General features: G+C 71.5%; 102 protein-coding genes, 1 tRNA gene, 3 rRNA genes and 8 pseudogenes (2 of these 114 cut by a window edge). 74 read left to right on the plus strand and 40 right to left on the minus strand.

Annotated elements, in window-relative coordinates; all coding sequences use genetic code 11:
- The 5 genes from HUV60_RS26985 to HUV60_RS27005 all read left to right on the plus strand — a co-directional run.
- Positions 1 to 1,269 (plus strand): 16S ribosomal RNA (locus tag HUV60_RS26985) (it extends 259 nt beyond the left edge of the window).
- Between the two features lie 311 nt (positions 1,270 to 1,580).
- A 23S ribosomal RNA gene (locus HUV60_RS26990) occupies positions 1,581 to 4,701 on the plus strand.
- 103 nt (positions 4,702 to 4,804) lie between these two features.
- Positions 4,805 to 4,921, plus strand: a 5S ribosomal RNA gene (gene rrf / locus HUV60_RS26995).
- Together the 16S, 23S and 5S rRNA genes form the textbook arrangement of a ribosomal RNA operon.
- 183 nt (positions 4,922 to 5,104) lie before the next feature.
- The gene (locus HUV60_RS27000; RefSeq protein WP_269441295.1) at positions 5,105 to 6,499 is read left to right on the plus strand and encodes a hypothetical protein; all 1,395 of its coding nucleotides are present in this window, start codon (positions 5,105 to 5,107) and stop codon (positions 6,497 to 6,499) included.
- On the plus strand, positions 6,391 to 7,203 hold the full coding sequence (locus tag HUV60_RS27005; RefSeq protein ID WP_257850277.1) for a tetratricopeptide repeat protein: 813 nt from the start codon (positions 6,391 to 6,393) through the stop codon (positions 7,201 to 7,203). Before HUV60_RS27000 ends, HUV60_RS27005 begins: the two co-directional genes overlap by 109 nt.
- 138 nt (positions 7,204 to 7,341) lie before the next feature.
- Here HUV60_RS27005 and HUV60_RS27010 read toward each other — a convergent pair whose 3' ends face one another.
- A complete protein-coding gene (locus tag HUV60_RS27010; protein ID WP_257849792.1) occupies positions 7,342 to 8,634 on the minus strand; it encodes a DUF1015 domain-containing protein in 1,293 nt (430 codons plus the stop codon).
- A gap of 71 nt (positions 8,635 to 8,705) precedes the next feature.
- On the opposite strand from HUV60_RS27010, the gene HUV60_RS27015 reads away from it, so the two are divergent.
- From HUV60_RS27015 to HUV60_RS27030, 4 genes are all read left to right on the plus strand, one after another.
- The gene (locus HUV60_RS27015) at positions 8,706 to 9,737 is read left to right on the plus strand and encodes an HAD hydrolase-like protein (RefSeq protein ID WP_257849793.1); all 1,032 of its coding nucleotides are present in this window, start codon (positions 8,706 to 8,708) and stop codon (positions 9,735 to 9,737) included.
- 85 nt (positions 9,738 to 9,822) lie between these two features.
- Positions 9,823 to 10,869 carry a FecCD family ABC transporter permease gene (locus HUV60_RS27020; RefSeq protein ID WP_257849794.1) on the plus strand — a complete coding sequence of 349 codons (1,047 nt, stop codon included), beginning with the start codon at positions 9,823 to 9,825 and terminating at the stop codon, positions 10,867 to 10,869.
- On the plus strand, positions 10,866 to 11,903 hold the full coding sequence (locus HUV60_RS27025) for a FecCD family ABC transporter permease (RefSeq protein ID WP_257849795.1): 1,038 nt from the start codon (positions 10,866 to 10,868) through the stop codon (positions 11,901 to 11,903). The genes HUV60_RS27020 and HUV60_RS27025 overlap by 4 nt, the downstream gene beginning before the upstream one ends.
- Entirely contained in the window at positions 11,900 to 12,844 is a 945-nt protein-coding gene (locus HUV60_RS27030) for an ABC transporter ATP-binding protein (protein ID WP_257849796.1), read from the plus strand. Before HUV60_RS27025 ends, HUV60_RS27030 begins: the two co-directional genes overlap by 4 nt.
- Here the strand turns inward: HUV60_RS27030 and HUV60_RS27035 are convergent.
- The gene (locus tag HUV60_RS27035) at positions 12,828 to 13,175 is read right to left on the minus strand and encodes a sterol-binding protein (RefSeq protein WP_257849797.1); all 348 of its coding nucleotides are present in this window, start codon (positions 13,173 to 13,175) and stop codon (positions 12,828 to 12,830) included. The two genes, HUV60_RS27030 and HUV60_RS27035, sit on opposite strands and share 17 nt — an antisense overlap.
- 42 nt (positions 13,176 to 13,217) lie before the next feature.
- On the opposite strand from HUV60_RS27035, the gene HUV60_RS27040 reads away from it, so the two are divergent.
- The 5 genes from HUV60_RS27040 to HUV60_RS27060 all read left to right on the plus strand — a co-directional run bounded on the left by HUV60_RS27040 (position 13,218) and on the right by HUV60_RS27060 (position 18,542).
- Entirely contained in the window at positions 13,218 to 13,541 is a 324-nt protein-coding gene (locus HUV60_RS27040) for a hypothetical protein (protein WP_257849798.1), read from the plus strand.
- Positions 13,542 to 13,548: 7 nt separating this feature from the next.
- Complete coding sequence (locus HUV60_RS27045) at positions 13,549 to 14,364, plus strand: TlyA family RNA methyltransferase (protein ID WP_257849799.1); 816 nt, start codon at positions 13,549 to 13,551, stop codon at positions 14,362 to 14,364.
- Complete coding sequence (locus HUV60_RS27050; RefSeq protein ID WP_042168779.1) at positions 14,361 to 15,266, plus strand: NAD kinase; 906 nt, start codon at positions 14,361 to 14,363, stop codon at positions 15,264 to 15,266. Before HUV60_RS27045 ends, HUV60_RS27050 begins: the two co-directional genes overlap by 4 nt.
- Before the next feature lie 166 nt (positions 15,267 to 15,432).
- Entirely contained in the window at positions 15,433 to 17,151 is a 1,719-nt protein-coding gene (recN, locus tag HUV60_RS27055) for a DNA repair protein RecN (protein WP_257849800.1), read from the plus strand.
- A 254-nt stretch (positions 17,152 to 17,405) separates the two neighbouring features.
- Positions 17,406 to 18,542, plus strand: coding sequence for a glycosyltransferase family 4 protein (locus HUV60_RS27060; protein ID WP_257849801.1), 1,137 nt, complete (start codon positions 17,406 to 17,408; stop codon positions 18,540 to 18,542).
- Between the two features lie 61 nt (positions 18,543 to 18,603).
- Here the strand turns inward: HUV60_RS27060 and HUV60_RS27065 are convergent, their stop codons facing one another.
- A complete protein-coding gene (locus HUV60_RS27065) occupies positions 18,604 to 20,406 on the minus strand; it encodes a glycoside hydrolase family 15 protein (protein WP_257849802.1) in 1,803 nt (600 codons plus the stop codon).
- 539 nt (positions 20,407 to 20,945) lie between these two features.
- On the opposite strand from HUV60_RS27065, the gene HUV60_RS27070 reads away from it, so the two are divergent.
- The 11 genes from HUV60_RS27070 (at position 20,946) to HUV60_RS27120 (ending at position 33,751) form a co-directional block, all read left to right on the plus strand.
- Positions 20,946 to 22,592 carry a CTP synthase gene (locus HUV60_RS27070; RefSeq protein WP_257849804.1) on the plus strand — a complete coding sequence of 549 codons (1,647 nt, stop codon included), beginning with the start codon at positions 20,946 to 20,948 and terminating at the stop codon, positions 22,590 to 22,592.
- Positions 22,593 to 22,692: 100 nt separating this feature from the next.
- Positions 22,693 to 23,328 carry an NUDIX domain-containing protein gene (locus HUV60_RS27075; RefSeq protein WP_257849805.1) on the plus strand — a complete coding sequence of 212 codons (636 nt, stop codon included), beginning with the start codon at positions 22,693 to 22,695 and terminating at the stop codon, positions 23,326 to 23,328.
- Positions 23,329 to 23,500: 172 nt separating this feature from the next.
- Positions 23,501 to 25,558, plus strand: coding sequence for a tetratricopeptide repeat protein (locus HUV60_RS27080; RefSeq protein WP_257849806.1), 2,058 nt, complete (start codon positions 23,501 to 23,503; stop codon positions 25,556 to 25,558).
- A 135-nt stretch (positions 25,559 to 25,693) separates the two neighbouring features.
- Positions 25,694 to 26,818 carry an alanine dehydrogenase gene (gene ald, locus HUV60_RS27085; RefSeq protein WP_257849807.1) on the plus strand — a complete coding sequence of 375 codons (1,125 nt, stop codon included), beginning with the start codon at positions 25,694 to 25,696 and terminating at the stop codon, positions 26,816 to 26,818.
- Between the two features lie 449 nt (positions 26,819 to 27,267).
- Positions 27,268 to 28,395: a ParA family protein gene (locus tag HUV60_RS27090; protein ID WP_257849808.1), complete on the plus strand. Its 1,128-nt coding sequence runs from the start codon at positions 27,268 to 27,270 to the stop codon at positions 28,393 to 28,395.
- On the plus strand, positions 28,380 to 28,946 hold the full coding sequence (locus HUV60_RS27095; RefSeq protein WP_257849809.1) for a hypothetical protein: 567 nt from the start codon (positions 28,380 to 28,382) through the stop codon (positions 28,944 to 28,946). The genes HUV60_RS27090 and HUV60_RS27095 overlap by 16 nt, the downstream gene beginning before the upstream one ends.
- Positions 28,947 to 28,964: 18 nt before the next feature.
- The gene (locus tag HUV60_RS27100; RefSeq protein ID WP_257849810.1) at positions 28,965 to 30,179 is read left to right on the plus strand and encodes a segregation and condensation protein A; all 1,215 of its coding nucleotides are present in this window, start codon (positions 28,965 to 28,967) and stop codon (positions 30,177 to 30,179) included.
- Positions 30,176 to 30,829: an SMC-Scp complex subunit ScpB gene (gene scpB / locus HUV60_RS27105; RefSeq protein WP_257849811.1), complete on the plus strand. Its 654-nt coding sequence runs from the start codon at positions 30,176 to 30,178 to the stop codon at positions 30,827 to 30,829. The genes HUV60_RS27100 and scpB overlap by 4 nt, the downstream gene beginning before the upstream one ends.
- Positions 30,830 to 30,850: 21 nt before the next feature.
- Positions 30,851 to 31,918, plus strand: a complete 1,068-nt coding sequence (locus tag HUV60_RS27110; protein ID WP_257849812.1) for a pseudouridine synthase — start codon at positions 30,851 to 30,853, stop codon at positions 31,916 to 31,918.
- Between the two features lie 70 nt (positions 31,919 to 31,988).
- Positions 31,989 to 32,735: an NUDIX hydrolase gene (locus HUV60_RS27115; RefSeq protein ID WP_257849813.1), complete on the plus strand. Its 747-nt coding sequence runs from the start codon at positions 31,989 to 31,991 to the stop codon at positions 32,733 to 32,735.
- Positions 32,732 to 33,751 (plus strand): ADP-ribosylglycohydrolase family protein, encoded by a 1,020-nt coding sequence (locus tag HUV60_RS27120; RefSeq protein ID WP_257849814.1) that lies wholly within the window; start codon positions 32,732 to 32,734, stop codon positions 33,749 to 33,751. Before HUV60_RS27115 ends, HUV60_RS27120 begins: the two co-directional genes overlap by 4 nt.
- A 54-nt stretch (positions 33,752 to 33,805) precedes the next feature.
- Here the strand turns inward: HUV60_RS27120 and HUV60_RS34080 are convergent.
- Positions 33,806 to 34,106: pseudogene (locus HUV60_RS34080) on the minus strand (nucleotidyltransferase); the annotation flags it as partial.
- Positions 34,101 to 34,617: pseudogene (locus tag HUV60_RS27130) on the minus strand (nucleotidyltransferase domain-containing protein); the annotation flags it as partial. The pseudogenes HUV60_RS34080 and HUV60_RS27130, both read right to left, overlap by 6 nt.
- Positions 34,618 to 34,934: 317 nt before the next feature.
- Between HUV60_RS27130 and aroH the strand changes: the two are divergent.
- The 5 genes from aroH (at position 34,935) to der (ending at position 39,411) form a co-directional block, all read left to right on the plus strand.
- Complete coding sequence (gene aroH, locus HUV60_RS27135; RefSeq protein WP_257849815.1) at positions 34,935 to 35,297, plus strand: chorismate mutase; 363 nt, start codon at positions 34,935 to 34,937, stop codon at positions 35,295 to 35,297.
- Positions 35,294 to 36,379 carry a prephenate dehydrogenase gene (locus tag HUV60_RS27140; protein WP_257849816.1) on the plus strand — a complete coding sequence of 362 codons (1,086 nt, stop codon included), beginning with the start codon at positions 35,294 to 35,296 and terminating at the stop codon, positions 36,377 to 36,379. The genes aroH and HUV60_RS27140 overlap by 4 nt, the downstream gene beginning before the upstream one ends.
- A 153-nt stretch (positions 36,380 to 36,532) precedes the next feature.
- Entirely contained in the window at positions 36,533 to 37,213 is a 681-nt protein-coding gene (gene cmk / locus HUV60_RS27145) for a (d)CMP kinase (protein ID WP_257849817.1), read from the plus strand.
- Entirely contained in the window at positions 37,210 to 37,857 is a 648-nt protein-coding gene (locus HUV60_RS27150) for a lysophospholipid acyltransferase family protein (RefSeq protein ID WP_257849818.1), read from the plus strand. Before cmk ends, HUV60_RS27150 begins: the two co-directional genes overlap by 4 nt.
- Before the next feature lie 75 nt (positions 37,858 to 37,932).
- On the plus strand, positions 37,933 to 39,411 hold the full coding sequence (gene der, locus HUV60_RS27155) for a ribosome biogenesis GTPase Der (RefSeq protein ID WP_257849819.1): 1,479 nt from the start codon (positions 37,933 to 37,935) through the stop codon (positions 39,409 to 39,411).
- 83 nt (positions 39,412 to 39,494) lie between these two features.
- Here the strand turns inward: der and HUV60_RS27160 are convergent, their stop codons facing one another.
- Both HUV60_RS27160 and HUV60_RS27165 read right to left on the minus strand, forming a co-directional pair.
- Positions 39,495 to 39,914, minus strand: coding sequence for a hypothetical protein (locus tag HUV60_RS27160; RefSeq protein WP_257849820.1), 420 nt, complete (start codon positions 39,912 to 39,914; stop codon positions 39,495 to 39,497).
- A 102-nt stretch (positions 39,915 to 40,016) separates the two neighbouring features.
- A complete protein-coding gene (locus HUV60_RS27165; RefSeq protein WP_257849821.1) occupies positions 40,017 to 40,841 on the minus strand; it encodes a hypothetical protein in 825 nt (274 codons plus the stop codon).
- 558 nt (positions 40,842 to 41,399) lie between these two features.
- Here HUV60_RS27165 and HUV60_RS34085 point away from each other — a divergent pair.
- From HUV60_RS34085 to HUV60_RS27180, 4 genes and pseudogenes are all read left to right on the plus strand, one after another.
- Positions 41,400 to 41,576, plus strand: a pseudogene (locus tag HUV60_RS34085) (transglycosylase); the annotation flags it as partial.
- Complete coding sequence (locus HUV60_RS27170) at positions 41,573 to 42,118, plus strand: LysM peptidoglycan-binding domain-containing protein (RefSeq protein ID WP_443047430.1); 546 nt, start codon at positions 41,573 to 41,575, stop codon at positions 42,116 to 42,118. The pseudogene HUV60_RS34085 and the gene HUV60_RS27170, both read left to right, overlap by 4 nt.
- A gap of 109 nt (positions 42,119 to 42,227) precedes the next feature.
- Positions 42,228 to 42,518: pseudogene (locus HUV60_RS27175) on the plus strand (DNA-binding transcriptional regulator); the annotation flags it as partial.
- 342 nt (positions 42,519 to 42,860) lie between these two features.
- On the plus strand, positions 42,861 to 43,076 hold the full coding sequence (locus HUV60_RS27180; protein ID WP_257849822.1) for an I78 family peptidase inhibitor: 216 nt from the start codon (positions 42,861 to 42,863) through the stop codon (positions 43,074 to 43,076).
- Between the two features lie 83 nt (positions 43,077 to 43,159).
- Here the strand turns inward: HUV60_RS27180 and HUV60_RS27185 are convergent, their stop codons facing one another.
- Together HUV60_RS27185 and HUV60_RS27190 are read right to left on the minus strand one after the other, a co-directional pair.
- Complete coding sequence (locus tag HUV60_RS27185) at positions 43,160 to 44,179, minus strand: phosphatase PAP2 family protein (RefSeq protein WP_257849823.1); 1,020 nt, start codon at positions 44,177 to 44,179, stop codon at positions 43,160 to 43,162.
- A 266-nt stretch (positions 44,180 to 44,445) separates the two neighbouring features.
- Positions 44,446 to 45,741: a mannosyltransferase family protein gene (locus HUV60_RS27190; RefSeq protein WP_257849824.1), complete on the minus strand. Its 1,296-nt coding sequence runs from the start codon at positions 45,739 to 45,741 to the stop codon at positions 44,446 to 44,448.
- A 292-nt stretch (positions 45,742 to 46,033) separates the two neighbouring features.
- Here HUV60_RS27190 and HUV60_RS27195 point away from each other — a divergent pair, with 292 nt between their 5' ends.
- The gene (locus HUV60_RS27195; RefSeq protein ID WP_257849825.1) at positions 46,034 to 47,701 is read left to right on the plus strand and encodes an MFS transporter; all 1,668 of its coding nucleotides are present in this window, start codon (positions 46,034 to 46,036) and stop codon (positions 47,699 to 47,701) included.
- Between the two features lie 171 nt (positions 47,702 to 47,872).
- Positions 47,873 to 49,063 carry an acyl-CoA dehydrogenase family protein gene (locus tag HUV60_RS27200; protein ID WP_257849826.1) on the plus strand — a complete coding sequence of 397 codons (1,191 nt, stop codon included), beginning with the start codon at positions 47,873 to 47,875 and terminating at the stop codon, positions 49,061 to 49,063.
- A 44-nt stretch (positions 49,064 to 49,107) separates the two neighbouring features.
- On the opposite strand, the gene HUV60_RS27205 is transcribed toward HUV60_RS27200, so the two are convergent.
- A complete protein-coding gene (locus tag HUV60_RS27205; protein ID WP_257849827.1) occupies positions 49,108 to 49,545 on the minus strand; it encodes a cell division protein SepF in 438 nt (145 codons plus the stop codon).
- A gap of 290 nt (positions 49,546 to 49,835) precedes the next feature.
- On the opposite strand from HUV60_RS27205, the pseudogene HUV60_RS27210 reads away from it, so the two are divergent.
- From HUV60_RS27210 to HUV60_RS27220, 3 genes and pseudogenes are all read left to right on the plus strand, one after another.
- Positions 49,836 to 50,911: pseudogene (locus tag HUV60_RS27210) on the plus strand (DUF5685 family protein).
- A 366-nt stretch (positions 50,912 to 51,277) separates the two neighbouring features.
- A complete protein-coding gene (locus HUV60_RS27215; protein WP_257850278.1) occupies positions 51,278 to 52,183 on the plus strand; it encodes a S1 family peptidase in 906 nt (301 codons plus the stop codon).
- A 488-nt stretch (positions 52,184 to 52,671) separates the two neighbouring features.
- The gene (locus tag HUV60_RS27220; RefSeq protein ID WP_257849828.1) at positions 52,672 to 53,535 is read left to right on the plus strand and encodes an esterase/lipase family protein; all 864 of its coding nucleotides are present in this window, start codon (positions 52,672 to 52,674) and stop codon (positions 53,533 to 53,535) included.
- A gap of 99 nt (positions 53,536 to 53,634) precedes the next feature.
- Here the strand turns inward: HUV60_RS27220 and HUV60_RS27225 are convergent, their stop codons facing one another.
- Positions 53,635 to 54,747, minus strand: a complete 1,113-nt coding sequence (locus HUV60_RS27225; RefSeq protein ID WP_257849829.1) for a lytic polysaccharide monooxygenase auxiliary activity family 9 protein — start codon at positions 54,745 to 54,747, stop codon at positions 53,635 to 53,637.
- Between the two features lie 307 nt (positions 54,748 to 55,054).
- Between HUV60_RS27225 and HUV60_RS27230 the strand changes: the two are divergent.
- A pseudogene (locus HUV60_RS27230) lies at positions 55,055 to 55,254 on the plus strand (SAM-dependent methyltransferase); the annotation flags it as partial.
- 16 nt (positions 55,255 to 55,270) lie between these two features.
- Here HUV60_RS27230 and HUV60_RS27235 read toward each other — a convergent pair.
- A complete protein-coding gene (locus HUV60_RS27235) occupies positions 55,271 to 55,771 on the minus strand; it encodes a DUF402 domain-containing protein (RefSeq protein WP_257849830.1) in 501 nt (166 codons plus the stop codon).
- Positions 55,752 to 56,681 carry a GNAT family N-acetyltransferase gene (locus HUV60_RS27240; RefSeq protein ID WP_257849831.1) on the minus strand — a complete coding sequence of 310 codons (930 nt, stop codon included), beginning with the start codon at positions 56,679 to 56,681 and terminating at the stop codon, positions 55,752 to 55,754. The genes HUV60_RS27235 and HUV60_RS27240 overlap by 20 nt, the downstream gene beginning before the upstream one ends.
- A gap of 82 nt (positions 56,682 to 56,763) precedes the next feature.
- Here HUV60_RS27240 and HUV60_RS27245 point away from each other — a divergent pair, with 82 nt between their 5' ends.
- On the plus strand, positions 56,764 to 57,132 hold the full coding sequence (locus HUV60_RS27245) for a GntR family transcriptional regulator (RefSeq protein ID WP_257849833.1): 369 nt from the start codon (positions 56,764 to 56,766) through the stop codon (positions 57,130 to 57,132).
- A gap of 84 nt (positions 57,133 to 57,216) precedes the next feature.
- Here HUV60_RS27245 and HUV60_RS27250 read toward each other — a convergent pair whose 3' ends face one another.
- The 4 genes from HUV60_RS27250 to HUV60_RS27265 form a co-directional block, all read right to left on the minus strand.
- Complete coding sequence (locus tag HUV60_RS27250) at positions 57,217 to 58,314, minus strand: ATP-binding protein (protein ID WP_257849834.1); 1,098 nt, start codon at positions 58,312 to 58,314, stop codon at positions 57,217 to 57,219.
- 96 nt (positions 58,315 to 58,410) lie between these two features.
- Positions 58,411 to 59,211: a polysaccharide deacetylase family protein gene (locus tag HUV60_RS27255; RefSeq protein WP_257849835.1), complete on the minus strand. Its 801-nt coding sequence runs from the start codon at positions 59,209 to 59,211 to the stop codon at positions 58,411 to 58,413.
- On the minus strand, positions 59,204 to 60,238 hold the full coding sequence (locus HUV60_RS27260; RefSeq protein WP_257850279.1) for a glycosyltransferase family 2 protein: 1,035 nt from the start codon (positions 60,236 to 60,238) through the stop codon (positions 59,204 to 59,206). The genes HUV60_RS27255 and HUV60_RS27260 overlap by 8 nt, the downstream gene beginning before the upstream one ends.
- A 56-nt stretch (positions 60,239 to 60,294) precedes the next feature.
- Positions 60,295 to 61,116, minus strand: coding sequence for a glycosyltransferase family 2 protein (locus HUV60_RS27265; RefSeq protein WP_257849836.1), 822 nt, complete (start codon positions 61,114 to 61,116; stop codon positions 60,295 to 60,297).
- A 789-nt stretch (positions 61,117 to 61,905) separates the two neighbouring features.
- Between HUV60_RS27265 and HUV60_RS27270 the strand changes: the two genes are divergently transcribed.
- A complete protein-coding gene (locus HUV60_RS27270; RefSeq protein WP_257849837.1) occupies positions 61,906 to 62,712 on the plus strand; it encodes an SGNH/GDSL hydrolase family protein in 807 nt (268 codons plus the stop codon).
- Positions 62,713 to 62,779: 67 nt separating this feature from the next.
- Here HUV60_RS27270 and HUV60_RS27275 read toward each other — a convergent pair whose 3' ends face one another.
- From HUV60_RS27275 to HUV60_RS27290, 4 genes are all read right to left on the minus strand, one after another.
- On the minus strand, positions 62,780 to 64,393 hold the full coding sequence (locus tag HUV60_RS27275; RefSeq protein WP_257849838.1) for a serine/threonine-protein kinase: 1,614 nt from the start codon (positions 64,391 to 64,393) through the stop codon (positions 62,780 to 62,782).
- Between the two features lie 51 nt (positions 64,394 to 64,444).
- Positions 64,445 to 66,115: a HoxN/HupN/NixA family nickel/cobalt transporter gene (locus HUV60_RS27280; RefSeq protein WP_257849839.1), complete on the minus strand. Its 1,671-nt coding sequence runs from the start codon at positions 66,113 to 66,115 to the stop codon at positions 64,445 to 64,447.
- A complete protein-coding gene (locus HUV60_RS27285) occupies positions 66,112 to 67,761 on the minus strand; it encodes a tetratricopeptide repeat protein (protein ID WP_257849840.1) in 1,650 nt (549 codons plus the stop codon). Before HUV60_RS27285 ends, HUV60_RS27280 begins: the two co-directional genes overlap by 4 nt.
- A 215-nt stretch (positions 67,762 to 67,976) precedes the next feature.
- Entirely contained in the window at positions 67,977 to 69,509 is a 1,533-nt protein-coding gene (locus HUV60_RS27290) for a DUF4331 domain-containing protein (protein ID WP_257849841.1), read from the minus strand.
- A 216-nt stretch (positions 69,510 to 69,725) separates the two neighbouring features.
- Between HUV60_RS27290 and HUV60_RS27295 the strand changes: the two genes are divergently transcribed.
- From HUV60_RS27295 to HUV60_RS27305, 3 genes are all read left to right on the plus strand, one after another.
- On the plus strand, positions 69,726 to 70,295 hold the full coding sequence (locus HUV60_RS27295; RefSeq protein WP_269441286.1) for a sigma-70 family RNA polymerase sigma factor: 570 nt from the start codon (positions 69,726 to 69,728) through the stop codon (positions 70,293 to 70,295).
- Entirely contained in the window at positions 70,292 to 71,149 is an 858-nt protein-coding gene (locus HUV60_RS27300) for an anti-sigma factor (RefSeq protein ID WP_257849842.1), read from the plus strand. The genes HUV60_RS27295 and HUV60_RS27300 overlap by 4 nt, the downstream gene beginning before the upstream one ends.
- 127 nt (positions 71,150 to 71,276) lie before the next feature.
- The gene (locus HUV60_RS27305; protein WP_257849843.1) at positions 71,277 to 71,549 is read left to right on the plus strand and encodes a hypothetical protein; all 273 of its coding nucleotides are present in this window, start codon (positions 71,277 to 71,279) and stop codon (positions 71,547 to 71,549) included.
- A gap of 304 nt (positions 71,550 to 71,853) precedes the next feature.
- Here the strand turns inward: HUV60_RS27305 and HUV60_RS27310 are convergent, their stop codons facing one another.
- The 3 genes from HUV60_RS27310 to hmgA all read right to left on the minus strand — a co-directional run bounded on the left by HUV60_RS27310 (position 71,854) and on the right by hmgA (position 75,292).
- The gene (locus tag HUV60_RS27310) at positions 71,854 to 73,089 is read right to left on the minus strand and encodes a type ISP restriction/modification enzyme (RefSeq protein WP_257849844.1); all 1,236 of its coding nucleotides are present in this window, start codon (positions 73,087 to 73,089) and stop codon (positions 71,854 to 71,856) included.
- A 25-nt stretch (positions 73,090 to 73,114) separates the two neighbouring features.
- Positions 73,115 to 73,864, minus strand: a complete 750-nt coding sequence (locus HUV60_RS27315; RefSeq protein ID WP_257849845.1) for a GntR family transcriptional regulator — start codon at positions 73,862 to 73,864, stop codon at positions 73,115 to 73,117.
- A 114-nt stretch (positions 73,865 to 73,978) separates the two neighbouring features.
- Positions 73,979 to 75,292: a homogentisate 1,2-dioxygenase gene (gene hmgA / locus HUV60_RS27320; protein ID WP_257849846.1), complete on the minus strand. Its 1,314-nt coding sequence runs from the start codon at positions 75,290 to 75,292 to the stop codon at positions 73,979 to 73,981.
- Between the two features lie 176 nt (positions 75,293 to 75,468).
- Between hmgA and HUV60_RS27325 the strand changes: the two genes are divergently transcribed.
- From HUV60_RS27325 to HUV60_RS27355, 9 genes and pseudogenes are all read left to right on the plus strand, one after another.
- On the plus strand, positions 75,469 to 76,035 hold the full coding sequence (locus HUV60_RS27325; RefSeq protein ID WP_257849847.1) for a hypothetical protein: 567 nt from the start codon (positions 75,469 to 75,471) through the stop codon (positions 76,033 to 76,035).
- A 56-nt stretch (positions 76,036 to 76,091) separates the two neighbouring features.
- On the plus strand, positions 76,092 to 76,703 hold the full coding sequence (locus HUV60_RS27330; protein ID WP_443047550.1) for a TetR/AcrR family transcriptional regulator: 612 nt from the start codon (positions 76,092 to 76,094) through the stop codon (positions 76,701 to 76,703).
- A gap of 184 nt (positions 76,704 to 76,887) precedes the next feature.
- Complete coding sequence (locus HUV60_RS27335) at positions 76,888 to 79,137, plus strand: molybdopterin oxidoreductase family protein (RefSeq protein WP_257849849.1); 2,250 nt, start codon at positions 76,888 to 76,890, stop codon at positions 79,135 to 79,137.
- A 331-nt stretch (positions 79,138 to 79,468) separates the two neighbouring features.
- A pseudogene (locus HUV60_RS27340) lies at positions 79,469 to 79,750 on the plus strand (citrate:proton symporter); the annotation flags it as partial.
- Between the two features lie 159 nt (positions 79,751 to 79,909).
- Positions 79,910 to 80,071 (plus strand): annotated as a pseudogene (locus HUV60_RS34090) (citrate:proton symporter); the annotation flags it as partial.
- Positions 80,072 to 80,078: 7 nt separating this feature from the next.
- Entirely contained in the window at positions 80,079 to 80,870 is a 792-nt protein-coding gene (locus HUV60_RS27345; RefSeq protein WP_443047431.1) for an MFS transporter, read from the plus strand.
- A 58-nt stretch (positions 80,871 to 80,928) separates the two neighbouring features.
- Positions 80,929 to 81,096: a hypothetical protein gene (locus tag HUV60_RS34095; protein WP_443047432.1), complete on the plus strand. Its 168-nt coding sequence runs from the start codon at positions 80,929 to 80,931 to the stop codon at positions 81,094 to 81,096.
- A 428-nt stretch (positions 81,097 to 81,524) separates the two neighbouring features.
- Positions 81,525 to 82,913: an aldehyde dehydrogenase family protein gene (locus HUV60_RS27350; RefSeq protein ID WP_257849850.1), complete on the plus strand. Its 1,389-nt coding sequence runs from the start codon at positions 81,525 to 81,527 to the stop codon at positions 82,911 to 82,913.
- A 15-nt stretch (positions 82,914 to 82,928) separates the two neighbouring features.
- On the plus strand, positions 82,929 to 84,014 hold the full coding sequence (locus HUV60_RS27355) for a Zn-dependent alcohol dehydrogenase (RefSeq protein ID WP_257849851.1): 1,086 nt from the start codon (positions 82,929 to 82,931) through the stop codon (positions 84,012 to 84,014).
- Between the two features lie 68 nt (positions 84,015 to 84,082).
- On the opposite strand, the gene HUV60_RS27360 is transcribed toward HUV60_RS27355, so the two are convergent.
- Positions 84,083 to 84,724 (minus strand): TetR/AcrR family transcriptional regulator, encoded by a 642-nt coding sequence (locus HUV60_RS27360; RefSeq protein WP_257849852.1) that lies wholly within the window; start codon positions 84,722 to 84,724, stop codon positions 84,083 to 84,085.
- A gap of 69 nt (positions 84,725 to 84,793) precedes the next feature.
- Between HUV60_RS27360 and HUV60_RS27365 the strand changes: the two genes are divergently transcribed.
- The 3 genes from HUV60_RS27365 to HUV60_RS27375 all read left to right on the plus strand — a co-directional run bounded on the left by HUV60_RS27365 (position 84,794) and on the right by HUV60_RS27375 (position 87,094).
- On the plus strand, positions 84,794 to 85,945 hold the full coding sequence (locus HUV60_RS27365) for an acyl-CoA dehydrogenase family protein (protein ID WP_257849853.1): 1,152 nt from the start codon (positions 84,794 to 84,796) through the stop codon (positions 85,943 to 85,945).
- A gap of 97 nt (positions 85,946 to 86,042) precedes the next feature.
- Positions 86,043 to 86,330, plus strand: coding sequence for a YiaA/YiaB family inner membrane protein (locus tag HUV60_RS27370; protein ID WP_257849854.1), 288 nt, complete (start codon positions 86,043 to 86,045; stop codon positions 86,328 to 86,330).
- 116 nt (positions 86,331 to 86,446) lie between these two features.
- The gene (locus tag HUV60_RS27375; protein WP_257849855.1) at positions 86,447 to 87,094 is read left to right on the plus strand and encodes a TetR/AcrR family transcriptional regulator; all 648 of its coding nucleotides are present in this window, start codon (positions 86,447 to 86,449) and stop codon (positions 87,092 to 87,094) included.
- 18 nt (positions 87,095 to 87,112) lie between these two features.
- Here HUV60_RS27375 and HUV60_RS27380 read toward each other — a convergent pair whose 3' ends face one another.
- A complete protein-coding gene (locus tag HUV60_RS27380; protein WP_257849856.1) occupies positions 87,113 to 87,574 on the minus strand; it encodes a MaoC family dehydratase in 462 nt (153 codons plus the stop codon).
- Positions 87,575 to 87,703: 129 nt separating this feature from the next.
- Here HUV60_RS27380 and soxR point away from each other — a divergent pair, with 129 nt between their 5' ends.
- Positions 87,704 to 88,204 (plus strand): redox-sensitive transcriptional activator SoxR, encoded by a 501-nt coding sequence (gene soxR / locus HUV60_RS27385; protein WP_257849857.1) that lies wholly within the window; start codon positions 87,704 to 87,706, stop codon positions 88,202 to 88,204.
- Positions 88,205 to 88,257: 53 nt separating this feature from the next.
- On the opposite strand, the gene HUV60_RS27390 is transcribed toward soxR, so the two are convergent.
- Together HUV60_RS27390 and HUV60_RS27395 are read right to left on the minus strand one after the other, a co-directional pair.
- Positions 88,258 to 88,860: a hypothetical protein gene (locus tag HUV60_RS27390; RefSeq protein WP_257849858.1), complete on the minus strand. Its 603-nt coding sequence runs from the start codon at positions 88,858 to 88,860 to the stop codon at positions 88,258 to 88,260.
- Positions 88,861 to 89,394: 534 nt separating this feature from the next.
- Positions 89,395 to 90,672, minus strand: coding sequence for an exo-beta-N-acetylmuramidase NamZ family protein (locus HUV60_RS27395; RefSeq protein WP_257849859.1), 1,278 nt, complete (start codon positions 90,670 to 90,672; stop codon positions 89,395 to 89,397).
- Between the two features lie 242 nt (positions 90,673 to 90,914).
- Here HUV60_RS27395 and HUV60_RS27400 point away from each other — a divergent pair, with 242 nt between their 5' ends.
- Entirely contained in the window at positions 90,915 to 91,688 is a 774-nt protein-coding gene (locus HUV60_RS27400; protein WP_257849860.1) for an SDR family oxidoreductase, read from the plus strand.
- Positions 91,689 to 91,881: 193 nt separating this feature from the next.
- Complete coding sequence (locus tag HUV60_RS27405) at positions 91,882 to 92,475, plus strand: TetR/AcrR family transcriptional regulator (RefSeq protein ID WP_257849861.1); 594 nt, start codon at positions 91,882 to 91,884, stop codon at positions 92,473 to 92,475.
- A 47-nt stretch (positions 92,476 to 92,522) separates the two neighbouring features.
- On the opposite strand, the gene HUV60_RS27410 is transcribed toward HUV60_RS27405, so the two are convergent.
- Positions 92,523 to 93,737: an acyl-CoA dehydrogenase family protein gene (locus tag HUV60_RS27410; protein WP_257849862.1), complete on the minus strand. Its 1,215-nt coding sequence runs from the start codon at positions 93,735 to 93,737 to the stop codon at positions 92,523 to 92,525.
- Positions 93,738 to 93,740: 3 nt separating this feature from the next.
- Entirely contained in the window at positions 93,741 to 94,787 is a 1,047-nt protein-coding gene (locus HUV60_RS27415; protein WP_257849863.1) for a phosphotransferase family protein, read from the minus strand.
- Positions 94,788 to 94,961: 174 nt separating this feature from the next.
- On the opposite strand from HUV60_RS27415, the gene HUV60_RS27420 reads away from it, so the two are divergent.
- Positions 94,962 to 95,906, plus strand: coding sequence for an NADP-dependent oxidoreductase (locus HUV60_RS27420; protein WP_257849864.1), 945 nt, complete (start codon positions 94,962 to 94,964; stop codon positions 95,904 to 95,906).
- Between the two features lie 69 nt (positions 95,907 to 95,975).
- Here HUV60_RS27420 and HUV60_RS27425 read toward each other — a convergent pair whose 3' ends face one another.
- Genes HUV60_RS27425 through HUV60_RS27435 form a run of 3 tightly spaced genes read right to left on the minus strand, consistent with a single transcriptional unit; the run spans position 95,976 to position 97,299 of the window.
- Positions 95,976 to 96,311, minus strand: a complete 336-nt coding sequence (locus HUV60_RS27425; protein ID WP_257849865.1) for a DUF202 domain-containing protein — start codon at positions 96,309 to 96,311, stop codon at positions 95,976 to 95,978.
- On the minus strand, positions 96,308 to 96,700 hold the full coding sequence (locus tag HUV60_RS27430) for a YidH family protein (protein ID WP_257849866.1): 393 nt from the start codon (positions 96,698 to 96,700) through the stop codon (positions 96,308 to 96,310). Before HUV60_RS27430 ends, HUV60_RS27425 begins: the two co-directional genes overlap by 4 nt.
- A 47-nt stretch (positions 96,701 to 96,747) precedes the next feature.
- Positions 96,748 to 97,299, minus strand: coding sequence for an NUDIX hydrolase (locus tag HUV60_RS27435; protein WP_443047433.1), 552 nt, complete (start codon positions 97,297 to 97,299; stop codon positions 96,748 to 96,750).
- A 246-nt stretch (positions 97,300 to 97,545) separates the two neighbouring features.
- On the opposite strand from HUV60_RS27435, the gene HUV60_RS27440 reads away from it, so the two are divergent.
- The 4 genes from HUV60_RS27440 (at position 97,546) to HUV60_RS27455 (ending at position 101,833) form a co-directional block, all read left to right on the plus strand.
- A complete protein-coding gene (locus tag HUV60_RS27440) occupies positions 97,546 to 98,496 on the plus strand; it encodes a hypothetical protein (RefSeq protein ID WP_257849867.1) in 951 nt (316 codons plus the stop codon).
- A gap of 93 nt (positions 98,497 to 98,589) precedes the next feature.
- Positions 98,590 to 100,131, plus strand: coding sequence for an APC family permease (locus HUV60_RS27445; protein ID WP_257849868.1), 1,542 nt, complete (start codon positions 98,590 to 98,592; stop codon positions 100,129 to 100,131).
- Between the two features lie 411 nt (positions 100,132 to 100,542).
- Positions 100,543 to 101,214 (plus strand): molybdopterin-dependent oxidoreductase, encoded by a 672-nt coding sequence (locus HUV60_RS27450; RefSeq protein ID WP_257850282.1) that lies wholly within the window; start codon positions 100,543 to 100,545, stop codon positions 101,212 to 101,214.
- The gene (locus HUV60_RS27455) at positions 101,198 to 101,833 is read left to right on the plus strand and encodes a cytochrome b/b6 domain-containing protein (protein WP_257849869.1); all 636 of its coding nucleotides are present in this window, start codon (positions 101,198 to 101,200) and stop codon (positions 101,831 to 101,833) included. The genes HUV60_RS27450 and HUV60_RS27455 overlap by 17 nt, the downstream gene beginning before the upstream one ends.
- Positions 101,834 to 101,864: 31 nt before the next feature.
- Here HUV60_RS27455 and HUV60_RS27460 read toward each other — a convergent pair whose 3' ends face one another.
- Positions 101,865 to 103,262, minus strand: coding sequence for a GntP family permease (locus HUV60_RS27460; RefSeq protein ID WP_257849870.1), 1,398 nt, complete (start codon positions 103,260 to 103,262; stop codon positions 101,865 to 101,867).
- A 96-nt stretch (positions 103,263 to 103,358) separates the two neighbouring features.
- Positions 103,359 to 103,877 (minus strand): gluconokinase, encoded by a 519-nt coding sequence (locus HUV60_RS27465; protein ID WP_062195018.1) that lies wholly within the window; start codon positions 103,875 to 103,877, stop codon positions 103,359 to 103,361.
- A 137-nt stretch (positions 103,878 to 104,014) separates the two neighbouring features.
- Between HUV60_RS27465 and HUV60_RS27470 the strand changes: the two genes are divergently transcribed.
- Positions 104,015 to 104,716 (plus strand): FadR/GntR family transcriptional regulator, encoded by a 702-nt coding sequence (locus tag HUV60_RS27470; RefSeq protein WP_062195016.1) that lies wholly within the window; start codon positions 104,015 to 104,017, stop codon positions 104,714 to 104,716.
- Positions 104,717 to 104,789: 73 nt separating this feature from the next.
- On the opposite strand, the gene HUV60_RS27475 is transcribed toward HUV60_RS27470, so the two are convergent.
- Together HUV60_RS27475 and HUV60_RS27480 are read right to left on the minus strand one after the other, a co-directional pair.
- The gene (locus HUV60_RS27475; RefSeq protein ID WP_257849871.1) at positions 104,790 to 105,752 is read right to left on the minus strand and encodes an alpha/beta hydrolase family protein; all 963 of its coding nucleotides are present in this window, start codon (positions 105,750 to 105,752) and stop codon (positions 104,790 to 104,792) included.
- A gap of 255 nt (positions 105,753 to 106,007) precedes the next feature.
- Positions 106,008 to 106,382, minus strand: coding sequence for a YchJ family protein (locus tag HUV60_RS27480; RefSeq protein ID WP_107449564.1), 375 nt, complete (start codon positions 106,380 to 106,382; stop codon positions 106,008 to 106,010).
- A gap of 417 nt (positions 106,383 to 106,799) precedes the next feature.
- Here HUV60_RS27480 and HUV60_RS27485 point away from each other — a divergent pair, with 417 nt between their 5' ends.
- Positions 106,800 to 107,186, plus strand: a complete 387-nt coding sequence (locus tag HUV60_RS27485; RefSeq protein ID WP_257849872.1) for a hypothetical protein — start codon at positions 106,800 to 106,802, stop codon at positions 107,184 to 107,186.
- Here HUV60_RS27485 and HUV60_RS27490 read toward each other — a convergent pair.
- Positions 107,146 to 107,661, minus strand: a complete 516-nt coding sequence (locus HUV60_RS27490; RefSeq protein WP_256082255.1) for an ATP-binding protein — start codon at positions 107,659 to 107,661, stop codon at positions 107,146 to 107,148. The genes HUV60_RS27485 and HUV60_RS27490 overlap by 41 nt on opposite strands.
- 247 nt (positions 107,662 to 107,908) lie before the next feature.
- Between HUV60_RS27490 and HUV60_RS27495 the strand changes: the two genes are divergently transcribed.
- The 3 genes from HUV60_RS27495 (at position 107,909) to HUV60_RS27505 (ending at position 109,600) form a co-directional block, all read left to right on the plus strand.
- The gene (locus HUV60_RS27495) at positions 107,909 to 108,721 is read left to right on the plus strand and encodes a helix-turn-helix domain-containing protein (RefSeq protein WP_103543636.1); all 813 of its coding nucleotides are present in this window, start codon (positions 107,909 to 107,911) and stop codon (positions 108,719 to 108,721) included.
- Entirely contained in the window at positions 108,718 to 108,936 is a 219-nt protein-coding gene (locus HUV60_RS27500; RefSeq protein ID WP_257849873.1) for a DUF397 domain-containing protein, read from the plus strand. The genes HUV60_RS27495 and HUV60_RS27500 overlap by 4 nt, the downstream gene beginning before the upstream one ends.
- 391 nt (positions 108,937 to 109,327) lie before the next feature.
- Entirely contained in the window at positions 109,328 to 109,600 is a 273-nt protein-coding gene (locus tag HUV60_RS27505; protein WP_257849874.1) for a hypothetical protein, read from the plus strand.
- Positions 109,601 to 109,689: 89 nt separating this feature from the next.
- Here the strand turns inward: HUV60_RS27505 and HUV60_RS27510 are convergent.
- Positions 109,690 to 109,777 (minus strand) — tRNA-Leu (locus HUV60_RS27510).
- Between the two features lie 253 nt (positions 109,778 to 110,030).
- Between HUV60_RS27510 and HUV60_RS27515 the strand changes: the two genes are divergently transcribed.
- From HUV60_RS27515 to HUV60_RS27525, 3 genes are all read left to right on the plus strand, one after another.
- The gene (locus HUV60_RS27515) at positions 110,031 to 111,359 is read left to right on the plus strand and encodes a M20/M25/M40 family metallo-hydrolase (RefSeq protein ID WP_257849875.1); all 1,329 of its coding nucleotides are present in this window, start codon (positions 110,031 to 110,033) and stop codon (positions 111,357 to 111,359) included.
- Between the two features lie 143 nt (positions 111,360 to 111,502).
- On the plus strand, positions 111,503 to 111,736 hold the full coding sequence (gene chpH / locus HUV60_RS27520) for a chaplin ChpH (RefSeq protein WP_257849876.1): 234 nt from the start codon (positions 111,503 to 111,505) through the stop codon (positions 111,734 to 111,736).
- A 203-nt stretch (positions 111,737 to 111,939) separates the two neighbouring features.
- Positions 111,940 to 112,677, plus strand: a complete 738-nt coding sequence (locus tag HUV60_RS27525) for a chaplin (protein ID WP_269441241.1) — start codon at positions 111,940 to 111,942, stop codon at positions 112,675 to 112,677.
- Positions 112,678 to 112,780: 103 nt separating this feature from the next.
- On the opposite strand, the gene HUV60_RS27530 is transcribed toward HUV60_RS27525, so the two are convergent.
- On the minus strand, positions 112,781 to 112,969 hold the full coding sequence (locus tag HUV60_RS27530) for a DUF5703 family protein (protein ID WP_020276814.1): 189 nt from the start codon (positions 112,967 to 112,969) through the stop codon (positions 112,781 to 112,783).
- Positions 112,970 to 113,016: 47 nt separating this feature from the next.
- Between HUV60_RS27530 and HUV60_RS27535 the strand changes: the two genes are divergently transcribed.
- Positions 113,017 to 113,072, plus strand: partial view of a hypothetical protein gene (locus HUV60_RS27535; RefSeq protein ID WP_257849877.1) — the 5' portion only. 631 nt of this gene lie beyond the right edge of the window; only the first 56 of its 687 coding nucleotides appear in the window; the start codon lies at positions 113,017 to 113,019; the stop codon falls past the right edge of the window.

The following is a 113,072-nucleotide window of genomic DNA, read 5'->3' on the forward strand; positions in this document are numbered from 1 at the left end:
TCACCAAGGCGACGACGGGTAGCCGGCCTGAGAGGGCGACCGGCCACACTGGGACTGAGACACGGCCCAGACTCCTACGGGAGGCAGCAGTGGGGAATATTGCACAATGGGCGAAAGCCTGATGCAGCGACGCCGCGTGAGGGATGACGGCCTTCGGGTTGTAAACCTCTTTCAGCAGGGAAGAAGCGAAAGTGACGGTACCTGCAGAAGAAGCGCCGGCTAACTACGTGCCAGCAGCCGCGGTAATACGTAGGGCGCGAGCGTTGTCCGGAATTATTGGGCGTAAAGAGCTCGTAGGCGGCTTGTCGCGTCGATTGTGAAAGCCCGGGGCTTAACCCCGGGTCTGCAGTCGATACGGGCAGGCTAGAGTGTGGTAGGGGAGATCGGAATTCCTGGTGTAGCGGTGAAATGCGCAGATATCAGGAGGAACACCGGTGGCGAAGGCGGATCTCTGGGCCATTACTGACGCTGAGGAGCGAAAGCGTGGGGAGCGAACAGGATTAGATACCCTGGTAGTCCACGCCGTAAACGGTGGGAACTAGGTGTTGGCGACATTCCACGTCGTCGGTGCCGCAGCTAACGCATTAAGTTCCCCGCCTGGGGAGTACGGCCGCAAGGCTAAAACTCAAAGGAATTGACGGGGGCCCGCACAAGCAGCGGAGCATGTGGCTTAATTCGACGCAACGCGAAGAACCTTACCAAGGCTTGACATACACCGGAAAGCATTAGAGATAGTGCCCCCCTTGTGGTCGGTGTACAGGTGGTGCATGGCTGTCGTCAGCTCGTGTCGTGAGATGTTGGGTTAAGTCCCGCAACGAGCGCAACCCTTGTTCTGTGTTGCCAGCATGCCCTTCGGGGTGATGGGGACTCACAGGAGACCGCCGGGGTCAACTCGGAGGAAGGTGGGGACGACGTCAAGTCATCATGCCCCTTATGTCTTGGGCTGCACACGTGCTACAATGGCCGGTACAATGAGCTGCGATGCCGTGAGGTGGAGCGAATCTCAAAAAGCCGGTCTCAGTTCGGATTGGGGTCTGCAACTCGACCCCATGAAGTCGGAGTTGCTAGTAATCGCAGATCAGCATTGCTGCGGTGAATACGTTCCCGGGCCTTGTACACACCGCCCGTCACGTCACGAAAGTCGGTAACACCCGAAGCCGGTGGCCCAACCCCCTTGTGGGGAGGGAGCTGTCGAAGGTGGGACTGGCGATTGGGACGAAGTCGTAACAAGGTAGCCGTACCGGAAGGTGCGGCTGGATCACCTCCTTTCTAAGGAGCACTTCCAGGCTGCCGGGCTTGCCCGGTGGTCCAGGGGCCAGTACACCGGCGCGTGTCCGGTGCTGGTTGCTCATGGGTGGAACGTTGATTAGTCGGCCGGGTTTTCCGGGTCGGGGGTGTGTGAGTACTGCTCTGCGGAGTGGGGAAAGCATGATCTTCGGGCGGAGGCCGGTCGGGCACGCTGTTGGGTGTCTGAGGGAATGATCCCTCTGGATGCCGGCCCCAGTGAACTCCGGTTGTTGCCGGGGGTGGTGGGTGGTTGGTCGTTGTTTGAGAACTGCACAGTGGACGCGAGCATCTGTGGCCAAGTTTTTAAGGGCGCACGGTGGATGCCTTGGCACCAGGAACCGATGAAGGACGTGGGAGGCCACGATAGGCCCCGGGGAGTCGTCAACCAGGCTTTGATCCGGGGGTGTCCGAATGGGGAAACCCGGCAGTCGTCATGGGCTGTCACCCATACCTGAACACATAGGGTATGTGGAGGGAACGCGGGGAAGTGAAACATCTCAGTACCCGCAGGAAGAGAAAACAACCGTGATTCCGGGAGTAGTGGCGAGCGAAACCGGATGAGGCTAAACCGTATGTGTGTGAGACCCGGCAGGGGTTGCGCATGCGGGGTTGTGGGATCTCTCTTCTGTTGTCTGCCGGCAACAGGGCGAGTCAGAAACCGTTGATGTAGGCGAAGGACATGCGAAAGGTCCGGCGTAGAGGGTAAGACCCCGTAGTCGAAACGTCAGCGGCTCGTTGGAGAGACACCCAAGTAGCACGGGGCCCGAGAAATCCCGTGTGAATCTGGCGGGACCACCCGCTAAGCCTAAATATTCCCTGGTGACCGATAGCGGATAGTACCGTGAGGGAATGGTGAAAAGTACCGCGGGAGCGGAGTGAAATAGTACCTGAAACCGTGTGCCTACAAGCCGTGGGAGCGTCGCGTCGAGTGCGTGCACTCGGCGTCGTGACTGCGTGCCTTTTGAAGAATGAGCCTGCGAGTTTGCGGTGTGTTGCGAGGTTAACCCGGGTGGGGAAGCCGTAGCGAAAGCGAGTCCGAACAGGGCGTTTCAGTAGCATGCTCAAGACCCGAAGCGGAGTGATCTAGCCATGGGCAGGTTGAAGCGGAGGTAAGACTTCGTGGAGGACCGAACCCACCAGGGTTGAAAACCTGGGGGATGACCTGTGGTTAGGGGTGAAAGGCCAATCAAACTCCGTGATAGCTGGTTCTCCCCGAAATGCATTTAGGTGCAGCGTCGTGTGTTTCTTGCCGGAGGTAGAGCACTGGATAGGCGATGGGCCCTACCGGGTTACTGACCTTAGCCAAACTCCGAATGCCGGTAAGTGAGAGCGCGGCAGTGAGACTGTGGGGGATAAGCTCCATGGTCGAGAGGAAACAGCCCAGAGCATCGACTAAGGCCCCCAAGCGTACGCTAAGTGGGAAAGGATGTGGAGTCGCACAGACAACCAGGAGGTTGGCTTAGAAGCAGCCATCCTTGAAAGAGTGCGTAATAGCTCACTGGTCTAGTGATTCCGCGCCGACAATGTAGCGGGGCTCAAGCGTACCGCCGAAGTCGTGTCATTGCGATATGTGCCCCCAACGGGGATCGTGATGGGTAGGGGAGCGTCGTGTGCCGGGTGAAGCAGCCGCGGAAGCGAGTTGTGGACGGTTCACGAGTGAGAATGCAGGCATGAGTAGCGATACACACGTGAGAAACGTGTGCGCCGATTGACTAAGGGTTCCTGGGTCAAGCTGATCTGCCCAGGGTAAGTCGGGACCTAAGGCGAGGCCGACAGGCGTAGTCGATGGATAACCGGTTGATATTCCGGTACCCGCTGTGAAGCGTCAAACATCGAGCATCGTGATGCTAAGGCCGTGAAGCCGTTCCGGACCCTTCGGGGAAGGGAAAGTGGTGGAGCCGCCGGTCCAAGCGGTCAGTAGGTGAGTGATGGGGTGACGCAGGAAGGTAGTCCAGCCCGGGCGGTGGTTGTCCCGGGGTAAGGGTGTAGGCCGTGCGGTAGGTAAATCCGTCGCACACGGGGCTGAGACCTGATGCCGAGCCGATTGTGGTGAAGTGGATGATCCTATGCTGTCGAGAAAAGCCTCTAGCGAGTTTTATGGCGGCCCGTACCCTAAACCGACTCAGGTGGTCAGGTAGAGAATACCGAGGCGTTCGGGTGAACTATGGTTAAGGAACTCGGCAAAATGCCCCCGTAACTTCGGGAGAAGGGGGGCCATGTCCGGTGATGGGGTTTTCCCTCTGAGCTGGGTGTGGCCGCAGAGACCAGCGAGAAGCGACTGTTTACTAAAAACACAGGTCCGTGCGAAGCCGTAAGGCGATGTATACGGACTGACGCCTGCCCGGTGCTGGAACGTTAAGGGGACCGGTTAGTCATTCTTCGGGGTGGCGAAGCTGAGAACTTAAGCGCCAGTAAACGGCGGTGGTAACTATAACCATCCTAAGGTAGCGAAATTCCTTGTCGGGTAAGTTCCGACCTGCACGAATGGCGTAACGACTTCTCGACTGTCTCAACCATAGGCCCGGTGAAATTGCACTACGAGTAAAGATGCTCGTTTCGCGCAGCAGGACGGAAAGACCCCGGGACCTTTACTACAGTTTGATATTGGTGTTCGGTTCGGCTTGTGTAGGATAGCTGGGAGACTGTGAAGCTGTCACGCCAGTGGTGGTGGAGTCGTCGTTGAAATACCAGTCTGGTCGTGCTGGATGTCTAACCTGGGTCCGTGATCCGGATCAGGGACAGTGTCTGATGGGTAGTTTAACTGGGGCGGTTGCCTCCTAAAGAGTAACGGAGGCGCCCAAAGGTTCCCTCAGCCTGGTTGGTAATCAGGTGTTGAGTGTAAGTGCACAAGGGAGCTTGACTGTGAGACCGACGGGTCGAGCAGGGACGAAAGTCGGGACTAGTGATCCGGCGGTGGCTTGTGGAAGCGCCGTCGCTCAACGGATAAAAGGTACCCCGGGGATAACAGGCTGATCTTCCCCAAGAGTCCATATCGACGGGATGGTTTGGCACCTCGATGTCGGCTCGTCGCATCCTGGGGCTGGAGTCGGTCCCAAGGGTTGGGCTGTTCGCCCATTAAAGCGGTACGCGAGCTGGGTTTAGAACGTCGTGAGACAGTTCGGTCCCTATCCGCTGTGCGCGTAGGAGTCTTGAGAAGGGCTGTCCCTAGTACGAGAGGACCGGGACGGACGAACCTCTGGTGTGCCAGTTGTCCTGCCAAGGGCATGGCTGGTTGGCTACGTTCGGGAGGGATAACCGCTGAAAGCATCTAAGCGGGAAGCCTGCTTCGAGATGAGGACTCCCACCTCCTGGAGAGGGTAAGGCTCCCAGTAGACGACTGGGTTGATAGGCCGGATATGGAAGCACGGCAACGTGTGGAGTTGACCGGTACTAATAGGCCGAGGGCTTGTCCTCAGTTGCTCGCGTCCACTGTGTTAGTTCTGAGACAACGAACAGTTGTCGGCTTTGAGCGGAACATAAAAGAAAAGCGTGCTTGTTCGCTCGAAACCATCAGGGTTTCGGTGGTCATAGCGTAGGGGAAACGCCCGGTTACATTCCGAACCCGGAAGCTAAGCCCTACCGCGCCGATGGTACTGCAGGGGGGACCCTGTGGGAGAGTAGGACGCCGCCGAACAATCTTTGGAAGGACCTCTGGTCACCAGCGTTCAGCTGGGACCAGGGGTCCTTTTGTATTTTCTGGAGCGCGCCGAATGTCCGGCTGCGCGAGAATGCTTGCGGTACCGAAGACAGGAGTCACCGATGTCCCCCAACCCTCCCGACGACCGACCGGAGCGCGATCAGCGGCGACGGGACAGTGGTGACCGTTCGGACCGAGGCGGCCAGCGGGGCGCCGGCCCACGACGACCCAGCGACCGCGACCGTGGGTTCCGTCGCGACGACCGAGGTGCTGGCCGGCCGGAGCGTGGCGGGTTCCGCGGTCGGGACGACACCCGCGGTGACAACCGGGGCGGCGAGCGCGGCGGCTACCGGGGCCGGGACGAGCGTAGTGACGATCGCCGTGACGGTGGACGTGAGCGTTCCGGCTTCCGCCGTGATGACGACCGACGGGACGGTCGTCGGGATGACCGGCGTGGTGACGACCGTGGTGAGCGGGGCGGTTTCCGTGGCCGGGATGACAGCCGTGGCGGTTTTCGGCGTGATGACGGTCGTGGTGGTGAGCGTTCCGGTTTTCGGCGTGATGATGACCGGGGCCACGGACGTCGTGACGAGCGGCGCGATGAGCGACGGGACGGTCGTCGGGATGACCGGCGTGGTGACGACCGTGGTGAGCGGGGCGGTTTCCGCGGTCGGGATGACAGCCGTGGCGGTTTTCGGCGTGATGACGGTCGTGGTGGTGAGCGTTCCGGTTTTCGGCGTGATGATGACCGGGGCCACGGACGTCGTGACGAGCGGCGCGATGAGCGACGGGACGGTCGTCGGGATGACCGGCGTGGTGACGACCGTGGTGAGCGGGGCGGTTTCCGTGGCCGGGATGACAGCCGTGGCGGTTTTCGGCGTGATGACGGTCGTGGTGGTGAGCGTTCCGGTTTTCGGCGTGATGATGACCGGGGCCACGGACGTCGTGACGAGCGGCGCGATGAGCGACGGGACGGTCGTCGGGATGACCGGCGTGGTGACGACCGTGGTGAGCGGGGCGGTTTCCGCGGTCGGGATGACAGCCGTGGCGGTTTTCGGCGTGATGACGGTCGTGGTGGTGAGCGTTCCGGTTTTCGGCGTGATGATGACCGGGGCCACGGACGTCGTGACGAGCGGCGCGATGAGCGACGGGACGGTCGTCGGGATGACCGGCGTGGTGACGACCGTGGTGAGCGGGGCGGTTTCCGTGGCCGGGATGACAGCCGTGGCGGTTTTCGGCGTGATGACAGTCGTGGTGGTGAGCGTTCCGGCTTCCGCCGTGATGACGACCGACGGGACGGTCGTCGGGATGACCGGCGTGGTGACGACCGTGGTGAGCGGGGCGGTTTCCGCGGTCGGGATGACAGCCGTGGCGGTGACCGGGGCGGCTTCCGTGGGCGCGACGACCGGCAGGGCGGTGGCCGGTTCCGTGAGGAGCGGGAGCGGGACCGGGAGCCGATCAAGCGGCTGCCGATCCCTGAGGACGTCACGGGCGAGGAGATCGACAAGGACGTACGGCAGGAACTGCAGAGCCTGCCCAAGACGCTTGCGGAGGATGTCGCCAAGAACCTCGTGATGGTCGCCCGGTTGATCGACGAGGATCCCGAGAGCGCCTACGGCTATTCCAGGGTGGCGCTGCGGCTGGCGTCGCGCGTCGCGGCCGTACGGGAAGCCGCCGGGTTCGCCGCGTACGCCAACCAGAAGTACTCCGAGGCGCTGGCCGAGTTCCGGGCGGCGCGGCGGATGACCGGGACCACGGAGCTGTGGCCGCTCATGGCCGACTGCGAGCGTGGGCTCGGGCGGCCGGAGAAGACGCTGGACATGGCCGGTGCGCCCGAGGTGCAGAAGCTGGACAAGGCCGGGCAGGTCGAGATGCGGCTCGTCGCAGCCGGCGCGCGGCGCGACATGGGGCAGCTGGATGCCGCCATCGTGACGCTTCAGAGCTCCGAGCTGGCGTCCCACTCCGTGCAGCCGTGGACGGCGCGGCTGCGATACGCCTACGCCGACGCGCTTCTCGCCACCGGGCGGGGAGGCGAGGCACGGGAGTGGTTCGCGAAGGCCGTGGAGGCCGACCGGGACGGCAGCACCGACGCGTCGGACCGGCTGGCCGAGATGGACGGCGTGGAGTTCATGGACGCGCTCGACGAGCACGACGAAGCCGATGCCGGCTCCGACACCTCGGTCGACGGGGTCGAGGCCAAGGGCGTGCGCGCGGATCTGGACGACGAAGCGGCCGAGGGCGACGCCGAAAAGGCCGAGACCGATGCCGACAAGGATTGACGCCTGAAGGCCTGAAGGCCTGAACGACGAGACGACGGGACGACGGGACGTCTGAACGTCCGATGTGACGGAGCGGAGGGGTGGGATTCCCGGTTCACCGACCGGGAATCCCACCCTCCGTGCGTCTCCAGCGACGCGTCACCCGTCGAAAGCGCGTAGGACCAGACCCGATGCCGGCTTGGGCCCGAAGGATGTCGACTTGCGGGGCATCGTGACGCCCCGGCGGGCGAGGTCGCGGACGATCTCCTCGCGGACCGGATGCATCAGCACCGCCGTACCACCGTCGCGTTCCGCCTTCTCGACGGTCGCGGCCGCGTCGTGGATGTAGGCGATGTGGGCCGGGGAGTCCTCGGGGATGTGCCACACCTGGTCCAGGAGTGTGGAGTGCAGGACCGTCGCGTCCAGGGTGCGCCAGGCTTGTGGACGGTCGGTGGGGACCGTACGGGCCAGCAGGTCCGGGTCCGGGCGGTCCACGAGGTGGAAGGCACCGTCGCCGGTCAGGAGGAACGCGTTGCCCGTGCCCGCGGCCTCGGCCAGTGCCTCCATGGCCTCCGGCAGCGCGGCGTCCACGCGGCGGACCCGGAACAGGCCGTGGAGGGCGGCCAGCGCGTCCGCGACCGGCAGGCCGTGCAGCAGGCGGTGGATGGCGCGGACGCGCAGCGGGTAGCGGGCGGTGTCGACGAGGAGCACCAGGCCGTGGTCCCAAGGGCTGGGGGAGGGGTGCTGCGCGCGCAGGCGGCGGTAGGTCGCCCAGCGGTGGTGGCCGTCGGCGATGAGCGCTTGCTGGCCGGCCAGGTCGGTCCGGACGGTCACCAGGTCCTCGGGGTCGGTGAGGGACCACAGGCGGTGGTGGAAGCCGTCCTCCGTGGTGGTCGCGAGGACGGGAGGCGTCTTGGCCGTGCGCTCGATCAGGTCGGCGGTGGCGGCTGCCGAGCCGTCGCCGGGGTAGGTCAGCAGCAGGGGCTCGAGGTTCGCCGAGGTGGCCAGCATCAGGGCCGCCCGGTCGGCGACGATGTGCGGCATGACGTCCTCGTGCGGCAGGACCAGTTGCTCGTCGGGGTCCGACACACGCAGGGTGCCGATGATCCCGCGCTGCAGCAGGCCGTCGCCGTCGCGCTGTTCGTAGACGTAGAAGCCGGGCAGGGGGTCTGTGGTCAGGATGCCCTCGGCCCGCCAGCGGTTCAGCGTCTCGGCGGCCTGGGCGTTGCGGGCCTTTGGGGTGTCGGCCTCGGGCAGGATCAGCCGGACGATGTTGTACGGGTCGGCGGACTGCAGGTGATGCAGACCGTCGGGGCGGACGACGACGTCGTACGGCGGGGATGTCACGGCGGCCAGGCTGCCGACCCGGTCGGGGTCGTAACGAAGGCCTTGGAACGGGATGAGTTCCAGGCCTCGGCTCGCCTTCGCTTCCGAGGGACCTGCAGTCTTCATCCAGGCATCGTACGGGTGTCAGTCGCATGGGGGATGATCGGGGAAAGCCGTTGAACGAGGAGCGATGCACAATGAGCCGGAGCGTCAGGACGAGGCCCGAGGGCAGTGGACAGGCCCTGAGCGAGGCGTACGACACGGCGCTGCTCGATCTCGACGGTGTGGTGTACGCGGGCGGGAAGGCGATCGTCCACGCGGTTGCGGCGCTGGCCACGGCCCGCGCCGGGGGCATGCACCTGGCGTACGTGACGAACAACGCCCTGCGCACGCCGGACACCGTCGCCGCGCATCTGACGGAGCTGGGGATACCGACGGAGGCCGGCGATGTGATCACGTCGGCGCAGGCGGTCGCGCGGCTGGTGAGTGAGCAGATGCCGCCGGGGGCCCGGGTGCTGGTGATCGGGGGAGAGGGCCTGCGGGTGGCGTTGAGCGAGCGCGGGCTGACGCTGGTGGAGTCGGCGGACGACGACCCGGCGGCGGTGGTGCAGGGGTACGGCGGGTCCGACTTCCCGTGGGGACGGTTCGGGGAGGCGAGTTACGCGATCGCGCGCGGAGTGCCGTGGTTCGCGTCCAACACGGATTTGACGATTCCCAGTGGCCGGGGCATCGCGCCGGGCAATGGGGCCGCGGTGGAGGTCGTACGGATCGCGACCGGCGCCGAGCCGCAGGTGGCGGGCAAGCCACTGCCGCCGATGCACCGGGAGACGATCCTGCGGACGGGCGCCGAGCAGCCGCTGGTGGTGGGCGACCGGCTGGACACCGACATCGAGGGTGCGTTCAACGGCGGTGTCGACGCACTGCTGGTGCTCACGGGCGTGACCGACGGGGCGCAGCTGCTGGCCGCGCCGCCGCAGCACCGGCCCACCTTCGTCGACACCGACCTGCGCGGCATGCTCACCGGGCAGCCGGAGGTCGTCGCGGTGGACGGCGATGGATTTTGGTGCGGTGGCTGGACGGCGACGGCAGCCGGCGGGCACCTGGAGCTGGACGGGGAGGGGGCGGCTGTGGACGGCCTGCGGGCGTTGTGCGCGGCGGCGTGGACAGCAGCGGGTGACGGCGTGTGCGAGCTGGACGGCGGGAAGGCGCTGGCACGTCTGGATCTGTGAGGGATGCCCGGGACCCGGAGGCCGCCCGGGGGTCTGGGAAATCCGAGAATCGTGATCAAATGGGAGGGTAGGCTAACCTAACTGCGTGTTGGTCGAGAGTCCACCTGAACAGCGCGCGGAGACTGCCCCCGCGCATCCGAACCGCCGGGCGTTGCTCCGTGTCCTGGGGCTGCTCCTCTCTGCCGTGATCCTGGTGGCCGTCGCCCTGGCCAGTATCGCGATCGGGGCGAAGGACCTGTCCCTGCAACAGGTCTGGCACGGCCTGTTCGAGGATTCGGGCAGCTACGGCGACGCGGTCGTCGCCGACCGGTTGTCACGGACCGTCCTCGGCGCGCTCGCCGGTGCCGCGCTCGGCCTGGCGGGAGCGGTGCTCCAGGCACTGACCCGTAATCCGCTGGCCGATCCGGGGCTGCTCGGCATCAACGCGGGCGCGTCCGCGGCGGTCGTCACGGCCATCACCTTCTTCGGCGTCACCTCGCTCTCCGGCTATGTGTGGTTCGCGTTCTTCGGAGCCGCGGCGGTCGGGGCGCTGGTGTGGTTCCTCGGCGGCAGCCGGGGCGCGACCCCCGTGCGCCTGGTGCTCGCCGGCACCGCGATCACCGCCGCGCTGTTCGGCTATCTCCAAGCGGTCATGATTCTCGACGAGGCGGCCCTGGGCCGGATGCGCTTCTGGACGGTCGGATCGCTCTCCTCGGCAAACAGTGAGGTCATCCAGCAGGTGCTGCCGTTCCTGCTGGCCGGCTTCGTGCTGGCGTTGTTGCTCGCCCGGCCGCTGAACGCCATGGCCATGGGCGACGACACCGCCAAGGCTCTCGGCGCCAACCTGAACCGCACGCGAGGGACGGCCATGCTCGCCGCGACCCTGCTGTGCGGGGCCGCGACGGCCGCGTGCGGGCCGATCGTCTTCGTCGGCCTGATGGTGCCGCACGTCGTACGCTCGTTCACCGGACCCGACCTGCGCTGGATCCTGCCGTACGCGGCGGTCCTGTCGCCTGTCCTGCTGCTCGGCGCCGATGTCATCGGCCGCGTCCTGACCCGGCCCGCGGAGCTCCAGGTCGGCATCGTCACCGCGATCATCGGCGGCCCGGTGTTCATCTATCTCGTACGACGGCGGAGGACGGCCCAGCTGTGAAGACCAACCGTGCTGTGCGTACCCCGGGCGGCCTCTCGCTCCAGGTGGACGCGCGCGCTTTCGTCGTCGGTGTTCTGCTGCTGCTCGTGGCGCTCACCGCGAGCGTGGTACTGATCGGCACCGGCGACTTCCCGGTACCCGTCGCCGACGTGGTCCGGACCCTGCTGAGCGAGGGTGACCCCGGCCAGGAGTTCATCGTCACCGAACTGCGGCTGCCCCGGGTCCTGGTGGGGCTCCTCGTCGGCGCCTCGCTCGGTCTCGCCGGCGCGCTGTTCCAGTCCATCTCCCGCAATCCGCTGGGCAGCCCGGACGTCCTCGGCCTGGGCCAGGGGGCCACGGCCGGTGCGCTCGTGGTGATCGTGCTGTTCTCCGGAACGGCCGACCAGGTCGCCCTCGGCGCCCTGGCCGGCGGACTGGTGACCGGGTTCGCCATCTATGTGCTCGCCTGGAAGCGGGGGATGCACGGATACCGGCTGGTCCTGGTCGGTATCGGTGTCTCCGCGATCGTCACCGCGGTCAACGGATATCTGCTCACCAAGTCCGACATCGTGGACGCCGCCCGGGCGATCGTCTGGATGACCGGTTCCCTCGACGGCCGTGACTGGGACCAGGTCTGGCCCCTGCTCACGCTGTGCGTCCTTCTCGTACCGCTGGTTCTCGCCAACTCCCGCGGGCTCAGGATGATGGAGATGGGCGACGACGTGTCGTACGCCCTCGGGGTCCGGGTGGAACGCGTACGGCTGGTGCTGATGCTGTCCGCGGTCCTGCTCACCGCGTCGGCGACGGCGGCCTCCGGGCCGGTCGGCTTCGTCGCGCTCACCGCACCGCAGCTCGCCCGGCGTCTGACCCGTTCGCCCGGACCGAACCTCGTGCCGTCGATGTGCATGGGCGCAGCCCTGCTGGTGAGCGCCGACTGGATCTCGCAGCGGGCCTTCGGCGCCGAGCAGTTGCCCGTGGGCGTGGTCACCGGTGTGCTCGGCGGTGTCTACCTGCTCTGGCTGCTGGTCACCGAGCGCAAGGCGGGCCGGATATGACGCGAACCGTCCACGGACCGACCAACGGAACGGCCGACCCGCAGACCGGCGGGCCGAACAACCGAAGGAGTACCGTGAGCCGACTGTCCGCCGAGGACGTCACCCTCGCCTACGACCAGCGGGTCATCGCCGAGCAGTTGTCGGTGGAGATACCGGACAACTCCTTCACCGTGATCGTCGGTCCGAACGCCTGCGGCAAGTCGACGCTTCTGCGGGCGCTGTCGCGGATGCTGAAGCCCAGTCGGGGGCGGGTGCTGCTGGACGGTCAGGTCATCCAGTCGATACCCGCGAAGAAGGTCGCCCGCACTCTCGGACTGCTGCCCCAGTCCTCGATCGCGCCCGACGGGATCACGGTCGCCGACCTGGTGGGGCGCGGCCGGTATCCGCACCAGGGCATCCTGCGCCAGTGGTCCACCGAGGACGAGCGGGTCGTCCGGGAGTCGATGGCCCGGACCGGCATCGCCGACCTGGGCGAGCGCCATGTCGACGAACTCTCCGGTGGGCAGCGGCAGCGCGTGTGGATCGCCATGGCGCTCGCCCAGGAGACCCCGCTGCTGCTGCTCGACGAGCCGACGACCTATCTGGACATCCAGCACCAGATCGACGTACTGGACCTGTGCGCGGAACTGCACGAGGAACAGGGCCGCACCCTCGTCGCCGTCCTGCACGACCTCAACCACGCCGCCCGGTACGCCACCCACCTCATCGCGCTGCGCGACGGGAAGATCATCGCGCAGGGTACGCCGAAGGAGATCGTCACCGCCCGGCTGGTCGAGCAGGTCTTCGGCCTGAGCTGCCAGGTCATCGACGACCCCGAAACGGGTACGCCCCTGGTCGTGCCGGCAGCCCGCAAGACGCGGACCGCGGCGAAGTGGGACTCAGGCAGGCAGAATCCGGGCAAGCAGGCCGCGGCCACGGTGGGAGCTAGAGAAGCTTCCTGAGATGGAACAGGTCGCGCAGACCGGCCTCCAGAATCACCCGGCCCGATCCCCAGGCCCTGGCGAAGTGCAGGTCGCCGTCGACCAGGGCCAGCAGGTCGTCCCCCCGCATGGCGAGCCGGATCTGCGCCCGCTCGCGCGGAGGGCCTTCCAGCGTGTCGTGCACCTCGATCCGCCCGCCGGTGAGCCGGCCGACGAAGGTCACGTCCAGGTCGGTGATGTGACAGCTGACCGAGCGGTCCATGGCCGCCGCCGTGCGGACGTCGCCCTCGGCACGCTGTATGGAGTCGGAGAGTTCGTCGAGTGCGGCACGGCACTCCTCGATCGTGGCCATCGCGGACGACGGTACCCCAACGGTTCGCGGTAGCGTCGGGGCATGAACGACGCAGTACCCCCGCCGGGGAGCGCACCGCGGGCGGAGCACGCCGCACCGACGGCCGACGACGACGCCCTCCGGGCCACGCCCGAGTACGCCCCCGCCGCCCCCGCACCCCTGGACGTGCCCCGCACCCCCACCGGCAACGCCGAGGTGGACGCACGGCTGGAGCGGCTGGCCGACGCCGACCACCTCACCACGGACGGCCATGCCGAGGTGTACGAAGATGTGCACCGGGGGCTGCGCGACGCGCTCACCGCGCTCGACGCCCGCCCGGGACCTCCGGGTCCCCCTCCTACTCCTACGCACCGACAGGGGAGCTGAACCGAACGTGGCAGGAGCCGCACGCCGCCGCCTCGACGCGGAGCTGGTCCGCCGGAAGCTCGCCCGGTCGCGCGAGCACGCCGGCCAGCTGATCGCCGCCGGGCGGGTCAGTGTAGGCAAGACCGTCGCGACCAAGCCCGCCACCCAGGTGGAGACCGCCGCCGCGATCCTCGTCGCCGAGGACGCCGGAGACCCGGACTACGTGTCGCGCGGCGGCCACAAGCTCGCCGGCGCGTTCGAGGTGTTCGCACCGCAGGGGCTGGTCGTCCGGGGACGGCGGGCGCTGGACGCCGGTGCCTCGACCGGGGGTTTCACCGATGTCCTGCTCCGGGCCGGGGCGGCCCACGTGGTCGCCGTGGACGTCGGATACGGACAACTCGCCTGGTCTCTCCGCAACGATGAACGCGTCACCGTCAAGGACCGTACGAACGTAAGGGAGTTGACGCTTGAAGCAATCGATGGGGAGCCTGTGGATCTTGTCGTGGGGGATCTGTCCTTCATCCCGCTCGGGCTGGTCCTGCCCGCCCTGAAACGGTGCGTGCGGCCGGACGCCGATCTGGTGATGATGGTCAAGCCACAGTTCGAGGTGGGCAGGGAGCGGCTGGGCAGCGGCGGCGTCGTACGCAGCCCGCAGTTGCGCGCCGAAGCCGTGCGGGAAGTGGCCGCCAGGGCCTGGGAGCTGGGACTGGGGGCGAAGGGCGTGACCGCGAGTCCGCTGCCCGGACCCTCGGGGAATGTCGAATACTTTCTGTGGCTGCGGGCGGGGGCTCCGGAACCGGACCCGGCCGACGTCGACCGTGCAGTGGCGGAGGGGCCGCGTTGACACCGAACCGAGCTCGTACTGTTTTCCTGCTCGCCCACACCGGCCGCCCCGCGGCCATCCGCAGCGCGGAGCTCGTGGTCAAAGGACTGCTGGCTTCCGGGCTGGGGGTGCGGGTGCTGGAGGCCGAGGCGCGGGACCTGCCGCTGCCGGACGAGGTGGGGACCGTCAAGGAGGCCACCCCCGAGTGCCTCGACGACTGCGAACTGCTGATCGTGCTCGGCGGTGACGGCACGCTGCTGCGCGGCGCGGAGTTCGCCCGTGCCTCGGGCGTGCCGATGCTCGGCGTGAACCTCGGCAGCGTCGGCTTCCTCGCCGAGGCCGAGCGGGACGACCTCGACAAGGTCGTCGACCGGGTGGTGAGCAAGGCGTACGAGGTCGAGGAACGGATGACCGTCGACGTCGTCGTGCACAAGAACGGCACCATCGTGCACACGGACTGGGCGCTGAACGAGGCGGCCGTGCAGAAGGTGTCCGCCGAGCGGATGCTGGAGGTCGTCCTGGAGATCGACGGGCGTCCGGTGACCGGGTTCGGCTGCGACGGCATCGTCTGCGCCACCCCGACCGGATCGACCGCGTACGCGTTCTCCGCCGGGGGACCTGTCGTGTGGCCCGAGGTCGAGGCGCTGCTGATGGTGCCGATCAGTGCGCACGCCCTGTTCGCCAAGCCGCTGGTGACCTCGCCGGACTCGGTGCTCGCGGTGGAAATGCTGCCGCACGTACCGCCCGGCGTGCTGTGGTGCGACGGGCGGCGGACGGTGGAACTGCCGGCCGGCGCGCGGGTGGAGGTCCGGCGCGGTGCCGTCCCGGTCCGGCTGGCCCGACTGCATCACGCCTCGTTCACGGACCGGCTGGTGGCCAAGTTCGCGCTGCCGGTCTCGGGATGGCGGGGAGCCCCGCACTAGCACACGCGTCCCTCTCCGGCCCGCCCGCGCCCGTCCCGGGGCACCGGGACCCGCCGCTGGACGCGGTCCCGCTCATGGGTGCATACCTGCCGCATTCCCGGACGGGCGGGGGTGGCGTCGGACAGCACGAGGAAAACCTCGTAAGGTCTGGGACGTGTTGGAGGAGATGCGGATACGGTCGCTCGGAGTCATCGACGACGCCGTGGTCGAGCTGTCACCCGGTTTCACCGCCGTCACCGGTGAGACGGGCGCGGGCAAGACCATGGTGGTCACCAGCCTCGGGCTGTTGCTGGGGGGAAGGGCGGACGCGGCCCTGGTGCGGATCGGCGCCAGAAGCGCGGTCGTCGAGGGGCGGATCGCCGTGCCCGAGGGCGCCGCGGCCGCCGCACGGGCGGGGGAGGCCGGAGCCGAGCTCGACGACGGGGCGCTGCTGATCAGCCGTACCGTTTCCGCCGAGGGGCGCTCCCGGGCCCACCTCGGCGGGCGGAGCGTGCCCGTCGGGCTGCTCGCCGAACTCGCCGACGACCTGGTGGCCGTGCACGGGCAGACCGACCAGCAGGGTCTGCTGAAGCAGTCCCGGCAGCGGCAGGCGCTCGACCGGTACGCGGGGGACGCGGTCGCCGGACCGCTCGCCAAGTACACGGAGGTGTACCAGCGGCTGAGGGCCGTCGCCACGGAACTCGAGGAGATCACCACCCGTGCGCGTGAACGCGCCCAGGAGGCCGACCTGCTGCGCTTCGGGCTCGACGAGGTCGCCGCCGTGGAGCCCCGCGCCGGAGAGGACGTGGAACTGGCGGAGGAGGCCGAGAGGCTCGGGCACGCCGAGGCCCTGGCGTCCGCCGCGTCCGTCGCGCACGCCGCTCTCGCAGGCAACCCGGAGGACCCCGAGGGCGTCGACGCGGGAACGCTCGTCGCGGGTGCCCAGCGGGCCCTCGCGGCCGTCCGGTCGCACGATCCGGCGCTGGCCGCGCTCACCGACCGGATCGGCGAGGTCGGCATCCTGCTGCGCGACGTCGCCGGGGACCTCGCCGGGTATGCGGACGACCTGGACGCCGATCCGCTGCGGCTGGCGGCGGTGGAGGAACGCCGGGCCGCGCTCACCGGGCTCACCCGCAAGTACGGCCCGGACATCGCCGCCGTGCTGGCCTGGGCCGAGGAGAGCGCCGCGCGCCTGACGGACCTGGAGGGCGACGACGAGCGGATCGGGGAACTCACCGCCGAACGCGACGGTCTGCGCGCCGAACTGGGCGGGCTGGCGCAGACGCTCTCCCGGGCGCGCGCCGAGGCCGCGGAGCGCTTCGCGGCCGCCGTCACCGCGGAGCTGGCATCCCTCGCCATGCCCCACGCGCGCGTCTCGTTCGACATCCGGCAGACCGAGGACCCGGACGGGGTCGAGGTCGGCGGGTGCACGGTCGCCCACGGGCCGTCGGGCGCCGACGAGGTCGAGCTGCTGCTCGCCCCGCACCCCGGGGCGCCGCCCCGGCCCATCGCCAAGGGCGCGTCCGGCGGTGAACTGTCCCGCGTGATGCTGGCCGTGGAGGTCGTGTTCGCCGGGACGGACCCGGTGCCGACGTACCTGTTCGACGAGGTCGACGCCGGTGTCGGCGGCAAGGCGGCCGTCGAGATCGGGCGGCGGCTCGCCAAACTGGCGAAGAGCGCCCAGGTCGTGGTCGTCACCCACCTGCCGCAGGTGGCAGCCTTCGCGGACCGGCAGTTGCTGGTGGCGAAGACGAACGACGGAACGGTCACCCGGTCCGGTGTGAAGGTGCTCGAAGGAGAGGACCGGATCCGGGAACTGTCGCGGATGCTGGCCGGCCAGGAGGACTCGGAAACGGCCCGCGCCCACGCGGAGGAACTCCTGGAGACAGCTCGCGCGGACGGCTGAAAGGCGGCTCAAGGGCGTCGCGGTCGGCCCGGCCGTCCACCGGGCTGTCGGCCCACAGGACGTACTTCGTCACTCGTACGGGTGGCGTTTCCGTCCGCTCCGCTGCGGGTGGCCGCTCCGGTCGTTGCCGGAATTCCCTTGCTTCCTGGCATGCTTGACCCAGCACGCGTAGCAGACCGTGCGGTCCATCCTCTCCGCACGGTCCTTCTGTACGTTCTTCGGGACCACCCGACCCGAACCAGGAGCTCGGCCACGTGACCCCCGTGAGCAGCCACTCACCGCACGGCCAGTCGGCGCTGCGCACCGTGCAGGTGCTGGGCGGCGGCAACGCCGCGGCCGGTGCCCACGTGCGCTCGCTGGCCGCGGGGCTCGTCGCACGGGGCGTGCGGGTCACGGTGTGCGCCCCCACCGAGGCTGAGCATGCCTACGACTTCACCGGCGCCGGCGCCGACCATGTGCACGTGCCGCGCAGCAGCGACCCCGGCTCGGTGTCCGCGCTGCGGACGGCGTGCACGGACGCCGACCTGGTGCACGCGCACGGCCTGCACGCCTCCTTCCGGACCGTGCTCGCCCTCGGCGGGCGGCGCACCCCGCTGACCGTCACCTGGCACGACCGGCCACACGCCGAGGGCGCCCGCGCACACGTCCTGAGGCTGATGGAGCGGCGGGTCGTCAGGGCGGCCACCGTGGTTCTCGGAACCACCCCCGCCCTGGTCGACCGGGCACGCCGGAGAGGAGCGCGGGACGCGCGGCTGGCGGCCGTCGCCCTCCCTGGGCCCCGGACCGCCCCGAAGAGGCAGGACCCGGACGGGTCGCGGTCCAAACTCCTGGCCGAACTCGGCGCCATCGGACGCCCGTTGCTGATCGCCGTCGGCGCCCTCGAACGCGACCGCGGCTACCACACGCTGCTCGACGCCACGCACGGATGGCGCCGCCTCGACCCCCAGCCGCTGGTCGCCGTCGCGGGTGAGGGACTGCTGCGCGGTGAACTTCAGCGCCGGATCGCGGACGAGGACCTGCCGGTCCGGCTCGTCGGACGGCGCGACGACATCACCGAACTGCTGGAGGCCGCCGACATCGCGCTGCTGCCGAGCCGGTGGGAGGGGCGCTCCGTCCTCGCCCAGCAGGCCCTCCACGCGCGCGTGCCGCTCGTCGCGGCCGACACCGGCGGCGTCCCCGAACTCGTCGGCGACGCCGCCGAACTCGTCCCGTACCGCAACGCGCGTGCCCTCGCCGACGCCGTCGTACGGCTGCTCGGCGACCCCGGACGCCGGGACGAACTCCGGGCCAAGGGCGCCCGGCAGGCGGCAGGATGGCCGACGGAGGACGAGGCGGTGGCCCAGGTCCTCAGCGTCTACGACGAACTGACGCAGCCACGACCGCTGACCTGACCGGATCTGACGAGCCGAAAGTGCCGGCGCGGGCCCGGTCACGGACCCGCGCCCGACAGGCTCAGCCTCCGTACGCCCCCGAGGCCGTCAGACGCAGGGCGGTGTCGATGAGAGGGACGTGGCTGAAGGCCTGCGGGAAGTTGCCGACCTGGCGCTGCCCGACCGCGTCCCACTCCTCGGCGAGCAGACCCAGGTCGTTGCGCAGGGAGAGCAGCTTCTCGAACAGCCTGCGGGCCTCGTCCACCCGGCCGATCATCGCCAGGTCGTCGGCCATCCAGAACGAGCAGGCGAGGAACGCGCCCTCGTCGCCCGGCAGCCCGTCGACGCCTTCGTCCGAGCCTTCCGTCGGATAGCGCAGGATGAAGCCGTCCGATGTGGACAGCTCGCGCTGGATCGCCTCGATGGTGCCGATCACCCGCTTGTCGTCCGGCGGTAGGAAACCCATCTGCGGGATGAGCAGCAACGAGGCGTCCAGCTCCTTCGAGCCGTACGACTGCGTGAACGTGTTGCGTTCCTTGTCGTAGCCCTTCTCGCACACGTCCCGGTGGATGTCGTCGCGCAGCCCCTTCCACTGCTCCAGGGGGCCGTCCGCGTCGCCGGACTCGATGAGCTTGATGGTGCGGTCGACGGCGACCCACGCCATCACCTTGGAGTGCACGAAGTGGCGGCGCGGACCACGGACCTCCCAGATGCCCTCGTCCGGCTCCTGCCAGTGCTTCTCCAGGTAACGGATCAGCTTGAGCTGGAGCAGGGACGCGTAGTCGTTGCGGGCCAGGCCCGTCATGTGGGCCAGGTGCAGGGCCTCGGTGACCTCGCCGTACACATCCAGCTGGAGCTGGTGCGCCGCGCCGTTGCCCACCCGGACGGGGGCCGAGTTCTCGTAGCCGGGAAGCCAGTCCAGCTCCGCCTCGCCGAGCTCGCGCTCACCGGCGATGCCGTACATGATCTGCAGGTTCTCCGGGTCGCCTGCCACCGCGCGCAGCAGCCACTCGCGCCAGGCGCGGGCCTCCTCGCGATAACCGGTGCGCAGCAGCGAGGACAGGGTGATCGCCGCGTCCCGCAGCCAGGTGTAGCGGTAGTCCCAGTTGCGGACGCCGCCGATGTCCTCCGGCAGGGAAGTCGTGGGCGCGGCGACGATGCCGCCGGTCGGGGCGTAGGTGAGGGCCTTCAGCGTGATCAGGGAGCGGATCACGGCCTCACGGTAGGGGCCCTGGTACGTACAGTGCTCCACCCACTCCCGCCAGAAGTCCTCCGTCGCCTCCAGCGACTGCTCCGGCTCCGGCAGCGCCGGCGGCTCCTTGTGCGACGGCTGCCACGACACCGTGAACGCGATCCGGTCACCCGGTGCCACCGTGAAGTCGGAGTAGGTCGTCAGCGACTTTCCGTACGTGTCGGCGGATGTGTCGAACCACACGGAGTCCGGGCCCGCGACCGCGACCGTGCGCCCCTCGTGCTTGTGCACCCACGGCACCACCCGGCCGTAGGAGAAACGCATCCGGAGGGTGGAGCGCATCGGCACACGGCCCGAGACGCCCTCCACGATGCGGATGAGCTGCGGCGCGCCGTCGCGCGGGGGCATGAAGTCGGTCACCCGGACAGTGCCGCGCCCGGTGTCCCACTCGGACTCCAGGACCAGTGAGTCACCGCGGTAGCCGCGCCGGGTCGCGGCCGGCGGCGGGTCGTCGGAGGCGTGCGCCGGGCCGATCCGCCAGAAGCCGTGATCTTCGGTGCCCAACAGGCCGGCGAAGATGGCGTGCGAGTCGAAGCGGGGCAGGCACAGCCAGTCGACTGTGCCGTCCCGGCAGACCAGGGCAGCGGTCTGCATGTCTCCGATGAGTGCGTAGTCTTCGATGCGCCCGGCCACGTGCAACTCCAGTCGAACGGCCACGTCACCCCACGAGGGGGTTGTCGCTGGTGCGGTTAAGGGGTTGGTCGGATACGTAATGCGTCGTTGAGCGATGAAGCAAAGCAGTCACTCAGCCGCGAATGCAAAACGCCCGTTGTTGCTCAACGAACTGACGAGCCTGCGTTGTTGCCGGTGTGACGGGCGGGGGTGGTGCCGTTCGGCCGGCCGGGCTCGGCAGCGGGTGTCCGAGCAGGATACGACGCACCCAGACGGTCTGTGTGCCGCTCCGGGCAACGCGCACCCGCCGAATGGGTGAGCAAGGGGTGAGAGACATGTAACAGGTCACGGACAAGTGCCCGCGCATGTGCGGAGCGTGCCCGGACGGCATTGTCCCGCAGCGCTGATACGCTGGTAGCCCGTGGACCGGTGGGCCTCTTCTTTGGAGGGGAAATCCGAAAAGGGCACCTCCGAACCGCAGCGACGGCGCCGTCGGAGTTCTCCGGCAGGCAGTCGCCCCGCACCCTCCAGAACGCGACCACGGGAGCCCCCTCTTGGCCATGCCAAAATCCACGACGACCAAGCACATCTTCGTCACCGGGGGTGTCGCCTCCTCGCTCGGCAAGGGGCTGACGGCCTCCAGCCTCGGCATGTTGCTCAAGGCCCGCGGTCTGCGCGTCGTCATGCAGAAGCTCGACCCGTATCTCAACGTCGACCCCGGCACGATGAACCCCTTCCAGCACGGCGAGGTCTTCGTCACCAACGACGGCGCCGAGACCGACCTGGACATCGGGCACTACGAACGCTTCCTCGACCGTGACCTGGACGGCTCCGCCAACGTCACCACGGGCCAGGTCTACTCCACAGTGATCGCCAAGGAGCGGCGCGGCGAATACCTGGGCGACACCGTGCAGGTCATCCCGCACATCACCAACGAGATCAAGCACCGCATCCGCCGCATGGCGACGGACGAGGTCGACGTCGTGATCACCGAGGTCGGCGGCACGGTCGGCGACATCGAGTCGCTGCCGTTCCTGGAGACCGTCCGCCAGGTACGGCACGAGGTCGGCCGCGACAACGTGTTCGTCGTCCATATCTCGCTCCTGCCCTACATCGGTCCCTCGGGCGAGCTGAAGACGAAGCCCACCCAGCACTCGGTTGCGGCGCTGCGCAACATCGGTATCCAGCCGGACGCGATCGTGCTGCGCTGCGACCGCGAGGTGCCGACCGCGATCAAGCGGAAGATCTCGCTGATGTGCGACGTCGACGAGGCCGCCGTGGTCGCCTGTCCCGACGCCCGCTCGATCTACGACATCCCGAAGGTCGTGCACACCGAGGGCCTGGACGCCTACGTCGTGCGCAAGCTGGACCTGCCCTTCCGGGACGTGGACTGGACGACCTGGGACGACCTGCTCGACCGGGTCCACAAGCCCGACCACGAGATCACCCTCGCCCTGGTCGGCAAGTACATCGACCTGCCCGACGCCTACCTCTCGGTCACCGAGGCACTGCGCGCGGGCGGCTTCGCCAACCGGGCCCGGGTGAAGATCAAATGGGTCACCTCCGACGACTGCAAGACCGCGGCCGGCGCCCAGGCGCAGCTCGGTGACGTCGACGCCATCTGCATCCCCGGCGGCTTCGGGGACCGCGGGGTGCTCGGCAAGGTCGGCGCGATCCGCTACGCGCGCGAGAACCGGCTTCCGCTGCTCGGTCTCTGTCTCGGCCTGCAGTGCATCGTGATCGACGCGGCCCGCAACCTCGCGGGCATCTCCGACGCCAACTCCACCGAGTTCGACCCGGCCACCTCCCACCCGGTCATCTCCACCATGGCCGAACAGCTCGACATCGTCGCCGGTGACGGCGACATGGGCGGCACGATGCGGCTCGGCATGTACCCGGCCAAACTGGCCGAGGGCTCGATCGTGCGCGAGGTGTACGACGGCAAGGAATACGTCGAGGAGCGCCACCGGCACCGTTACGAGGTGAACAACGCCTACCGCGCGGAGCTGGAGAAGAAGGCCGGCATCGTCTTCTCCGGCACCTCCCCGGACGGCAAGCTCGTCGAGTACGTCGAGTACCCGCGCGAGGTCCACCCGTACCTGGTCGCGACCCAGGCGCACCCGGAGCTGCGCTCGCGTCCGACGCGTCCGCACCCGCTGTTCGCGGGCCTCGTCAAGGCCGCGGTCGAGCGGAAGATCTCGAAGTAATAAACCGGTTGTACGGTTGCCGGGGCGCGAAACCCTCGATCGGGGTGCGCCCCGGCCGCCCCTACGCGCCCGTACGCCTGCACGTCTGGGAAGGACCGCAATGACCGGAACGACCATCAAGGACACACCGGAGGAGTGGGAGGTCCGGGCGACCAGGACGCCCTTCGTCGGCAACAAGACCTCCGTGCGCACCGACGACGTGGTCATGCCCGACGGGACCGTGGCCCACCGCGACTACCAGGTCCACCCCGGGTCCGTCGCCGTCCTGGCCCTCGACGACGCCGACCGCGCCCTGGTGCTGCGCCAATACCGTCACCCCGTGCGCCACAAGTTGTGGGAGATCCCGGCCGGCCTGCTCGACGTCCCCGGCGAGAACCCGCTGCACGCCGCCCAGCGGGAGCTGTACGAGGAGGCGCACGTCAAGGCCGAGGACTGGCGGGTGCTGACCGACGTCTACACCACCGCCGGCGGCTGCGACGAGGCCGTACGGATCTTCCTGGCCCGGGGGCTGTCCGAGGCCGAGGGCGACCGCTTCGAGGTGGAGGACGAAGAGGCGGACATGGAACTGGCCCGGGTGCCCGTCGCGGACCTGGTCCGCGGGGTGCTGGCCGGTGAACTGCACAACAACTGCCTGGTGGTGGGCGTGCTTTCGCTCGTCGCCGCGCGGGACCAGGACGGACTCGACACGCTGCGTCCGGCCGAGGCGCCGTGGCCTGCCCGCCCCTTCGACGCCTGAACCACCCCGGCCCCCAGGACACCTCTCGCGATGTGACCATCGGCTGATCCGATCGAGGGACGCATCCGCCGTGCTCCACACGGAACGTAGCAGAGCGTGAACTAGGCTCTGAAAAACGCCCGATCCGGAGTCCCGGCGGGCTTGCGCGTGCGGTGGGACGGGAGCGTGGCCCGTGACGGATCAGGCGGTGGACACGGACGGTGTGCGGCTTTCCCCGGACGTTGCCACGGAGGCCCGGTTCCTAGGCCGCACACGGGAGTTGAAGGAACTCCGGGCCGACATCGAGCGCGCCGGACTCGACACCCTCTCCGGCCGCAAGGCCCCCCGTGCCCGTGTGCTGCTCATCGCCGGCCGGCCCGGATCCGGCCGGACGACACTCGGCGAGGAACTCGTCCGCCAGGTCGCCGACCGCTACCCCGACGGGGTGCTGCGCGCACGGCTCAGCGAGACCGACGGCACGCGCGTGCCCGTCGAGCGCTCCGCGCGGGACCTGCTCGACGCGCTCGAGGTGCCCGCCCCGGCCGGCGCCGTCGAGGACGATCTCGCCGAGGCGCTGCGGACCGCCCTGGCCGGCCGCCGGACGCTGCTCCTGCTGGACGACGCGGCCGACGCCGAGCAGGTCGACGCCCTGCTGCCGGACAACCCCGAGTGCCTGGTGGTCGCCATCTCCCGGGGCCCGCTGACCGGTATCTGTGACGTCCGCCCCTGCACCCTCGGCGGCCTCGACACCAAGTCCGCCGTGGAACTGCTGTCCCGGATCGCCGGCCCGGTCCGCATCACCGTCGACCCGCGGGCCGCGGAGGACCTGGCCGAGCAGTGCCAGGGGGAGCCCGCCGCCCTGGTCCTGGCCGGCGGCTGGCTCGCCGCCCGGCCCAAGGCCGCCGTCGCCGACCTCGCCCGGCACCTGCACACCGGGGCGGACGAGGGCACCGCGACCGGCCGCGCCCTCCGGCTGGTCCACGACGCGCTGCCCGCCCCCGCTGCCCGGATGCTGCGTCTGCTGAGCCTCGCCCCGGCCGGCCTGGCCGACCCGCACACCGCCTCCGCGCTCGCCGGCTGCACGGTGAGCAGCGCGCGCACCACCCTGGACGACTTCGTCTCCGTGGGCCTGCTGCACCCCGTGGGAACCTCGCTGCCGCAGTACGAGGTGCCCGGCTGCCTGTACCCCCTGCTCAAGCGTCTTGCCGATGCCCACGAACGGCCCGGTGAGCTCCAGTTGGCCCGCGCCCGCATGCTGGAGCGGACCGTGCGGCTGCTCCAGTCGTGCAGGGCCATCACCGAGACCGACAGTCCCCAGGCACGCGAGAAGCTTCTCGGGACGCCGGGTTCCCTGCGCTTTTCCAGCCCCCGCGACGCCGCCGACTGGCTGCGCGTCCGCCGGCCCGCCCTGTTGGCCTCGGCCCGCCTCGCGGTCGCCGACGGGACGCTGGACACCCTGGCCCGCCGCCTCATGTCCCAGCTGGTGCGCGCCATGGTGGCCCACTTCGGCACCCAGGCCTCCGCCGGCGATCTCTACGGCATCCACCACCTGGTTCTCGATGTGGCCGAGCGCTGGGGACTGCCCCGTGAGCAGGCCGCGGCCCTGCTGAACCTCGGCGATCTCGACGCCCGTACCGGCCGCACGGCCGACGCGCTGGCGCGGTACCGGGCCGCGCTGGACGCCGGACGAGCGGCGAACGATCCCTACGCGACCGGCCGCGCGACGGAATCCGTGGGAGGCGCCCATCTGGAGCTCGGTGACTTCGACCGGGCCGCCGACTGGTTCGGCCGGGCCCTGGCCGAGCGGCTCGCCCAGGGCGAGCGCGCGGACGCCGCCCGCCTGTACGGCCGGATCGCCGCCGCTCACACCTATGCCGGCCACTACGGCGAGGCACTGCGCAACTGGCGGGCGGCGGTCGCCGGGCACCGCAAGAACGGCGATCTGGCCGCCCAGGCGAGGGCGTTGAGCGAACTGGCCCGGGTCCAGGAATACGCCGGCCACCCCGAGGAGTCGCTGCGTACCTGCCGGGAGGCGGTGGAGTGGGCCCGGCGGGCCGAGGACACCCGGCTGCAGGCCGCGCTGCACCTGCGGCTCGCCGACACCTTCGGCCATCTCGGCGACCCCGCGTCGGCCGCGCTGCACCGGAGCTCGGCGGAGCGGATGCTGGAGGAAGAGGCCCAGGAACCTGGAATCGACCCGAAACACTCAGGCGACACCTACGAAATCCGCAGCACCTCTGGAGAAGATTGATGCTTTGTAAGGCTGTACAGCGGGAACGCCTTCATTAAGATGGCCTTGCCGCACCGTCTTCTGCGGTCTCTCCCGGTGCGCACACGTGTGCCCTGGTATGCGTAGGAATACCTTTCATCCTCCGAGTCAAGGACCGTGATCGACGTGAAGGTCGGCATCCCCCGCGAAGTCAAGAACAACGAGTTCCGGGTGGCCATCACCCCGGCCGGCGTGCACGAGCTGGTGCGCCACGGCCACCAGGTCGTCATCGAGCGCGGCGCCGGCGTGGGCTCCTCGATCCCGGACGGCGAGTACATCGCCGCGGGCGGGCGGATACTGGACACCGCCGACGAGGTGTGGGCCGACGCCGATCTGCTGCTGAAGGTCAAGGAACCCGTCGCCGAGGAGTACCACCGGCTGCGCAAGGACCAGACGCTCTTCACCTACCTGCACCTGGCCGCCTCCAGGGAGTGCACGGACGCCCTCCTGGCCTCCGGCACCACCGCCATCGCCTACGAGACCGTCGAGCTGCCCAGCCGCGCGCTGCCGCTGCTCGCACCCATGTCCGAGGTCGCGGGCCGGCTGTCCGCCCAGGTCGGCGCCTACCACCTGATGCGCGCCGGCGGTGGCCGCGGTGTGCTGCCCGGTGGCGTCCCCGGCGTGCCGGCCGGCCGGGCCGTCGTCATCGGCGGAGGAGTCTCCGGCTGGAGCGCCGCGCAGATCGCCGTCGGCATGGGCTTCCACGTGACCCTGCTCGACAAGGACATCAACAAGCTCCGGGAGGCGGACCGGGTCTTCGGCGCGAAGATCCAGACGGTCGTCTCCAACGCCTTCGAGCTGGAGAAGGCCTGCCTCGAGGCCGACCTCGTCATCGGCGCGGTGCTGATCCCCGGCGCCAAGGCGCCCAAGCTGGTCACCAACGACCTCGTCTCGCGGATGAAGGGCGGGAGCGTCCTTGTCGACATCGCGATCGACCAGGGCGGCTGCTTCGAGGACTCCCACCCGACCACGCACGCCGAGCCGGTCTTCACGGTCCACGCATCGGTCTTCTACTGCGTCGCCAACATGCCCGGCGCCGTGCCCAACACCTCCACCTACGCGCTCACCAACGCGACGCTGCCGTACGTCGTCGAACTCGCGAACCGCGGCTGGGCGGAGGCGCTGCGCCGCGACCCCGCCCTCGCCAAGGGTCTCAACACGCATGACGGCAAGGTCGTCTACCAGGAGGTCGCCGAAGCGCACGGCCTGGACCACGTCGAACTCGCCGGACTGCTCGGCTGAACCGGCCGCGCCACCCGACCGACCCGACGCCCGGAAGTGCCTTCCGGGCGTCAAGTCGATCAAGTCGCCGCTCGTCAAAGGCGATACGTCAACTTCATTCGTCAACGCCGCGCATCCGGAGCCGTCTTGTCCGTCGGGCGCGACGGGATGTGTGTATGGTCACTTCACGAATCCGGGGCGACTCGCCTCGAACGTCACCCTTCCGCCGATTCGCACACCGATGAAACCTGCCGTGCGACGGCCGTACGCCCTTGACAGAGGGATGTTTCATTGTCGACACATCGAGCCGGGTACGGCGGATTGTGTTGCTGCGGACCGCCGACACGCCATAGAGTCGCCAACCGTCGGCATGATGCCACGCTGACCTGTCTAGAAGTTTCCTGGTCACCAAGGAGGTAAGACGACTTGTGAATGAGTCGACATTTACTCCCGGGGGTGGTCACCCAGGAATGACTGCACGGGACCGGGGTTCCGCGGAGCTCGCTCCTGTCGGCTCCGTCGCCGTGCGCACCTTCGCATCCCATCAGATCCAGCAGGCGACTCCCACTGCACACCAGAGCATGGATGGCCATCACGTGAACGCCATGGCCGGCGACGGAAGTGGCGCGCCCCACAACCAACTCGCCGACTACGACGAACTGCCCGAGGGGCACTTCTACGACCCCGACGCCGAGTACGAGCCGGATCCCGAGTACGCGGCCACCCTCGCGCCCGACGCGGCCCGCCAGCGCCGTGAGCGCGTCGGCCCGACCGGACGCCCGCTGCCGTACTTCCCCATCCCTGGTCCGCTGACCGACCACGGCCCCGCGAAGATCATCGCGATGTGCAACCAGAAGGGCGGTGTCGGCAAGACCACGTCGACCATCAACCTGGGTGCCGCGCTCGCGGAGTACGGACGCCGGGTGCTGCTCGTCGACTTCGATCCGCAGGGCGCGCTGTCGGTCGGACTCGGCGTCAATCCGATGGAACTCGATCTCACCGTCTACAACCTGCTCATGGAGCGGGGTATGGCGGCCGACGAGGTGATGCTGAAGACGGCGGTCCCCAACATGGACCTGTTGCCCAGCAACATCGACCTGTCGGCGGCCGAGGTCCAGCTGGTCTCCGAGGTCGCCCGCGAGTCGACCCTGCAGCGCGCGCTGAAGCCGCTCATGGACGACTACGACTACATCGTGATCGACTGTCAGCCCTCGCTCGGCCTGCTCACGGTCAACGCGCTGACGGCCGCGCACAAGGTGATCGTGCCGTTGGAGTGCGAGTTCTTCGCGCTGCGCGGTGTGGCCCTGCTGACCGAGACCATCGAGAAGGTCCAGGAGCGGCTCAACCCCGAGCTGGAGCTCGACGGGATCCTCGCCACGATGTACGACTCGCGCACGGTGCACAGCCGTGAGGTGCTCGCGCGGGTCGTCGAGGCCTTCGACGATCACGTGTACCACACGGTCATCGGACGTACGGTCCGCTTCCCGGAGACCACCGTCGCCGGTGAGCCGATCACCACGTACGCGTCCAACTCCGTCGGTGCCGCCGCCTATCGCCAGCTTGCCAGGGAGGTGCTCGCCCGGTGTCACGCCGAGTGAGTCTGCCGGGGGCCGACGAACTCTTCCGCACGACAGGGGGGACGGCGCTCCAGGCGTCCACGCCCAGGCGCCAGGCGGGCGGTGAGGCCCGGGTCCCCGCTCCCGCGGGGGAGGGCGACGCGGCCGCGGCCCAGGAGGACACTCCGCAGTCGGTGCCCGCGCAGGGCGGTGACGGAGAGGGCGCCGAGCACGTCGCCGCGGACGCGGAGCCGGCCGAAACGGTCGAGTCCCGCAGCCGCGCCGCGCCGGAACACTCCGCGCGACGGCAGGGGGCGCCGGAGGGACCGGCCGCGGAGACGGCCCCACGCAAGCGCGGAAGAGCGGCGGCCCGGCGGCCCAGCGGCCGCGAGCGGCACGACGAGAAGATCACGGTGTACGTGTCCGCCGAGGAGCTCATGGACCTCGAGCACGCCCGTCTGGTGCTCCGGGGCGAGCACGGACTGGCCGTCGACCGGGGCAGGATCGTCCGTGAGGCGGTCGCCGTGGTCCTCGCCGACCTGGAAGCCCGCGGAGACGCCAGCATCCTCGTGCGACGCCTGCGTGGACGGTAGCGGTAGCCTGCGGAGGCCATGACCTCGAACGACACCCCCGCCACCGGCCGCGGCCCGCAGTTCGGCCACCGTCGCACGCTGGGGCGGGGACCGGGCGCGGCGCCGCCTGCCCCGCAGCCCGTGGACGCGGAAGCGGACACCGAGGAGACCGCCGGCACCGAGAGGGAAGCGGCGGTCGGCACCGAGCGCGCGGCCGAGCCCTCCTCTGCGGTCCGGACCCCGGTTGCCGTACGGACTTCGGCTCCCGCACCGGCCGAGTGGGACGACGTACCGGGTCCGGACGCCGACCCGGCACCCGAGACGGCGCTCGCGGGCCCCGGGGCGGGCGACAGCCCGGCCGGGCCCGGGACGGCATCGGTGGTGGACTCCGGTGCCGGGGCGGCCGGGACGGCCGAAGGAGAGGACGACGGCCGGTTCAAGGTCCGGTTGTCGAACTTCGAAGGACCTTTCGACCTGCTGCTTCAGCTGATCTCGAAGCACAGGCTGGACGTCACCGAGGTCGCGCTGTCCAAGGTGACCGACGAGTTCATGGCGTACATCCGGGCGCTGGGACCGGACTGGGACCTGGACGAGACGACCGAGTTCCTGGTCGTCGCGGCCACGCTGCTCGATCTCAAGGCGGCCCGCCTGCTGCCCGCCGCCGAGGTGGAGGACGAGGCGGACCTCGCCCTGCTGGAGGCCCGGGACCTGTTGTTCGCCCGCCTGCTCCAGTACCGCGCGTACAAGCGGATCGCGGAGATCCTCAGCCGGCGGCTGGACGAGGAGGCCCGGCGCTATCCCCGTACCGTGGGACTCGAGCCGCAGTACGCCGAGCTGCTGCCCGAGGTCGTCATCAGCATCGGCGCGGAGGGGTTCGCGAAGCTCGCCGTCAAGGCGATGCAGCCCAGGCCCAAGCCGCAGGTGTACGTCGACCACATCCACGCACCGCTGGTCAGCGTGCAGGAGCAGGCCGGAATCGTGGTCGCGCGGCTGAAGGAGCTCGGCGAGGCCAGTTTCCGCACCCTGACCCAGGACACGGACGACACACTGACCGTCGTCGCCCGGTTCCTCGCGCTCCTGGAGCTGTACCGGGAGAAGGCCGTCGCCCTCGACCAGGAGACCGCGCTCGGCGAGCTGACCGTGCGCTGGACCGGTGGCGACGAGGACACCGCCCCCGTGGTCACCGACGAGTTCGACCGCCCGCCCGAGCCACCGGACGAGCCGCAGAAGGAGAAAGGGGCGAGCAGGACGTGAGTGAGGACACAGCCGATGTTCCCGCAGGGCTGCGCACCGTCGCGGACCTCGGCCTCGCGCCCGCGCTGGAGGCGGTTCTCATGGTCGTGGACGAGCCCGCGACCGAGGAGCACCTGGCGAGGATTCTGGAGCGGCCCACACGGCAGGTCGCGGACGCGCTCCGCGCGCTGGCCGACGAGTACACCGTCCAGGGCCGCGGCTTCGAGCTGCGGCTCGTCGCCGGCGGCTGGCGCTTCTACAGCCGTCCCGAGTACGCCGCGGCCGTCGAGGGCTTCGTCCTGGACGGCCGGCAGGCCCGGCTCACCCAGGCCGCCCTGGAGACCCTCGCCGTGGTCGCCTACCGCCGGCCGGTCAGCCGCAGCAGGGTCTCCGCCGTGCGCGGAGTGAACTGCGACGGGGTCATGCGTACCCTGCTGCAGCGCGGTCTGGTCGAGGAGGCGGGCACGGAACCCGAAACAGGTGCGATCCTGTACACGACGACGAACTACTTCCTGGAGCGGATGGGCCTGCGCGGTCTGGACGAGCTCCCGGAGCTCGCGCCCTTCCTCCCCGAGGCGGAGGCGATCGAGGCCGAGACCCAGGAAGCCGTACCGTCGTTCGATCCGGACGCCCCGGACCCGGACGACGGTCCATCCGACGAACACGCCTAAAACGACAACGACGGACATGTGATGCGAAGCAGCGGCAGCGGCAAGAGCGGTGGACGCGGTAACCCCCGCGGTTCCGGCGGCGACAGGGACCAGAAGCAGGGGCAGGGCCGCCCCCGCAAGCCCCGCCCGGAGGAGCGCCGCTACGACGTGGGGCCCGGGGCCACCAAGGAGGGCCCGAAGTCCGGCCGCACCGGCGCCAAGCCGTCCGGCGGCTCCTCCCAGGGCGCCCGGTCCGGGCAGAAGGGCGGGGGCCGTACCGCTCCCGGCCGCTCGCGTGAGTACGAGACGCGCATCGAGGAGCGCAACCGCGACCGGTACGCGGAGAAGAAGGACGTCAGGCCCCCGAAGACCTTCCCGGGCGCCGAGCAGGAGGGCGAGCGGCTGCAGAAGGTCCTCGCCCGCGCGGGGTACGGTTCCCGGCGAGCCTGCGAGGAGCTGATCGAGCAGGCACGGGTCGAGATCAACGGCGAGATCGTGCTGGAGCAGGGCCGCCGGGTCGACCCCGAGAAGGACGAGGTCAAGGTGGACGGGCTGACCGTCGCCACCCAGTCCTACCAGTTCTTCTCGCTGAACAAGCCCGCCGGTGTCGTCTCCACGATGGAGGATCCCGAGGGGCGTCAGTGCCTCGGCGACTACGTCACCAACCGTGAGACCCGGCTGTTCCACGTAGGCCGGCTCGACACCGAGACCGAGGGCGTCATCCTGCTCACCAACCACGGTGAGCTGGCGCACCGGCTGACCCACCCGCGGTACGGGGTGAAGAAGACCTACCTCGCGCACATCGTCGGTCCGGTCCCGCGCGACCTGGGCAAGCGGCTGAAGGACGGCATCCAGCTGGAGGACGGTTACGCGCGCGCGGACCACTTCCGCATCGTGGAGCAGACCGGCAAGAACTACCTCGTCGAGGTGACCCTGCACGAGGGCCGCAAGCACATCGTGCGCCGCATGCTCGCCGAGGCGGGCTTCCCGGTCGACAAGCTGGTGCGCACCGGCTTCGGGCCGATCGCCCTGGGCGACCAGAAGTCGGGCTGGCTGCGGCGGCTGTCGAACACCGAGGTCGGCATGCTGATGCAGGAAGTCGAGCTCTGAGGCGCCGGGGCCTGTGAGGAAACCGCACCCCCTTTTACAGTCGGAACGACTGTAAAAGGGGGTGCGGTTCATGGACGCCTACGACAAGCACGCCTACGAGCCCTTTGCCGTCACCGTCGCCCTCGCCGTTCTCACGCTCCGCGAGGGCGCGCTGCACGTCCTGCTGGTCGAGCGCGGCGAGGAGCCGTACGCGGGCCGCTGGGCGCTGCCGGGCGGGTTCGTGCAGCCGGACGAGTCGGCGGAGACCGCAGCCCGGCGCGAACTCGCCGAGGAGACCGGGCTGACGGACGTGTCCGGACTGCATCTGGAGCAGTTGCGGACCTGCAGCGAACCCGGCCGCGATCCGCGGATGCGGGTCGTCTCGGTGGCCTTCACCGCACTGCTGCCCGAGGTGCCCGAGGTGCCCGAGGTGCCCGACGCGCCCGAGGCGCGCGGCGGCAGCGACGCGGCACGGGCCCGCTGGATGCCGTACGGCTCCGCGCGGGCGCTCGCCTCCGATCACGACCGGATTCTGTCCGACGCACGCGACCGCGTCGGCGCCAAGCTCGAGTACACCTGTCTCGCCACCGCCTTCTGCCCGCCCGGGTTCACCCTCGGCGAGTTGCAACAGGTCCACGAGACCGTGTGGGGCGCCATGCTCGACCGGCCCAACTTCCGGCGCAAGGTGCTAGCCTCCCCAGGCTTCGTCGAAGCGGTCCCGGGGGTCGCACGCCTCACCGGCGGCCGGGGTAAACCCGCCGCGCTCCACCGGGCCGGCACCGCCACCGCTCTCCACCCGCCTCTGCTCCGGCCGACTCCGGAAGGACGTCCCGCATGACCACCGTCGTCACCAAGCGCGCCGCCACGGGCGCCCTCACCGGTCTCGCCCTCGGGGACGCACTCGGTTTTCCCACCGAGTTCAACGACGTCCCCTCGATCCTCGCCAAGTGCGGGCCGTGGCGCGGGATGGAGCTCCCGACGCCCGCGACCGTCACCGACGACACCCAGATGACGCTCGCGCTGGGGCGCGGGCTGCGCACGGCGATGGACCGTGGACGGCTCGCCCCGAAGCGGCTGGAGCGGCCGGTGCGCGAGGAGTTCGTGGGCTGGTACCGCTCGCCCGAGAACAACCGGGCGCCCGGGAACACCTGCCTCAAGGCCTGCCACCTGCTGGCCCGGGAGGACCGTCCCTGGCAGGACGCCAGCCAGGTCGGCTCCAAGGGCTGCGGCGCCAACATGCGGGTCGCCCCCCTCGGGCTCGCCCCCGGGCTGAGCGAGGAACAGCGCGCGGGCGCCGCCCAGTTGCAGTCGGCCCTCACCCACGGGCACCCGACCGCGCTCGCCGCCTCCGACCTCACCGCCCACGCCGTGCGCCTGCTCGCCGAGGGCGCCGAACCGACCGGGCTGATCGGCCTGTTGTGCTCCTACGCCCACGAGAACCGCACCCGCTACCACGCGGTGTGGCTCGGCGATCTGTGGACCCGCACGGGGGACCCCAGTCCCGAGCACTTCATCGCGCGGGGCTGGGACGAGTGCCTGGAGATCCTGGAACGCCTCCGGCGCGCCGTGCGCACCGTCTCGCCCGAGACCGACCCGTGCCTGGCGACGGGGGAGGGCTGGATCGCGGAGGAAGCCCTGGCGACCGGGCTGCTGTGCTTCCTGCTCTTCGTCGACGAACCGCTCACGGCCCTGCGCCGCGCCGCCTGCACCTCCGGCGACTCCGACTCCGTCGCCTGCCTGGCAGGTGCCTTCGCGGGCGCCCACCTCGGTGCGGACGCCTGGCCGGACGCCTGGGCCGACCGCATCGAGTACCGGGACGGACTGCTGGAGCTGGGGACGCTCTGGGATGCTTGAGAGGCCCTGGCAGGGAACGGCAGGGCCCTGAGAGGGCCCCGGAGCAGGTCGCCCCTACGGTGTCCGCAGGGCGGAGGTCCGGCGGACACGGACGAGGAAGTCCTCGACCTGGCGGCGGTCGGGCTGTGCCGGAAGCGCCGTACGGCGCAGTGCCTCACCGGCCTCCCGCTCCAGCCGGGTCATCCGGGCCGCGACCTCGGACCAGGGAACCTCGCCCCGCTTCACCGGGAGCAAACGGCTCGCGCCGCTCGCCCACGTCGGCGGTGGGCTCGCCGGTGCGCAGCACGTCGCGGGCGGAGGCCAGCAGACGGAGCGGATGCATCGCGTGCGTCCACCGGGGCGCCCCGTGGACGCGGGCCGCGACCTCGGACCAGGGAACCTCGCCCCGCTTCACCGGGAGCAAACGGCTCGCGCCGCTCGCCCACGGCGGCGGTGGGCTCGCCGGTGCGCAGCACGTCGCGGGCGGAGGCCAGCAGACGGAGCGGATGCATCGCGTGCGTCCACCGGGGCGCCCCGTGGACGCGGACGTCGGCCTCGAGTCCGCGGCGCTGGCCGTACGCGTACCGTGTGAACGTCTCGTGGACCCGGCGGGAGAGGAACGCGCCGCGCAGGGTGAGCAGTTCGCGGCCGGTGTCGTCGGCATGCTCCACGAGCGGCGAGTGCAGGCACTCCAGGACGTTGGGACGGGCACGCAGGGTCAGCTCGCAGAAGCGTTCCAGCTCCCAGCTGAACTGCTCCTCGGCCGGTCCCTCGACGTGGGCCGGCGGCTTCTCGAAGCGCCAGAACAGGGGAATGGGGGCGAGGAAGACGCCCCGGCGGTCGGTGTCGATGCCCTCCGTGGCCAGACCGAAGGCACGCGAGACCATGACGCAGGCGTAGACCGTGTGATCGCGGACCAGATACTCGGCGGAGTGCGTGCCCGGGAGGGTACGGTCCGGCTCACGCCGGGTGAATCGAATTTCCTCGGCGGAGGAAGAGACCCTGGTGCCTTTCGCGGAGGAGCGGGGCTTTTCACCTCCTGTCTCGGCGGGCGGGCACCGGACACCGGTTGTGCCCGTTCTGACTAGGCTGGACGGCCGGACGGCCGGACGGTCGGACGGTCGGCCTGCGCGCCAGCACGTCCGGCGATTCCGGTACGTCCGGCACATTCGGTACATTCAGCACGTCAGCAAGGAGCATCGCCGTGGCGGTACGAGCGGTCCGGGGCGCCGTCCAGCTCGAGCGGGACGAGGCCGGCCACATGGAGGAACAGGTCGGCGTGCTGCTCACCGCGGTGCTGGAGCGCAACGGGCTGGCCACGGACGACCTGATCAGCATCTGGTTCACGGCCACGCCCGACCTGCACAGCGACTTCCCGGCCGCCGCCGCCCGCAGGCTCGGCATCGTCGACGTCCCCCTGATCTGCGCCCAGGAACTGGACATCGAGGGCGCCCTGCCCCGCGTGGTCCGCATCCTCGCGCACGTAGAGTCCGACCGGCCGCGCGCCGACATCGCCCACGTGTACCTCGGTGCCGCGGCGGCCCTGCGCAAGGACATCGCCCAGTGAGAACCGCACTCGTCATCGGTACCGGACTGATCGGCACGTCCGCCGCCCTCGCCCTGTCCCAGCGGGGCGTCACCGTCCACCTCGTCGACCACGACCCGGAGCAGGCCCGTACGGCCGCCGCGCTCGGCGCCGGTACCGACGGGGCCCCCGGGGGGCCGGTGGACCTGGCGATCGTCGCCGCCCCGCCCGCCCACGTGGCCGGGGTGCTCGCCGACGCCATGGAGCGCGGTGTGGCACGCGGCTACATCGACGTCGCCAGCGTCAAGGGCGGGCCGCGCCGTGAACTGGAGCAGCGGGGCCTCGACCTCTCGGCGTACATCGGTACGCATCCCATGTCCGGCCGTGAGAAGTCCGGCCCGCTGGCCGCCGGCGCGGACCTCTTCGAGGGCCGCCCCTGGGTGCTCACGCCCACCCGGGACACCGACACCGAGGTGCTGAACCTCGCCCTCGAGTTGGTCTCGCACTGCAGGGCCGTCCCGGTCGTCATGGACGCCGACGCCCACGACCGTGCCGTGGCCCTCGTCTCCCACATGCCGCACCTGGTGGCCGGCATGGTCGCCGCGCGCCTGGAACACGCGGAGGAGGCCGCCGTCCGGCTGTGCGGCCAGGGCATCCGGGACGTGACCAGGATCGCGGCCTCCGACCCCCGGATGTGGATCGACATCCTCTCCGCGAACCCGGGTCCGGTCGCCGACCTGCTCACCGACATCGGCGCCGACCTGGAGGAGACCGTACGGTCCCTGCGCGCGCTGCAGTCCTGCGACGAGGACAAGCGGCGCGAGGGCAGCACCGGCATCGAGGGCATGCTGCGCCGCGGCAACGCGGGCCGGATCCGGGTTCCGGGCAAGCACGGTTCGGCCCCGCGTGCGTACGAGATCGTGGCGGTGCTCATCGACGACCAGCCGGGCCAGCTGGCACACATCTTCGCGGACGCCGGCCGGGCGGGCGTCAACATCGAGGACGTCCGGATCGAGCACGCGACCGGGCAGCAGGCCGGCCTGGTGCAGCTCATGGTGGAGCCCAAGGCGGCTGCGGTGCTCACCGCGGCGCTGCGGGAGCGGGGCTGGTCGATCCGGCAGTGACATCTGCCGGACGGCGGCGGAGCGCGGTGGACGCGGCGGGTGACGGGCGGCCGGGCCCGGGTACGGCCGATCGGGGGACGCACACCCAGTAACCTTGTACGGGGCGGTCTCACGCCCCGTTCCCCGACAGCCAGGTCCAGGAAGGTCCCCACTGTGGAAAGCTCCACGCCAGTGATTGTCGCCATCGACGGCCCGTCCGGCACGGGCAAGTCGAGCACGTCGAAGGCCGTGGCGGCACAGCTCGGCCTGAGCTACCTGGACACCGGCGCCCAGTACCGGGCGATCACCTGGTGGATGGTCACCAACGGCATAGACACCGCCGACCCCTCCGCGATCGCCGCCGCGGCCGGCAAACCCGAGATCGTCTCCGGCACCGATCCGGAGTACCCCGCCATCACGGTCGACGGCTTCGACGTGGCCGGCCCGATCCGCGAGCAGGACGTCACCTCCAGGGTCAGCGCGGTCAGCGCGGTCCCCGAGGTGCGCGCCCGAATCACCGAGCTGCAGCGCACGATCGCCGCCTCCGCCGTCACCGGCATCGTCGTCGAGGGCCGGGACATCGGGACCACCGTGCTCCCGGACGCCGACCTGAAGATCTTCCTCACCGCCTCCCCGGAGGCACGGGCCGCCCGGCGCAGCGGTGAGCTCAAGGGCACCGACCTGCACGCCACGCGCGAGGCCCTGGTCAAGCGGGACGCGGCCGACTCCAGCCGCAAGACCTCCCCGCTGGCCAAGGCGGACGACGCGGTCGAGGTGGACACCACCGACCTGTCCCTGCACCAGGTCATCGAGTGCGTCGTCACCCTCGTCGAGGAGAAGCGAGCCGGCCGGTGACCGGGCTTCCGTCGGCGCGGGGCGCCGAGGTCGGGCGGCGTATCGGCGTCGGCCTGATGTACGGCTTCTGGAAGCCGCGCGTGCTGGGCGCCTGGCGGATGCCCACGGCCGGCCCGGTACTCCTCGCCGTGAACCACTCCCACAACATCGACGGTCCGATGGTCATGGGCGTGTCACCCCGGCCGACGCACTTCCTGATCAAGCGGGAGGCGTTCGTCGGGCCGCTCGGCCCGTTCCTGACCGGCATCGGCCAGGTGAAGGTGGACCGGAGCACCACCGACCGCACGGCCATCTCCCGGGCGCTGGGCGTCCTGGAGCAGGGCGGCGTCCTCGGCATCTTCCCCGAGGGCACCCGCGGGGAGGGGGACTTCGCCTCGCTGCGCGCGGGGCTCGCCTACTTCGCCCTGCGCGGCGGCGCGCCGATCGTGCCCGTCGCGGTCCTGGGAAGTTCCGGGCGGGGCGGACGGTTGACAAAGACGCTGCCCCCGCTGCGCTCCCGCGTCGACGTCGTCTTCGGCCACCCCTTCGACGCGGGTGACGGCAGCGGCAGGCGCACCCGCAAGGCACTGGACGAGGCGACCGAACGCATCCAGAAGCAGCTCACCGCGCACCTGGAGAACGCCAGGCGCCTCACCGGGCGTTAGCGGACACTGAGTAGTGGAACGCCCGGAATCGGGTGTTCCACCGACCACCACGATGAACAACGAGGTACGGACTTCATGAACGACCACATCCAGCCCGACGGCTCGGCCGAGCACGAGCACGAGCACGGGGCGCTCGGCGGCGCCGAGTTCGCGGAGTTCATGGAGCTCGCCGCGGAGGAGGGCTTCGACCTCGAGGACGTCGAGGGCGCCATCGAGGCGGCCGGACACGGCCCGCTGCCCGTGCTCGCCGTCGTCGGCCGGCCCAATGTCGGCAAGTCGACCCTGGTGAACCGCATCATCGGCCGCCGTGAAGCGGTCGTCGAGGACAAGCCGGGTGTCACCCGCGACCGCGTCACCTACGAGGCCGAGTGGTCGGGCCGCCGCTTCAAGGTCGTCGACACCGGCGGCTGGGAGCAGGACGTCCTCGGCATCGACGCCTCCGTGGCGGCGCAGGCCGAGTACGCGATCGAAGCAGCCGACGCCGTGGTGTTCGTGGTGGACGCCAAGGTGGGCGCGACCGACACCGACGAGGCGGTCGTCCGGCTGCTGCGCAAGGCCGGCAAGCCGGTCGTCCTGTGCGCCAACAAGGTGGACGGCCCGAGCGGTGAGGCCGACGCCTCCTACCTGTGGGCCCTGGGCCTGGGCGAACCGCACCCGGTCTCCGCCCTGCACGGCCGCGGCACCGGCGACATGCTGGACCAGGTTCTGGAGGCGCTGCCGGAGGCCCCCGCGCAGACCTTCGGCACCGCGGTCGGCGGCCCGCGCCGGATCGCCCTGATCGGCCGCCCCAACGTCGGCAAGTCCTCGCTGCTGAACAAGGTCGCCGGTGAGGAGCGCGTCGTCGTCAACGAGATCGCCGGTACCACCCGCGACCCCGTCGACGAGCTGATCGAGCTGGGCGGAAAGACCTGGAAGTTCGTCGACACCGCGGGCATCCGCAAGCGGGTCCACCTCCAGCAGGGCGCCGACTACTACGCCTCGCTGCGCACCGCTGCGGCCGTCGAGAAGGCCGAGGTCGCCGTCGTCCTCCTCGATGCCGCCGACTCCATCTCGGTGCAGGACCAGCGGATCGTCACCATGGCCGTCGAGGCGGGGCGCGCGCTGGTCCTCGCGTTCAACAAGTGGGACACACTCGACGAGGAGCGCCGCTACTACCTGGAGCGGGAGATCGAGACCGAGCTCGGTCAGGTCGCCTGGGCGCCGCGGGTGAACGTGTCGGCCCGTACCGGACGCCACATGGAGAAGCTGGTCCCGGCGATCGAGACGGCCCTGGCGGGCTGGGAGACCCGCGTCCCGACGGGGAGGCTGAACGCCTTCCTCGGCGAACTGGTCGCCGCCCACCCGCACCCCGTGCGGGGCGGCAAGCAGCCACGCATCCTGTTCGGCACGCAGGCGGGCACCAGGCCGCCGCGGTTCGTGCTGTTCGCCTCCGGCTTCATCGAGGCGGGCTACCGGCGGTTCATCGAGCGCCGGCTGCGCGAGGAGTTCAGCTTCGAGGGCACGCCCATCCACATTTCGGTGCGGGTGCGCGAGAAGCGCGGCAAGAAGAAGTGACGTAACGACGGCGGGCATGGTGGAGGGGGCGGTCCCGGCCGGGGACCGCCCCCTCCACCATGCCCGGGCCCGGCGGCCCCGGGTCAGGTCTTCCGGCGCGGGGCCGGGGGCAGTGCCGCCGGCACGTGGGTCCGCCCGATCGCGTGCCGGCCGACCGCCGGGACGCGCTGCCACTGCGGCTGCCGGCCCGCGCCCTGACGGGCGCTGCTCGCCCTCGCGCTGTAGGCGCCGTACGACCCGTCGCCGACGGACCCGCCGAACGTCCCCGAGCCGTGGCCGACGGACGAGCCCGTACTGTGCGGGCCGCTTCCGAAGGCGGTGAAGCCCAGCTTCTCCTCACCGCTGCGGTCACCCGGCAGTGAGCGGAAGGACTTCACATACTCGGTGTAGAGCGCGTCGTAGATCGGCGTGGCCGAAGGGCCGCCCGCGGAGTCCTGGGCCGACCGCACGGGGGCGGGGACCAACGGGAAGGGCTGGCGGCGGGGAGCGTCGTATGCGTGCACATATCTCCCAACGACCCCGCCCGGCAAGAGATGCGGCCACGGTACGGGTTTTCGCCGGTCACCGGCCTGCCGGCCGGGGGTCGGCTGTCGGTCATCGGCCGGTCAGAGACCGGCGAGCGGCAGGGCCGCCGCGACCAGCCTTCCGTTCGCCGCGGCCCTGTCCAGCGCGTCGCGCAGCAGGTCCTCGCGCGGCTGACGGCCGATCGAGCCGACCGGGGCCGCGAACATCAGGACCTGCTGGTGCTTGTTGGCTGCCGCCCGCCAGCCCTCGGTGACCTGGAGCGGCTGGTGTGCCTGCCACCAGGCCACCGGCTGCCCGCCGTTCGGGTGCGGCTGGAGTACCGCGTGCAGTTGCCCCACGGCCAGCAGGACCGACCAGCCGTGCAGCACGGACGGTGCGGTGGACAGCTCGGTCACGGGCATGAAGCCCTGCTCGACGAGCAGCGGCAGAAAGTCGTCGCCGGACCCGGGGGAACCGGGCTGCGCCACCGGCACGGTCGGCTCGACGACCAGAGCCGGATGCAACTCCCCGGCGATCAGGACCAGCCCGCTGGTCACGCCGAGCACGGCCTGCTCCGGCACGATGTGCTGCGCGACGGCCTGACCGGGAGCGGCCTGCGCGTTCTGCACGGGCGTCGGCGGGGCCACGGCGTCACCGTTGATGGACCGCACGGCGCCCTGGAGTTGCGCCTCGGTGACCTGGACGACCTGTGAGGGCAGGCAGGTGGAGTGCGCGAAGGCGAGGACGGCGGTCTCGTCCCCGATGAACAGGACAGTGCTGGTCCGCTCCTGCTCCGGATCGCCCGGTGTGCGGCAGGAGGTGCAGTCGTAACCGCCCGGGGCGGAATCTCCGGCGAGCAGGCGGTCGGCTTCTTCGTCGCCGATCTCGGCGCGTACCTCGTCGCTGACGTCGAGCATGCGCGGCACGGGTGGCTCCCTCGGGATGCGGTGCGTGGCGAGGCCGGGTGGGTCCCGGCCCGTGGTCCGGGACAGGTCCCCGGCTCATACAGAGGACAACGGGCGATCTGCGGCGGGAGTCACGCCCGGGAGCGAACGGAATCGAACCATCCTGCGCCCACGGTCACTTCCAGCGCGGAACCGGGCACTCATCGTCAACTGCCCGCAGTGTCAATGACGTTGGTCGGGTGAGATGGCTCACAGGGATAGCGGTCCGTTGATGGACAAATAGTGAAATCAGATGATGAGGTGGGTGTCCTGAAAATGCCGCTACCAGGGGTAATCGTGAACTGGCCTGCGAGTACGGGGAGTTACTTGATGCCGGACCGGTCGGTTGCCTGGATTCCCCTGCCGTGTGCAGCGAGCACCGCTCGGGAACGTCCGCCGACCGCACCAGACGGATCCGTCGCACCACCGGATCCGTCGCACGACCCGACGGCGGGCGGGGCGAGCGCGACCTGCCGTGTCCCATGACGCGGCGATGGCGCTCCGCCCTGGGGGACCCCGGGTCCTTGGAGCGGGAACTACATGTCCGATGGTGCCGACACCACCCGCGACGACGTCCGCGGCGCCCGGAAGCTCCCACGGTCCCGTACGGCGGCGACTCTGGCCGGCGCGGCACTGCTCGCGGCCCTCGGACTGCTGGCGTCGGCCGGCAGCGCCGCGGCGGCTGACAGCGGAGTGTGGGACCGCATCGCACAGTGCGAGAGCGGCGACAACTGGCACATCAGCACCGGCAACGGCTACCAACGGCGGACTCCAGTTCTCCGCCTCCACATGGCGCGCGTACGGCGGCACGGCCTACGCGCCGACTGCGGACCGGGCCACCAGGGCCCAGCAGATCGCCGTCGCCACCAAGGTCCATCCAGCAGGGGCAGGGCCGGGGTGCCTGGCCCACCTGCTCGGCACGTGCCGGGGCGTCCGGAAGCGCACCCGGCGCAGGCTCGGTGGCCGCCGGGGAAGCCCCGGCGAAGCCCCCGAAGCCGGCGGAGCCCTCCCCGCGGTCGCCCTCGTCGAACCAGTCCACCCAGCCGAAGCGGTCGGTCCCGTCGAAGGCGCCGGCCCAGTCGCCGGGCGGCGCGCGGCAGAGCTCGTCCGACGGTGACCACACCGCCCGCGCGGGCGACACACTGAGCGCCGTGGCCGCCCGGCACGGCACCACCTGGCAGCAGCTGCACGCCGCCAACGAGGCCGTCACCGGCGGCGACCCCGACGTGATCCTGCCCGGACAGCGTCTCGTGCTCTGATCCGCTCCGGACGCGCCGGGTTCCGAGGTGAGGTCCCGTCCGGCCGCCGGTTTCCGGTCACCGGGCGGGCCTGCCCCTGTGCGGACGGTAGCTGTCCGCACAGGGGCAGGCCGCGGTCCGGTTGCTGGTGCCCGCCGAGGAGGCCGCGGAGCGGATCTCGCCCTCCGCCGGCACGCTCCGGGCGGACGGGCCTGACACCTGTGTCCTGAGTACCGGGGCGGCGAACTTCGACGTCCTGATGGTCCACGTGCTGCTGACGGGCTTCGGGTTCGAGGTGCTGGAGCCGGCAGGGCTGACCGACGCGATGGCCGCGGCCCGCGACCGGCTCTCCCGCGCCCTCTCCCTCGCCCTGTCCCGGGCGGGGGGGACCGGACGCGGCGAACCGGGCGCGGCGAGCTGACGCCGGGGCGGGCGGATGGTGCGGGGGAACGGCGGATTTTCCGTGGGGAACCACCGCCGGGGACGCGCGCCCGTGGTCACCACGACGGAATGGGAAGGCCCGAATGGACCCGGGGCACTTCTTCGGGAACCCTTCACCGGGTTTATCCGCGGTGTTGACGCGAGGGCCGGTAATTGTGTTCGACCTCCGTATACAGAGGCTCCAAATCACCCATTCGTGTAAGGGTTACGGGCATAAACGTCTGTCGTGATCCTGTGACAGAAGTGTGACCGCCGGGGGATCTCGGGCAGGTGTTCCCGGTCCGGCCTTCCCCGTCCGCCGGGCAGGGCATAGCGTGACCGTATGGCACCCCTTCCGACACCTTCCGCGGAACCCGACGACAGCCCGGACGCCTATGTGGGTCTGCCCGCGGTCCGGGCCGAGCAGCTCGCGCGCGAGCGCGGCTGGGCGACGGTCCGGGCGTTGCCGCCGGGCGCGATCATCACCATGGAGTACCGGGTGGGACGGCTGAACTTCGAGGTGAGGGACGGCACGGTGGCGAGGTCCTGGAAGGGCTGAGACACGGCGACGGCCCCGGTTCCACGAGGGAACCGGGGCCGGGGTGGCGGACCGGGCTGTAGCCGCAGGGCCCGGCGGGGCCGTCAGAGGCGGGGCGCCGGGGTGTTGCCGCGCGGATGGCGCTCGCCGTGCGGCGGGCGGCGGCTCCCGGCGGGGGTGACCGGTGTGCGCTCCCCACGCGTCGAGTGCGGTCCCGGCGCCAGATAGGCGGGTGGCCGGCCGGCCGAGCGGGACGCCGAGACCGGCTCGGGTGCCGCGCTGCCCTCACGGTCGGTGAGCGGCTTGAGCATGACCGGTGTCGCGACGGCGGGGGCCGTGGGTGCCGTTCGGCCCCGCCGGGCCCGCCGACGGTCCCGCCAGTGGTCGCGCCGGCCGAAGATCCGGTCCTCGGCACGGGCGATCAGCGGCTCGAACCAGGGCAGGGCCAGTAGGATCAGCAGCCCCGCCACCCAGCCGAGCAGGACATCGCTCAGCCAGTGGGTGCCGATGTAGACGGTGGAGAGCCCGACGCCGAGCGAGGTCACCGCGGACAAGGCGGACAACCAGCGCCGCGCCCAGGGGGTGGAGGCCAGATAGGCCAGGATTCCCCAGGTCACCACGGCGTTCGCGGTGTGGCCGCTGGGAAATATACTGCCGCCGAGCCACATCTCGTTGGAGCCGATCTCGGTGGCGTAGTGCGGTCCGAGGCGCCCCATGCCGTACTTCGCGGCACCGACGGTGACGTTGAGCAACACCAGGGAGACCGCGAGCGCGAGCAGCGGACGCAGAGTGTGCTGCCGCCAGGAGCGCCAGCCCAGCCAGGCCGCGACCATCACCGCGGTCGGACCGCGCTGGCCGAGCACCACGTAGTAGTCGACGAAGGCGTGCAGCTCCGCCCACTGCTCGTACGGACGGAAGAACATCACCTGCCAGTCCAGCCGGACCAGCCAGGACGTGATGACGACGGCCCACACGATCGCCACGTAGAAGGCCAGGGTGGAGCCGAAAAGCACCGTCCGGTGCCGGCTCATTCGCGGCACGTCGAGGTGGGCCGGTCGTTCCGGCTCACGATCCAGCCTCGCGAACACCCGGTCCAGACGGGTGGTCTTCCGTTCGGTACGCACCCAATCGACGCTACAGGGAGTGAACGCGCTTCCCCGTCGAATCAGCGGCTTTGTGATGACGATGTGATGTGGGATCGCTCTCAAGGCGGCCTTTGTTTTCCGTGAATCGGCAATCTCCGGCCGTGGTCGCCTTCAATTCCTTTGATCATTCGAGAGGGCGGTTTTATCGCGCTTTCAGAATGCGTTCACCGAAAGCTGGTGCAGATTTTCCCCAATGCTCACCGCTCGTCGGCACGGGAGGAGCCGGGCGGGGCCCGCGGGAGCGGTCAGGGGGGCCCGGAGCCGTTCAGCCAGAAGGCGCCGTACGCCGCGGAGGCCACCGCGAGGGACCCCACCACCAGAGCCGGCCCGGGCGTACGCAGCCGGGCCAGGGCCAGGGCGGGGGGCAGCAGCAACGGGAAGGCGGGCATCAGCAGACGCGGTTTCGAGCCGAAGTAGCTCGACGCGCACAGGGCGAGGAGGGTGACGACCCCGGCGTACACCAGCAGCGGGAGCGGCTGGCGCTGCCGTACGCAGAGCATGTACAGCCAGGCCAGCAGTCCGACCCCGAGGATCAGCCCGAGTCCCGCCAGGGACGACGGAAACGACGTGAACTTCTCTGCCGTGAACCGGGCGAAGGCGAAACCGCCGTCGAACCCGTTCCGCCAGCCCGCCTGCACCTCGAGATACCCGAACAGGCCTTCCCCGGTCCGGTGCCCGACCCACAGAACGTAACCGGCGGCACCGAGCGGAGCGACGAACAGGCCGAGCGCCCGGCAGACACCCGTCCCGGGGGTGCCCGGCGGGACGAGCGCGCCCCCGGCGCGTGTCACGCGCCGGGTGGTCCCCTCCGGCGCGGCGCGTTCCCCGAAACACGCGCCGTCCACCGTCTCCGCGCCACCGCTCCCCCCGAACGAGCGTTGCTCGTCCTCACGGGTGCGGCGCTCGTGCAGGAAGGAGGCGACGCCCGCCGCCCAGACGGCCGCGACCACCGCCAGTCCGACCGGGCGGGTCAGACCGGCCAGCGCCGCCAGGACTCCGGCCGTCACCCAGCGCCCGGTCAGCACCGCGTACAGCGACCATGCGGCGAGCGCCGTGAACAGGGACTCGCTGTACGCCATCGACTGGACGATCCCGACCGGCAGCACCGCCCAGAGCAGCACCGCGCCCACCCCGGCCCGCGGTCCGTACACATGGTCCGCCACCGCGAAAATCCCCCAGGCCGCGGCGAGTGAGGCCGATACGGCGACCACGAAGCCCCCGTCCGCGTGCGACAGCGGCGACACCGCCGCCACCAGCCGCTCCAGCCAGGGGAGCAGGGGGAAGAAGGCCAGGTTCGAGTGCACGTCTCCGTTCGCCAGACGGACTTCGTAGCCGTACCCCAGTTCCGCGACCCTCGTGTACCACAGGGCGTCCCAGCGGGCCGTGAGCAAGGTGTACGCGCTCTTGCCGCGTGCCTCGCTCCACAGGACCAGGACGAGGAGGCCCAGGGCGCGCACGGCGGTGTACCCGAGGAGCGCCGGCACGGCCCTGTGCAGTGCTCCAGGTCGGGCCGGTGCGGCACGCGTCTCGAGATCGGTCACGGGCCCGATTATCGACCGGGTGCGCGGCCGGTCCTTCCCGCGGGGCGTGCGGGCCCCTGAGCGGGCTGCGGGAAGCGGCGGGCTGTGGTGCGGAAGTGGCGCACGCCACACCTGTCCGCCCGAGATGTGAGAGGTCCGCCACTCGATACCGGCGCGGCCTCGCGTACGCTGCCTGTCACTCGCCGTTCGTTGCGCGGGCCGGAGCCGTACCGCTCCTCTCCGGCCGAGTCACGGGGGAGTCCCCCACCCCGTGAGCCCGCCGAGGGCGAGGGAACATCTGGGAGGTCTGTACATGTCCGGGACGACCACGGCCGCCGCGCTGCGCCGTCGGGCGGCCGGGGCCGGTGCCAACCGCTGGGTGGTACTCGTCGTCCTCTGCCTCAGCCTGCTGCTCGTCGCCGTCGACGCCACCGTGCTGCACGTGGCGGTCCCCGCCGTCACGGAGGACCTCAGGCCCGGCGCGATGGAACTGCTCTGGATCGTCGACGCCTACCCGCTGGTCTGCGCCTCGCTGCTGATCCTCTTCGGCACCCTGGGCGACCGGGTCGGACGCAGACGCGTCCTCCTGCTCGGCTACGCCCTGTTCGGCGTCGCCTCCGCACTGGCGGCCCTCGCGGACAGCGCGCCGGTGCTGATCGCGGCACGGGCGCTGCTCGGCGTCGGCGGCGCGATGATCATGCCCGCGACGCTGTCGATCCTGCGGCAGGTCTTCCCTCACCGGCGCGAGCGGGCGCTCGCCATCGGTGTCTGGAGCGCGGTCGCCGCGGCGGGCGCGGCCGTCGGGCCGCTGCTCGGCGGTTTCCTGCTCGAGCACTTCTGGTGGGGCTCGGTCTTCCTCATCAACATCCCGCTGATGCTGGTCAGCCTCCCGGTGGGCAGGATCCTGCTGCCCGAGTCGAAGGGGGACGGCGCCGGCCCCTGGGACGTGACGGGCGCGCTGATGGCCGCCGCCGGACTGTTCGCGGCGGTCCTCGGTGTGAAGCGGCTCGGCGGTGAGTCCGCCGGGGGCCTGTGGACCGTGGTGTCGCTGGCCGCGGGCACCGCCCTGCTGGCCGCCTTTGTCCGCAGGCAGCGCCGGCGCGCGCATCCGCTGGTCGACCTGCGGATGTTCGCCCGGCCGGCGTTCAGTACGTCGGTGGGCTGCATCGTGCTGGCGATGCTCGCCCTGGTCGGACTGGAACTGATCGCCGCGCAGTACCTCCAGCTCGTCCTCGGGCTCTCCCCGCTGGAGACCGGACTGCGCCTGCTGCCGCTGACGTTCGCCGCGATGGCGGCGGGGCTGGCCGGCGCGCGGCTGCTGCGCCGGTTCGGACCGCGCCGTATGGTCTTCTCCGGCTTCTGCCTGACGGCCGCCGCGGTGCTGCTGCTGACCCCGATGGGCGGGCAGGACAACCGCGTCCTGCTGCTGAGCGGGTTCGTCCTGCTCGGCTTCGGTCTGGAGACCACCCTGTTCGGGGCGTACGAGTCGATGCTGAGCGAGGCGCCGTCGGAACAGGCGGGCGGGGCCGCCGCCATAGGTGAGACCTCGTACCAACTGGGCGCCGGAATCGGGATCGCGCTCCTCGGCAGCGTCATGAACGCGGCCTACGCGCCCGGCCTCAGGGACGTTCCCGGGGTATCCGCCTCGGAGTCCTCGGCGGCGCGGCACTCGCTGGGCGAGGCCTACGGGGTCGCCGCGCAGCTGGGCGGGCCCGCCGGAGCCGCTCTGAGGGACGCGGCCCGCCACGCCTTCGTGCACGGGCTGCATGTGACCCTGCTGGTCAGCGCGGCCCTGCTGCTGCTCGGGGCCGTCATGGCGCTGCGGCTGCCGCGGACGATGCAGTGCGAGCCGGCGACCGCGGGGGATGCATCCGCCGCGGTGCCCATGGACGGGCCCGCCCGGGTCCCGGCCGATGTCCCCGCCGAGGTGGCCGATGTCCCCGCGCCGAGGGAGGCCGCGAAGTCCCGCGTCTCGGTGTGAGGCGTGCCGCGGGGTGACCGGGTGGACGTGTGCGGCACCGCGTCGTAACGTCGGCCCGAACCCGACCAGCAGCGCTAGTTGAGCAGCACGAGCCGCATCGGCACCGGCCGGGTCCGTACCGGCCGCATCCGGTCCTGTTCGGCCCCGGCCCGATCGCCCCGGAGGGTGTCCATGTCCGCGTCCGCGAAGTTGCCCCCCTTCGACCCGGCCGACCCGCTCGGTCTCGACGACCTGCTGGAGCCGGAGGACCTGGCCGTCCGGGACACCGTGCGTGCCTGGGCGGGCGACCGGGTGCTGCCGTACGTCGCCGACTGGTACGAGAAGGGCGAACTGCCCGGCATCCGCGAGCTGGCCCGGGAACTCGGCGGGATCGGCGCGCTCGGCATGCCGCTCAGCGGCTACGGCTGCGCGGGCGCCTCGGCCGTGCAGTACGGGCTCGCCTGCCTGGAGCTGGAGGCCGCCGACTCCGGCATCCGGTCCCTTGTCTCCGTCCAGGGCTCGCTCGCCATGTACGCGATCCACCGGTTCGGCAGCGAGGAGCAGAGGCGGCAGTGGCTGCCGGGGATGGCCGCCGGCGAGGTCATCGGCTGCTTCGGGCTCACCGAACCCGACCACGGCTCCGACCCCGCCGCCATGCGGACCCACGCCAGGCGCGACGGCGGGGACTGGGTGCTGAACGGCCGCAAGACGTGGATCACCAACGGGTCGGTCGCCGGCGTCGCCGTGGTGTGGGCGCAGACCGACGACGGGATCCGCGGCTTCGTGGTGCCCACCGACCGCGCCGGGTTCTCGGCGCCCGAGATCAGGCACAAGTGGTCGTTGCGCGCCTCCGTCACCAGCGAGCTGCTCCTCGACGACGTACGGCTGCCCGCCGGTGCCGTACTGCCCGGGGTGACCGGTCTGCGTGGACCGCTCAGCTGCCTGACGCACGCCCGGTACGGGATCGTCTGGGGTGCGATGGGTGCGGCGCGCGCCTGCTTCGAGTCCGCCGTCGGCTACGCGAAGTCGCGGGAGCAGTTCGGGCGGCCCATCGGCGGGTTCCAGCTGACGCAGGCCAAACTCGCCGACATGGCGGTCGAACTGCACATGGGGATTCTGCTCGCCCATCATCTCGGGCGGCGCATGGACGCCGGCCGCCTGCGGCCCGAGCAGGTCAGCCTCGGCAAGTTGAACAACGTCCGCGAGGCCATCGGCATCTGCCGTACGGCCCGCACGATCCTCGGCGCCAACGGGATCTCGCTCGAGTACCCCGTCATGCGGCACGCGACGAACCTCGAGTCGGTGCTCACCTACGAGGGCACCGTGGAGATGCACCAGCTCGTGCTGGGCAAGGCCCTGACCGGGATCGACGCGTTCCGGTAGGCCGGGTGGGTGGGGGCGGGGCGGGGCCGGCGAGCGGCCCCGCCTCAGCTCTGGTTGAAGAAGCCGTCCGACCGGTGCGCCGCCGCTTCCCCGCTGACGACCTCGGTGTCGGCCGGGCTCAGCAGGAAGACGCGGTTGGACACACGCTCGATGGAACCGCGCAGGCCGAAGATCAGCCCGGCGGCGAAGTCGACGACGCGCTTGGCGTCACCGGCCTCCATCGCGGTGAGGTTGATGATGACGGGGACCCCGTCCCGGAACAGTTCGCCGATGGCGCGGGCGTCCCGGAAGCTGTCCGGGGTCACCGTGCCGATGCGGCGGCCCTTCTCCGCGGCGACGTCCGTGGCCACCTTGACCCGCGGATCGGTGACCCAGGCGTCCCCGGGCCCGGTTCCGTCGGAGTAGTCGTCGTCGTAGTAACGCTCGTCTTCGTTGTCGTCGACGAGGCCAAGCCAGGCACTTGCCTTGCGTACCGATCCCATGGACGCCTCCTCTCACAGCGGTCCTTCTTGCTTTCCGCATTCCTATGGTCGTCCATGATGCGGATGGCGCGCCAAGTGATTGGACGCCGTGCGGGGGGTTTGCGACGGTACTGGTGCAGGGCGCATCCGTCGAGAGCCCAGGCCCCCCAAGGGTCCTGATGTAAGCGGATGCTGACTGTGAGTGAAATATGATTCTTCTCGGCGTATGGGTGATCGGCGGCGCGTACGGGTGAACGCGGCCATGGGTACGATGCCGCCGCTCCATATCGGATCATCCACGGGGGAACGTCATGTTCGGAATCGTCAGGCCCTGCCGGCACCGGCTCGGTGAACGGCTCACGGCCCGGTGGGCGGCGCACCTGTGCGGACTGTGCCTGGCGTTGCGCGGGGACCACGGACAGCTCGCACGCGTCGTCACCAACTACGACGGCCTGCTCGTCTCCGTCCTGACGGAGGCTCAGGCCGAGCGGGCCGATGCCGGACGGCGCACGGCGGGCCCGTGTCCGCTGCGCGGTATGCGGAGCGCCTCCGTCGCGCACGGTGAGGGTGCGCGGCCGGCGGCGGCCGTCTCGCTGGTCCTGGCCTCCGCCAAGGTGCGCGATCATGTCGCCGACCGGGACGGGCTGCTGGCCCGCCGCCCGGTGGCGCTCGCCGCCCGTCGCGTCGCTGCGAGCTGAGACCGGGCCGGGGCGCGGACCGGTTCGGACGTCGGGTTCGACACGGCCGTCCTGGTCGACGCCGTCGACCGGCAGAACGGTATCGAGATCCTCGCCGGCCTCGGCACCCCGATCCTCACCGTCACCGAACCGACCGAGACCGCCATCGCGCACACCACGGTACTCACCGGGCGTACGGGCAACGCCGGGCCGCTCGCCGAGGCCGGCCGGCTCTTCGGTCGGCTCGCCCCTCTCCTGGACGCCGTGGAGGACCGGGAGGCCGACGCCGTCCCGGGCGCCTGGAACCCCCTCACCGCCACCGGCACGCCGCTCGCCGAGGCGCGCCGGCTCGCCGACGCCGCCGTATGCGGCATCCGGCTCGCACTGGGCGAGGCGGAGTTCACCGACGGCGGTCTGGCTCACCGGCTGCTCGTCCATGAACTGCCCAACTCCGTAGATCGTGCCTTCAACACCGTTTCTTGTGCCCACGGTTCTCACCCCTACGCGCCGCCCGGCACCCCGGGCTCCTCCCCGGGCTGATCGCCGGGTGCGCGGTGTGGGTGGGTCTGTTCTGCACGTGCCAGTTGTGCTGCGGGACCTATGAGGATCCCTGGACCGGTGAGCGCAAGGAGGCCTGCTCCAACTGGGACTGCGGCGGGTGCTGCGACTGCTGCAGCTGCTGTGGTGGGGACGGCGGGTGCGACTGCTGAGCCCGGAACGCAGGGCGCCGGCATGCCGTCCGGCGGTTGTCGAGTCCTTCGGAGTTTGTTCGGAGGATCGTTCGCAGGAATATTCGGAGGGATTACTTCCAGACATCTCGGTGCCGTGAGTGGCCGGTTGCGACACAGAGGTATCGGCTGGTGGCGCGAGGGTGCAGAGGGTCGTGCCGGACGGGCGGTGCGCAGGGCGACGGCCGAAAGGCACTCTTGCGTCGACCGTGCCGTGGACCGAATACTCACCCCCAGCGCTTGTCAGGAGCACGGCATGTTCGGAATCCGGGCGACCGGCCCCCTGACTGCGCCTCACGGGCCCCAACCCCACGAGGGCCCCCTACTTCCTTCATGGAGGAACGAGAAGTGAGGATCAAGCGCACCACCCCCCGCAGCGGCATCTCGAGACACACCCGGCTGATCGCCGTCTCCACCGGTCTCGTGGCCGCCGCCGCGATCGCGATCCCCAGCGCGAGCGCGTCCGAAGCTCCCGCCACCTTCAGCTCCGCCGAGCTCAAGAGCGTCAGCGGTTCGGTGCTGGAAGCCGACGTCCCGGGCACCGCCTGGGCCGTCGACAGCAAGACCAACCGGGTTGTCGTCACCGTCGACAGCACGGTGTCCGAGGCCGAGATCGCGCAGATCAAGCAGGAGGCCGGCGCCGATGCCGACGCGCTGCAGATCAAGCGCACGCCCGGCAAGTTCACCCCGCTCATCCAGGGTGGCGACGCCATCTACTCGAACAGCGGTCGCTGCTCCCTCGGCTTCAACGTCCGCAGCAGCAGCGGCGTCGAGTACTTCCTGACGGCCGGTCACTGCACGGCCGGCGCGGGTACCTGGTACGGCAACTCCAGCCGCACCTCGGTGCTCGGCTCGACCGCCGCCTCCAGCTTCCCGGGCAACGACTACGGCATCGTCCGGTACACCGGGTCCGTCAGTCGGCCCGGCACCGCGAACGGCGTGGACATCACGCGTGCGGCCACCCCGAGCGTGGGCACCACCGTCATCCGCGACGGTTCCACCACGGGTACGCACAGCGGCCGGGTCACTGCCCTCAACGCGACCGTGAACTACGGCGGTGGCCAGGTCGTCTACGGCCTCATCCAGACCACGGTCTGCGCCGAGCCCGGTGACTCCGGCGGCTCGCTCTACGGCAGCGACGGCACCGCGTACGGTCTGACCTCCGGCGGCAGCGGCAACTGCTCCTTCGGTGGCACGACCTTCTTCCAGCCGGTGACGGAGGCCCTGAGCGCCTACGGAGTCAGCGTCTACTAGGCCGGACGCCCGCCCGCAGGCCGGGACTGGCCGGTACCACCGGTCCCGCAGCGCAGGGCCTCACCGCGGACGGCACGCGACGACGAGCCCCCGCACGCAACCAGCGTGCGGGGGCTCGCCCCTGCCCGGGCCCGGCGTTGCCTTCGAGGGGGGAGTACCCACGCGGGCTTGTCGGCGAGGGCGTGGACCGTGCGAGGACGCGCGGGCGGGATCCGGTCCCCGTGGGCCGGTCCCGGGAGCGCCGGTCGCCTGAGGCGGGCCGGCCGAGAGGAGGGGTGCCGCCCTCGATGTGACGGTTCTCGACGTTCGGTGACGCTTCATCAGGTGCCATCGATGCTCTGCCGGGCATCGCCGGAAATTTTACCGACGCGTAACTTCCCCGTTGGGGTACTCACTCGTAACTTGACGGGTGAACAACAACCTCGTGATCCGGGTCACAGGGCGCAAGACCATCGCATTCTCCCCTTGAAGCGCAAGGAGATCACACGATGCTGCCCTGGAAACGAGTGGTCAGCCCCCTGGCCGCGCTCCTGCTGGCCGCCGCGGCCCTCGCTGTCCCCACCGCCACCGGCGCCCACGCCGCGGGCGCGCCCAGCTCGGGCTGGAACGACTACTCCTGCAAGCCGTCCGCCGCCCATCCCCGCCCCGTCGTCCTGGTCCACGGCACCTTCGGGAACTCCGTCGACAACTGGCTGGGGCTCGCGCCCTATCTGACCCACCGCGACTACTGCGTCTTCTCCCTCGACTACGGCCGGCTCGAGGGCGTCCCCTTCTTCCACGGTCTCGGCCCCATCGAGAAGTCCGCGCAGCAGCTCGACGTCTTCGTCGACAGGGTGCTCGCCGCGACCGGAGCGACGAAGGCCGACATCGTCGGACACTCGCAGGGCGGCATGATGCCCCGCTACTACCTCAAGTTCCTCGGCGGCGCCGACGAGGTGAACGCCCTCGTCGGGATCGCCCCCAGCAACCACGGCACCACCCTTGCCGGCCTCACCAACCTGCTGCCGTACTTCCCCGGCGTCGGGGACCTGCTGACCGAGGCCACCCCCGCCCTCGCCCAGCAGGTCGCCGGGTCGGACTTCCTCACCAGGCTCAACGCCGGCGGAGACACCGTGTCCGGCGTCCGCTACACCGTCATCGCCACCCGGTACGACGAGGTGGTCACCCCGTACCGCAGTCAGTACCTGAGCGGGCCGAACGTGCGTAACGTCCTGCTCCAGGACCTGTGTCCGGTCGACCTGTCCGAGCACGTGGCGATCGGGCTGATCGACCGGATCGCCTTCCACGAGGTCGCCAACGCCCTCGACCCGGCCCGCGCCCGACCCACCACCTGTGCCTCGGTGTTCACCTGACACGTGCAACCGCCCGGACGCACGGCGGAGCCTGTCCGGCCCGAGCCGCCGGACAGGCCCCGGGTCACGGTCGACGCGAGGTCGGTGATCGACGCGAGGTCAGCGGCCGTGCCGCCCGCTCGCCGCGCGCCGCCGGGTGGAGGCGAACAGCGCCGCCGAACCGAGCGCCAGGGCGGCGGCCCCGCCGACCATCAGGTACGGGGTGCTCCCGTCGCCGCCGGTCTCCGCGAGGTTCCCCGGAGCGCCGGCCGCCTTGGGCTGGTTGACGGTGGCCCCGGGGGTGCCCTCCGCGTCGGCGCCCGTAGCGCCACTGCCACTGCCACTGCCACTGCCACCGCCGGTGTCGGTGTCGGTGTCGGTGTCGGTGTCGGTGTCGGCCGGGGCCGGCTGCGCGGTGGTGTGCGGGTCGTCGTCTCCGTGACCGTGGTTCTCGATGGTCGACCTGCCGGTGCCGTCGTCGATCTGCTCCTCGGAGGGGGCGGAGGCGACCGGCGCCGGGGCGGCCTCGCCCTTGGGCGTGTCACCGGCGCCGGACCCGCTTCCGCTGTCGTCGGTGCCCCCGTTCGAGTCTCCTTCTCCTCCCCCGAACGAGACGTCCGAGCAGGAGTAGAACGCCTCCGGGCTGTCCGACCGCTGCCACACCGCGTACAGCAGATGCTTGCCCGACCGCTCGGGGAGGGCGCCGGAGAACGTGTAGAAACCGCCGGCCGCGGCCGGGTCGGTGGACGTCGCCACCGGGTTCGCCAGATCCAGGTCGCCCCAGCCCAGCGCTTTCGCCGGGTCGTAGCCGGGCTTGGTGATGTACACCTTGAAACCGCCCTTGTGGGGTGCGGTCACCCGGTACTTGAAGGTGTACGAGCCGCTGCTCACCGATGTCGCGGGCCAGTCGGCGCGGGCCAGGTCGAGCCCTTTGAACGCCTCGTTGTTCGCGCTGCACAGCTTGCCGTCGGGGATCAGCTCCTCGTGACGTCCGCCCGCGTCGCCGATGCGTACGCCGTTCCAGTCGTAGAGCGCCTGGGTGCCGCCGGCCGCGACCGCCGCCTGGCACGCCGCCGACTTCGGGCTCTCCGGACCCTCGGCGAAGCACTGCGCGACCCTGCTGACCGGGTCACCCATCGAACCGTGCGCGGCCGCCGGTGAGGCGGACAACCCGGTCAGGGCGAGCGGGACGATACCGACGGCGGCGACAGCGGCCTTGCGGCGTGCGGGCATGGTGCAGCAACTCCTCGGAAATTCAACGGGCTTGGGGATCCCGTGGGGGGTGGCTCAGAAGCTAGCCCCAAGAAACCGGGAAATCGCCCGCCGAAGGCCGCTCGCGGAGATCCTTATGGCCCCGTTAAGGGAGTGCTCAGGCTGGGATCAGGTAGGAACCCGCGAGCGGCCCCGGCCGAGGAGGCGCGTGGTGAACGGGAGAAGAGGAAGAGGGGCGGCCGTGGCCGGGGAGTGGGCCACCAGGTCCGGGCGATGTCCCTACGGATCTCCGGGCGCGGCGCGGAGCGGTCCTTCGGCTCGTCGCGGACCCGGCGGGCGGCTCGCCCTGGTCGAGGGGGTGGGGGGGGGAGGGTGAGCCCGGTCGGGATACCGGTGGACCGGCTCACCGCCCTCCTGGCTCCGCTCGGCGGGCGGGTGAGTGCGGAGCGACTGTCGGACGACGTGGCGCCGTGGGGCCGGGAGGCGGACGACGAGCGCTACGCGGTGGTCGTGGCGACGGACGACTGACCCGGACCCGGCCCCTTCACGCGAGCAGCGCGTCCAGCCCGCCCTCCTGGGCCAGGGTGTCCAGTTCGTCGAGGGCGGCCACCGCGGCGGCAGCGGCCCCGGGATCAGTCGAGGCGAGGCCGCTCACCTCGAACTCGTCCTCGTCCAGCCGCCGTACGTCCGTGCCGTCCACCGGGACCCACAGGTCCAGGTCGAGATCCTCGACCACCAGACGGTTGCCGGAGAGCTCGGCCGGGCGGGTGATGTCGCAGTAGTGGCCCTTGAGGGTGCCTGTGGCGGTGCGCACCTCCTTCACCGCGTACCAGCGGTCGCGCCAGTAGTACTCGGTGAAGATGTCGCCGGGCTCGAAGCGGACGAAGCCGAAGTCCCGCACACCGTCGCCCGCCCAGGGGGCGCGCACGGTGATGCGGGTGCCGTCGTCGGCGAGCAGTTCGGCCGGGTAGGCGGTCTTCGTGCGCCCCGCCTTGACGAGGACGACGTCCAGGAGGACCGGGCGGTCAGCCGAGTTCACGGACATACCGCACCTCCGTGCCACAGACCTCGTAGCCGAACCACTTGTTGATCGCGGTCATCGGCTCGTTCCCGGTGTCGTTGCCCGTGAACGCCTCCGTGTACCCGGCGGCGCGGGCGCGGTGCAGGGAGTCGTTCTTGGCGAGCTTGGCCAGCCCCCGGCCGCGGTGGGCCCTGGCGGTGCCGGTCATGGTTGTGCCGTACCGGGTGCCGCTGTCCGTGCGGGCCGTGGAGAGGGCGGCGGGCCGGCCGTCCACCACCGTCACCGAGGTCAGCTCGGGGCTGAACATCGGATGCCGCCAGGTCTCCTCCAGCCAGGCCTCGTAGTCGGTGAACTCCGTGTCCACATCGATCGGTTCGTCCGCCGTCGTTTCTGCGTCCAGCGCGAACAGCGGGCGCGGGCCGTCGGCGAAGTCCGAGCCCGTGCGCAACTCCACGCCGGGTGGTGGGTCCTCGAGCGGAGGGAGGATGCCGTTCGCCAGGTCCAGGCGGAGGACGTGGGCGGTGCGGCTCGCCCGGTAGGCGTGCCGCTCGGCGAAGGCGCGATTGCCGGGGTCGTCCAGCACCCAGGCGAACAGCCTGGTCGCCCCGTGCGCGGTCAGGCGCTTCTCGGCGGCGCGCACGAGCGCCGTCCCGGCACCCCGGCGCGTGTGCCCGGGAAACACGTACACGTTGATGTTGCCCCGGCCCGGCTCGGAGCTCTCGTGGGTCAGATGCACCTGCGCCGTGCCGATCACCTCGCCGTCGGCCACGGCGACGAGGGGACGGTAGTGGGCGTCGGGGTGCAGCCGGGTGAGGTCGTGGGCGAGGGACTCCGGGGTCAGGAGGCCGAACGGCAGCGCGGCGTGCCGGACGCGGGCGAAGCCCTCGAGGTCGGCGCGGGCTTCGGGGCGCAGGCCGCGGACGGTCACAGTCATGGATGCGCACGCTACGGGGAGACGTGCGGGGACTGCCTCTCATTTTCCGCTCGTTCTTTGCCGAGTGCGGGACAATCGGGCCGTGACCCTGAAGATCCATATCGACGACAGCGTGCCGCCGTACGAGCAGGTGCGGGTGCAGATCTCCGAGCAGGCCAGGTCGGGGGTGCTGCCGGTGGGCCACCGGCTGCCGACGGTACGGGGCCTGGCCCAGACCCTCGGCCTCGCCGCGAACACGGTGGCCAAGGCCTACCGCGCGCTGGAGGGGGACGGCGTGATCGAGACCCGCGGCCGCCACGGCACGTTCGTCGCCGCCGCGGGCTCGGCCGCGGAGCGTGAGGCCGCGGCGGCGGCCCAGGCGTACGCGGAGCGCGCGCGACGGCTCGGGCTGGACGAGGACGCGGCCCTGGCCGCCGCACGGGACGCGCTGCGGGCGGCGTACGAGGCGTAGCCGCGGGCCGTTGTACAGGAGGGGGAGCAGGGTGCGGGCGGAGGCCGGCTCGGTCCCGGAGCGCCCGGCCCCGTTCCCCCGCGCCTACAGGTACAGCCCCGCCTCCGCGTCCCCCCGCGGTTGTGGCAGTGCCGTCGGAGAGGTGCCCCTGCGCAGGGCGTACAGCTCGGCCAGGGTGGCGCCCTCGCGGCCCACGCCGTCCTCGTGGCCCAGCCAGTCCACCGCCTCGGCCCGGGTCAGCGACCCCACCTCGATCCGGGCGAGACAGCGGCCGGGGCGGACCACGGCCGGGTGGAGGCGCTCCAGGTCCTCGTTGGTGGTGACGCCCACCAGCACGTTGCGGCCCTGGCCGAGCAGGCCGTCGGTGAGGTTCAGCAACCGGGACAGGGCCTGCCCCGCGGTGTGCTTGGCCTCGCCGCGGATCAGTTCGTCGCAGTCCTCCAGCAGCAGCAGCCGCCAGCGGCCCCTGCCTGTCGGCGACTCCTCCTCGCCGATCGCGATGTCCATCAGGTAGCCGACGTCGGAGAAGAGCCGCTCCGGGTCCAGGACGCAGTCCACCCGGCACCAGTCCTGCCAGGAGCGGGCCAGCGTGCGCAGCGCGGACGTCTTCCCGGTGCCCGGCGGGCCGTGCAGCAGGAGCAGCCGGCCCGCGATGTCCTCGGGCGTGGTCTTCATCAGGCCGTCCATGGCGTCCGCCACCGGCGCGGTGTAGTTGGACCGGATCTCGTCCCAGGTGCCCGCGGAGATCTGCCGGGTGGTGCGGTGCGGGCCGCGACGCGGGGACACGTACCAGAAGCCCATGGTGACGTTCTCCGGCTGCGGTTCCGGTTCGTCCGCCGCGCCGTCCGTGGCCTCGCCGAGGACCCTCGCCGCGAGTTCGGCGGTGGTCGCGGTGACGGTGACGTCGGCACCCCGGTTCCAGCGGGAGACCAGCAGCGTCCAGCCGTCGCCCTGGGCCAGGGTGGCGCTGCGGTCGTCGTCCCGGGCGGTGCGCAGCACCTCGGCGCCCTTCGGCAGCAGGGTCGCGCCGGAGCGCACGCGGTCGATGTTCGCCGCGTGCGAGAACGACTGCTCACCCGTCGCGAAGCGGCCGAGGAACAGCGCGTCGACGACGTCGGACGGGGAGTCACTGTCGTCGACGTTGAGCCGGATCGGCAGTGCGTCGTGCGGGTTCGCTGGCATAGAGCCATGATCGGGCACACGGACGCCCCCGCGCACCCTGTTTCCCCGAGGCGCGCGGGGGCGCGTGACGTGTGTGAGGCGCGCCGTGTGCCCCCGTCACCGCCGCACGTGTGCCGCCAGCCGCCGCGCGTGCCGCGCCCGCCGGAGCACCGCGTACCCCTTGGTCAGGGCCCGGTCCCGGACGAAGACGCGGGTGAGGTCGCGGCCGTCCACCAGCCGCTCGAACCCGGCGGTGTCCGTCGACCGGCGCACGGTCACGCGCCGCAGCGCGTACGGCCCCTGCGCGCGGCGGGCGAGCCCGTTGCCGACGGCGAGTGCCTGCGCGTACCCCGTGTCCCGCACCGCCTCCCGCACCCGGCGGCTGGAGTAGCCGTAGGGATAGGCGAACGACGTCGGAGCGCGGCCCAGTTGATCCGAGACGATCTCCTTGCACAGGATCAGCTCGGAGCGCAGCCGCCGGTCGTCGAGCTGGTCGAGCTGCGGGTGGCTGTGGCTGTGGCCGCCGATCTCCACGCCCGCGGCGGCCAGTTCGCGGACCTGCGCCCAGTCGAGCATGCTGTCCGGGCCGCCCCCGGTGTCGTAGGGCCCCCGGAGCCAGCCCGTGGAGACGAACAGCGTGGCGGGGAAGCCGTGTTCGGCGAGGACCGGCAGGACGTGCCGGTGCACGCCCTCGTAGCCGTCGTCGAACGTGATGAGGACCGGCCGCGCGGGCAACGGCCGCCCGGTGCGCCAGCAGGCGGCCAGCTCGGCCGTGCCGACGGGGGTGAGGCCCCGCGCGGCGATCACCGCCATCTGTCCGGCGAACACCCGCGGGGACACGGACAGCGCGCGGGTGGCGTCGTTGGGGTCGTCGGCCACCGAGTGGTACATCAGGATCGGCACCCGTTCGTCAGACACGGACACCCCCCGGTCCCCTGTCCTGCCGGTCTTTCCCGCGGTGCGCCCCGCCCCCCGGGACCGACACGTCGACCACGGAGAACGTGACCCCGCCCCGCCGGGCCCGCACGCTCCCCACCACGTATCCACCCGCCGCCGTGAGCACCCCGGCGACGATCGTGCCCGCGCGCCCCGCCCCGCCCCGCCGGGCCGACAGGGCGTCCCGCAGCCCCCGCACCACCCCGGCGGGCAGCACCCGTGTGGTGTAACGGCGTTCCGACTCCAGCCCCTTGCCGGCGCCCACGCTGCGCGCCACCAGTGCTTTGGACAGGCCCTCGGCGTAGGTGCGGGTGAGGAAGTAGCGGAAGCGCTCGCGTGCCTCGGGCACCCGGTGGTGGACGACCGCGCGGTCGTCGATCAGCAGGACCGCGTCGGGCCGGGCGCGGCTGAGGCGGATGCACAGCTCCGTTTCCTCCCCGCCCAGTGGGCGCTTGTTCCCGCCCCGCCCGATCCCGGTGGCGAAGCCGCCCGCCGCGTCGAAGGCGGTGCGCCGGAAGGAGGCGTTGCCGCCGAGGACATTGCGCACCCGCACACGTCCGGCCGGCAGGCCCCGGTAGGTGCAGCCCACCACCCAGTCGAACTCCTCGGGGAACCAGCCGGGGCGCCGCCCCGATGCCCAGAGGGGATCGGTGCGTCCGCCGACCGCCATCACGCACGGATCGGCGTACGCTTCGGCGAAGTGCCCGAGCCAGTCGCGTTCGGCCACGGCGTCGTCGTCGAGGAACGCGACGATCCCACCGCGCGAGGCGGCGATGCCGGTGTTGCGTCCTGCGGACAGGCCACGGGGGCCCGCGTTGGCGAGCACCCGCACGCCGTCGGTCTCCTGGTACTCCTTGGCCAGCCGGTCCAGCAGAACCTGGTTGTGGTCCACGACCACCAGGGTCTCCAGGGCCGGGCGGGACTGCGCCCGCACCGAGGCGACTGCCGCGAGGACGTCCTCCCAGCGGTCCTCGGTGTAGGCGCAGATCACGACCGAGATGCCGGGCACTTCGGACGCGTCGGACCCGTCCGGCCCGTCCGGAGCACCCGTGATGCCGGGCTCGCTCAAGACACCTTCCCCCGGACCGTGTCGAGCAGCGGGGAGCGGCGCGGGCGGCGGCGCAGCGCACGCCGGTTGGAGCGCTCCTGGAGGATCACCCCGAGGACACGGAACCCGTCCCGCACGGCCCGCAGATTGCTCGCGCCGTGGATGCGCAGGTACTCGTGGCTGGGGATCTCCTGCACTCTCAGTCCGGCCTTGACGACCCGGATGTTCATCAGGGTCTCGACCTCGAAGCCGGTGCAGTCGAGGTCGATCTTGTCCAGGCAGTGCCGCCAGAACGCGTTGTAGCCGTAGCAGAGATCGGTGTAGCGGGCGCCGAACTTGCGGTTGACGGCCCCGCACAGGACCCGGTTGCCGAGCTTGCGGACGAAGGTCATGTCGTCGGTGCCGCCGCCGTTGGCGAAGCGGGACCCCTTGGCGAAGTCCGCGCCCGAGACGAGGGCGGAGACGTACGACACGATCTCGTTGCCGTCCGCCGAGCCGTCCGCGTCGACCATCACGATGATGTCGCCGGTGCAGGCCTGGAACCCGGCGTTCAGGGCGTCCCCCTTGCCCTTGCCGCGCTGTTCGACGACCTTGACGTCCGGCCGCAGCCCGCGCGCCACTTCGACGGTGTTGTCGGTGGAGTTGCCGTCGACCAGGACCACTTCGTGGATCCAGTCGGGAAGCGTCTTGAAGACGTACGGCAGGTTCTCCGCCTCGTTCATGGCCGGTATCACCACGCTCACCGGTGGTGCGATGGCCAGGTGCGAGGAGACGGGCCGGTACTTTCCGGTGGCCGGCGGATTCTGGTCCTCGGTCGCCGGCTGCAGAACGGAACTCATCAGTCTGATCCCTCTCGTCCGGTGGGCCGCCCGCCCCTGGGCAGCCCGGCTGTTCGTCCGGTTCGAAAGGGGGGTTCTCACCCGTGCACGACGCGGACAAGAGCTTCGTGCACGCCGGGTGAGCTGGCAAAACTGGCCGGCCGCGGCACACGCCGGCCGACCGCGCGGCCCGGCTCGGTCCCCATTGCGGTCACCGAGCACGGCACCCCCCTACCGCGCCCCGCGCCGGTGCGTCGCGGTCCTGAGCCCTCCCCTGGAGCCGCTTACTGACGGACCGATGCGGGTGAGATGTATTGCGATGTATCACGGTATTGACGATTGAGCCTGTATGGCAAGGCCTGAAAACAGAACTCACGTTTTCGTCGGTTTGGGTGTTACGCGTGGCTCCGACTGTGGTGACTCGTGCGAAGAGGTGTGCCGGTGCGGATGGTCTGCATGGCCGACTTTTCCCCTTGAAGCGTCGGATGCCAGGCTTCAATCTGACGCAGCCCGTTGTGGGCGTCAAGGGTGAAACAGCCTCAAGGCCTGAATTCGTCCGGGATTGAACAGATGTTCTGATGGCCGGCGGTGGCGGCGCGGCGGTGCTCCTGTGGCGACCCGTCAGTGGTCCGGCGGTGGCCGGACGGTGACCCCGTGGGCGTGCGGTGGTTCTGTGGGTGTGCGGTGGTTCTGTGGTGAACGAATTGCGGGTTTCCTGGGGAGGGGTCGGCATTTTTGGCATGGACACTTCCAGTCAACGCGCGTAGCCGCTATGAAGGTTGCGGCAGAGATCCTGCTAAGGGAGGTTCCATGAGACGTTCCCGACTTTCCGTCTATCTCGGTTCCATCCTCCTCGCCGTCGTTACCACCCTCACCGGGGCAGCCACGGCGAACGCGTCCCAACAGGCCGCAGCGGACGGCTATGTGGCGCTCGGAGACTCCTACTCCTCCGGCGTCGGAGCAGGCAGCTACATCAGCTCCAGCGGAGACTGCAAGCGCAGTACGAAGGCCTATCCCTACCTCTGGAACGCCGCCAACTCACCCTCGTCCTTCAACTTCACCGCCTGTTCGGGCGCCCGAACGGATGAAGTTCTGGCATCGCAGCTCGGCCCGCTCGGCACCAGCACCGGTCTCGTCTCGATCAGCGTCGGCGGCAACGACGCGGGCTTCGCCGACGTCATGACGACCTGTGTGCTCCAGTCGGAGAGCACCTGCCTCTCCCGGATCAACACCGCGCGCTCGTACGCCACCTCGACGCTCCCCGGCAAGCTCAACAACGTCTACTCGGCCATCCGCGCCCGGGCCCCGAACGCCGAGGTCGTCGTCCTCGGCTACCCCCGCTTCTACCAGCTCGGAACCACCTGCATCGGCCTCTCCGAAGCCAAGCGGGCGGCCATCAACAACGCGGCCGACCTCCTCAACAGCGTCACCGCCCAGCGCGCCAACGCCCACGGCTTCACCTTCGCCGACGTGCGCGCCCCGTTCACCGGCCACGAGATCTGCTCCGGCAACTCCTGGCTGCACAGCGTGAACTGGGCCAACATCGGTGAGTCCTACCACCCGAAGGCGGCCGGCCAGTCCGGCGGTTACCTCCCGGCCTTCAACAGCGCGGCCTGATCCGCCGGGGGAGCCGCCTTCCCCGGGGCGGCTCCTTCAAGTCCACGTCGCCCCGCGGCCGTACACCTCATTCCTCAGGGAGGGCCGCCGAACCAGCAGGAGAGGAGGAGACCCCGTCCGGCGGGGTCTCCTCCTCGCACGTCACCGAGAACGGCACCGAGTCCGACGTCGTGTGCACGGGCTCCCGCACCTCCACCCCGATGCTGTTCTCGAACGTCCCGGACTCCAGGTACGTCGTCACGATCACCGTGTCCTGCTTCGTGCGCCCGCCGCCGTCCGGGAACGACAGCGTCCGCCACCCCGGGTCGGCCACCGACCGGTCCTCGCCCGCCCAGCGGTAGGACACCTCCGCGGGCAGCCGCCCCACGGTGAACGTCGCCGTGAACGAGGGCGCCCCCTCTCTCGGCGGGGGGCAGGCACCCGAGTACTCCGTGTGCGTGCCCTCCACGGTCACCCGCACCGACTGCTGCGGCGGGGGACTCTCCTCGCCGTCGCCGTCGCCGTCGCCGTCGCCGTCGCCGTCGTACTCGGAGGTCGCCGGGGCGGATCCGCCGGTCTGCCCGGTTCCGTCGTCGCTCCCGGATCCGCTGTCGCCGTCGCCGGGCCGTGCGGACGAACCCGCCCCGCCCGTAGGGCTGTCCGTGCCGCTCCCACGGTTCAGCAGGGCGTACGTCAGACCGGTCAGTGCCAGGGCCAGTACGGCCACGCCCACGACCAGGACGACGGCGGCCCGGCGACCGCGTCCGGGACGGGCGACCGCGGTGGTTCCGGCGGACAGGGGCGGGTCCGGGTGCGTGCGGGTCGTCACGGTGGGGACGTACGGGGCCGGCCCCGCCGTACCGGCGCCCGGTGTGCGGCCCGCGCCGAGGAGCCGCAGGTCCTGCTGCGCCTGCACCGCAGACAGTCGCTCGGCCGGGTCCTTGCGCAGCAGGCCCTCGATGACCGGGGCCAGCGGTCCCGCCCGGCGCGGGGGCGGCAACTCCTCGTCGACGATCGCGCGCAGTGTGCTCAGCGGGGTGTCCTGACGGAACGGCGAGCTGCCCTCCACCGTCGCGTACAGCAGTACACCGAGCGACCACAGGTCGGACTCGGGGCCGGGCGTGCGGCCCAACGCCCGCTCCGGAGGGAGGAACTCGGGTGATCCGATCACCTCACCGGTCATGGTCAGCGCGGAGCTGCCTTCGACCGTGGCGATCCCGAAGTCGGTGAGGACGATCCGCCCGTCGTTCGCGATCAGCACGTTGGCGGGCTTCACGTCCCGGTGCAGCACCCCGGCGCCGTGCGCGGCGCGCAGCGCGGCGAGCACCTCCGCACCGATGTGCGCGGCCCGCCGAGGGTCCAACGGGCCCTCGGTGTCCAGCACCTCGGCCAGGGACAGACCGCGGACCAGTTCCATGACGATCCACGGGCGCCCGTCCTCGGTCGCCACGTCGTACACCGTCACCACGTTGCGATCGGTGATCCGGGCCGCCGCCCACGCCTCCCGTTCCAGCCGGGCGTACATCCGCTCCACGTCGGACGCCGGCAGTCCGGCCGGGGCACGGACCTCCTTGACGGCGACCTCGCGGTGCAGCACCTCGTCACGGGCCCGCCACACGGTCCCCATGCCGCCCTCGCCCAGCGGTGACAGCAGCCGGTACCGGCCCGCGACCACCCGCTCACTGCCCGGTCCCTCGGACATGGCGCCCCCCATCGCATCCGGGCGAATTCTCCGTTTCCTCATGAACGTAGCTCAGCCGAGTGCGGATGCCGCCCCCCTGAACACCAATCCGGCCCCCAGGGCCACGACGACGAATGCCGATCCCAGGGGTGCGCTCCGGCGCATCAGCGCGACCGCCGGGCGTGCTGTCCAGTGCGGGCGCCGGGCCAGGAGCCGGTTCACACCGCTGCCCGCCTTCACCACGGCGTACCCGGCGGCGGTGAGGGTGAGGGCCAGCCCGACGCCGTACGCGACGACGAGCAGCAGCCCGAACCAGGCATGACCGAGCGCCGCGGCGCCCACCAGCACGACCACGGCGGACGGACTGGGCACCAGCCCGCCGGCGAGACCGAGCAGGACCGTGCCGCGCAGGGTGGGGGCGACGGCGTGGGTGTGCGTGCGACCGCCATGGGTGTGCTCGACGGCGTGGGTGTGCCCGGCCGGGTGGAGGCGGGCGTGGGAGTCCGCGTGACCGGGGTGGCCGTGAGCACCGTCCGCGTCCGCGTGGGTGTGTCCGTGTCCGTGGTCGTGGTCGTGGTCGTGCGTGTGGTCGTGGTCGTGGTCGTCACTGTGGTCATACCCGTGGCTGTGGTCATGCCCGTGTTCGTGTCCGTGACGGTGCGAGAGGTCCGGTGCGGCCTTCCGGTTGCGCAGGGCCCGGCGGAGGAGGCTCGCGCCCGCCAGGGTGACGAGGGCGCCGCTCGCGATGCCCAGCCAGGCGACGACCGAGGGCGTGGCGGCCGAACCGGCGGTGACCAGCAGGCCGAGCGCCACCACGCCGAGGGTGTGGGTGACCGTCACCGAGGCGGCCATCGGCAGGACGTCCCGCAGCCGGGCCCTGCCGCCCCGGGCCGCCGCCGTCGCGGCCATGAGCGTCTTGCCGTGCCCCGGTGCGAGTGCGTGCATCGCGCCCAGGACCACCGCGATCAGCAGCGCGAGCGCCGCGAAGCCCGCCGTGAGATCGTGCCGGGCGACGAGGTCGTCGAGGGCGCGCGTCCACCGGTCCGCGCCGCGGGGCAGCACGGAGGCGGCGGGCGCTTCGGTCTCCTCCCCCTCACCCGCCAGCGCCGGCCCGCCCGTACGCACCCGGAGGGACGCGGTCGCCGTGTCCGCGGGGGAGGACAGCAACTCCTCCGGGTACCGGGTCAGCTCACGCGACAGCGACGTCTCGGGCACGTCCGACGAGGCCAGCGTCATCCGGTCGCCGCGGGCGGTGACCTCCCGCCAGCCGGGACCCGAGGACGCCCCGGCCCCGCGGAAGGAGACGTCCACCGTGTCGTCCTCGGGCAGCGGAGCGGTCAGGTCGCACTCCACGCGCAGCGTGTCGAGCCCGGCCTGACCGGGGTGCGCGCGCGCACGGCTGCTCCGCACGGTGACCGGGGCCTTGCGCCCGTTCATACGCACCTCGCTGTCGCGGGCGGCGTCGGCGCACCGCCGACGGGCCCACCCGCCCGTGCCCAGAGCCTCGACATCCGGCTTCGCCTGGGTGGCCGGGATCTCGGCGAGGTCCTCGACATGGTGGACGCGGAGCTCGCCCGGCGTGGCGACCAGACCGTCGTACCGGTTGACGGTGAAGTTGCCGAGCGGATGCGCGCTCGCTGCGGACGCCGGGAGCAGCGTGAGCGCGCAGGCGGCGGCGAGGACGGCGGCACCGGTGGCGAGACGGCGGCCGGTGCCGCCGGCGGAGGAGCGGCGGAGGTTCACCGTGCCGCCTCCAGGTCCTCGAGGGCGGCACGGGCCGCGCGGGCGCCGAGGGGGGAGAACCCGGGGTTCAGTTCCAGGGCGGCGGTGAGGGACCGGCGGGCATCGGCGTCGTGGCCGGTGGCGCGTTCGATCATGCCGCGGTGGTGGAGGAAGGCGGCGTTGCGGTAGCCGGTGGCCGTCGCCCGGCGGGCGTAGGGGAGCGCCTCCTCGGAGCGCCCGCTGCGGTGCAGGGCCCAGGCGAGGGCGTCCGCGGTGTGCACGCTGTGCCGGCGGGCCCATTCGGCGCGGGCCGCGCGCAGGGCCGCTTCGGGGTCGCCGTGATCGGCGGCGGCGAGCGCGGTGTCCAGGTCGGCATTGACCCCACCGGCGCGGGCGAGGGCGGCCTGGGCGTCGACGAGGGCGTACTGGTCGGCCGCTTTCGTACGGTCGCCGTCGGCGCCCCGGACCTCGTACAGCTCGCCGAGGGCGACCAGCGGGCCGGGCAGCGGGGAGCGGGCGACAACCCGCTCCAGCGTCCCGATCGCGCCCGCGTGGTCACCGCTCGCGGCCTGGGCGCGGGCCCGGCCCTCCAACGCCGGGAGGTACTCCTCGTCGGCGGCGAGGGCACGGGCGAAGTGGGTGAGAGCGGTCTCGTGGTCGCCCTGGTTCCAAGCCAGCTGGCCGAGAGCGGTCGCCACGTACGCCACGTCGGCGGGCGTGGACGCGCCGTCCAGGGCCCGCTCCAGCACCTCGCGCGCGGTCCGCACGTCCCCGCGCAACTCCCGTACGTACGCGTACCGCGTGAAGACGGGCACCCCCGGCCGGCGGCTGTCCGCGGTGTCCGCGGCGTCGGAAGCCTCGTCGTACCGGCCGAGCTCCACGAGGGCGTCGATACGGGAGGACAGGGCGCGCTCGCTGTAGGGGTTCTGCCGCAGGGCCCGGTCGGCGTGTTCCAGGGCGCCGGAGAAGTCGTGGCGGGCCGCGGCGAGGGCGGCACGGCCGGCCAGGGCCTGCTCGTTGCCGGGTTCGAGCCCGAGAGAGCGGTCGAACGCCCGGTCGGCCTGCGGATAGCGCGACGGGTCTCCCTTGGTCCGCGCCTGCTCGACGTAGGCCAGCCCCAGGTCTGCCCACCCGCCGAAGTCCCTGGGCTGGGCGCGGAGATGGGACTGCAGGGCCCGGATCCCCGCGTCCAGGTCGCCTCCGGCGAGCACACCGGCCGCGAGCGCCCCGGCCGCGGGAGCGGCATCGGCACCGGCCCGCGCTCCGTCCCCGCCGCTGCCGACGGCGACCGCTCCGGCGGTCATCGCGACCGCCAACAACGCGGCGCACACCGTGAGGTGCGCCCCGCGCGAGCGGCGCGCAGCGGCGGAGAACCGGCGCAGGGCAGCCACCCGCACGCCGGGCGAGAAGGTTCGGACGGCGGGCTCGGCCGCCTCGGCCCCGGCTACCGCCCCGCCGCCGGCCCCGGCCTGGGGCGCCTCGGCGCCGGTCCCCTCCCCGGACCCGGTGCCGGCCTGGTTCCCGGGTGAGGTGCCGGGCTCGCCCCCGGTGCCCGGTTGCAGGGGCCCGGCGTCCGGCGGGGCGATGGGCTCCGTGGCACCGGTGAGCCCGGCCGGCCCGGTGTCCCGGCCGTTCTTCGGGCCGTGGTCGTTCGTACGCGGAGGCATGCCTCTCCTCGGTTGTTCGCTGGCTCGCTTGTCCGCCTGCCCACCTGGTACGGGGGACCGGCGGCGCGGCCCGTGCCGCGGGGGATGGAGGGGACGGGCCGCGCCTGTCACCGGGGCGGGCCGAAGGGCCCGCCTGCCGGAGGGGAGGGAAAGGACCAAGGACCTCGGCCCTGGGCCCTGGGCCCGTCCTGCCCCGCCCCGGCGGGCGCAGTGGTTCAGTACGCCCGGCCGCGCATCCTGCGCCACCACATCAGGGCCCCGCCGATCAGCAGGATCCCGAGGGCTCCCGCACCCGCGGACGCGGCGATCAGGGTGGTGCCGTCGGAGCCCTCGGCCCCGGCCGGCCGCAGCGCGTCACCGAGCTGGTTGCGCACGTCGTTGCCGCTGTCCACGCCCTCGGCGAGCGGGCCGCGCGACCCCTCCGTCGGGTTGGCCAGGTACGGGAACGAGGCGCCGAACTCCTTGTCGTTGGCGTCGACCGCGTCACCGAGGTCGTTCTCCGCGCCGACCAGCTCGCCCTCGACGACCTGGAGCGCCGCGTCGATCACGTCGTCCGTCAGCCGGCGCCCGTTGGGGAAGCCCGCGTTGTCGCCGTCCAGCACACCGAGCCGCTTCGGCTCGGCCGCCGGCTCGATCGACGTGTTGAGGCGCAGCATCTCCGACGGCGTCACGTGCGGCGGCTGGTTGAGCCCCTCGACGCCCTTGAGGAAGACGTCGACGAGGTCGTCGCGCGGCTCGGCGGGGGCTTCGATCTTGTAGATCGCCTCGATGAGCTTCGGCAGCTCGGGGTGGGTGACGTTCTCGAGGAACTGCGCGTCGTCCCGCGGCTCGGACGCGTTGAACGTGTCCTTGTCCCTCAGCGGGTTGACGACCTCGTTCACCAGAGGATTGCCCAGCCGCGACACCTGGGTGAACTTCCCCTTGGCGTTCTTGCGCTGGGTCGTGGACCAGATGCCGACGACCGGCTGGTCCGCCGACTCGGCGATCATGTCCGTCGGCACCTGGAGGGCCAGCGAGTTGACGTTGTACCCCTTGAGGGTGTCGTTGCCGACCTCGGAGAGGTTCCCGCCGTACAGCAGGTCGAAGACGCGCAGGTCCAGGAAGAACGGGTCGTCGGCCTGCCCGGCGAACGTCGTGGCACCGCCCGCCAGTTCGTGCACGGCCTGCTTGCGGAGTTTGTCGTAGTCCGGCATGGACGCCTTGCCGACGTTCGACGGCGCCACCGGGATGTCGTCCGCGATCTTCGTACGGGACACCAGGTGCTGGTCCTTCAGCTTGAGCAGCTCGATGTCGTAGGTCTGTGTGATGTTGAGGTCCGGGTCGTCCAGGCTGGTGACCGGACCCGTGTTGTAGAGGAACGTCTTCTCGTTCTTCGTGTGCGTCCGGAAGGTGTAGCGGAACAGCAGTTCGCCCTGCGCGTCGCCGTTGGTGTCGATGTGCAGGTCGTACTGCGCGTCCTCGGCGAACGTGAAGAAGTTCGGTCCGCCGGCCGGCTCCTCGAACGGTATCCAGTTCGCGATGATCGTCGTCGTGTCCGGCTTGTCGGGGCTGACGAACGCGTACAGGTCGGTGTTGTCGTACTGCGGGGTGCCCGAGATCAGCGGGGCCTCCCGGTGACTGGAGGCGGAGGCCGCCCCCGGTTCCAGTGCTGCCGTGCCGGCGGCGGCGAGCCCACCGGCGGCCAGTGCGCCACAGATCAGGGTCGCGAGGCTCCTGCGTCCCGCGCCGGTCCTGGAGTTAGGTGTCATGCCGTCCGTCCTCAGTGCCAACTTGCCTGACGCACCGGGATTCGGAGCCGGGCCCGGGCCGGATTGGTCGAGAGGAAAAAAAATTTCGACGGGTCCGCCGCATCCGGACGCCCGTAGTATTTCTCGCTGCCCGACCCGCGTTTTCGGTCCGCTGATCCGTATCTCCCATCCGGAGGCGTGCTCGCTGCGAAGGCCTTGTGTGACCGGGTGGCCCGAATGGGCCGGGAGAGGGGGTGCGCGTTGGAGGCGGACGAGCTTCTGGTGCGGGTGGCAGGGGGCGACCAGAAGGCATTCGAGGCGCTGTACGCCCTGGTGTCCGGGCCGGTGTACGGACTGGTGCGAAGGGTGGTGCGCGACCCCGCCCAGTCGGAGGAGGTGGTACAGGAGGTGCTGCTCGAACTCTGGCGCTCCGCCGCCCGGTTCGACCCGGGACGGGGCAGCGCGCTGTCCTGGGTGCTCACCCTCGCCCACCGCCGGGCCGTCGACCGGGTGCGCAGCGCCCGCGCGGCCGGGGAGCGCGAGCAGCGTGAAGCCGCCCGGCGCGGCAGCGGGCCCGCGTTCGACCAGGTCGCGGAGGAGGTCGAGGCCGGCCTCGAACGCGAGTGGGTGCGCCGTTGCCTGGACCGGCTCACCGCGCTGCAGCGGCAGTCGGTCACCCTCGCCTACTACGACGGCTACACCTACCGTGAGGTCGCCGAACGGCTCTCCCTGCCACTCGGTACGGTCAAGACACGCATGCGCGACGGTCTGACCCGACTGCGCGACTGCCTGGGAGGTGCCGCATGAGCTTCCTGGACCGGTTGCTCGGCGGCGGGGGCCGTGGAGAGCTCCACTCGCTGGCCGCCCCCTATGCGCTCGACGCACTCGAGCCTGCCGAACGCGTCCGCTTCGAAAGGCACCTGGCGACCTGCCGACGCTGTGCCGCCGAGGTACGCGCCCTCGCCGAGGACGCCGTCCGCCTCGCCTGGTCCACGGCAGCCCCCGCCCCACCCGCCCTGCGCGACCGGGTCATGGCCGCCGTACGGACCACCCCGCAGGACCCCGCCCCCGCCCCCGCCCCCGCCCCCGGCTTCGGATCCCCGGAGCAGACGCGTGCGCGTGCGCCGCAACTCCCTCCCCACGCATGGGGAACCGGGCCCGTGCCGCCGGCCGGCAGGCGGCACCGGATGCCGTTGTTCGTGCCCTTCGCGACGGCCACCGCCGCCGCTGCCCTCGTCGTCGCCGCGCTGTTCGCCGTCCAGGCGAACCAGACCCAGGACCAACTGACCGCCGAACGGGACCGTGCGCGTGAGATCGCCCACGTTCTCGCCGCTCCCGACGCCCTTGCGAACAGTGGCCGCGACACGGAGGGCGGCACGATCGGAGTGGTCGCCTCCGCATCGGAGCGGAGCGCCGTCGTCACCCTCGGCGGATACGACGACCCGCCGAACGGACGTGTGCGTCAGCTCTGGCTCATGCGCCCCGGCGCACAACCGCGCTCCCTCGGGCTCTTCGAGAGCGGCGCACCTCTCGTCGCCTCCGATCTCGACACCTCCGCGACGTCACTCGCCGTAACCGTCGAGCCGGACGGAGGATCTCCGCAGCCCACCACCCAGCCGGTTGTTCAACTCGCCCTGAAAGCTCTTGGATTCGGAGAGTAACCGTCACGTGTTCGTCAACCTCCTTACGGGGAAGGTGAATCCCGTGGCCGAGATACGCGAGTGCCCGGATGGGGCGATAGGGTTACTCTGCCTGGGGCCGGGCGGACTTGTACGGGTGGGGAGTGACATGGATCAGATAACGGTGCGCGGCAGGGCCAGGGTCCCTGCGATCGCCTGCGGAAGCAACGCGACCAGTACGCGACTGGACCGCCACCTCTCGGTGCTGGCGGGCCCCGCCGTTCCGCAGCGGGAGGCGGCCGAGGCGACGTCGCTGATGCGCGAGCTGACCTCGCGTGAGCGGCACGACCGCGGAGACAAGGGCTCACGGGCACGGACGAGTCGTGTCTCGCTCTTCGCCCCGCTGCGCCGGCTGCGCCGCTCCCTCTTCGGCAGCCGCTAGCCCCACGTCCGCGTCCGGACGGGCCCACCGTCCCGGCGTGGCACACCGTGTCCGCCGCCGTCACCCCACGGCGCGTGGCGCCGCCCACCGGTGCGCTCCGGCACGGGTACGTCGTCCTCCTCCGGCACCCCTTCCGTTTCCGCACCTCCCGATACCTCTTTCCGGCCACGTTCACCCCTCGGCCCGGCGCCCCCGGCCCACCCGGCAGTGCTCCGGGGGCGCGAGCAGTCCAGGAGCGTGCGGGCTCCTGCCCTTCCCCGACCGTCAGCGTTGCCGATGCGGCGCAGTCGGGATCGGCGTGGTCTCAGATCAGCGCGAGCTGGCCCTCCGGCCCCTCCTCGTGTGCGTCCAGGACCGAGGCGGGTTCACGCGCCGACCGGGGTACAGGGAGCACGCCCGCCTGACGCAGTTCCGCCGGGGTGACCGGGTCGGCCGTCGCACTGCCCGCCAACGCGGTCTGCCGCGGGCGCAGTGCGGCGAGCAGGGCGAGGACCGTGATCAGCTCCAGGAGTTCCGACGTCCAGGTCTGCGACCAGCCGGCCGGCCGGATCGCCTCCAGCGTCCCCGGCCCGGCCTCCTCCGTGCGGGCCGCGCACCACCGCTCCAGCACCCGGGCCCCGGCCATCTCGAAGTCCCAGGCCGCCGGCGGCACCGGCGAGATGCGGCCCTCGTCGAAGCACAGGGCCTCCTCGGCACGGTCGTACCGGACAGCCGACGGGTGGGACGGGAGCGGGGCGCGGACATAGGGGCGGCGTCCGCCCGGGAGTCGGGGGCGCTCCCCGTCGCGCCGCATCAGCCACAGCATCCGGCGCCCCACCTCCACACCCGCGTCCCACATGCCGGCGTCCCCGGTGAGGGGAACCGTGAGTCCTCCGGGGCCGGGCCGTACCACGGCCACCGTCCAGGCGAGCACGTCGACGGCCGGTGCCTCCCGGCCGAGGCGCGCCGTGAGGTGCTCGGACAGGCCCGGGGCCAGGTTCGGCTCCGTGCCCCCGGGCCGGCGGTACAGCGGGCGGACCCGGCCGGGACGGAACACCGGCAGCAGGGAGGTGGCGAGCAGCGGCGGACCGGGGGCGCCACCGGCGCCGTCGGTTCCGACGGCGCCGCCCCGCGCGCGGCCCCCGCGCCCTGTGGCGGGTCCGGCCTCGACGGCGAAGACCTGCCGCTCGTCCGCCACCCGCCACAGCTCCGGGCGGGCCGCGTCGATCAGCCGCTGGTCGGGGATCAGCCACTGCTCGTCGAAGGGGGCACGCAGCACACGGACCGGATCCGGGCACGGGCCAGAGGCGCGCTCCAGCCGCTCCGTCCCGCCCGGCAGGCGCGGAAGCTGACCGACCGCAGTGCGCCCCGTCCGCGAGCGGGTCGGCTGGAACAGAGCCTCCCTGTCCGGTCCCGCCGCCTTCATCAGGGTGTCCCAACGGGCTTTCAGAGCCGCCGGATCGGGCGCCGCCGGCCACCCCCGGCCGAGTCGCGGCGGTGCGACGGACCACGGCATGAGGTCCGCCAGCAGCGGAGCGTCGTCCTGCGTCACGCTGGGCATCGTACGACTTGACGGGCGGGCGGGGTCAGGTGGCTTCCAGGGTCACGGTGAAGGAGAAGCGGTCGCCCCGGTAGTTGATCACGGCCACGTCCAGGGGGCTGCCGTCGGTGTCGTAGGTGATGCCGGTGTAGTGAAGGATCGGGCTGAGCAGCGGCACCTGGAGGAGGCGGGCGGTCTCCGGATCCGCGAGCCGCGCCTGAACGGTGTCCGTGATGCGGCTGATGTCCGCCCCGGCGATGTCCCGCAGCACCTTGGTCATCGGCCATCGCCGCAGATCCTCCAGATCGATCCGGGCGGCGAGTTCCGGACGGACGTAGTTGCGGGCGTGATTGGTCGGCTCGCCGGTCTTCTCGTCACTGCGCAGCCGGTGGTAGGCCGTCGTCTGCGTCAGTCCGGGGAAGTACTCGGCGAGTTCGGTCGGCACCGGCGCGGTGCCGTGCTCCAGCAGTTCGGTCGTCATGCCGGACTGCTGGGCCACGATCGCGTCCACCGAGCCCAGCAGTCGCACCGGGGCACCCCTGTGGGCGTCGGGCTCGATGAACGTGCCGCGCCGGCGGTGACGGGTGATCAGTCCCTCGTCCTCCAGTTCCTTCAGCGCCTGCCGCATGGTCAGCACGCTCACCCCGTAGTGCCTGGCCAGCTGTTCCTCGGTGGGCAGGCGCAGCGGGTCCCGGGGCGAGCGGCCGAGGATCGAGGCACGCAGCGACTGCGACACCTGGTACCAGAGCGGCAACTTGCGATTCAGGACGATCGAATCCGGAGCGAAGGAGGTCACGGGCTATCCGTACCGGTCGGAAACGTTCAGTGCAATGTGAGGCGCAGGGGTGTCGGCATGGGCTGCGACACCCCGGAGCCGAACCGGACTGCGGGGGCCACCCGGACCACCCGGCTACGGCGTACGGAAGTGGCGCTCGAGGCCCTGCCACACATCGTCGTAGCGCTGCTGCAGGTGCTCCGCGCGTGCCGCCTGCGGCGTCAGGGACACCGGCCAGCGTGTCTCGAACATGAAGGCGAGACCGTCGTCGATCTTCTGCGGGCGCAACTCGGCGGCGCTCGCCTTCTCGAACGTCTCCCGGTCCGGCCCGTGCGCCGACATCATGGTGTGCAGCGAGCCGCCACCCGGCACGAACCCCTCCGCCTTCGCGTCGTAGGTCCCCTCGACCAGGCCCATGTACTCGCTCATCACGTTCCGGTGGAAGTACGGCGGCCGGAAGGTGTCCTCGCCCACCAGCCAGCGCGGCGCGAACACCACGAAGTCCACCCCCGCCAGTCCCGGCGTATCGCTCGGCGCCGTCAGCACCGTGAACACCGACGGGTCCGGATGGTCGTACGAGATGGTGCCCATCACATTGAAACGGCGCAGATCGTAGGTGTACGGCACATGGTTGCCGTGCCAGGCGACGACATCCAGGGGGGAGTGGCCGTAGGTGGCCGACCAGAGGTTGCCGCAGAACTTGTTCACCACCTCCACCGGGCCCTCGACGTCCTCGTACGCGGCGACGGGTGCCCGGAAGTCCCGTGCGTTCGCCAGCCCGTTGGCGCCGATCGGGCCGAGGTCGGGGAGCCGGAAGGCGGCGCCGTAGTTCTCGCACACATAGCCGCGGGCCGCATCGTCCAGAAGCTCCACACGGAAGCGCACCCCGCGGGGGATCAGCGCGATGTGTCCCGGCTCCACATGCAGCAGCCCGAACTCGGTCCGCAGCAGCAGCCCGCCCTGCTCCGGGACGATCAGCAGCTCACCGTCGGCGTCGCTGAACACCCGGGTCATCGACGCGTTCGCGTGGTAGAGGTGCACCGCCATGCCGACGCGCTGGGTGGCGTCGCCGTTGCCGCCCAGGGTCCACAGGCCGGCCAGGAAGTCCGTGCCCTCCTCCGGTGCGGGCAGCGGGTTCCAGCGCAGCCGGTTGGGGTCGGGCACCGTCTGGTTGAAGGGTGCGCTGCGGATCGCCCCGTTGCTCGTGCGGGTGAACGCCGGGTGTGCGGCCGACGGGCGGATCCGGTACAGCCACGAGCGGCGGTTGTGGGCCCGCGGCTCGGTGAACGCCGTACCGCTCAGCTGTTCCGCGTACAGCCCGAGCGGCGCGCGCTGCGGCGAGTTGCGCCCCTCGGGCAAGGCGCCCGGGACCGCCTCGGAGCTGTGCTCGTTGCCGAAACCGGAGAGGTGACCGAGTCCCTCGGCGGCCTTGCGCGCTTCCCCGCTCATTTTCACTGCTCCCTTGTGTGCGATTCCTATGCAATACCGTAGGATTGCGGTTTCCCCGGCGCAAGAGGGGCGCGCGGCCTACTCCTTCAGGACTCCGCCCCTCCTCTCGACGGAGGACACGGAACCCGACTCCAGGGGGATCCGCGCGAGCGGACGCCTGTTCTACGCTCCCCCGCATGGTGTGGACGGGGAGGTTGGCCGCCGCGCTCGCGGTCTGCGGCGTCCTGATGGCCGGATCCGCGGGCTGCGGCTCGCGTGCTGCCCAGGAACGGGAACAGGGCACGGGGTCGCCGTCGCCGGTCGGCAGGCTCCTGGAGGAGCGGGACGACGAGGGCCGGCCCTACCGTGAGGTGGACGAGAAGGACGCCCCCGAGGTCGGCGTCGAGGTCATGCCCGACACCGACGGCGGCTGGGACGTACGGCTGCGCTTACGCAACTTCCGCTTCTCGCCGGACGGCGCCCACCGTGCGGTGCCCGGCCGCGGCCTCGCCCACCTCTACGTGAACGACCGCCTCGTCGCCCTGCTGCGCGCTCCCGGCCACCACCTCTCCCCGCACATGGTCCGGCGGGGCACGCACCAGGTCACCGTCCGTCTCCACGCGGACGACGACTCGGTGTGGGCCGTGCGCGGAAAGCCGGTGGAGGGCACAGCCGACATCACGGTCTCGGAACCGAGCCCGACCACGGACACGACCACGGACGCGACCAGGGGGCCCGCCGCGGACCCGACCGCGACAGGGTGAGCCGGGGGCCGGGGTGCACCCGGCCGGGACCCGGAAGCACGATGAAGCCCGTGCCCGTGCCCCCCACGGCCTCCCTCCGTCGCACGCCCGTGCGGCGTCGCAGCACCGAACGGCCGGCCGGAATCCTGGATGCCCGCGCCGCGCTTCCGGGCGAGGCCGGCCGCGACGCCCTGAGCATCCGCGCCGTCGCGCAGGGCGCCGGTGTGCCCGTCGGCTCCGTCTGCCGCTTCTTCGGCGGCGGGCTCGGGAGGGCCGACACACCGGCCCGGCGCACCCCGGAGCGTTTCGCGCACCAGGTCGTCGAACGCCTGAAGGCCGCCACCGGCGCCCCGGACCGGCGGCGGGCCATGGGCGTCGTGCCCGACGAGTGCCTGGACGGGAAGCGCACCGCACCCGGCTTCTCCCTGGTCGACTTCGGTCACCGGATGCCCGTCGGAACCCGCAGAGCCGAACCCGACCATTACGTCGCCGACCACCTCGCCGACCTGCTGTCCGGCTACCTGGACCGCGAACCGGACGACGTGCTGCGCCGCGGCCTCCGCATCGCCGTCGGGACCGCCGGCGCTCTTGTCCGCCCGGCCTTCCGAGTGGCCCCCGAGGGTGACGAGAAGATCATCGCCGATCTGCGGGAGACGCTGCGCGCCTGTCCGGCACGCGTACTGGACTGAGCGGGAGGGCTCCGACGAGGGGCGCCGGCGAACAGCACCGGCAAAAGACTCCCCCGCATGCATACCGGTCGGTATGCTCGGGGCGTCCGTCCGGCCGTCTCCTGGCCCGTCCGTCTGCCTGCGGGCCCGTCCCTCCGCTCGCCCGCCTGTCCGTGCGTCACCGCCGCCGTACCCGGGAGGTCCCATGTCCCGCACCGCTCTTCGTATCTGCCCCCTGTGCGAGGCCACCTGCGGCCTGGCTCTCACCCTCGACGAGGGCAGGGTCACCGGCGCCCGGGGTGACCGCGACGACGTCTTCAGCAAGGGGTTCATCTGCCCCAAGGGCGCCTCCTTCCCCGCTGTCGATGCCGACCCCGACCGGCTGCGCGGCCCGCTCGTCCGGGTCGACGGCGTGTTGTGCGAGGCCAGCTGGGAGGAGGCGTTCGACGCCGTCGCCGCCGGCATCCGGCCCGTCGTCGAACGCCACGGTCCGAACGCCGTCGGGGTCGTCCTCGGCAACCCCAACGTGCACACCATGGCGGGCGCCCTCTATCCGCCCCTCCTGGTCGGTGGGCTCGGCACCCGCAGCCTGTTCACCGCGTCCACCGTCGACCAGATGCCCAAGCACGTGTCCAGCGGGCTCCTGTTCGGCGACGCCAACGCGATCCCCGTACCCGACCTGGACCACACCGACCACCTGCTGCTGATCGGCGCCAACCCCCTGGAGTCCAACGGAAGTCTGTGCACGGCACCCGACTTCCCCGGCCGTCTCCGGGCGCTCAGGGCCCGCGGCGGCACCCTCACCGTCGTCGACCCGCGCCGTACCCGCACCGCCCGCCTCGCCGACCGGCACATCTCCGTCCGGCCCGGCACCGACGCCCTGCTGCTCGCGGCGATGGCATCCGTGCTCGTCGAGGAGCGCCTCGTCGATCTGGGGGACTGCGCTCCCCACGTGCAGGGCGTCGCCGAACTCGCCGACGCGTTGCAGGACTTCACCCCCGAGGCCGTTGCCCCGGCCTGTGACGTCGACGCGGGCACCATCCGCACCCTCGCCCGTGAACTCGCCGCCGCCCCCGCCGCCGCCGTCTACGGCCGCATCGGCAGCTGCACCGTCCCGCACGGCACCCTGGCCAGCTGGCTCGTCGACGTCCTCAACATCCTCACCGGCAATCTCGACCGGCCCGGTGGCGCGCTCTTCCCCCGCGCCGCCACCGACAAGACCCCGCGCCCCGCCGGACCGGGCCGCGGCTTCGCCCTCGGACGCTGGCACTCCCGGGTGAGCCGGCACCCCGAGGCCAAGGGCGAACTGCCGCTCTCCGCCCTCGCCGAGGAGATCGACACCGCCACCGACGCGGGCGAACCGCTGCGCGCCCTCATCGCCGTCGCCGCCAACCCGGTCCTGTCCGCGCCCGACGGCGACCGTCTCGACAAGGCGCTCGGCTCCCTCGACTTCATGGTCAGTGTCGACCCGTACCTCAACGAGACCTCGCGCCACGCCCATGTCGTCCTGCCCCCGCCCCCGCCCGCGCAGAGCCCGCACCACGACTTCGCCTTCAACACCCTCGCCGTACGCAACCAGGTCCGCTACACCCGTCCCGCGCTCCCGCTGGAACCCGGCCGCATGGCGGAGACCGAGATCCTGGCCCGGCTCGTCCTCGCCGCCACCGGCGCGCACGGAGCAGACCCGGAGGACGTCGACCGGCTGGTCGTCGACCAGGCCCTCGGCAGGGCGGTGAACGACCCGCACTCCCCGGTGCACGGCCGTGATCCGAAGGAACTCGCCGGACTGCTCACCGGTCACGGCGGCCCCGAGCGGCGGCTGGACATGATGCTCCGCCTCGGCCCCTACGGCGACGGCTTCGGCGCCGATCCGGACGGCCTCACCCTCGACCGGCTGCTCGCCCACCCGCACGGCATCGACCTCGGACCTCTGCGCCCCCGCCTGCCGCAGCCCCTGAGGACCCGCAGCGGCCGGGTGGAGCTGCTGCCGGAACCGATCGCCGCCGACCTTCCCCGGCTGCGCGCAGCCCTCGGCACACGCCCCGACGGCTTCGTCCTGGTCGGCCGCCGCCATCTGCGCTCCAACAACAGCTGGATGCACAACGTGCCCGCTCTCACCGGCGGCACCAACCGGTGCACCCTGCAGATCCACCCCGACGACGCCGAACGCGTCGGTATCCAGGACGGGCAGCCGGTACGCGTCCGGGGTGCCGGGGGAGAGGTGACCGCGCCCGCCGAGCTGACCGACGGGCTGCGCCGGGGCGTGGTGAGCCTGCCGCACGGCTGGGGCCACGACCGGCCCGGCACCCGGCTGCGGCACGCCGCGGCCGACCCCGGTGTCAACGTCAACCAGCTGCTCGACGGCAGCCTCCTCGACCCGCTGTCGGGCAACGCCGTGCTCAACGGGGTGCCCGTCGAGATCGCGCCCGGGACAGCCCCCGGAACCGCTCCCTGACCGCCCCGTGACCGAAAAGTGCACCGCGCTGTCACCGCGCCGACCTGAGTAAAGTTGTGACCTGGTGTTTTGCGCTTATTACTGACTCTGTTGCTCCATTGCGGAGAGTGACGCCGGCCCGTCGACGGGGCGCAGGGAACGGGCCTCGCGAGGAAGCGGTCTAGTCCCGGCCCGCCCCTCCCGGATGCGGTGCGTGACCCTCCCCCGAATTGAGCAACAGAGTCATTGCTCGCACGTCAGCGTCTTGTTCACGCTGCCGAGCGGGACCTGACGTCGTCGCACCGCCGGCCCTGGTGGGATGTCCGAGGGCGAATGTCGGGTAATCCACTCCATGCCGACCATCCTCGGCTTCGCCATGATCGCGACCTCCCTGGTCCTGATCATGCTGAAGAAGATGTCGCCGATCGCGGCGCTCGTACTGATCCCCGCACTGTTCTGCGTGTCCGTCGGCAAGGGCGCCCACCTCGGTGACTGCGTCATCGACGACGTGTCCACCCCCGCCCCGACCGCGGCGATGCTCATGTTCGCGATCGTCTACTTCGGTGTGATGACCGACGTCGGTCTCTTCGATCCGATCGTCCGGGGCGTCCTCGGGTGCTGCAGGGCCGATCCGATCGTCCGGGGCGTCCTCGGGTGCTGCAGGGCCGATCCGATCGTCCGGGGCGTCCTCGGGTGCTGCAGGGCCGATCCGATCGTCCGGGGCGTCCTCGGGTGCTGCAGGGCCGATCCGATCGTCCGGGGCGTCCTCGGGTGCTGCAGGGCCGATCCGATCGTCCGGGGCGTCCTCGGTACCGCGCTGCTCGCCGCGATCGTGTCACTGGACGGCGACGGCTCGACCACCTTCATGATCACCGTCTCGGCGATGTACCCCCTGGACAAGCGCCTGAAGACGAGCCTCGTCGTCATGGCCGGTGTCGCCGCGATGGCCAACGGCGGTCGGCGTGGTCCTCATATCCGGCGGCTGCGCACTCAGCGGGCTCGCCGGCTCCCGGTGGGCGATGGCCCTGTGGAGCGGGGTGACAGGGCTCGGCCACCTCTGCTTCGCCATCGGAGCCCAGTCACTCGTCGTCCGCCAGTCCGCGCCGCACGAACAGGACCGCAAATTCGGCCACTTCACCATCGGCGCGTCCCTCGGGCAACTGGTCGGCCCGGTCGCGGCGGGCGCGCTCGTCGGCGGTGCCGACAGAGCCGCCGGCAGCGCCCTCGCCCTGCTGGCGGCGGGTGCGGGGGCGGCGATCGCGCTCACCTCGCTGTGGGGCACGGAGCACCCGGTGCCGCCCGGCTCCCGCGCGGCGCCGGCTCCGCGCGTCCCGGTCGGGCGCATCCTGAGGGCCCGGGGCGTCCCCGCGGGCACCTTCGTCAGCCTGGCCGTCCTGTCCGCCACCGACATCCTCACCGCCTGCCTCCCGGTGGTCGGCGAGCAGCGGGACGTAGCCCCGTCCGTCACCGGTCTGCTGCTCAGCCCGCGGGCCGCGGCCACCATCGGCTGCCGGCTGGTCCTCACCCCGCTGCTGCGCCTCGTCGGCCGCACCGTCCTGCTGACGGTGACCTGTCTCCCGGCGGCACTGCTCTGCGCGGGCATCGCCCTGCCCGTGTCCGTACGGGTCCTGGCGCTGATGCCGGCGGTGCCCGGCTTCCGCCTGGGGTCGGCCAGCCGCTCTCCACGACGACCGTCGTCCGGGCCGCCCCCGCCGGCGCCCGCTCCACCGCCCTCGCCCCCGCCTGACCGGTAACCGTCTCGGCCAGGTCGCCGCGCCCGCCGGGGCGGGCCTGACCGCCGGGTTGACGGGTGTGGCGGCCCCGCTCGTCATGCTCGGCGCGCTGTTGTTCGTCTCCGCGGGGGCGGCGCCGCGTGCGCCGTCCCGGCCCGCCGAGCCCACCGGCGCCAGGGGGACGCCTGCCACCGACGCGCCGGGCCGGCCCGAGGAGTCCGACCCGGCCCGGCCCACCACGAACTGACCGGCGGGCCTGCCGCGCGAGGGCCGGGCGCAGGCAGGGGGCGCGCCCCGGTCCACGGCCGGCGAGGTCCGGTTCGTCCGCACGGGCCCGGGCGGTAGGGGATCCGGGCAGCATGCGGCGGGGCGTTTTACCACGTGTGCGGCAGCGCCGCGAGGTCCTCGTGGGCCTGCGCTCCGGGGCCGTCCCGACGGCTCCCGGGTTCACGGGGGCGCGTGAACCCGGGAGCGACCCCGTCCGGACCGGGCGGGCGCGGCTCCGCGCGGACCGGCCCGGTCTCCGTCGGGTGCCGCCGCCCCCGCCCGCCCGCACGCACGCCCCGGCCTCCGGCACCGGAGCCGCCGCCCCGTGTCCTCGTTCCTCTGGCGTCATTAAATTAGCGCCGCTAGTTTATGAGGTGGACGACGACGCCCCGCCCCGGAGGAAGCACGATGAAGGCATACGACGGCATGTACATCGACGGCGCCTGGCGCCCCGCCGCCGGTCCGGACGTGATCGAGGTCGTGAACCCGGCCGACGGGCAGGTGATCGCCACCGTCCCCGCGGGTACCGCCGAGGACGTGGACGCCGCCGTGCGGGCGGCCCGCTCCGCCCTCCCCGCCTGGGCCGCGACCACACCCGCCGAGCGCGCCGCCCGTCTCGCCGCGCTCCGGGACGTGCTGGTGGCCCGGCAAAACGAGATCGCGGAGACGGTGACCGCCGAACTCGGCGCACCCCTGAAGCTCTCGCAGGCCGTGCACGCGGCCGTGCCGATCGCGGTGGCGGGCTCGTACGCCGAGCTGGCGGCGACGTACCCCTTCGAGGAGCGGACGGGCAACTCGACCGTCCTGCACGAGCCGGTCGGCGTGGTCGGCGCGATCACCCCCTGGAACTACCCCCTGCACCAGATCGTCGCCAAGGCCGCCCCGGCCCTCGCCGCCGGCTGCACGATCGTCGTCAAGCCCGCCGAGGACACCCCGCTGGTCGCCCGGCTCCTCGCGGAGGCGGTGCACGAGGCCGGCGTCCCGGCCGGCGTGTTCAACCTGGTCACCGGTCTCGGCCCGGTGGCGGGCCAGGCCCTCGCCGAGCACCCGGGCGTCGACCTGGTCTCCTTCACCGGCTCCACCGCCGTCGGCCGCCGGATCGGCGCCGTCGCCGCGGGTGCGGTCAAGAAGGTCGCCCTCGAACTGGGCGGCAAGTCCGCCAACGTGATCCTCCCCGGCGCCGACCTGGCCCGGGCGGTCAACGTCGGCGTCGCCAACGTGATGTCCAACTCCGGCCAGACGTGCAGCGCCTGGACCCGCATGCTGGTCCACCGCGACCAGTACGACGAGGCCGTCGAGCTCGCCACGGCCGCCGCCGCCAAGTACGGCGACCGCATCGGCCCCCTCGTCAACGCCAAGCAGCAGGAACGGGTGCGCGGGTACATCGAGAAGGGTGTCGCCGAGGGCGCACGCCTGGTCGCCGGCGGCCCCGACGCGCCACGCGAACAGGGCTGCTTCGTCAGCCCCACCGTCTTCGCCGACGTCACCCCCGACATGACCATCGCCCAGGAGGAGATCTTCGGCCCCGTCCTGTCCGTCCTGCGCTACGAGGACGAGGAGGACGCCCTGCGCATCGCCAACGGCACCGTCTACGGACTCGCCGGCGCGGTCTGGGCCGCCGACGAGGCGCAGGCGGCGGCGTTCGCCCGCCGCATGGAGACCGGCCAGGTCGACATCAACGGCGGCCGCTTCAACCCCCTCGCGCCCTTCGGCGGTTACAAGCAGTCGGGCGTGGGCCGCGAACTCGGTGTGCACGGGCTGACCGAGTATCTCCAGACCAAGTCCCTCCAGTTCTAGGGGAGTCCCACCATCATGGCTGTCCGTGCCGCTGTACTGTCCGCCGTCGACGCCCCGTTGGAGATCACGGGGATCGACCTGCCCGAGCCCGGCCCCGGGAAGGTCCGGGTCCGGCTCGCCGCGGCCGGGGTCTGCCACTCCGACCTGTCCCTGACCAACGGCACCATGCGTCTCCCGGTCCCGGCGGTGCTGGGCCACGAAGGGGCCGGCACGGTCGTCTCCGTCGGTGAGGGCGTCACCCGGGTCGCGCCCGGTGACGGCGTCGTCCTCAACTGGGCGCCCTCCTGCGGCGCCTGCCCCGCCTGCGCGCGCGGCGAGGTGTGGCTGTGCGCCGACGCCCTGAGCGGCGTCGGCGCGGTGCACGCCCACCGCGCCGACGACGGCACCGCGCTCCACCCCGGCCTGAACGTCGCCGCCTTCGCCGAGGAGACGGTGGTGCCCGCGTCCTGCGTCCTGCCCGCCCCGGACGGCGTCCCGCTCACCGACGCGGCCCTGCTGGGCTGCGCGGTGCTCACCGGCTACGGTGCCGTCCACCACTGCGCGCAGGTCGGGCCCGGTGAGTCGGTCGCGGTGTTCGGCGTCGGGGGAGTGGGCCTCGCCGCCCTCCAGGCGGCCCGGATCGCGGGAGCGGCCACGATCGTCGCGGTCGACGTCTCCCCGGAGAAGGAGGAACTGGCCCGTTTCGCCGGGGCGACCGAGTACGTCGTCGCCTCGGACACCACCGCCCGCGAGATCCGGGCCCTCACCGGGAAGCAGGGCGTGGACGTGGCCGTGGAGTGCGTGGGCCGCGCGGTCACCATCCGCACCGCCTGGGAGTCCACCCGGCGCGGCGGCCGTACCGCGGTCGTCGGCATCGGCGGCAAGGACCAGCAGGTCACCTTCAACGCCCTGGAGATCTTCCACTGGGGCAGGACCCTGTCGGGCTGCGTCTACGGCAACTCCGACCCCGCCCGCGACCTCCCCGTTCTCGCCGGACACATCCGCTCCGGCCGGCTCGACCTGGGCGCTCTCGTCACGGAACGGATCGCCCTGGACGGCATCCCGGCCGCCTTCGACAACATGCTGGCGGGCAGGGGCGGACGGGCTCTGGTGGTCTTCTGAACCGTTGAACCGTCCGCCCCGGCACGCGGTACGGACACTTCGGTGGGGGCCGAAGGGCGCGAGAGGCCCTACCCGGTGCCCCGCACCTGCTCGTACTGCCCCGCCAGGCCGTCCAGCAGAGCCGTCAGGCCCGTCTCGAAGGCACGCTCGTCGATCTTCTCCTGCTGGTCGGCGAGCAGGTGCGCCTGGCCGAGGTGGGGATAGTCGGCGGGGTCGTAGGCGTCCGCGTCGTCCACGAAGCCGCCGGCGAAGGAACCGAGCGCCGAGCCCATGATGAAGTACCGCATCAGCGCGCCGATGGACGTGGCCTGTGCGGGCGGCCAGCCCGCCTCGACCATCGCGCCGTAGGCCGCGTCGGCGAGCCGCAGGGCGGCCGGGCGGCGGCCGGGGCCGCGGGCCAGGACCGGGACGATGTTGGGGTGGGCGCGCAGCGCGGACCGGTAGGAGACCGCCCAGTCGTGCAGCGCGGTCCGCCAGTCCCGGCCGTCCTCGAACATCGACAGGTCGACCAGCGCGCTCACCGAGTCGGCCACCGCCTCGAGGATCTCGTCCTTGGCGCGGAAGTGGTGGTAGAGCGAGGGCCCGCTGACCCCCAGCTGTGCGGCGAGCCGGCGTGTGGAGACGGCGGCCAGACCCTCCGCGTCCACGAGCTCCCGTGCCGTCTCGACGATCCGGTCGGTGCTGAGCAGGGGCTTGCGCGGTCGGGCCATGGCGCACATAGTAGGGCTGCACCAGAAAACTAGCAGTGGTAATTAAAATCCCGGGGTTGGGTGACTGCCATGAACCTGGAACTCGGCGAGGAGCAGAGCGCCGTCCGCCGGCTCGCCCGGGACTTCGTCGAGCGTGAGGTCGCGCCCCACGCCACGGCCTGGGACCGCGCCGAAGAAGTCGACCGGGGCATCGTGAAGAAGCTGGGCGACCTCGGCTTCCTCGGGCTGACGATCGACGAGCGGTACGGCGGTTCGGGCGGCGACCATCTCGCGTACTGCCTGGTCACCGAGGAACTGGGGCGCGGCGACTCCTCCGTGCGCGGAATCGTCTCCGTGTCCCTGGGGCTGGTGGCGAAGACCGTCGCGGTCTGGGGCAGCGAGGAACAGAAACGGGCCTGGCTTCCCGGCCTCACCTCCGGCGCGTACGTCGGCTGCTTCGGCCTCACCGAGCCGGGCACCGGTTCCGACGCCGGCAGCCTCTCCACCCGCGCGGTGCGCGACGGCGGCGACTACGTCGTCAACGGCACCAAGACGTTCATCACCAACGGCACCTGGGCCGACGTCGTCCTGCTGTTCGCCCGGTCCACCGACGCCCCGGGCCACAAGGGGGTGTCCGCCTTCCTCGTGCCCGCCGACACCCCCGGCCTGACCCGTCGGCCCCTGCGCGGCAAGCTCGGCCTGCGCGGCCAGGCCACCGCCGAGCTGGTGCTGGAGGACGTGCGCGTGCCCACGTCCGCGAGGCTCGCCCCCGAGGGCAAGGGCTTCTCGGTCGCCATGTCCGCCCTGGCCAAGGGGCGCATGTCGGTCGCCGCGGGCTGTGTCGGCATCGCCCAGGCCGCGCTCGACGCGGCCGTGCGGTACGCGGGGGAGCGCGAGCAGTTCGGGAAGACCATCGCCCATCACCAGCTGGTGCAGGAACTGATCAGCGACATCGCCGTGGACGTCGACGCCGCCCGGCTGCTGACCTGGCGGGTCGCCGATCTGATCGACCGCGGGCAGCCGTTCGCCGTCGAGTCCTCCAAGGCCAAGCTCTTCGCCTCGGAGGCGGCCGTCCGTGCCGCCGGCAACGCCCTCCAGGTCTACGGCGGTTACGGCTACATCGACGAGTACCCGGCGGGCAAGCTGCTGCGCGACGCCCGTGTCATGACGCTCTACGAGGGCACCAGCCAGATCCAGAAGCTGGTCATCGGGCGGGCGCTGACCGGGGTTTCGGCGTTCTGAGACCGGAGAGGGCCGGCCGGTCCGAGTAGTCCGCCCGGGGCGGATCTGAGTATCCGGACGGATGCGCGCGCCGCCGTGGTCGCCGACCCTGTTCCCCATGAGTGACACACCGGTCAAGCAGCAGAGCACGGCGGCCTTCTACGGTCAGGCCGTCGTCTCGTTCGCCGTCGCCCTGGGGGCGACCGCCTTCGGCATCATCCGGCTCGAGGCCGACGCCTGGGTGCGCGGCTTCATGGCGATCGCCGTCCTGTACCTCGTCACCTCCGCCTTCACCCTGGCCAAGGTCATCCGTGACCGTCAGGAGGCCGGCCAGATCGTGAGCCGGGTGGACCAGGCGCGGCTGGAGAAGCTCCTCGCGGAACACGACCCCTTCGAAAAGCTGTGAGCATTCCACGGGACGATGCCCGGTCCGCGCTCGGAGGAGCGGACGAAGGGCAGGCCCTAAGCGATCGCTCACCCTTGCCGGTATGGTGTTGTCCCTGCCAGTGAATGGGGTGAGCGATGAGTACGGTGGAGGAGACGGCCGGCGCCGAGGCGCAGCCGTGGGGTGAGGTCACGCCCGACGCGGCCCGACGGCTGTTGCTCGCCGCCGTCGAGGCGTTCGCGGAGCGTGGCTACCACGCCACGACGACCCGCGACATCGCCGGCCGTGCCGGCATGAGTCCGGCCGCGCTCTACATCCACTACAAGACCAAGGAAGAGCTGCTCCACCGCATCAGCAGGATCGGCCACGAGAAGGCCCTGGACATCCTGCGGACCGCGGCCCGCGCCGAGGGCAGCGCGACCCGGCGTCTCGCCGAGGCCGTGAGTTCCTTCGTCCGCTGGCACGCGGTCGGGCGCACCACCGCACGGGTCGTGCAGTACGAACTCGACGCGCTCGGCCCCGACGCCCGCGCCGAGATCATCGCCCTGCGCCGGCAGGTCGACGCCGAGGTGCGCGGGATCATCGAGGAGGGCGTGCGCTCGGGTGAGTTCGACGTCAACGACGTGCGGGGCACCACTCTCGCCGTGCTCTCCCTCTGCATCGACGTGGCGCGCTGGTTCAACGTCAACGGCTCCCGCACCCCCGAGGAGGTCGGCGCCCTCTACGCCGGCCTCGTCCTGCGTATGGTCGGCGCAGACCGTACGGACACCGTCCCGGGGGAGTAGATCACCGCCGGCCCGGGTTCAGACGTAGTACCGGGCCACCGACTCGGCCACGCACACCGGTTTGTCGCCGCCCTCGCGCTCCACGGTGAACGCCGTGGTCACCTGGACGCAGCCTCCCGCCTCGTCCACGGCGGTGATCTTCGCGGTGGCACGCACCCGCGATCCCACCGGGACGGGTGCGGGGAAACGCACCTTGTTCGTACCGTAGTTGACGCCCATCTTCACGCCCTCGACGGAGAGCAGCTGCGGGCCGAACAGCGGCAGCAGCGACAGCGTCAGATAGCCGTGCGCGATGGTCGTGCCGAACGGCCCCGACGCTGCCCGCTCCGGATCGACGTGGATCCACTGGTGGTCACCGGTGGCCTCGGCGAACAGGTCGACCCGCTTCTGGTCGACCTCCAGCCAGTCCGTGTACCCCAGCTGTTCGCCCACCGCCGCCTTCAGATCGTCGACGGACGTGAAGATTCTCGGCTCTGCCATGTCCCGGCCTCTCGCGTCACGTGGTCGCGCGCGCCACCGCGCGCATACCTAAGCGACTGCTTAGCATGGTCGGCGGTGCGGGCGTTGTCAACGGACCGGCCGCCACGCGGGGTGGGTAACCTCCGAGGCGTGCCCCAGGTTCCGGAGAAGATCCACGAACTCACGGTCGGCCGGCTCGCCGCGCGCAGCGGCGCCGCCGTCTCGGCCCTGCACTTCTACGAGTCCAAGGGGCTGATCAGCAGTCGGCGCACCTCGGGCAACCAGCGTCGCCACAGCCGTGACACCCTGCGCCGGGTCGCCTTCATCCGGGCCGCCCAGCGGGTCGGTATCCCGCTCGCCACCATACGCGGGGCGCTCGCCGAACTGCCCCAGGAACGTACTCCCCCGCGGGACGACCGGGCCCGCCTCTCCGAGGCGTGGCGCGCGGAGCTGGACGAGCGCATTGAACAGCTCAACCGGCTGCGCGACCGCCTCACCGACTGCATCGGCTGCGGCTGCCTGTCGCTCGACTCCTGTGTCCTGTCCAACCCGGACGACGTCTTCGGCGGCCGTCTGACGGGCTCACGGCTGCTCGCCGGGAAACGTCCCGCCGGGCCGGGCGCCCCACAGGCCGGTGCCGGCACCGCGTGACAGCCATCACGTGACGGTGGGGGCACGGCATCCCCGGCGCACCCCCACACCTCTCAGGCCGACACCAGCAGCTTCGACCGTCTGGCGTCCGCCAGCGCCTCGGTCGTCAGAACAGGACGCGGCACCAGGATTCCGCAGTCCGCGCAGACCGGTCCCGCCGACGGCTCGTGGTCCAGGTCGTACCGCCACCTGAGCCGTTCCCCCCGGCACACGGGGCAGGCGTCACCCGGTTCGCGCTCCAGCGCGGCGATCAACCGCCGCAGCACCTCGGCCAGCGGTTCCCGCGGATGCACCCGCGGGTCGTCGCACCAGGCCACGCCGAAACCGCCCCAGGTCAGCCGGTGCCAGTCGTCCACACTGCCCGGCCTGCGCAGGCCGCCGTGCTTCTCCTTCCTGCGGCGCTCGGCGAACTCCCCCTCGTAGCCCAGCCAGACCGCGCGGGCCTCCTCCAACTCGTCCAGTGCGGCCACGAGCCGCGCCGGGTCGACGGAGCGGTCCTCGGGGTCGAATCCGGCACGCGCGCACAGATGGTCCCAGGTCGCCCTGTGCCCGTACGGAGCGAACCGCTCAAGGCACTTGCGCAGCGAATAGCGCCGCAGTGCCAGATCGGACCGCGGATCCCGGACCTGTCTCGCCAGACTTCGGAAACCGGCCATCGTCGTGCACCTCCGTCACACCTGCACCTGTAATCCGGTCACTTCGGCGTCGTCGAACGGACGTCGTCGAGTAGACGTATCGACAAGCGAATCGGCTCCATCCCTCTTTCCGCGGCCTTCCCCGGCCGGTCGCGCGGAGCCGTGGGCCAACTCCCGTGCCCCGTGCCTCAGCCGTGGTCCCCCACGGCGTCCCCGTGGTCCGTTCCATGGTCATGTCCGTGGCCGCCTCCCTCGCCGCCCCGGCCCTCGGCGGCTGTCCAGGCGGTTGCCCGGGCAGCCCGCTCCCCTGCGCGGCGGGAACGTCCCGACAGTCCGGTTCCCGTCGGGGGGGAGCCCCGTGCCGCGGCGTACCGCGCGCACCACCCCGACAGACAGAGAACTCTCCACGGCCTCCACGGGTTCCTGAAGACCGCGGCGTTATGCGTGCCGATCGCGCCCCTGAACACCCCGCGGTCTGCGAGGAACCCCGCGGGGGCGGTGTCCGCGCAGGTGGCAGCGGTGGAACATCGGCACACACCGCCGCCCGAGGCGGGCTCAGCGGTAGAGCAGGTACTCCCGTCGCGTGCGCCGGAACGCCGCCAGGCCCTCCCGCCAGCCGGCCACCACCTCGTCCGTGTCCGCGCCCGCGTCGATCATCGTGCGCACCCGCTCGGAGCCGGTGAGCTGGTCGATCCAGTGATCCGGGCGCCAGGCGAACCCGCTCCACGCCCGCTTCGCGCTCACCAGCAGGCCCACCCCGGTACGCACCGGATCGAACGCCTCCCGGTCGTGCACATGGAGCTGCACACCCCCGACCGTCCTCCCCCGGAACTTGGAGAACGTCGGCGCGAAGTACGCCTCACGGAAGCGCACGCCCGCCAGATCCAGCCCGTTCGCCCCGGCCGCCCAGCGCCCGTCGATCCCCTCCGCGCCCAGGAGCTCGAACGGCCGGGTCGTCCCGCGCCCCTCGGACAGGTTGGTGCCCTCGAACAGGCACGTCCCCGCGTACACCAGGGCCGTCTCGGGCGTCGGCATGTTGGGGCTGGGCGGTACCCAGGGCAGTCCTGAGGCGTCGTAGAAGTCGGACCGCCGCCAGCCCGACATCCGTACCGTCTCCAGGCGCACCGGCTCGGTCAGGAACTCGCCGTTGAACAGCCGAGCCAGCTCCGCCACCGTCATCCCGTGCGCCTGCGCGATCGGCTGCCGCCCGACGAACGTCGCGAACTCCGGGTGCAGCACGGGCCCCAGGGCGGCCCGCCCGGTCACCGGGTTCGGCCGGTCGAGGACCACGAACCGCCTGCCCGCGAGCTGCGCCGCCTCCATGCAGTCGTACAGCGTCCAGATGTACGTGTAGAAGCGGGCGCCCGCGTCCTGGATGTCGAAGACGACCGTGTCGACGCCCGACGCGGTGAAGACGTCGGCGAGCGGCCTGCCGCTCTTCAGATACGTGTCGTAGACGGGCAGCCCGGTCGCCGGGTCGTTGTAGCGGCCCTCCGAGCCGCCCGCCTGCGCGGTGCCCCGGAAGCCGTGTTCGGGGCCGAACACGGCGGTCAGGTCCACGCGGTCGTCGGCGTGCATGACGTCGACGATGTGCCGCACGTCCCGGGTGATGCCCGTCGGGTTGGTGACCACACCGACGCGCTCCCCGTCGAGCGGCGCGTACCCGTCCGCCAAGAGCTGCTCGAAGCCGGTGCGCAGGCCGCGCCCTTTGCCCGCCGGGGCCGCCGGACCGGATCCCGCGGGCCCTTCGGCCTGTCCCCGGGAGGCCGCCGCGGCGGCAGTCGCGAGGGTGGCTGCGGTGGTGGCGAGCAGGCTCCGTCTGGACAGTCTCATACCGTGACCTCCGCGATCGCTCCCGATGTCATGTTCACGCACGGTAACGCGCGTGAACCGTCCGGGGAACGAGCCGGGCCGCCGCCGTTCGGCTCTTCCCTTTCCCTTCCACCCGACATACCGACCGGTTAGTCTGGCGCGGTGCGTCGCGTCGCACGACGACGCGCCGAGCGATCGGGACGGCTGGTGGCCCTGCGGTCACGTGGCCGAGGAGCAACCGGGCAGCCGCGCCGAAGGAGCCGATGATGGAAGCCGTACAGGGTGCGAAGGTGGTCGTCACGGGAGCCGGAGGCGGCATCGGGGCGGCACTCGCCCGCCGCTTCGCCGGCCGGGGGGCCCAGGTCGTCGTCAACGACCTGGACGCCGACCGCGCCAAGGCCGTCGCCGACGAGATCGGCGGCATCGCGCTCCCGGGCGACGCCTCGTCCGTCGTCCCCGACGCCCGGGACGCGCTCGGCGGCACGATCGACGTCTACTGCGCCAACGCCGGCGTCGGCCGCGACGGCGGGGGACCCGGCGACCCGCTCGACGAGCAGGGCTGGGCACTCTCCTGGGACGTCAACGTCATGGCCCACGTCCGCGCGGCGCACACGCTGCTCCCGGACTGGCTGGAGCGCGGCAGCGGCCGCTTCGTCTCCACCGTCTCCGCCGCCGGACTGCTCACCATGATCGGCACGGCCCCCTACAGCGTCACCAAGCACGGTGCCTATGCCTTCGCAGAGTGGCTGTCGCTGACGTACCGTCACCGTGGAGTGAAAGTCCACGCGATCTGCCCGCAGGGCGTGCGCACCGACATGCTCACCGCCAGCGGCAGCGCGGGCGACCTGGTCCTCGGGCCGACCGCGATCGAGCCGGACGACGTGGCCGACGCCCTGTTCCACGGTATCGACGAGGACCGCTTCCTGATCCTGCCGCACCCCGAGGTCGCGGAGTACTACCGGGCCCGCGCCGCCGACCCGGAACGCTGGCTCGGCGGAATGAACCGCATCCAGCGGCACTGGGAGTCCACCAGGTGATGCCGGACGACACCAGGTGACGCCGGTGCGCGGGAGGCCCCGCGTACCGCGATGCGGTCCTGCCCGGCGCGCCGGGGCCGAGGGATGGGAAGATCCCCGTCGGGGACGGACCGGGTCCCCGGGCCGACTGCGAGCGGCAATACCAGCAGTGTGTGACGACGACCGGCAGTGACACGGAAGGCAGGTGGCGGAAGTGCCCAGGACGACGGACGGCGACGGGCCCCCGGTGCCGCAGCGGCTCCTGGCCGCCGCCACCCGGCTCTTCGCCGAGCAGGGATACGACCGTACTTCGGTACAGGAGATCGTCGAGGTGGCCGGAGTCACCAAGGGCGCGCTCTACCACTACTTCGGCTCCAAGGACGACCTGCTGCACGAGATCTACGCACGCGTGCTGCGCGTCCAGCAGGAGCGTCTGGACGCCTACGCGAACGCCGACGAGCCGGTCGACAAGCGCCTGCGGGGCGCGGCGGCGGACGTCGTGGTCACGACGATCGAGAACCTCGACGACGCGTCGATCTTCTTCCGCTCCATGCACCACCTGAGCCCGGAGAAGAACAAGCAGGTACGGGCCGAGCGCCGCCGCTACCACGAGCGCTTCCGCGCGCTGGTGGAGGAGGGCCAGGCGGCCGGCGTGTTCTCCACGGCCACCCCGGCCGACCTGGTGGTGGACTACCACTTCGGCTCGGTCCACCACCTGTCGACCTGGTACCGCCCCGACGGCCCCCTCACCCCGCAGCAGGTCGCCGACCACCTCGCCGACCTGCTGCTGCGCGCCCTGCGCCCCTGAGGCGCAGCAGGGCCCACCGGGGCCGGTGGGCCCCGGGTCCGCACCTCCTACCGGTACTTCTTGATCTCCCGCCGTGCCAGCGACCGCTGGTGCACCTCGTCCGGGCCGTCGGCGATCATCAGGGTCCGCGCGGCGGCGTACAGCTCGGCCAGCGGGTGGTCCTGACTGACCCCGCCCGCTCCGTACAGCTGGATGGCCCGGTCGAGGATGCCGACGACCGTGCGCGGAGTGGCGATCTTGATGGACTGGATCTCGGTGTGCGAGCCCCGGTTGCCGACGGTGTCCATCATCCAGGCCGTCTTCAGTACCAGCAGGCGCACCTGTTCGACGGCGACCCGCGCGTCCGCGATCCAGTTCTGCACGACACCCTGCTGGGCCAGCGACTTGCCGAAGGCCTCACGGGACACGGCCCGCCTGCACATCAGCTCGATCGCCCGCTCGGCCATGCCGATCAGCCGCATGCAGTGGTGGATCCGGCCGGGACCGAGCCGTGCCTGGGCGATGGCGAAGCCGCCGCCCTCCTCGCCGATCAGGTTCGGCACCGGCACGCGCGCCTGGTCGAAGACCACCTCGGCATGGCCGCCGTGGTAGTGGTCCTCGTAGCCGAACACCTGCATGGCACGCTTGATCGTGACGCCCGGGGTGTCGCGCGGCACCAGGAGCATGGACTGCTGACGCCGGATGTCCGCCCCGTCGGGGTCGGTCTTGCCCATCACGATGAAGATCCTGCAGTCCGGGTGCATCGCCCCGGAGATGTACCACTTGCGGCCGGTGACGACGTACTCGTCGCCGTCCCGCTCGATGCGCGTGGTGATGTTGGTGGCGTCGGAGGACGCCACGTCCGGCTCGGTCATCGCGAACGCCGAGCGGATCCCACCGGCCAGCAGCGGCTCCAGCCACTGCTTCTTCTGCTGTTCGTCGCCGAACTGCGCCAGCACCTCCATGTTGCCGGTGTCGGGCGCCGCGCAGTTCGTCGCCGTGGGCGCCAGCTGCGGGGAGCGGCCCATGATCTCGGCGAGTGGCGCGTACTGGAGGTTGGTGAGCCCGGCACCGTACGCGGAGTCGGGCAGGAACAGGTTCCACAGGCCCTGCCTGCGCGCCTCGGCCTTGAGCTCCTCCACCACGGGGGTGTTCGCCCACGGCGAGTCCAGCGCGGCGCGCTGCTCGTCGGCGATGTGCTCGGCGGGGAGGACGTGCTCGTCCATGAAGGCGAGAAGCCTGGCCCGCAGTTCCTCGGTGCGTGCGTCGAACGTGAAGTCCATGGTTCAGCCCTTCCGGAGGCCTTCGCGAAGCGTGGTCAGACCGTGCTCGATGAAAACGGGGACGAGATCGCCGATGCGGTCGAAGCCGGGGCCGACGGTCTGTCCCAGCGTGTAGCGGTAGTGGATGCCCTCGAGGATCACCGCGAGCTTGAACCAGGCGAACGCGGTGTACCAGGAGACCGCGCAGACGTCGCGGCCCGAACGGGCGGCGTACCGTTCGATCAGCTCGGTGGGCGACGGATGCCCGGGGGCCTCGGCGGTCGTGGAGACCGGGGAGTCGGGCATGCCCAGCGGCATGCCGTACATCACCAGCAGGCCGAGGTCGGTCAGCGGATCGCCGAGCGTGGACATCTCCCAGTCGAGGACCGCCCGGATCGAGTCGGTGCCCCCGTCGGCGCTCGCGATCAGGACGTTGTCCAGGCGGTAGTCGCCGTGCACCACGGCCGGTGCGGGGGAGCGGGGCAGCTCCCGGCCGAGCGCGGCGTGCAGTTCGTCGATCCCGGCCAGGTCCCGGTTGCGGGAGGCGTCCAGTTGCTTGCCCCAGCGTCGCAGCTGCCGGTCCAGGAAGCCCTCGGGACGGCCGAAGCCCGCCAGGCCCACCTCGTCGGGGTCCACGGCGTGCAGGTCGACCAGCGTGTCCACCAGGCCGAGCACCGCCTGCCGGGTGCGCTCCGGGCCGAGCGGCGCCAGCTGGCCGGCCGTCCGGTACGGGGTGCCCTCGACGAACTCCATGACGTAGAAGGGCGCCCCCAGTACCTCCTCGTCCTCGCACAGCAGGACGGTGCGGGGTACCGGGACGGGGGTGGAGTGCAGCGCGCTGATCACCCGGTGCTCGCGCCTCATGTCGTGCGCGGTGGCCAGGACATGGCCGAGCGGAGGACGCCGTACCACCCACTTGGCGGTGCCGTCGGAGACTGTGTACGTGAGGTTCGACCGGCCGCCCTCGATCAGCCGGCCGGAGAGCGGGCCGTTCACCAGGCCGGGCCGTTCCCGGGCGAGCAGCGCGCCCAGCCGGTCGAGATCCAGTCCGGGCGGGTGGTCGGGGCTCATACGCGCTCCTACGGGCCGGTGACAGTACCGAACATATGATGCCGACCAGTCGGTATGCAGTCCAGGGCGGGGGTGAAACGTGATCGGGGCCACGAGCCGGGGATCGGTCCGCACCCCGGGTGCGACCAGGTCATCCACTTGCGCCGCGGGAGGCAACGGCGAAGGCTCGGACCCATGAAAGCGATCAGCTATGCACAGTACGGCGGCCCCGAGGTACTCGAACTCACGGAGATGCCGGAGCCCCGGGTCGGCCCCGACTCCGTGCTCGTGAAGGTGCGGGCGGCGGCCGTCAACCCCGTCGACTGGAAGTGCCGCGAGGGCCACCTCGACCAGATCCTGAGCCCGGTGTTCCCCGTCGTTCCGGGCTGGGACGTCTCGGGCGTGGTGGTACGGCCGGGCGCCGCCGCCCCCGAGTTCGCCGCCGGTGACGAGGTCATCGGCTACGTGCGCGAGGACTTCCTCTCCCGCGGCACCTTCGCCGAGTACGTGGCCGCCCCGGTGCGCGCCCTCGCGCGCAAGCCGCGCAGCCTGTCCTTCGAGGAGGCCGCCGGACTGCCCCTCGTGGGACTCACCGCCCACCAGATGCTGCACAAGGTCCTTCGGGTGAGGCGCGGCGAGACCGTCCTGGTGCACGCCGCGGCCGGCGGTGTCGGCTCCGTCGCCGTCCAGCTCGCCGCACACCTCGGCGCCCGCGTCATCGGTACGGCCAGCGAGCGCAACCACGACTTCGTCCGAAGCCTGGGCGGGGAACCGGTGACCTACGGCGACGGCCTCGCCGAGCGGCTGCGGGGCCTCGCCCCGGGCGGTGTGGACGCCGTGTTCGACTCGGTCGGCGGTGACGCCCTGAAGGACTCCGCCACGGCCCTGGCGTCCGGGGGCCGCCTCGCGTCGATCACCGACCCCGCCGTCGTGGAGTACGGCGGCCGCTACTGGTTCGTCCGCCCCGATCCGCAGGACCTCGGGCACCTGTCCGAACTGGCGGAACGGGGCGTCGTGAGCGTGCACGTCTCCGAGACGTTCCCGCTGGAACGCGCGGCGGACGCCCACCGCCTCAACCAGGAGGGCCGGACCAGGGGGAAGATCGTCGTGACGGTGGACGAGGGGACGGACAACGGATAGACGGCGGACGGGGCGGCGGCGGAAGACCGGCAGCCCGTCGGGCCGGGCGCCCGTCGGCCGCGTACGTCGTCAGCTCCGGAGGACGAGGGCCGCCCCGCACACGGCCAGGGCCGCGATGCAGAGCACCGCCGCGGTGAGGTTCTGCGGGGCGGGCCCGGCCGGGGCGCCGGTGGCCGCGAGGGTGCCGATCCGCCGGTGGGCGATCAGGAGAAACCCCAGCCAGCAGGCGCAGCACAGCGCGCACAGAACCACCCCGGCGGCCGACACCCCGCCGTGCAGCGCGGTCCGCACCGCCAGCACGGACGCGACCGTGCACGTCAGGGTCGTACGGCGCCAGGCGAGCCGGGTCCGCTCGGGCTGCAGCCCGGGGTCCCGGTCCGCCCGCACCCCGGCCGGCCCGGTCATCCGTCCCACCCGGCGAGCACCACGACGACCATCGCCAGCGCGACGGCGGCGACGACCATGCTCAGCAGCACCGGGAACCGGGACACCGGCAGGTCCTCGCCGCGCCGCATGGCCCGCTCGCAGCGCACCCAGTGGTTGACCGCGCGCAGCGCGCACAGCACCCCCGCGGAGAGCAGCGCCAGCGCGAGCCCGACCCGCCAGCCCCAGCGCAGGTCCGGCAGGAACTGGTCCACGGCGAAGCCGCCGCCGACCAGCGCGAGCGCGGTCCGCAGCCAGGCCAGGAACGTGCGCTCGTTCGCCAGGGAGAACCGGTAGTCGGGCGTATCCCCTTCCTCCCGCACGTCCTGGGGCGCGAACCACAACCGGACGTTCCGTATGAAGTCGATCACTCCGCGACCCTACCCGGAGGCCGGGACGTGGGCGTGGCCGGTGTGGCTCACCGGCTCGGGCCGTCCGGCTGCCCGCGGTGGGCCCTGAGGCGTTCGTACGCTTCCAGGCCGTCCGGAGTCCACGCCCACTCGCCCAGACGGCGCTCCAGCTCCGGCCCGGTCAGGAAGGCATGCCAGGCCACCTCCTCGGCCCGGGGCTTCACCGGCAGGTCGCAGCGGACCTCGTGGACCGCCGACCACCAGCTCCGTTTGCCACCGTCGTCGTAGAGGAACGTGAAGAGGAACGTGGGCTGCGGCAGCCCGGACACGCCCAGCTCCTCCTCGGTCTCCCGCAGGGCGGCCTCGGCGTAGCTCTCGCCGGTGCCCACGACACCGCCGACGAACATGTCGTACAGGGAGGGGTGGACGAGCTTGGTCGCCGTGCGCCGGTGTACGAAGATCCGGTCCTCGGCGTCCCTGACCAGGATGAACGCGCAACGGTGCCGCAGACCTCGCGCGTAGGCCTCACCGCGTGGGGCCCGGCCGGTCACCCGGTCGTTCTCGTCCACGATGTCGAGGATCTCGTCGGCGGCGGGCACGGGACGGTCGGCGGCAGCCATGCACCCATCGAAGCAGGGTCCGCGCCGAGCCCGTCCACGCGGGTCCCCAGGACCTGCCGTGTGGCAAGCGACATGCCCGTGACGCCGGCTGACGCGTGTAATGCCTCGGGTGCCCTTGACGTCAACTGTTGGCTGGCGATTCACTGTCCGTGATCAGTCCATGGCTGACGGCATCCGGCCGCTGTCGTACGGGCCGACCGCCCGCCATGGGCCGAGCCACCGGAAGAGCGCGTGAGGAAGTCCGCGGTGCCCCCACCCCCGCCTCCCCTCGGCCGTCCCCGCAGACGGGCGGCACAGACCTTCGACGAGGCCCTCGACGACGGCGAACTCGTCGCCGCGCGAGCAGCGCTGGCACAGGGCCGGTGGCAGAACAGCCGCTCGCTGCTGGTGCGCACGGGGGACGACTGGGACCGCCGCGGCCACCGGATCACGGTGCTCGCCCGGGAACCCTCCTGTGCCGCCTGGGCCCGCGACTGGCTGCTCGCCGACCCCGACTCCGGGGACGGGGCCGTCCTGCTCGCCCTGGCCCAGGTGCGGCGCGCCCTGCGCGGCAAGGAGAAGCCCGCCCCCGCGCGCGAGGCCTGCCACCGGGCCGCCGCCGCGCTGCCCGCCGACCCCACTCCCTGGCTCGGCCTGCTCCTGCTGGAGTACGCCCAGGGCGCCGAGGGGGACGCGGTCCGGGTCTTCGAGCAGGTCCGCTCCCGGTACGCGGACCACCATCACGCACACCATCTGGTGGTCGCCTGGCTCGCCGAACGCCGTGTGGAGGCGGGCCGGGACCCGCTGCACGAGGTCTACGACTTCGCCAACTGGTCCGCGGAGCAGGCGCCCGCGGACTCGCCCCTGGCGATCCTGCCGGTCATCGCGCACGCCGAGCGCTACCGCGCCCTCGCCGCCGCCGGGCACGAGCGGGCCGACCCGGCAGCCTCCGGACACTGGGCGGGCCGCCGGGCCCGGCAGGTGATGAAGGCCGCCTTCGACTGGTGGCTGGAGTGGGAGCACGAGGACCACCCGCGCCGCCTGATCGACCTGAACTTCCTCGCCCACGCCAAGATCTGCGAGGGCCGGGGCGCCGAGGCCGCCGCCCTGTTCCACCGGATCGGTGACAAGGTCACCCCGGCTCCCTGGTCGTACCCCGACCGTGACCCGCTCACCGCCTTCCGTACCGCACGGGCCGCCGCCCTCGGCACCGGATGAGCCCCTGCGCGACCCCTGCGAACCGCTCAGGAACACCCGGCCCGCTCCCTCCGGCACACGGCAACCACTCCCGACGCAAGGACGGTTCTCCCGATGACGACGGACGGTTCGCGCACGAGCAGATCCGCAGCGGACGGCATCAGCACCTTCAAGGGACAGGAGCGCGCCCTGCGTGCGGACCGGCTCGGCACGGGCGGTCTGCTGCTCTCCGTGCTCGCCGCGACCGCCCCCCTCATGGTGGTCGCGGGTGTCATGCCCACCACATTCGCGGTGATGGGCATCGTCGGGCAGCCGCTGCTCTTCGTCCTCCTCGGCGTCGTACTGGTGCTCTTCAGCCTCGGCTACGCCGAGATGAGCCGGCACGTCCACAACGCGGGCGCCTTCTACGCGTACATCTCCCGCGGCCTCGGCGGCACCGCCGGCGCGGGCGCCGCGATGGTCGCGCTGGTCGCCTACAACGCCCTCCAGGTCGGCATCCACGGCATCTTCGGCTTCGAGGTCTCCGGGCTCCTCGCCACCTACGCCGGCCTCGAGGTCGCCTGGTGGACACCGTCGCTGGTGGCCCTGGCCGCCGTCGGCACGCTGGGCTGGCTGAAGATCGACGTCAACGCGCGCGTGCTCGGCGTCCTGCTGGTCGTCGAGGTGCTCCTGGTGGTCGTCTTCGACGTCGCCGCCATCGCCGATCCGGGCGGGGAAGGGCTGTCGCTGCACGCCTTCGCCCCGGACACCCTCACCGGCGCCGGTGTCGGCACCGCCCTGTGCTTCTGCATCGCCGCCTTCCTCGGCTTCGAACAGGCCCCGGTGTATGCGGAGGAGACCAGCAGGCCGCACGTCCTGGTGCCCCGCGTGATGTTCCTGGCCGTCACCGGCGTCGCCGTGTTCTTCGCGATCAGCAGCTGGGCCCTCACCGTCGCCACCGGTCCCGCGGGCATCGTCGTCACCTCGCAGGAGCAGAGCGCGGGACTGCTGTTCCTCCTCACCGAGTCCCGGCTCGGCGGCACCTTCACGGACGTCCTGCACGTCCTCTTCGTCACCGGCATGTTCGCCGCGATGCTCAGCTTCCACAACGTCGTCGCCCGGTACGCCTTCGCCATGGGCCGCGAGGGCCTGCTGCCCGCCGCCTTCGGCCGCACCACCGGCACCAGCGGTGCCCCCGGCACCGGCTCGCTGCTCCAGACGGGCATCGCCGCGGTGCTCGTCGTCGCCTTCGCGCTCACCGACGACAAGCCGGCCGGCGACCCGACCGCGCCCGTCCTGCGCCTGTTCACCTGGTTCGGCAACGTCGGCGCCCTCGGTGTGATCGTCCTGATGGCGATCGCCTCGCTGTCCGTCGTCGTCTTCTTCGTCCGCCGCGGTGCCGCGGGCGCCCAGGTCTGGCGGCTGGTCACCTCGGCGCTCTCCGGCCTCGCCCTGGCCGTGATCGCCGGCTACACCGTCAAGGACTTCGACGTGCTCGTCGGCACCGGCCCCGACTCCGCCCTGAGCCTGCTGCTGCCCGGCATCATCGGGCTGGCCCTCGTCGCCGGCCTGGTCCAGGGCCTGGTCCTGCGTCTCCGTGCCCCCGGGACACACGCCCGTATCGGGCTCGGCAACGAGGCGTTCCAGCTGGACAAGGAGGCCGAGCGCACACCGTAGGCCCACACGGACGGGGCGGGCGGTCCGCACGGCCGGCCGCCTTACGGAAGTCTGACGGGCACCCGCGACCCCTGGCCCCACCGGGGGCACGGGTGCTCGAATGGCACGGTGAACCCCGAACGGCCGGAAGCACGCGACCATCCGGACGACCGCGAACGGCCCGCGGCACGCGACCGGCCGGACGACCGCGAACGGCCCGCGGCGCACGACCGGCCGGACGACCGGGAGCGGTTCGCGGCGCACGACCGGCCGGACGACCGGGAGCGGTTCGCGGCGCACGACCGGCCGGACGACCGGGAGCGGTTCGCGGCGCACGAGCGGCCGGACGGCCGGGAGCGGTTCGCGGCACGCACACCGCCCGACGAGGAGACGCCCGACGGCCGCGGCCGGCCCGTCGGCCGCCGGGTCCTCCTGGGCACCCTCGGACTCGGCGCCCTCGGCGTGGCCGCCGCCCCCGTACTCCAGCGCGGACTGGAGTCCTTCCTCGCCGGGGCCTCCGACAAGGACCCCACCGGCCTGACCGGCCTGCTCCCGAACGGCGGCGGCTTCCGCTACTACTCCGTCACCTCCTCCGTCCCGCGGAAGAACGCCGGGACCTACCGCCTCACCGTCGACGGCCTGGTCGACCGTCCCGCCTCCTACACCCTGGCCGACCTGTCGGCCCTGCCGCAGACCCGCATGGTCCGCGACGTCCAGTGCGTCACCGGCTGGCGGGTGCCCCGTACACCGTTCGAGGGGGTACGCCTGTCCCGCCTCCTGGACGCGGCGGGCGTGCGCGCCACGGCCGGCGCGGTGCGCTTCACCTGCTTCGACGGCGCCTACTCGGAGAGCCTCACCCTCGCCCAGGCCCGCCGGGCGGACGTCCTGGTCGCCCTGCGCATGCAGGACGAGGACCTCGGCCACGCCCACGGCGGCCCGGTCCGCCTCTACGTCGCCCCCATGTACTTCTACAAGTCGGCCAAGTGGCTCTCCGGCATCACCGTCACCGAGGACGTCGAGCCCGGCTACTGGGAGCAGCGCGGCTACGACACCGACGCCTGGGTCGGCCGCTCGAACGGACGCGACGATGAACCCACGGACTGACCTGCCGCCCACCGCCGTCGCCACCACGACCGGCGTCCCGCGCTTCACCCGCGCCGCGCGGTGGGCGCACCGCACCACGGCCGCGCTGACGGGCCTCTGCGTGTTCACCGCCGCCTGTCTGTACGTCCCCCCGCTCGCCCAGCTGGTCGGACGCCGCGCCCTGGTGGTCACCGTCCACCAGTGGTCCGGGCTCGCGCTGCCGGTACCGGTCCTGGCCGCACTGCTCTCCCGGGCCTTCCGCGCCGACCTGGGCCGGCTGAACCGCTTCGGCCCGCACGACCGCACGTGGCTGCGGGCCGCGCTGCGCCGCGACGGACGCCCCTCGCAGCGGCCGGCCGGAAAGTTCAACGCCGGACAGAAGATCTACGCGGCCTGGACCGCCGGCGCCACGCTGGTGATGCTCGGCACCGGTCTGATGATGTGGTTCACCCACCTGACCCCGCTGGTGTGGCGCACCGGCGCGACCTTCGTCCACGACTGGCTGGCCCTCACCCTCGGCATCGTCCTCGCCGGCCACATCGGCATGGCCCTGGCCGACCCGGAGGCCCGGCGGGGCATGCGCACCGGCACCGTCGACCGCGACTGGGCACGGCGCGAGCATCCGCTGTGGCGTCCCTGACCACAGGACGGACGGCCGGCGTGGTGACCGGCTAAATGACCAACGACAGCAGCAGCACCAGCGCCCCGGCGACCACCGAGATGATCGTCTCCATGACCGACCAGGTCTTGACGGTCTGGCCGACACTCAGCCCGAAGTACTCCTTGACCAGCCAGAAACCGGCGTCGTTGACATGGCTGAAGAAGACCGAGCCGGCACCGATGGCGAGCACCAGCAGAGCGGCGTGCGGGGTCGACATGTCGGCCGCGAGCGGTGCCACCAGGCCGGCCGCCGAGATGGTCGCCACGGTCGCGGAACCGGTCGCCAGCCGGATCGCCACCGCGATCAGCCAGCCGAGCAGCAGGGCCGGGATCGACCAGTCCTCGGAGATGTCGAGCACCATCCGACCCACACCGGAGTCGATCAGGGTCTGCTTGAAGCCGCCGCCCGCGCCGACGATCAGCAGGATGCCGGCGATCGGGGCGAGGCCCTTCTCGACCAGTCCCGAGATCCGCTCCTTGCTGAACCCGGCGGGCAGGACCAGCGTGAAGATGCCGACGAGCACGGACGCGAGCAGGGCGATCATCGGGGAGCCGATGACGTTGAAGACCCGCTGAACGCCGTTCTCCGGGTCGTCGACGACGATCTCCACCAGGGCCCTGGCCAGCATCAGCACGACCGGCAGCAGAATGGTCGCCAGCGTCGGACCGAACCCGGGACGCTTCTCCAGGTCCTCGGAGGGGCGCTGAGGGATCATCCGGTCCGGGGCGGGGACGTCCACCCAGCGGGCGGCGTACGTGGAGAAGACCGGACCGGCGATGATCACCGTCGGGACGGCGACGAGCACGCCCAGCGCGAGCGTCACGCCGAGGTTGGCGTCGAGCGCGTCGATCGCGACCAGCGGGCCGGGGTGCGGAGGCACCAGCCCGTGCATCACGGACAGGCCGGCGAGCGCCGGGACGCCGATCCGCATCAGCGAGTAGTTGCCGCGCTTGGCGACCATCAGGACGACCGGGATCAGCAGCACGACGCCGACCTCGAAGAACAGCGGCAGACCGATCACCGAGGCGATCAGCACCATCGCCCACGGCATGGTGCGGCCGTTGGCTCTGGCGAGGATCGTGTCGACGATCTGGTCGGCGCCGCCCGAGTCGGCGAGCATCTTGCCGAGGATCGCCCCGAGGGCGATGAGCACGCCGACACCGGCGACGGTGGAACCGAGCCCGGCGCTGAAACTGGTGATGACCTTGTCCAGCGGCGCCCCGGCGAACGCGCCGAGTGCCAGCGAACCGATGGTCAGCGCCAGGAAGGCGTGCAGTTTGAAGCGGGTGATGAGCACGACGATGACGGCGATGCCCGCCAGGACGGCGATGCCCAGCTGAGCGTGGCCGGCCGAGGTGATCGGCTCGGGTGCGTCCGCTGCCAGCAGCTCGACACTGAGTCTGGTCACGGTGAATCCCTTGTGAGTACGGGGAGTGGGGGGAGCGGGGGAGTGGGGGGAACCGGAGAGAAGGCCGGACCGGGTGCCGGCTGCTCCGGGCGGGGGCTAGGAGGCCGCTTCGGAGAGGTCCGCGAGGGCGGCGACCGCCTGTTCGGTGATCTCCTCGGGGCTGCCCGTGACCTCCACGGCGACCCCGCGCTCGTCCGGCTCCAGCGGCTGGAGCGTGGCGAACTGGGAGTCGAGCAGCGCCGTGGGCATGAAGTGCCCCTCGCGGTGCGACATCCGGTCCTCGATCAGCGCACGGTCACCCGTGAGGTGCACGAAGACCACGCCGGGCGCGGCCGCCCGCAGCCGGTCGCGGTACGACCGCTTCAGCGCCGAGCAGCTGACCACGCCGCCGAGGCCGCCCCGTCCGTGCGCCCACCCGCCGATGGCGTCCAGCCAGGGCCGGCGGTCGTCGTCGTCGAGCGGGGTGCCCGCCGACATCTTGGAGACGTTGGCCGGGGGGTGGAAGTCGTCGCCCTCGGCGTAGGGGACGCCGTACCGGGCCGCGAGCAGGGGACCGATGGTGGTCTTGCCGGTGCCCGCGACGCCCATGACCACTACGACATGGGGGATGTTCATCGCTGCCTCACAGTCTGCTGTCGTCGTCGACAACCTGATGTCGAGGCAACTGAAACTCAAAGGTAAGACAAATACAAGGGGGTGTGACACATAAGTCTGACCTTTGGAACCTGTGATCCGCCCCGTACTCTGAGTGGATGAGCACCACGGGCCGGGGTCTGCACGGCCGCGTACTGGACACCCTCGGCCCCGAGATCACAGCGGGCGAATACCCGCCGGGCAGCGTGCTGCGCACCGACGAACTCGCCCAGCGTTTCGACGTGTCGCGGTCCGTGATGCGTGAAGTGGTGCGCGTCCTGGAGTCCATGCACCTCGTCGAGTCCCGGCGCCGGGTGGGGGTGACGGTCCGCCCGGCCCGCGACTGGAACGTGTACGACCCCCAGGTCATCCGCTGGCGGCTGGCCGGCGCGGACCGCCCCCGGCAACTGCGCTCGCTCACGGTGCTGCGCTCGGCCGTCGAACCGGTCGCGGCGGGACTCGCCGCCCGCAACGCCACCGCCGAGCAGTGCGCCGAACTCACCGAGTGCGCCCTCGGCATGGTCGCCCACTCGCGCGGCCACCGGCTGGAGGGCTACCTCTTCCACGACATGGCCTTCCACCGCGTCATCCTCACCGCGTCCGGCAACGACATGTTCGCCCGCCTCGGCGACGTCGTCGCCGAGGTCCTCGCCGGACGCACCCGTCACGACGTGATGTTCGAGGACCCCGACCCGGCCGCGGTCACCCTGCACGTCCGGGTAGCCGAAGCGGTCCGCGAGCGCGACGCCGCCCGCGCGGAGGAACTGACCCGCGAGATCACCGTGGGCGCACTCCAGGAACTGGACACCCTGGCCCCGTGACCGTGACCGTGACCGTGACCGTGACCGGGCCGGGGCGTCGCCTCGCCCGGTCCGCCGCGCCGGCCCGGCCGGCCTACTTGGACTCGGCTCGGCCGAGCGGGTCGGGGCCGGCCGCCAGCGCGTCGCACGCCTCCTGCCAGGCCGGGTCCCCCGGGCGGAACCGGCTGCGCAGGTAGGCCCAGGTGAGCCGCGCCACCGCGGCGACCCGCGCGGGGTTCTCGTCCGTGGTCTCGGCGACGTCGTAACCGGAGATCCCGCCGAGCCCGTGCTCCGCGCCGAACAGGGTGAGCAGCGACTTCGGTCCCGGCGCGAGGGTGTACGGATCGGCGTGCCAGCCCGGACCGCGGACCGTCAGATGGGCGGAGTCGTCCCGGTCGCCGGCGACCACGAGCGCGGGCGTGGCCATCCCGGAGAAGTCCGTGGTCAGGAAGAAGGGCAGGTTCTCGGCCACGGAGAGGGTGAGGGCGTCGCCCCCTCGGCCGGGTGCGGCGAGCAGCACCCCCGCCCCGATCCGGGGATCGGTCAGGTCCACTTCCTTTCCGTCGTCCGGATCGGTGAGCCGGGCGCCCAGCAGCAGACTCGCGGTGTGTCCGCCCATCGAGTGCCCGGCCACCGCCACGCTCTCGCGGTCCACCCGCCCGCGCAGCTGCGGCACCGCGGCCTCGATCGCGTCGAACCCGTCGAGGACGCGTGTCATGTCCTCGGCCCGTGACCGCCAGTGCAGGGGCGCCCCGGGCGTGGCGGGGTCCAGGTCCAGTGTCCTCGAACTGAGATGGGTCGGCTGGACGACGACGAAGCCGTGCGCCGCCCAGAAGTGGGCGAGCGGAGCGTAGCCGTTCAGCGAGGAGAGGTGGTTCGAGTAGCCCTGGCCGTGCGAGAGGAGGACGACCGGCAGGCCGCCCCCGGCCACGGGCGCGGAGACCCGGACCTCCAGGTCCACCGCCCGGCCGGGAGCCGGTACCACCACCGGACTGACGGAGAAGACGGGGGCGGGGGCGGGGAGGGCTGCGCGGGCAGGGGAGGTCGGTGTACTCATGCGGGGGTTCCCTTTCGATGGCCTCCGGCGCCGGCGCCCGCTCGCGTGCGGCCGACGGTGGTCGAGGCGGTCGGAAGCGTCCGGTTCCGGCCATGCCGATAAGCGGAACGCTGTTCCAATTACGATACGGAACAGCGTTCCGCTCTGTCAACGGCGGTCCGGAACGAGGGGGGACGGGCGGGGCCGGTGGGCGGGAGCCCTCTGTGCGGGGGGCAGCTGAGCGGGGTCGGGTGAGCGGGAGCCGGGCGGGCGGGCTCAGCCCGGGAACTCCCCGTCGAGGTACGTCCATGCCCCGTCCACCCGCTCGAAGCGGCTCCGCTCGTGCAGCGAGCCGCCCCGGTAGGAGGCCCGGAAGGTCACCGTCCCGGTGGAGTGGAAGGCGGACCCGGCGGCCGCCTCCAGGATCTCCAGTCCGGTCCACCGCATCCCGGGATCGAGGTCGATCCGCTCCGGCCGCGTCCGCGGATGCCAGGTCCGCAGCAGATAACCGGCGTCCAGCCGTACGAAGGCGCAGTACCGCGACCGCATCAGCCGCTCGGCGGTCGGCGCGGCGGCCGCCCCCGTGTGGAAGCGCCCGCAGCACGCCTCGTAGGTCTCGGGGAGCCCGCAGGGGCAGGAACGAGTGGTCATGGTGCTCATTCTGTCCGGTCGCCTCCGGGGCCCGGAGCGCAGGAGCTGCGCCCGTCGTCGACGGCGCGGTTGCCGTGCCCTGCGTCCCCCCTGAGCAGCGGGCACGCTGCCGCGGCCGGATGCAGCGCTGGGCCGACACACTCGCCGGACCTGAGGGATCGTCGGCGCAGCCGCTCCCCGTGCGGCTCCTGGTGGCCGGTTCGCCCGTCCAGCTCCTGACCGCAGGGGTCCGGGACGAGACGACCACAGCCGGCGCGAGGGTCTGGGCGGTCTTCTCGGTGCTCTCGATCCCCGGGGCGGACCGGACGACGGGACGGCGGAACAGCAGGCCCCGCCCGGGACCGGACGGCGCGTGGACGCGGTGGCCGGCCGTACTGATGACCCTGCTCGGCCAGGACGCCACCTTCACCGGTGGCGGTGAGCGCGACGTGCCGGCCGGAGGATCTGGAGGCGATGCGGCACCACCGCAACGAGCTGCAGACGACGCGCAAGGCCGGAGACTTCGACCGGGGACACAAGATCGCCCTGAAGGTGATGGCCATGCGAAGCCGCCTGGGGGAGGACGTCTACCAGGTGATGAGCGCCTTGGCCTTCGCTTCACAGAACGGCGTGAACCCGGCGTTGCAACAACGCATCCGCCAGGCCGGCGAAGGGCTGACCGAGGCCGTCCGGCAGGGCGACCTCTCCCGCACGGACGCTGCCAAGTCCCGCATCTCGGACCTCTACCGGGAAATGCGCCGGGACCAGGCGGAGCTCCGTGCTCCTAACCGCCAGACCGTACGTCCGGAGAAGTCGGCGCGCTGAGCCGGGCGGTCGGGCAGGCGGCTGCCGGAGAAAGCTCCGCCCAGACGGTCTTGCCGGGTGCGGAGGGCCGTGGGTTAGTGCCCCAGCGGGTGGCCAGCCGGGCCACCAGGAGCAGTCCCCGGCCCGACTCCGCGTCACCGGGCGCTTCATGGACGGACGAGGGTGGCCGTTGCTCGCTGCGGGTGTCCGTCACCTCGATGCGGAGTGTCTCCGGCGCCGCGGTCAGCCGGAGGTGGAAGTCCCGGCCGGGGACGTGACCGTGCCGCACGGCGTTGGAGGTGAGTTCGGCCGCGATCAGGGTCAGGGTCTCGTTGACGGGGGAGTCGTACGGGTGCCCCCACTGGTCGAGCCGGTGCGAGACGAGACGCCGGGCGAGACGGGCACCGCGTGGGGTGGAGGTGAACTGCATGGCGAACTCGTGCGGGGAGGCCGGGACTTCCGGCGCCTGGGCGGTGGTGGTGTCCGAGGTTTTCATGGCGGTGAGCCTGCCGAAGGCAATACGGCGCTGACCAGCGGAAACGCCTGTACTGGCTGGGGCTGTACAGGTGGTCGCCAAGTGCGTACACACAGAGGCGAGTTCTCGTACGAGGGAACGTGTGGGCGTTCGGGGGGCCAGCCATTCGTCACTGCGCGTAGCGTGAAACATCGCGCTGCGTACACGGTTCCGTCCTGTACGGCCGCGTACCAGAACCGTGGGTGATGAGGTGCCGGAGGCGGCGGGCATGGTGGAACAGGACGACGGGGCGAGCTTCCTGCGGTGCTTCGGGCGGCAGATGAGGCTCCTGCGGGAGCGGGCCGGGCTGACGCGGAGAGAGCTGGGGTCCCGGCTCGGTTACGGGGAGGACCAGATCACGTCGGTCGAACTCGGCCGGCGCATCCCCAAACCCGAGCTGATCGACAAGGCGGACGAGGTACTGGACGCCGGGGGCGTCCTGCGGGCGATGAAGGAAGAGGTCGCGCGGGCGCGGTATCCGGCGTTCTTCCGGGATGCGGCGCGACTGGAGGCCGAGGCGGTCGAGTTGCAGGTGTACGACACCCACATGGTCAACGGCCTCCTGCAGACGGAGGAGTACACGCGTGGGGTGTTGCGCATGCGCCGACCGCTCCTGAAGGAGGAGACGATTGAAGAGCGGGTAGCGGCGCGTCTGGCTCGCCAGGAAATCCTCAACAAGTGGCCGGCTCCTCTGTTCAGTTTCGTCATGGAGGAGTCCGTACTGCTGCGGCGACTCGGTGGAACCTCCGTGGTGCGGGGGCAGTTGGAGCAGATCCTTCTGATTGGAGAGAAGCGCAACGTTGAGGTGCAACTCATGCCGCTCGATCGTGAGGACAACGCGGGCGTGGACGGCGGGTTCACGGTGTTCTCCTGCAAGGGAGGAGAGCAGTTCGGCTACACAGAAGCGCAAGGACGTAGCACACTGGTGACTTCTCGCGAAGAGGTCCGCGCACTTGCTGCCCGCTATGGGATCATCCGTGCGCAGGCCCTCACCCCGTGTGAGTCTCTGGCCTACATCGAGAAGTTGCTGAGGGAGCTATGAACGCCCGAGGGATCACGCCCATGGCCCAGGACCTGCGGTGGTTCAAGAGCAGCTACAGCGGTGCCGAGGGCGGCCAGTGCGTAGAAGTGGCCGCTTCGCGACAGGCCGTCCACGTCCGTGACTCAAAGATCGTCACTGGCCCCGCGCTCACTGTGACTCCCGCCGCGTGGACGGCCTTCACCGGCTTCGCAGCGTGCCCCGGTGGCGAGGTCTGACCCGGTTCGCCCGACACATCTTGCAGCCCGCCCGTGGCCACTGCGTCCGCGAGGAAGGGCCAGTCTCCGGATGTGCAGGAACAGTGAACCGAGCCGCTGATGACCTCGCTTGTCCGCTCGGGTCGGGACAGTGTGGGGGGAACGGTGCTGCAGCCGCTCAGGGCGGGTGATCCCAGGCGGATCGGCGGCTTCCGGCTGGATGGCCGCCTGGGCCAGGGCCCGAGGGGTGTGGTGTACCTCGGGTACCGCTCGACCCCCTCTCTGTCACAGTAGGCCGGGTCGGGCATACCGGATGATTCGCTGAGTCGAGGGCGGAGAAGGAGTAGTGCCCGGGTGGCCAGCACCAACGACCACGGGATCCCTGATCCGCAGGTGGAGGTAGCGGTAGGCGGTGGAGGCCGACAGTGCCGGCATCGCGATCGCAGTGAGCAACCACCGCTTACCGGGAAGGGCTCAATGGCGCGTCGCCGTCGACAAGGGTGACCTCGAGGACGCCGCGGACTGCGCGGCCACCATCTGGGAACAGCCGACCGCGGACGTCGTCCACGCCATGTTCCACCAGGCGCTCGCCCCCGGTGCCGAAGACGTCTTCGCGGACGAGTCCGAGGCTCTCGCTCTGCTGCGTGACCTGGAGGTTCGCACAGCTCTTCTGCCTGGGACCTGACCTGGTCGTGTCTGCCCGCGGGAAAGCCGTCAGCCCTACGGGAAACGATGAAGGGCCCTTGGTCACCAAGGGCCCTTCCTTCATCTTGCTGGTGTCCGAGGGGGGACTTGAACCCCCACGCCCGTTAAAGGGCACTAGCACCTCAAGCTAGCGCGTCTGCCATTCCGCCACCCGGACAAGGTGTCTGACGCGCGGGTTTCCCCCGCAGCGACGACGTAAACATTACCAGGCTTTCCGGGGTGGCCGATCACCCCCGGCGGGTGCCCGGCCCGGGTGTGCCCCGTTCCCGGGGGGACGCCGTGCGACGGGCCGGGTCCGGTCTTGGGGCGGGGCCGCGCAGGGGGGAGGATGAGGGGAGACCCACGAGCAGTGACGGCGTGCGGGGAACAGGGTGCAGTGACAAGAGTGCAGTGACAGCGGGAGGAACCACGTGAGCGCGACGGACGGCACGGCCAAGGGCGTCACCGGTGAGGACGAGGTCGTGGACCTCTGCCGCGACCTGATCCGGATCGACACCAGCAACTACGGCGACCACTCGGGCCCCGGCGAGCGCAGGGCGGCCGAGTACGTCGCCGAGAAGCTCGCCGAGGTGGGGCTCGAACCGCAGATCTTCGAGTCGCACAAGGGCCGCGCCTCCACCGTGGCCCGGATCGAGGGGGAGGACCCCTCCCGGCCGGCGCTGCTGATCCACGGCCACACCGACGTCGTGCCGGCCAACGCCGACGACTGGACCCACCACCCGTTCTCCGGTGAGATCGCCGACGGATGCGTGTGGGGGCGCGGGGCGGTCGACATGAAGGACATGGACGCGATGACCCTGGCGGTCGTCCGCGACCGGCTGCGCAGCGGGCGCAAGCCCCCGCGCGACATCGTCCTCGCCTTCCTCGCCGACGAGGAGGCCGGTGGCACCTACGGCGCCAAGCACCTGGTCCGCGAGCACCCCGAGCTGTTCGAGGGCGTCACCGAGGCGATCGGCGAGGTCGGCGGGTTTTCCTTCACCGTCAACGAGAAGCTGCGCCTGTACCTCGTCGAGACCGCCGAGAAGGGCATGCACTGGATGCGGCTCACCGTCGACGGCACGGCCGGCCACGGCTCGATGACCAACGACGACAACGCGATCACCGAACTCAGCGAGGCGGTCGCCCGGCTCGGCCGGCACACGTGGCCGGTACGGGTCACCAAGACCGTACGGGCCTTCCTGGACGAGCTCTCCGACGCCCTCGGCACCGAGCTCGACCCGGAGGACATGGACGAGACCCTCGCCAAGCTCGGCGGCATCGCCCGCATGATCGGCACCACCCTGCGCAACTCGGCGGCGCCCACCATGCTCGGCGCCGGCTACAAGGTCAACGTCATCCCGGGCCAGGCCACCGCCCACGTCGACGGCCGCTTCCTGCCCGGACACGAGGAGGAGTTCCTGGCCGACCTCGACCGGATCCTCGGCCCCCGCGTGAAGCGGGAGGACGTGCACGCGGACCGGGCGCTGGAGACCGGCTTCGACGGCCGGCTCGTCGACGCCATGCAGACCGCCCTCAGTGCCGAGGACCCGATCGCGCGGGCGGTGCCGTACATGCTCTCCGGCGGCACCGACGCCAAGTCCTTCGACACGCTCGGCATCCGCTGCTTCGGCTTCGCCCCGCTGCGGCTGCCGCCGGAGCTGGACTTCGCCGGCATGTTCCACGGGGTCGACGAGCGGGTGCCGGTGGACGGCCTGAAGTTCGGTGTCCGGGTGCTCGACCGGTTCCTGGACGCGTCCTGAGCGACCCCTTCCCTCATCGGACAGACGTACGGATTTAGCTGGGAAGAGTGAATGCGACGATAAGCTCGTAGCCTCATTACCTCCTTCTCGTTACCCGTGATGTGACCCGCTGATGTGGATCGCATTGCCAACGAGGAGGAATAATGATCAAGAAGGTCGTCGCTGTCGCCGCCGCCACCGGTGGACTGGTTCTCGCGGGTGCGGGCATGGCCGCCGCCGATTCCGGTGCCCAGGGCGCCGCCGTGAAGTCCCCGGGCGTCGCCTCGGGCAACGTCGTCCAGGTCCCGGTGCACATCCCGGTGAACGCCTGCGGCAACACGGTTTCCGTGATCGGGCTGCTGAACCCCGCGTTCGGTAACACCTGCGTCAACCAGTGACGTTGTGCCTCGCCCATTAGGGCACGCCCTTTCAGGGTTTGATCCTGTCGGCCCCGCAGTGCGCGCCACGCGCTCCGGGGCCGACCGGTTTTCCCGTACGTCCCGAACACCGGGAAGGGAGTCCGTGAGTCCGAGAAATCCCAGGAATTCATGGAATCCCAGGAACACCCTTCCCGGTACTTGTCGAAGGCAGGAACCAGTACATGCGACAGGCCACCCGTAAGGGTTTGATGACCGTGGCAGCCGCGTCCGGTGTGATCGCCGCCGCGGGCGGACTCGCGCACGCCGACTCCGACGCGCAGGGCACGGCCAAGGGCTCGCCCGGCGTGCTCTCCGGGAACTCGGTCCAGGCGCCGGTGCACGCGCCGGTCAACGTCTGCGGAAACACGGTCTCCGTCGTCGGCGTCCTCAATCCGTCCGTGGGCAACGCGTGTGCCCACCAGGGCGGTTCGGCGTCGAGCGGCCACGGTGGCGCGCAGGCCGACGGGGACACCGCCGGTTCGCCCGGCGTGGCGTCCGGCAACCGCGTCGAGGCACCGGTCCACATTCCGGTGAACGTCTGCGGCAACAGCGTCGACGTCATCGGTGTCGGCAACGCGGCCCTGGGCAACAAGTGCGCGAACGGCGGCTCCGCGAACCAGGAGACGCCCGGCCGGCCCGGCGACCCCGGCCGGCCCGGCGACCCCGGCGACCCCGGCGAGGCCGGCGAGGCCGAGCCGGGCACACCGTCCACCCCGGGCGAGGCCGCCCCCGGTGGCTCCGCGCCCGGTGGCTCCGCGCCCGGCAACCAGCCGGACACCCACTCCGCCGCCCTGCCCCAGAGCGACGTGGAACTGGCCGCGACGGGCAGCGAGCTGCCGATCGGGCTCGCCCTGCCGGCCGGGGCGGGCGCGCTGCTCGCCGGTGTGGTGCTCTACCGCAAGGCGCGAGCCGCAGCGTGACACCGGCCGCGACAGTGGCCGGAAACGGCCGCACGGAGCGGGCCCGGCTGCGCCGGTGCCCGCTCCGTGGGTGAGGGCGCAGCGGCCGACGGGGTGCCCGGACTCACCAGGTCGCGCGTACCTGGCGGATGATCCGCCGGCGCAGCCGCACCTTGCGGCTCCCGTCGCGCAGCAGGCTCAGACGGTCCAACTCCCAGTGACCGTACTCCGCGTGATCCGTCAGCAGACGGGCCGCCTCCTTGCGGGAGACCCCACGCGGTACGTACACGTCGACAAATTCGTATTCCGGCATCGCATCTATTGTGCGGGCTGGGCCCCGGTACGGATAGCGTCTGCACTATGTCTGATGCTGCGCAGCCCACCGCTGCCGAGGTACGCGCCGCCGCCGAGGCGGT

It is taken from the genome of Streptomyces sp. KMM 9044 (genome assembly GCF_024701375.2).
Taxonomy (GTDB): Bacteria; Actinomycetota; Actinomycetes; order Streptomycetales; family Streptomycetaceae; genus Streptomyces.

Bases quoted from the DNA above. Each gene is read 5' to 3' on its own strand.
- HUV60_RS27110 (WP_257849812.1), top strand. From the start codon at position 30,851: ATGCGAAGCAGCGGCAGCGGCAAGAGCGGTGGACGCGGTAACCCCCGC.
- HUV60_RS27495 (WP_103543636.1), top strand. From the start codon at position 107,909: ATGGTGGAACAGGACGACGGGGCGAGCTTCCTGCGGTGCTTCGGGCGG.
- HUV60_RS27465 (WP_062195018.1), bottom strand. From the start codon at position 103,877: ATGAACATCCCCCATGTCGTAGTGGTCATGGGCGTCGCGGGCACCGGC.
- HUV60_RS27115 (WP_257849813.1), top strand. From the start codon at position 31,989: ATGGACGCCTACGACAAGCACGCCTACGAGCCCTTTGCCGTCACCGTC.
- HUV60_RS27285 (WP_257849840.1), bottom strand. From the start codon at position 67,761: ATGCCTCCGCGTACGAACGACCACGGCCCGAAGAACGGCCGGGACACC.
- HUV60_RS27235 (WP_257849830.1), bottom strand. From the start codon at position 55,771: ATGTCCGTGAACTCGGCTGACCGCCCGGTCCTCCTGGACGTCGTCCTC.
- HUV60_RS27305 (WP_257849843.1), top strand. From the start codon at position 71,277: ATGGATCAGATAACGGTGCGCGGCAGGGCCAGGGTCCCTGCGATCGCC.
- HUV60_RS27455 (WP_257849869.1), top strand. From the start codon at position 101,198: ATGAACCCACGGACTGACCTGCCGCCCACCGCCGTCGCCACCACGACC.
- HUV60_RS27295 (WP_269441286.1), top strand. From the start codon at position 69,726: ATGGGCCGGGAGAGGGGGTGCGCGTTGGAGGCGGACGAGCTTCTGGTG.
- chpH (WP_257849876.1), top strand. From the start codon at position 111,503: ATGATCAAGAAGGTCGTCGCTGTCGCCGCCGCCACCGGTGGACTGGTT.
- HUV60_RS27380 (WP_257849856.1), bottom strand. From the start codon at position 87,574: ATGGCAGAGCCGAGAATCTTCACGTCCGTCGACGATCTGAAGGCGGCG.
- HUV60_RS27220 (WP_257849828.1), top strand. From the start codon at position 52,672: ATGCTGCCCTGGAAACGAGTGGTCAGCCCCCTGGCCGCGCTCCTGCTG.
- HUV60_RS27370 (WP_257849854.1), top strand. From the start codon at position 86,043: ATGAGTGACACACCGGTCAAGCAGCAGAGCACGGCGGCCTTCTACGGT.
- HUV60_RS27475 (WP_257849871.1), bottom strand. From the start codon at position 105,752: ATGAGTACACCGACCTCCCCTGCCCGCGCAGCCCTCCCCGCCCCCGCC.
- HUV60_RS27300 (WP_257849842.1), top strand. From the start codon at position 70,292: ATGAGCTTCCTGGACCGGTTGCTCGGCGGCGGGGGCCGTGGAGAGCTC.
- HUV60_RS27490 (WP_256082255.1), bottom strand. From the start codon at position 107,661: ATGAAAACCTCGGACACCACCACCGCCCAGGCGCCGGAAGTCCCGGCC.
- HUV60_RS27395 (WP_257849859.1), bottom strand. From the start codon at position 90,672: ATGAGACTGTCCAGACGGAGCCTGCTCGCCACCACCGCAGCCACCCTC.
- HUV60_RS27360 (WP_257849852.1), bottom strand. From the start codon at position 84,724: ATGGCCCGACCGCGCAAGCCCCTGCTCAGCACCGACCGGATCGTCGAG.
- HUV60_RS27240 (WP_257849831.1), bottom strand. From the start codon at position 56,681: ATGACTGTGACCGTCCGCGGCCTGCGCCCCGAAGCCCGCGCCGACCTC.
- HUV60_RS27525 (WP_269441241.1), top strand. From the start codon at position 111,940: ATGCGACAGGCCACCCGTAAGGGTTTGATGACCGTGGCAGCCGCGTCC.
- HUV60_RS27435 (WP_443047433.1), bottom strand. From the start codon at position 97,299: ATGGCTGCCGCCGACCGTCCCGTGCCCGCCGCCGACGAGATCCTCGAC.
- hmgA (WP_257849846.1), bottom strand. From the start codon at position 75,292: ATGAGCGGGGAAGCGCGCAAGGCCGCCGAGGGACTCGGTCACCTCTCC.
- HUV60_RS27390 (WP_257849858.1), bottom strand. From the start codon at position 88,860: ATGGCCGGTTTCCGAAGTCTGGCGAGACAGGTCCGGGATCCGCGGTCC.
- HUV60_RS27275 (WP_257849838.1), bottom strand. From the start codon at position 64,393: ATGTCCGAGGGACCGGGCAGTGAGCGGGTGGTCGCGGGCCGGTACCGG.
- HUV60_RS27040 (WP_257849798.1), top strand. From the start codon at position 13,218: ATGAACGACGCAGTACCCCCGCCGGGGAGCGCACCGCGGGCGGAGCAC.
- HUV60_RS27225 (WP_257849829.1), bottom strand. From the start codon at position 54,747: ATGCCCGCACGCCGCAAGGCCGCTGTCGCCGCCGTCGGTATCGTCCCG.
- HUV60_RS27195 (WP_257849825.1), top strand. From the start codon at position 46,034: ATGTCCGGGACGACCACGGCCGCCGCGCTGCGCCGTCGGGCGGCCGGG.
- HUV60_RS27010 (WP_257849792.1), bottom strand. From the start codon at position 8,634: ATGAAGACTGCAGGTCCCTCGGAAGCGAAGGCGAGCCGAGGCCTGGAA.
- HUV60_RS27205 (WP_257849827.1), bottom strand. From the start codon at position 49,545: ATGGGATCGGTACGCAAGGCAAGTGCCTGGCTTGGCCTCGTCGACGAC.
- HUV60_RS27200 (WP_257849826.1), top strand. From the start codon at position 47,873: ATGTCCGCGTCCGCGAAGTTGCCCCCCTTCGACCCGGCCGACCCGCTC.
- HUV60_RS27180 (WP_257849822.1), top strand. From the start codon at position 42,861: ATGGCACCCCTTCCGACACCTTCCGCGGAACCCGACGACAGCCCGGAC.
- HUV60_RS27410 (WP_257849862.1), bottom strand. From the start codon at position 93,737: ATGGACTTCACGTTCGACGCACGCACCGAGGAACTGCGGGCCAGGCTT.
- HUV60_RS27310 (WP_257849844.1), bottom strand. From the start codon at position 73,089: ATGCCCAGCGTGACGCAGGACGACGCTCCGCTGCTGGCGGACCTCATG.
- HUV60_RS27100 (WP_257849810.1), top strand. From the start codon at position 28,965: ATGACCTCGAACGACACCCCCGCCACCGGCCGCGGCCCGCAGTTCGGC.
- HUV60_RS27290 (WP_257849841.1), bottom strand. From the start codon at position 69,509: ATGACACCTAACTCCAGGACCGGCGCGGGACGCAGGAGCCTCGCGACC.
- HUV60_RS27270 (WP_257849837.1), top strand. From the start codon at position 61,906: ATGAGACGTTCCCGACTTTCCGTCTATCTCGGTTCCATCCTCCTCGCC.
- HUV60_RS27035 (WP_257849797.1), bottom strand. From the start codon at position 13,175: ATGGCCACGATCGAGGAGTGCCGTGCCGCACTCGACGAACTCTCCGAC.
- HUV60_RS27075 (WP_257849805.1), top strand. From the start codon at position 22,693: ATGACCGGAACGACCATCAAGGACACACCGGAGGAGTGGGAGGTCCGG.
- HUV60_RS27120 (WP_257849814.1), top strand. From the start codon at position 32,732: ATGACCACCGTCGTCACCAAGCGCGCCGCCACGGGCGCCCTCACCGGT.
- HUV60_RS27030 (WP_257849796.1), top strand. From the start codon at position 11,900: ATGACGCGAACCGTCCACGGACCGACCAACGGAACGGCCGACCCGCAG.
- HUV60_RS27090 (WP_257849808.1), top strand. From the start codon at position 27,268: ATGACTGCACGGGACCGGGGTTCCGCGGAGCTCGCTCCTGTCGGCTCC.
- HUV60_RS27420 (WP_257849864.1), top strand. From the start codon at position 94,962: ATGAAAGCGATCAGCTATGCACAGTACGGCGGCCCCGAGGTACTCGAA.
- HUV60_RS27365 (WP_257849853.1), top strand. From the start codon at position 84,794: ATGAACCTGGAACTCGGCGAGGAGCAGAGCGCCGTCCGCCGGCTCGCC.
- HUV60_RS27530 (WP_020276814.1), bottom strand. From the start codon at position 112,969: ATGCCGGAATACGAATTTGTCGACGTGTACGTACCGCGTGGGGTCTCC.
- HUV60_RS27325 (WP_257849847.1), top strand. From the start codon at position 75,469: ATGGTGTGGACGGGGAGGTTGGCCGCCGCGCTCGCGGTCTGCGGCGTC.
- HUV60_RS27335 (WP_257849849.1), top strand. From the start codon at position 76,888: ATGTCCCGCACCGCTCTTCGTATCTGCCCCCTGTGCGAGGCCACCTGC.
- recN (WP_257849800.1), top strand. From the start codon at position 15,433: ATGCGGATACGGTCGCTCGGAGTCATCGACGACGCCGTGGTCGAGCTG.
- HUV60_RS27070 (WP_257849804.1), top strand. From the start codon at position 20,946: ATGCCAAAATCCACGACGACCAAGCACATCTTCGTCACCGGGGGTGTC.
- HUV60_RS27445 (WP_257849868.1), top strand. From the start codon at position 98,590: ATGACGACGGACGGTTCGCGCACGAGCAGATCCGCAGCGGACGGCATC.
- HUV60_RS27500 (WP_257849873.1), top strand. From the start codon at position 108,718: ATGAACGCCCGAGGGATCACGCCCATGGCCCAGGACCTGCGGTGGTTC.
- HUV60_RS27375 (WP_257849855.1), top strand. From the start codon at position 86,447: ATGAGTACGGTGGAGGAGACGGCCGGCGCCGAGGCGCAGCCGTGGGGT.
- HUV60_RS27425 (WP_257849865.1), bottom strand. From the start codon at position 96,311: ATGACCGGGCCGGCCGGGGTGCGGGCGGACCGGGACCCCGGGCTGCAG.
- HUV60_RS27480 (WP_107449564.1), bottom strand. From the start codon at position 106,382: ATGACCACTCGTTCCTGCCCCTGCGGGCTCCCCGAGACCTACGAGGCG.
- HUV60_RS27355 (WP_257849851.1), top strand. From the start codon at position 82,929: ATGGCTGTCCGTGCCGCTGTACTGTCCGCCGTCGACGCCCCGTTGGAG.
- HUV60_RS27265 (WP_257849836.1), bottom strand. From the start codon at position 61,116: ATGAGTTCCGTTCTGCAGCCGGCGACCGAGGACCAGAATCCGCCGGCC.
- HUV60_RS27350 (WP_257849850.1), top strand. From the start codon at position 81,525: ATGAAGGCATACGACGGCATGTACATCGACGGCGCCTGGCGCCCCGCC.
- HUV60_RS27250 (WP_257849834.1), bottom strand. From the start codon at position 58,314: ATGCCAGCGAACCCGCACGACGCACTGCCGATCCGGCTCAACGTCGAC.
- der (WP_257849819.1), top strand. From the start codon at position 37,933: ATGAACGACCACATCCAGCCCGACGGCTCGGCCGAGCACGAGCACGAG.
- HUV60_RS27415 (WP_257849863.1), bottom strand. From the start codon at position 94,787: ATGAGCCCCGACCACCCGCCCGGACTGGATCTCGACCGGCTGGGCGCG.
- HUV60_RS27015 (WP_257849793.1), top strand. From the start codon at position 8,706: ATGAGCCGGAGCGTCAGGACGAGGCCCGAGGGCAGTGGACAGGCCCTG.
- HUV60_RS27470 (WP_062195016.1), top strand. From the start codon at position 104,015: ATGAGCACCACGGGCCGGGGTCTGCACGGCCGCGTACTGGACACCCTC.
- HUV60_RS27400 (WP_257849860.1), top strand. From the start codon at position 90,915: ATGATGGAAGCCGTACAGGGTGCGAAGGTGGTCGTCACGGGAGCCGGA.